Consider the following 92,777-nt stretch of genomic DNA (forward strand, 5'->3'; position numbering starts at 1 on the left):
AGCACCGCCAGCATCTGGATGATCTGGCCACTTGTCGAGGCGCTGCCGGGCGGCAGGAGCCCTTCGAGGATCGATGGCGTTTGGGCCATGGCGGTCCCGCCGAGTGCGAGGACCAGCAGTGGCGTCAGCAGACGTATTTTCATTCCATCACCAGCGCCCAGATATAGACTTTTTCGATCTTGCCCTCGGAGCGCATTTTCGCTCGCTCTTCAAGGTCCGTGCGCAGATATTCGAGCCCGGCCGGCCCACGAAGCTGCATGAGGTTGACCGTGCGCAGAAACGCCATGAAATCGCCGGTGATCGTCGCGGCAAGCTCGTCCGGAATTTTCTCGCCCGGCCGCGCCACAACGCCGGCTTCAAGCCGCAACCAGACATTCTGCGGAATTTTCACATTGGTGAGGATAGGCTTCAGCGGCACGACCGTTCCAAGCGGCATGTCCTCCGCGGCAGGCTTGCGACTGGTTTCGGTAGCCGTCTCCGCCGCCTCGTCTTTCGCGAGTCCAAGCTTGCCGCCAAGGAACCATCCGCCGCCGGCAGCTATGAGGGTCAGGATGACGACAACGCCGATCAGGGCTACCAATGATGGACCCTTTGGTGGTGGTGTGGTTTCTTCGGCGACGGCGCTCATCGGTTTCGACCTTTAGAATGGTGCAACGGTGTCAAGGACCTGCTGTCCCCATGGCGGCTGCTGCACTTCGCTTTGCCGTCCGCGGCCTCCGTAGGAGATGCGCGCCTCCGCAATCTTGTCATAGGAGATCGTATTGGAACCCGAGATGTCTCGCGGCCGCACGACGCCGGCGACGTTGAGGATACGCAACTCGTAGTTCACGCGGACTTCCTGCGATCCCTGGATCACCATATTGCCGTTCGGCAGGATGTTGGTGACGATCGCGGCGACGCGCAGGTCGATCTTTTCAGAACGCTCGATCTTGCCCTCGCCCTTCGATTTCGTATCCGAGTTCAGGTCGAGATTGCCGCTGATGTCGCCGCCCGAAATCCCGCTGCCGCTGATATCGGCCGTTGCGCCGTAGACTTGCGAGGAGGCGCGCGAACGATTCGACTTGTTGTCGAACTTCGCTTCCTCGTCGAGCCTGATGATGACCGTGAGCACGTCGCCGGGATTGGCCGCGCGCGGATCGCGGAAGAATCCCGCCTGGCGGTCTTGCCAGAGCGAATATTGCTGCGGCTTCGGCTGCGTCGGATAATAGGCGGGATCGGTGACGCTGAAAGTCTGGCCGACGCCTGCTCCCACCGGCGACATGGCTGGCGCCCGGTTGAGATCGCGGAAATTATTGGCGCAGCCGGCAAGGCCCATAAGGCTGGCGACCAAGATGAAGGAGGCCGCTTTTTTCATTGGGCGGTTCTTTCTTTTTGTGAAACGACGCGCGATCCGACAATGACACGCGCGAGCTTGGAGGCCTTATCGGGCGGCATCTCGTTGAGTATGACGCTCGATACGCGCGGATTGAGCTTGAGCAACAGCGCCGCTGCCGCTTCATCGCCGAGCAGCGCCATTTGCGCAGCGGCGGCATCTGGGCGCATCTTTGAAATGATGCCGACGAGCGAATCTTCGGCCTTGTCGACGAATTCATCGCGGCGCTTCAGCCAAACTTCATATTCCTGACGCTTGGCTTCGAGTTCCTGGATGCGGCTATCGACATCGGCGCGCAGTTGCTGAAGTTCGCGCGTTTGCATGGCGTAGCGCGCATCGGCGGCCTTGTCGTTGATGTTGGTGCAATAGCGGTCGATCTCCTGCGTGGCATCCTCGTGCCCTGCATCCTGGGCGCCTGCCACCCCGGCAAAGCTCAATGCCGCGCCTAGAATCATCCCGAAGAGGGCTCGATAGGCTCTACCCGAAGGCGTCCAGGCGTAACTCATTGCACCACCAGTTCCGCATGCAGGGCGCCCGCCGTCTTGATACCCTGCAGGATGGCGATGATGCCCTGAGGCTTCACGCCGATCTGGTTCAACCCCTTGACGAGACTTTCGAGATCAGTTCCACCGAGAACGCCGATATTGGACGTTTGCGTTGCCTGGATATCGGTATTGGGCTCGACCGCGGTCACGCCATCGCTGAAGGGCTCAGGCTGGACGACCATCGGCGTTTCCGTAACGCGCACCGAAAGGCTGCCGTGGCTGATGGCGACACGCGAGATGCGCACCTTTTCGCCGATCACGACGGTGCCGGTACGCTCGTCGACGACTACGCGTGCAACCTCGTCCGTCGGTACGGGGAGACCTTCGATCTCGGCGACGAAGCGGGTGGCCGAGATGTCTTTCGGCTTGCGCAGGCGGATCGATTTCGAATCCCGCTCCTTGGCGACCGGCTGCTTGTAGCGGCGCTTGGCGAAAGCATTGATCGTGTCGGTGATGCGGACGGCGGTCGTAAAGTCTGCCTCACGCAGCTCAACCACCAATTCGTCCTGGCCGAAGTTGCCGGTGACTTCCTTTTCAACAAGGGCGCCGTTTGGGATGCGGCTGCTGGTCGGAACGCCCTGTGTCAGGCTCGCCGCATCGCCCGATGCGGAAAAGCCGGAAACGACGAGATTGCCTTGCGCAACGGCATAGTTCTGCCCGTCCGCGGCGGCAAGGGCCGTCATGACCAGTGTGCCCCCGGCGAGCGAAGTGGCATCGCCGAGCGACGACACCGTGACGTCGATACGCGAACCGCGCCCGGCGAAGGGCGGGAGGTTTGCTGTGACGATGACGGCCGCGATATTCTTGACGCGCGAGGCTCCGGGAGGCGGACTGATGCCAAGGTTGTCGAGCATGGCGCGCATCGACTGTTCGGTGAACGGCGCATTGCGCAGGCTGTCGCCAGTACCATTGAGGCCGATGACAAGACCATAGCCGACAAGCTGGTTCTCGCGGACGCCCTGGATATTGGCGATGTCCTTGAGGCGTGCGATCGCACCGCCCTCGCCCAGCGGCGACGCGGCACTGCCCCAGCGCTCGGCTTCGTTCTCGGCGCGGCGCCAGGCAGCGTTGGCTTCGGCAGGGGTTTTATAGCCTTTGTCATTGGACTCGCCAGCATTGGCCGCAATCGTCCCGGTAAGAATGAAGGCAAGGAGTAAGGCGAGAAGCCGCATTATTGCATCCCGACCTGAATCGAGCCGTCGGCTAGTATCGTGCCGGTCACGATGATGCCGCTGTCGACGTTGCGTACCTTGACGAAATCGCCCGCATGGCCGGGCTCCATCGCCACGCCCTTTGCGCTGATGACGAGAGAGCCGGTGTTGTAGACCAGAGGGACCGCAACGCCGCGCTGGATAAGGTCGGGCTCGTTGACGGCGGTCACCAGGATAGGCTGCCCCGGCAGCAGCGTCCGTCGCGCAACCTTGCCGACGAGCTGATTGACGTGGAGCACGTAATTGCCGGCAGCGCTGGCCTTGATGCTGAAGATCTTTTCGGACAGACCCTCATTGCCGATGGTCTGGCCGGGGTAGATAATCTGCGACGGCACGATGAACGCAATACGCTCGGCCATGGCGCCGGTGGCATGGACCATGGCCCATAGCGCGAGCGCGATGCCGACTGCGATGTTTGCGAATGTGCGTCCTGCTGTCGTCATGATTATCCTCAGCCGCCAAGATTCTTCGAGACGACCGATGCCATTTCATCGGCGGCCTGGATGACCTTGGAGTTCATCTCGTAGGCGCGCTGTGCGGTAATGAGATCCGTGATCTCCTTGACCGGATCGACATTCGAGCTCTCGAGATAACCCTGCTTGAGCGTACCGAAGCCGGGATCGCCCGGAACGCCAACCACGGCGTCGCCGGAAGCATCGGTCTGGCGGAAGAGATTGTCCCCGAGCGGTTCGAGGCCGGCTTCGTTGGCGAAATTGGCGATCTGCAGCTGGCCGAGGTTCACGAGCTGCGTCTGGTCGGCCATCTTGGCAAAGACCTGCCCGGTATCCGTGATCTTCACCTCGACCGCATCGGTCGGGACGACGATATTAGGTTCGACGAGGTTCCCGTCGAGTGTCACGAGCTGTCCCGTATCATTCGTGTTGAACGCGCCGGCGCGGCTGTAGAGCGTTTCGCCAGCGGCGTTCTGGATTTGAAACCAGCCGCGGCCGACCATGGCGACGTCGAAGGGATTGCCGGTCTGATTCAGCGCGCCCTGGATATGCAGGTTGCGGACGGCAGATGTCTGCACGCCGAGGCCGACCATGGCGCCTTCCGGAACGACGCTCTGGTTCGAGGCATTCGGCACGCCAGCGCTGCGTTCGGCCTGATAGAGCAGGTCCGAGAACTCTGCCTTGGCGCGCTTGTAACCGGTCGTGTTGATATTGGCGATGTTGTTGGCAATCACTTCCAGGTTCAGCTGTTGGGCATTCATGCCGGTCGCAGCGATCGTGAGCGCTTTCATGGAATTTCTAATGCCCTTCCGGCCATGTCGGCCAAGTTCCGTTGATGTGCCTAGATCGGCATGCGGCTGATTTCGAGATAGGCCTGGACGATCTTGTCGCGGATGGCGATCGCCGTCTGGAGCGACTGCTCGGCATCCATGACGGCGTTGACTACATCACGCGTCGGCACGTCGCCGGTCATGCTCTTCATTGACATCGCCTCGGCATTTTCGAGCTTGCCGCTGACCGATCCGGCGAGCTGCGAGAGAACGTTGTCGAAGGAAGGCCCGCCGGTGGTGGCTGCGGGCTGAACCTGAGACGCCCCGCCGGTTCCCTGGCTCACCGTCTCGGTCAGTTTCGAAAGAGCGTTGCGGGTGGAAACACTGAGAAGTTGATCGATCATCAGGAATTCCTCAAGAGGTCGACGGTCATGGCAATGAGTTCGCGTGCTTGCTTGACCACCTGGAGATTGGCTTCATAGGAACGGTTCGCCTCGCGCATGTCCGCCATTTCGACGACCATGCTGACGTTCGGATATTTGACGTAGCCGCGCGAATCTGCGGCCGGGTGGCTGGGATCGTACTCTTCGACGAACTCGGAGGTGTCCTTGCCGACCTCGGCAATACGTACGGTTTCGACGCCGGTGCTTCGATCGAGTTCGGTGGCGAACGATACGGTCTTGCGGCGGTAAGGGTCGCCGCCGGCTGTCTTGGCCGTCGACTGGGCATTGGCAAGGTTTTCCGAAACGATGCGCAGTCGCGTCGATTGGGCGTTGAGACCGGAAGCGGCAACTTTGAGGGCGGCCTGTAGCGGATCGGACATCGGCTTAGCTCTTTACCGAAGACAGCATCATTCGGTGAAACGCCTTCACGATGCTGGTGTTGAGCGCAAACTGTCGGTTGACCTCACCGGATTTCACCATCTCGCTTTCGAGGCTGACGGTGTTTTTCGAGTGGTTCTGCTCGGCAACCGCATCCTTGCGCATGGTGGTTGCTGCAATTCCGGACGCGTCGATTTCGAGGTGTTTCGGATTGGTCGCAGCCATCGTCAACTGCGTCTGCTGCAGCACGTCCTTGAACGGTTCGACGTCCCGCGCCTTGAAGCCGGGCGTGTTGGCGTTGGCAACGTTGCCGGCAACGGCCGCTTGCCGCACCGACAGCCATTCGGCCTGACGCGATGCCAGTTCGAACAGATGGATTCCCTGCATGTCTTCCTCGCACGTCAGAAGCGCTTAATCTTTGCTTAAACCTACGCTGCCAAACTTGCGTGAGACTTGCGGCCCGAGCCAGCTTCGGAACTTGTGTCGTTGGCTCGAGTCAGTTGGTTCGGGTGATGACGTCGCCATCGGAGGTCTTGATCGAGAAACTGCCCGGATCGGCGCCGCGCTCGATGGCGACAAGCGTGCTTCCATCCGGCAAAGGCGAGCCTTTTTCGACGAACCAGTAGCCGCTTTCGTCCTCGATCATCACCAGGCCGCCTACAACCTCGCGCAGCAGGAATACCGGTTTGCCGGGGAAAGGCTGCTTGCTCGCCTCCTCGATCTGCTTGAGCCTGTCACCCGTGAGTTCCGCCGTCGTGGCCGTGGTCATCGCATCGACGCCTTCTCCGGTTTGCGCCTGTGCCGAGCCGCGATTGCCGTGTGTTTCCCTTACAACCTTTTGATTGGTCCGATTGAGGGGGTCACGCACCGTTATTCCGGAAGCAAGCGGCTTTGGGCGCGCATCGAGGATGTCGTAATACATGACGAAGGGGAGGACGGCGCAGATCGTGGCGAGCACGATGCCGGCGCCCTTCAGGTAGCCGTCGAATCGCTTGTCACGGACGGGCACTGGCGGCGGGTCAATCGCGTCTGCCTTGCCTGACGCTGGACGCTTCGTGTCGCTGGGCTTCATGATGGCTCCTTTGGTCTCAGCGCGGCGGCGAGATCGCTATAGGGATCGATCGACAGTGGCGATGCCGGAGTCTGCTGCATGGCATTGTAAATGAGCGGAACCAGTGTGACGGCCTGATCGATATGCGGATCGTTGCCTGCCTGGTAGGCACCGATCATGCGCAGGTCGCGCGTTTCCTCGAACCGCGCGATCAGACCGCGCAGGCTGGTCGCAAGCTTTGCCTGTTCGGGTGTCCAGTTGTGCTGCGCGAGGCGCGAAATCGAACTCAGGATATCGACTGCGGGAAACCGCCCCTGCGCGGCAATGGCGCGGTCGAGCACGATATGCCCGTCAAGCGTGCCGCGGATTGCATCGGCAACAGGATCATTATGGTCATCTCCGTCCACAAGGACCGCATAGATGCCTGTGATCGTGCCTTCGCCATCGAGCCCCGGTCCGGCCCGCTCGAGCAGGCGCGGCAACTGGCTGAACACGCTCGGCGGATAACCACGCGAAACCGGGGGTTCGCCGGCCGCAATCGCGATCTCGCGTGCGGCATGGGCGAAGCGGGTAATCGAATCGACGATAAGCAGAACATTGTCACCGTGATCGCGGAAATACTCGGCGATGGCCGTCGCGGTGTTTGGCGCAAGCCGCCGCATCATCGGGCTTTCGTCGCCCGTCGAGACAACCGCAATCGTCTTGTCGAGCTTGCCCGCCATCGTGTCTTCGAGCATGTCGCGTACTTCGCGGCCACGTTCGCCGGTAAGGGCGAGGACGACTGTGTCGAAGTCGGCGGCCCGGGTCATCATGGCGAGCAATGTCGATTTGCCGACGCCGGAGCCGGCGAAGATACCCATGCGCTGCCCGAAGCACATCGGGACGAAGACGTCGACGACGTTAACGCCGCAGCGCAGGCCCTTTTCGACGCGGCCGCGCTCCATGGCCATCGGCGCTGCGCGATCGACAGGCACGGGTTCGATCCCCGCTGCGAGCAGCCCCTTGCCGTCAAGCGGTTCCCCAAGTGCGTTGATGACCCTGCCCTTCCAGCTTGCCGCTGGCGACAGGCGCAGTTGTCCCTCCGGAAAGACCGGCGTTCCGAGCGAAGGCACGATGCGGTCATCGAATGGCTTGATCAGCACGCGCTTCTGTTCGAGGCGGACGACTTCCGCCGGGTGCAAACCTTCGGTGGTCCGGATCATCACCATGTCGCCCAACTGCGTGCTGTCGGAAATGCCGCGCACGCCGATCGCCGAGCGGGAGACATCCTCGACGTAGCCGCCGGTCGCCGCGGCGCGTTCGCCTGTCGCCTTTGAAATCAGGCGGGCCAGCGCGTCGAGATTGCCCTTTCGCTCAGCTATGGTCTGAAGTGCGTCTTCGAGTGCGTGCATGAGCTAGCTATCGGGCGCCAGGGAAATGGCTCATGTGCTGGACCCCAGGGTCCTGACAGCATCCTTGAACGTATTCTCGCTACCACGCAGCAGCGCATCGACGCGTTCAAAGGCGCGGGAGACATTCATCAGGCGCGTCATTTCGCTGATGGCGTCGACGTTTGACCCCTCGATAGCGCCCTGGATGACACCAGCATCCGGATTGTCGATCGCAGGCTGCGCCGCAACACTTGGAATGACAGCTGAATTGTCGAAGTAAGTGAGCTTCGCATTTGGATCGATCGTGAACAGTCCGATCACGCCAAGCTGGCGGCCGTTTTGGGTAACTGTTCCGGAAGGCGAAATCTGCGGCGGGCCACCATTGGGATCAATGGTCAGCGGCTGGCCGCCGGCATCGAGAATTGGGTAGCCCTTGACCGACAGGAGTTCGCCGGTTGTCGACATCTGCATGCGCCCGTCGCGGGTGAAAACCTGTCCGGCGGGGGATTGCAGGGAAAACCACACATTGCCTTTGGCAGCGACGTCGAGCGGATTGCCGGTCTGGGTAATCGGCCCTGCCTCGGTCTTGATGAAGCTCTCGCCGGCGCTGACGAAGCTCGAATTCTCGGCCGCCTTCGAAACCATGACGTCGAATTTCATGCCGGTGGCGCGAAAGCCTGGCGTCGACATGTTCGCGACATTGTGTGCCAGCGCGTCCATGCGCCGTTCAAGCGAGATTTGCGAAGACAGGCCGACATAGATCGAATTTTCCATCAGCGGCCACCAAGCTTGAACGACTGCAGCGTTGTCAGGATGCTGTCGGCGATGCCGATCTGCGTGGAACCGCCGACGAGCAGCGACGGTATGCTGGTCGAGGTCGAAGGGTTTTTCATCTCATACATCGCGGTGAAGCGCGTGATCAGCTTGGCGAGCTTGGCGGGGTCCTTGAGGTCCGCCAGGTTCAGCTTGTCCTCGACCATCTTGGCCTGGCGGTCGATGTCCATGCCGGATGTCTGCGCAGGGATCGAGAAAGTGGTCTGAAAGACCTCAAGCAGCGCTTTGTCGCCAAGAATCTCGTAGGAGTTGGTAATCGCGGGCGCCTTTCGGGCGAAATAGAGCGCCAGCCGAACCCCCTCATTCTGTTGGCCAGTCTCCACCTCGAGTGTCTGGCGGACATATTTGTCGACGATCGGCTGCAGCGTTCCTGGCTGGCTCGTGGCCTTGTCGCCGTACTTCACGAAGTTGAACGCGGTCGCAAGCTCCTTGTAGCGCCCGTCATTGAGTTTGTTGGCGAAAGCCTCGTTGCTGTCGATGCCCTCGGTCAACACCTTGCGGATGAACGCCTTGGCATAGGCCATGTCACCAAGGCCGAATGACTTCAATGCAAAATTGTAGAGCCGCGTGTCCTTCATGAAATCGTCGACGGATTTCACGTTCTGGATGTTCTTCAGGTAGTACTCGCTGTCGCGCTTGACCGCGGGTTCTGCAGATACACGGGCAAGTGACCGCGGCAAATCCTTAGCGATCAGGGTGTAGCTCGTCAAAGTGTTCATGATGCGCCTTTCCCGAAGGGTTTGCGCATGTGTCGCAGACCAAGCTTGCCTGAAGCTGTCCGCGCCGTCCCTCCAATCCTGCAAGGTTCACACAAGCCGCAACTGCTAGCTCTTGGCTTCGCTGGCAAACCTGCGGGAGAGTGACTTGGGTATTCTTATTGGACTGGTTGTGACGATGGGGTGCCTGCTTGGCGGATTTATCGCCATGGGCGGACATGTTGCCGTTCTTATGCAGCCATGGGAATTCGTCATCATCGGCGGCTCCGCCTTCGGCACCTTCCTCGTTGCCAATCCGTTTTCGGCGGTCAAGGATACGGGCCGCGCCTGCATGGAAGCGTTCACCAACAAGATCCCCAAACAACGCGATTATCTGGACGTCCTCGGCGTGCTCTACGCATTGATGCGCGAACTGCGCGCGAAATCGCGCAACGAAGTCGAAGTTCACATCGACAATCCAACGGAATCGCCGATCTTTCAGGCGTTTCCGAGCGTGCTGAAGAATCACGACCTGACGAACTTCATCTGCGACTACTGCCGCCTCATTATCATCGGCAATGCCCGGTCACATGAGATCGAAGCGCTCATGGATGAAGAACTCCACACGATCGCCCGCGACAAGCTGAAGCCATACAACGCCATGGTCGCCGTATCGGAAGGCCTGCCGGCGCTCGGCATCGTCGCCGCCGTGCTCGGGGTCATCAAGGCGATGGGCGCGCTCAATGAATCGCCGGAAATTCTCGGCCATTTGATCGGCGCCGCGTTGGTCGGCACCTTTGCCGGCATATTCCTTTCCTACGGTGTCGTCGGTCCGATCGCAACGAAGATCAAGACAACGCGCGAGAAGCAGAACCGCCTCTACATGATCGTGAAGCAGACGCTGCTTGCCTACATGAACGGGGCCCTGCCCCAGATCGCGCTCGAATACGGACGCAAGACAATCTCGGCCTATGACCGTCCGTCGATCGATGTGGTCGAGCAGGAGACGTTGTCCCCGGCGCCGATGCAGCAGGCAGCATAGGGTGATCATGGAAGCCGAAGCGGAAACCAAACGACCTGACGTCCTCGCCGAGAGCATTCTTCGCGCCGCCGGAATGTCGGTCGATGACCTCAAATCGCTGGAGACCGTCTTCCGAGAACTCGCGGCATCGTTCGGCGCGCGGTTTGCCGCACAGACCGAGGTGCCTGTTACCGCTGAGCTCGCTGGCGTCAGGACCCTGGAGAAAGACGCGATCACGAACACGCTCGCGCAATCCGGTCTTGTCGGGATGGTGCCGGTATCGAAATGGGGCTCCCACGTCGTCCTCGCTGCGGACCGCAGCTTTGTCGATTGTGGGATCGAAGCGCTTTTCGGCTCGGGAACGAGTGCCGGAACCGGGAGCGCCGCTCGTCCGCTCACGTCGGTGGACCTCATCATCGCCCGACAGGTCTTTGCGGATGTAACGGCATCGCTCGACCATATGTTTGCCGCAGGTGCCGAGGGGCTGTTCCAAGTCGGCGATCTGGTCGAGCCGGCTCATCTCGCGCCAAACACGATTTCTGAAACCCGCATGATTTGCTGCGCTGTCACATTGAAGTCAGCCGGTCGCTCCGGGCAAATACTGATCCTCCTGCCGCGGTCGAGCTTCAAGCCCATGCAGGACGCCATCGCCCGCATGCTGCGGCAACCGGCCCATCATTCCGACCCGGCATGGGCGAAGAAGCTGCGGCTCGAAGTCAGCCGCGCCCACATCGATGTGGAGGCCTATCTCCAGCAAGGGTCGATGACGCTCGAGCAACTCGCGCTCCTGAAGCCGGGCCAGATACTGCAACTGCCCAAGGATGCGATCGACCAGGTCCGGCTGCGCAGCGGCCACCAGGCACTCTACAAGTGCCGTCTCGGCAAGGCTGGCAGCGCATTCACGGTCCGGATCACCGACCCCATCAATGAAGAAGAGGATCTCCTTGATGAGCTTGCCGCTGGCTAATCTCGTCTCGATCGTGCTGACCGCCGTCTCGCTTGTGGTTTTCCTGGCGGCGCTGCGCAAGGCAAATCGCCTCAACGCGATGAGCCGGATCGTGGCCCACCAGGTGGCCAGTTCAGCCGCCAACCTGCAACAGGCCCTGGCGATCCTCCAGGCGGAACGCGAGACCTGCCGCGACGAAAGCGTGCGCCTCGAAGCGCGCCTGCGCGATTCCGATCGCGTCCGTTCCGAAATTACCCGGGCCATCGATCTCGTCGAGCGCGCCAAGTCGGATCTGAAGGATGGCGTCCGCACCCCGGCGGTCTCGGTACAGCCTTCCTTTACTGCTGCAAAGGCGGCATCAGCCCCGGCACAGCCCGAAATTCCGGCAAAAATCCTTCCGGTCTTTGTCAACCGCATCGTTCGCAGCGCAGATGTCGCAAGCGTCGTCCTCTAACCTTCATCGGGATAAATAGATCATGGCCCCCCACGACAGGAATTCGATCGAAGACGAGCTCAACGAAGCGATCGAGGAATTGAAGCGCGATGACTCGCAGCCTCGCAAACAGGCGGGCGCAAAACCCAATATCGATCTCATCATGGGTATACCTGTCGACGTTCAGGTCGTGCTCGGCAGCACCTCCATGCCAGTTGCAAATCTTATGAAGCTCGGCCGCGGCGCCGTGGTGACGCTCGACAAGCAGATCGGCGATCCAGTCGACATCGTCGTCAACGGCCGCGTCATCGCGCGCGGTGAGGTCATCGTCCTCGAAGACGATTCGTCCCGCTTTGGCGTCAGCCTCACCGAAGTCATCGGCAGCGGTGCCTGAGCCGAATGAGCGATCAGGAATCATCCGAAGCGGCAAGCGCCATCCATGACCTCAGCGGTCCGGAGAAGGTTGCTGCATTGCTAGTGGCGATCGGACGGCCGTCCGCATCGCGGCTTTTGAAGCATTTTACTGCCGATGACCTCAGGTCGCTCGCCGGCCATGCCCGCAAGCTGGAGCCGATTACGCCCGGCGACTTTGAGGAACTGGTCAAGGAATTCGAGAATGCTTTCGCCGACGGCGCGCCGGTTTCGGAAGCCGGCATGCGCTTCGAGGGTCTCTTGCGCGATACGCTATCCGCCGAGGATGCGAGCGCGGTCATTGAAAATCGGCGCCCCGAACTCATCACGCAGGAATCGGTCTGGGACCAGCTTCCGCGCGTTCCGGCGGATGTGCTCCAAAGCTATCTTATGGCGCAGCATCCGCAGGTCTCCGCCTACGTCATTTCACGCCTGCCCTCGGACGTCGCGGCAAAGTTGCTCATCCGGTTTGCTGCGGCAGAACGCAGCGCCATTATTCAGCGGACCTTGCACATTCGGAAGGTCACGCCTGCCATCTCGACCATGCTCGAAGGTGTCCTGCAGCAGGAGGTGACCGGCAAGGAGAATACGAGCTCGGAAAAGAGTCATCATGGCGCCATCGCCAACATCATCAATCAGCTCGACAAGTCGGATGTCGAGGAAATCCTTGCCGGTCTTTCGGACCTTGGCGCGGACGACCTTGCCAAGATCAAGGCAAAGCTCTTCACCTTCGAGGATATCGCGCGGCTGTCGCAGCGGGCCCGGCTTGTGCTCTTCGACGAGATCCAGACCGATGTCGTTACCACGGCGCTGCACGGGTGCGACCCGCATCTGCAGGAACTCATCCTGCAGTCGCTCTCGACCCGCGGCCGCCGCATGGTCGAAACGGAGCTTTCGAACCAATCGAACGTCAACACAAGTGCCGTCACCGAAGCGCGCCGGGTTATCGCCCGCACCGCGATCAGTCTCGCGGAGCGCGGCAACCTCAAGCTCGACGTGGAAGAGCCGGCATCGTGAGACGTGGATAGCCCATGTCGGACGGCGCCGATAAAGACAGCAAAACCGAGGAAGCGACTGAAAAGAAGATCAGCGATGCCGTCGAAAAAGGAAATCTTCCCTTTTCGCGCGAAGTGCCGATCTTTGCATCGATCGTTGCCTTTCTCATCCTCACGGTTTTTGTCGCGGTTCCAGGTGGCATGAAACTGACCGCGGTTCTATCCGAACTGCTCGACAAATCGGATGACTGGCGGCTTACGAGCGCCGACGATGCGCGGCAGCTGTTCGGAATTGTCGGCGCTGCAGTGGCGTTGGCGCTGCTGCCGGTCCTTATCATCGTGCCCGGCGCCGGCATCCTTGCGTCTGTTCTGCAGAACGCGCCGCGCATCGTCTTCGATCGAATCGAGCCGCAATTGTCGCGAATATCGCTCGCCAAGGGCTGGTCGCGCGTTTTTGGCACTGCCGGACAGGTCGAGTTTCTGAAATCGACGGTGAAGTTCGTAGCAGCCAGTGTGATCGTCTTCATGATCTTCTTTGAAGACAGCCATTTTTTCGTCGATGCCATCATTACCGAGCCGAATGCCCTGCCGGAACTTATCCGGACTCACATTGTTCGCCTGCTTTCGTCTGTCGCCATCGCTGTAACCGTTCTGGCCGCCTTCGATCTGGCATGGACCCGTATCCATTGGCGCAGCGAACTGCGGATGACGCGACAGGAAGTGAAGGACGAGCACAAGCAGGCGGAGGGTGACCCCCTCGTCAAGTCCCGGCTCCGCTCGCTGGGTCGTGACCGGGCACGCCAGCGTATGATCGCTTCGGTCCCGGGTGCAACGCTGATCGTCGCAAATCCGACACACTTCTCAGTTGCATTGCGCTATGTTCCGGCAAAGGATTCAGCGCCGGTGGTCGTGGCCAAGGGTCAGGACATTATTGCGCTGAAGATCCGGGAGATCGCCGAAGCAAATGGGGTACCGATCTTTGAGAATGTCCAGTTGGCACGGGCGTTGTATAAACAGGTCCAGGTCAACAGTGTAATTGCTCCGGAATTTTACAAAGCAGTTGCCGAGCTCATTCAGTTCGTTAATGCACGTCGAAAATAATTGCCCAGACCGTTATCGGATCAATGCATGAAGAAAACGCAGTATTCCGCAACCCGCGTCGACATTATCTCCGGACATTTGACGGAGGTTGTGGATGATCTTCGGCTCGTGGACGTTGCGGACTACATTGCGTTCATCCGCTGCGAGCTCTTTGGCAATATTGCCGACATCGTCAATTCAGCGACGGAGCTGACATTCTATCCCGACACGCTCACATTCGGTCTAGGCGGCGAGTACACGCTCGACTGGAATACGGCACCGAAGGTAATGCTCGATCTCGAGTTCAAGAACATGGGTGTTAACGCCTATTTCCGGCTGACACTTGGCGCCGATTCAACCGAAATTGATCTCCACCACGTCAGGTTCGCGGAGACGGGCCGGAGCCCGGCCGACAATACCGCCCTTCTCGCCGCGGCCTTCGAGAATGCGCGCCTGCCACAACTGACCGCGTCCGAGAACCTCGGCTAGAATTTGTTGCTGATCGCAGGCATCTCGATCACGCCGAGCGCCAGTGCCGTCGCGACGGTAGAGGTTCGGTTGGAACAGCCGAGCTTGTTCTTGGCGTTGGTCAGATAGGTGACGACCGTCCAGCGTGCAATATTGAGAATCTCACCGATTTCCCCATCTGTCTTGCCGTTCGCCGCCCAGTAGAGGCAGTCGATTTCCCGTTTGGTCAGGAGACTGGCGACGGATGCCGCCAGCGCGGGATTGCGGTTGCTGTGGAGGCTGTTGTGAAGCTTTGCCGACACGCCGGCCAGTCGCTTGCCGATGGCGCCGATCGAGGCCATCTGTTCGGCTGATTGCACGTCGAAGGTGAATTCGGTAACGCCGCGAAAACCGTGCGAGTTCGATGTAGGCACGACGAGAAAGAGGTTGCCGAGGCCGCGCAACTGGCTGTCACGCAGGAACTTCCTTGATTCCAGCGGTAAGCTTTTGTCTTCCGCAAGATTGCGAATCGTGCCGATCGCATCGAAATGCCGGCGCGCCTGCATGATGCCCTGCACCAGCGGATCGACGCGATAATAGTTCTTAGCCGAATAGCGCACGACCCAATGGACCGGCAAGGTCGTCAACACCGAGATTTCAGGATCGCTGCCGCGCTGCGGCTTCGTCAGATCTGAATAGCCGATATGAGTGATATAGCGACAGCCTAATTGCTGGCGAATATCCCTCAGCATTTCCAGTGTATCTAGTTTTAGGCTGCCACTGGAAAAGCCTTCCTGGAAATCCGGGAAATGGGCCAGATCAAAATGCATGTACAGCGCAAACCATTATTTTCAGCATAATATGCTGGCATCACCAAATAACTCTAGAAAATCAATCGTAGTTTGACGTTCAGAATCAATCACGTGTGGATGGTTGCACTAGCTTGACGCAGTGCACAAGACGCGCACAACTCTATTTTTGGTTCTACACACTTTTGCAGCAATTGAACAATTCATGTTTCGTGCAATTGGTAGTTGAAGATTTCACATCCCGCCACTGTCTCTTATGGTGCATTAAATAAAGACCCAGTTGTATTGCCGCCATGCAGCTTGAAGACTAAACCGGATCGCCTGCTACCGGCGATTGTGCTAATGGCAAACAATGTCCACACAATCGAGCGAAAATTTCTTTGATAGGATCCCCGTCTTTGTGGAATTCGAAGGCGTTGTCGATACGGCGAACTACCAGCCGCTACCCGATGACTGGGTGCTTGCGACAGCAGATATTGTCAGTTCGACCGAGGCCATTGCGGAAGGCCGCTACAAAGCGGTCAATACCGCCGGGGCAAGCGTGATCTCGGCACTGCTCAATGCAGTCGGCAAGAAGGACTATCCCTTTGTTTTTGGCGGTGACGGTGCGCTGGTAGCGCTTCCAGTATCGCTCTCGGAAAAGGCGCGCGAAGCGCTCGCCGCCGTTCAGTCCTGGGTCGCCGAGGAACTCGGGCTCAATCTTCGCGCCGCCCTTGTGCCCATCGCCGACATACGGGCGATCGGGCTCGACGTCCGTGTTGCCCGTTTTGCGGTGAGCCCTGACGTTTCCTATGCCATGTTTGCGGGCGGTGGCACGAGTTGGGCAGAAGCGCAAATGAAGGGCGGCAAATATGCGGTGGGTCGCGCACCCACAGGGACGCGGCCCGACCTCACCGGCCTGTCCTGCCGGTGGAATCCGATTGAAGCGCGCAATGGCGCAATCGTCTCGATCATTGCGGTTCCGGGCACGACCGGTGCCAACGTGCAGTTTCGCAAACTCGTCTCGGATGTCCTTGCTGTTGCCGCTGGCCAGGGACGCGGCGCGCACCCGCTGCCCGCGGAAGGTCCAACCGTCAAGTTTACGACGGCGGGCGTCGACGCCGAAGCGCGCGCAGCAGCGCCGCCGGGCAAGCGATTTACCCGCAAGCTCGCCATCATTGCACAGATCATCCTGATATACGTGCTCGACAAGTTCGGACTGACGGCCGGGGGATGGGACCCGAAAATATACAAGCGCGAGCTGGCCCAGAATTCCGACTTTCGCAAGTTCGATGACGGGCTGAAGCTGACCATTGATATCGAGCCTGAACGCCTGCGCCGTATCGAAATGCTGCTCGACCAAGCTTCGGCCGCCGGTATCGCGCGCTATGGCCTGCACAAGCAGGATTCCGCCCTGATCACGTGTTTCGTGCCGACGCCGATGGCGCACGATCACATCCATTTCATCGACGGCGCGTCGGGCGGCTATGCGATGGCAGCGAGCAATCTGAAGGCTAAGCTTTCTTAGCCCGGTTAGGACTTCACGATGTGTTCGACCGAAAGTCCGAGCTTCGCAAAGACGTTGCGCGTATCGATGATCAAGGGCGACCAACGTGCGAGGTGAGCATAATTGACATTATCGTGGTCTGTTGCAATGAGCACGGCGTCATAGGACCGAACGATCTCCTCGGTCAGAGCGATGGATTTGCGTCCTTTCAGACTCATATGTTCACGCGTGGTCGGCACGGTCGCAACGAAAGGATCATGATAGTCGGTAGTGCCGCCGCGTTCCTCGATGATTTCGATCAGGCGCAGGGAGGGGCTTTCGCGGATGTCCGGAACATTCTTCTTGTAGGCAAGACCGACGATGAGGATACGCGAGCGGCTGAGCGCCTTGCCCGCGCGCCTGTCGAGCGCTTCGGCGAGGTTGGCAACGACATAGCGCGGCATCGCTGCGTTGATCTCGCCGGCAAGTTCGATGAACCGTGTCGGCAGTTCGTACTCGCGCGATTTCCAGGTCAGATAGAACGGATCGATTGGGATGCAGTGGCCGCCTAGCCCGGGGCCGGGGTAAAAAGGCATGTAGCCGAAGGGTTTTGTCTTCGCGGCCTCGATGACTTCCCATATGTCGATCCCCATTGCCGCATAGAGTGTCTTAAGCTCGTTGACGAGCGCAATGTTGACCGCCCTGAAGATGTTCTCGGTAAGCTTGACTGCTTCGGCTGTCGCGTTCGAGGAAACCGGAACGACGGTCTTCACGGCGGCGCCATAAAAAGCCAGCATCAGGGCGCGTGCCTCGTCCCCGTCTCCGGCGACGATCTTGGGAATGGTGGCGGTATCGAAATCGCGGTTGCCCGGATCCTCACGTTCCGGCGAAAAGCCGAGAAAGAAGTCGGTTCCGGATTTAAGCCCGGTCTCCTCGAGGATGGTTTTGACGATATCGTCGGTGGTGCCGGGGTACGTTGTCGATTCCAGCACAATCAATTGCCCGCGACGCAGCGTACGGGCGATCGAACGGCTCGTCGCCTCGACATAGGATAGATCGGGATCGCGGTGCTTGGTTAGTGGGGTCGGCACGCAAATGACGATAACGTCGCAGGTTGCGAGCAGGCTAAAGTCAGTCGTGGATTTGAAGCGCTTTGTCTTCATCTCGTCGGAGAGCGCTTCGTTGGAAACGGCTTCGATATAGGACTGGCCGGCGTCGAGCGCGATGATCTTCTCCGGGTCGATATCGAAACCGGTTACGGCAAACCCGCTCCGCGCCAGCGTTATCGCCAATGGAAGGCCGACGTAGCCGAGACCGATCACTCCCGCTTGCGCCTGGCGTGTTTCGATTTTGCCGGAAAGAGCAAGATAGGGTGAAGCGGACAAGGTAATCTCTTTCGTGCCAAAGCGTGCGCAAATCTGGGTGCTTTAGATGGCGGCAATGAACAGGAGTGTCAAGCAAGTGCAGCTCCTCCGGCGCATGTCAGCTTTTTGAAGACCGGACGTTGCGACCTATTGCTTCGGCCGGTCGTGACACCCATGTGTGGGAAATAGAACAATGATCGATAAAGGACTGCCCGACGAAGTATCCCCGGTTGCATCGGACTGGTCTTGCCAATGCTGACGTGCCCCACGGGCGACGTTGACTCCAAAGCCCGATTCACTCATTTTCGATCTACACGGATTGGTTGTGCCGATCCGAATTGTGGGGAACGGACGTGGCTCGTATTTTTGTAAGGACAAGCGATGAGCGCGACCCAATCTGATGTCTCCACCATTCTCCTCGACAAGGTAGCCGACTGGCTTACGCACGCCTCTCTTGCCGGCGACAATCTTGAAACCATCGTCAGGGGTTTTTGCGAACGCATAGCCGCGGCTGGCCTCCCCATCGCGCGCGTCAACCTGTCCTTTTCCATGCTGCACCCGCTCTACGACGCTTTGGGTTTTACATGGATGCGCGCCACGGGCATGAGCGTCGAGGGATATCGCCACGATCCGGCCGGCAAGCCGGAGCGTTTCCTGCAAAGCCCGTATTTTTATCTTCTCAACAATAATCTCGAACATTTGCGCCGCCGGCTCGACAGGGACGGTCCGGTGGAATTCCCGGTCCTCGAAGAACTGCGCCAGGAGGGAATGACCGATTACCTCGCCTTCCTGCAGCCTTTCGGCGGACAATCCACGCAAGGCATGATGGGTTCGTGGTCGACTGACAGCACCGGGGGGTTCAGCGATGCGATGATTGCCGCGCTGTTGCGGCTGCAAAACCATCTCGCCGTTGCGGCCAAGATGGCAGTTCTCGGCAAGCTCGCGGACAATATGCTGACGACTTATCTCGGCGGCAATGCCGGCAAGCGTGTTCTCGACGGCCAGATTAGGCGCGGGGACGGCGAGACCATTCGCGCCGCCCTCGTCATGGGCGATATGCGGGAATCGACCATGCTTGCCGAAAAGGAAGGCCGGCAGGCCTATATCGACACACTCAATCATTTCTTCGACGCGATTGCCGCCCCGTTCAACCGCAGCGGCGGTGAAATCATGAGCTTCATGGGTGACGGCTTCCTTGCGGTCTATCCGTGCGGCCGCCACAAGGATCCGTCGAAGATTGCCTGCGACGCAGCACTTGCTGCCGTTTTCAAGGCGCAGGCGCGTGTTGCCGAACTCAACAAGGATCGCCGCAGCAACGGGCTCAGCGATGTTCGCTACGGCATCGGCCTCCACGTCGGCAATGTGATGTTCGGCAATGTCGGGCTCAAGGATCGCCTGACGTTTTCGGCATTCGGCTCGGCCGTCAATGAAGTGCAGCGGTTGCAGGTGCTGACCAAAAAATATTCGCATGAAGTCATCGCCAGCCAGGCCTTTGCCTCCTATTGCGGGGGCGACTGGACCACGCTCGGCGAAGAACAATTGCGCGGTGTCGGCCACAAGGTGACGGTGCTGCTGCCGAACGCTTCAGGCGATCCGATTAAGATTGATGACGCCTACGACGATGTTGCTTATGATGGCCTCTCGGAAGCCGAACAAGTCATGCTTCTGCACCGTGATGCCAAAACCCGTCGCCCTCTATTGGAAAAATTCATGCAATGATCGGAAAGACGCTTGCCATGGCTTTCTTCGCCGGAACTCTGAGCCTCAGCCCCGCGGCAGCCGATCCGGCAAGCGACTTTCTCCATGACGGGTTTGACGGCGCCGACTTCGCGCCAAGCGGCGGGCTCTACTATCGCAAGAATTTTGAGCAGCGTGCGGGAACGGCCGAATTTCAGTCGGAGGTGAAGCTCACTGGTTCCGGGGCCCTGAAACTGAGCGTGCGGCCATTCTGCCCGGCTTCGCGAAAGAACTGCAGCGAGCGGGCTGAAATCTGGGAAAAGACCGATCGTCGCGTCCCCTATGATCAGGGCGTCTGGTATGGCTTCGCGGTCAAGTTCGCCGATCCAATACCGATGGGCGACCACCGCTACCTGATTGCCCAATGGAAGCGTGAAATCGGACCGGACGCCGTGGGCGATTTCAGTCCTTTCCTGGCGCTGCGCCTCAATCAAGGCAAGCTCTTTGCGACGATCGAAACGAATTATGTGGCGCCTGGCGCCCAGACCACCGACAGCGTGAAGTCGTGCGGCGAAGCCAAGACGCCCATTTGGTATCGGCCGGACGTCAACCAAATGCGCGCACTGATTGCCACAGACCCGACGTGGACACCTGAAAACGGTAGCCAGTTCAGCGCGTGCACCAACGAGATCGTTGTGACCGATCGCGGCAATAAACTGCCGACACCGGATTCAGGCTGGATCGACTTTGCCATTTACAGCAAGCCCGGCCCGGATGGCTCAGGCCATGTCGAGATTTTCGCCAACAAGAAGTGGATTGTCACGGTCAAGGGCCGCATTGGCCATGGTGACGAGGGCCTCGGCAAGAACCAGTACTTCAAGTTCGGTCCCTACCGCGCCGCGGACGATACCAATTGGACGCTCTATTATGACAATTTTCGCCGCTCATCGCGCTGCGAGGACGTGCTTGGCGCGGATGCCTGTCCGGCGCCGTAGCTAGACCGGCCGCCTCACCTCCAACGTAGCTTCACGTTTGGCGATCTTGATAAAGTCCGTGTCGAACGCCATCATCGCTTCGCAATTGGTGCTTGAGGTGAGGTTAAAGGCATCTGCGAAGTCCATGCCTTCTCTCGCCAATGTCAGCGCCTCGCGGCCAGAAAGCAGACACAATAATATCAGAATCGACCGCGATCATGCTTTTCCCTGACGGCCTCTGTTACCGCGTTGTCCATGTCCTGCAGTGATCGCGGTCGGCCGTCGTGTTTCAACATGCCGGCCACGTCTTCGATTCTGGTCGGTGCAAACAGGGGAGCGTCCTTCAATAAGATGCCGTCAGGCGTTTCTTCGATAAGGAGGCGGGTGCCGGCATACCAGTGCCGCTCCTTGCGTACTGCCGCCGGAAGGACGACCTGACCCTTTGTGGATACGACTGTTGTCAGCCTCTCATGCTTGGTCATTGAAAAACCACCTCGTTAGCAAGACGATAGTAAGTTCGTGGCTCCCAGCGCAATTGCCAAGAGCCTTCACTCTAATTGGCAGGCGCACGATCACGCCTGAGCCTATCACGCTAGACTCCCCCAAGACCGTACGATAGTCTCGGCACAATAAACGATAAATGATGTGCTGCGGGGAACAGTTGGCTCTCATGAAATCCGGGTCTGATCTTCTGCGTATCGAAAACCTGGGTATCTCCTTTTCGATGCTCGGTGGCCGTTTGCACGTCGTCAAGGGCGCCAATCTGCGCGTGCTCCCCGGGAAAGTCACAGCGCTCGTCGGCGAGTCCGGATCCGGTAAATCCGTTATAAGCCAGTCGGTCATGGGTATCCTTCCGAATACGGCAAAGGCGACCGGCAAGATTCTCTTTACCGACCCCCTCGATGGCAGGACCACCGACATTCTGCAATTGCCGACTGACGGCGAGCAGATCAGGGCGCTGCGCGGCAGCCGCATGGCCAAGATTTTTCAAGAGCCCATGACGTCCCTGTCGCCGCTTCATACTGTCGGCAACCAGATCAGCGAGGTCTTGGCGATCCACACTGAGTCTTCCAAGGAAGAGCGCCGCGCGCGAACCGAGGAGATGCTGGATAACGTCGGATTTTCCAATCCAAGCCGCACCTATGACATGTATCCTTTCGAGCTTTCGGGCGGTATGCGCCAGCGTGCAATGATCGCCATGGCGCTGATCTGCCGTCCGGCGCTCCTGATTGCCGACGAGCCGACGACGGCGCTCGATGTGACGATCCAGGCGCAGATACTGGAGTTGCTTCGGGAATTCCAGCACAAGCTGAACATGGCGATGCTTCTGATCACCCATGATCTCGGCGTTGTCGCCAACATGGCCGATGAAGTCGTGGTGATCTATCACGGCGAGATCATGGAAGCCGGACCCGTCGAAGCGATTTTCCGCAATCCGCAGCACGCCTATCTCAAGGGGCTCATGGCCGCGGTCCCGCATTTCGATATGAAGCCGGGCGAGCGTCTGAAGGCTCTGCGCGAAGTCCCGGTGAAGACCGACACGCTGTGGGCCAAGAAAAAGGAAGTTGCGAACGCCCCTGAGATCCTGCTTTCGGTCCGCGATCTGACGAAATCGTACAAAACCCGAAAATCTGGTCTTTTTGGTCGCAAGCATACAACGGAAGTGCGCGCTGTCGATGGCGTCAGTTTCGATATCAGGCGCGGCGAATGCCTTGGCCTTGTTGGTGAAAGCGGCTCGGGCAAGACCACAGTCAGCAAGATCCTCATGCGGGCCGTCACGCCCGACAGCGGGTCGGTGACGTTCGATGACGGCTCTGGCAAGATTAATGTACTCACGGCCCAGGGCGACGATCTCATGGATCTGCGCACCCATATCCAGATGGTTTTCCAGGACCCGGTGTCGTCGCTTTCGCCGCGCATGACCGTCCAGAATATCCTGAGCGAGCCACTTGAGATCCATGGACGTGGCGACCGGGCCTACAGGCTCGAAAAGGTCCGCGGCCTGATGCAGGCGATAGGTCTCGACCAGCGCTTTCTCAATCGCTACCCGCACAGCTTTTCCGGCGGTCAGCGCCAGCGTATCGGTATCGCCCGGGCGCTTGCCCTTGGCCCGCAACTGCTGATTTGCGACGAGCCAGTATCAGCGCTCGATGTGTCGGTGCAGGCCCAAATCCTCAACCTCCTCAAGGACTTGCAGAAGCAGCTCGGCTTGACCTATCTCTTCATTTCGCACAACCTCGCCGTCGTTGATTACATGGCGGACCGTATCGCGGTCATGTGGGGCGGGCGCATTGTCGAACTCGCCCCGAGGGAGGTCATCCTGCGCAACCCGGTCCACCCCTATACGCGCGGTCTTCTCGCCGCCGTCCCCTTCCCCGACCTTGATCGTCCGCTCGATTTTACGACGCTGCAGGCGAGCGGCGCCTCCGAACAGGGCGAGTGGGCGCCGCAATTCAGGCCCGATGAAGCGGGAGACCCGCTGATACCCGCCGATCTCGGCGACGGCCATTTTGTCCTTGCACGAAAGAACGTTGACGTTCGGGAGCTTCGCCCTTGGTAACGCGTCGCACAGTTCTCGGCGCACTCGGCTGCGCCGTCCTGCCCCGGGTCGCGCGCACAGCAGACCGCGAGATGGAGCACGAGCCGGATTTCCTTGCCGATCGGCTGCTTGCCCGCAGTCTTCCTCCGATTTCCGAGCGGCTGCCCAAGCAACCGCGCATCGTGCCGCTGAAGAGCATGGGACGGATGCCGGGAAAATATGGCGGGACGATCCGTACCATCATCGGCAGCGCCAAGGATATCCGGCTGATGACGATTTATGGCTATGCGCGGCTTGTCGGGTACGACGAGCGTCTGGTCTTCCAGCCGGACGTTCTCGAAGCATTCCAGTCGGACAAGGATACGGTCTTTACCTTCAAGTTGCGGGAAGGACACAAGTGGTCGGACGGATCGCCATTCACGACCGCTGATTTCCGCTATTGGTGGGAAGACGTCCTTTTGAACAAGGACCTGACACCGGGGGGCGGTGCGCTTGAGCTGCGCGTCGATGGCAATCTGCCGCGTTTCGAGGTCGTGGATGATCTGACGGTCCGCTATACCTGGGAGCGGCCCAATCCTAATTTTCTCCCTGCCCTCGCCGGACCGCAGCCCCTCATCATTGTTGGCCCGTCGGCCTATATGAAGCAGTTCCACAAGAAGTATCAGGACGAATTTCGGCTTTCGGCACTGATGAAGGAAAACCGCGTCAAGAAATGGGCTGATCTTCACATCAAGATGGCGCGCGAGTACCGCCCCGAGAACCCTGAACTGCCGACGCTCTATCCCTGGAGGAACACCACCGCACCGCCGGCGGAGCAGTTCATCTTCGAGCGGAACCCCTATTTCCACCGGGTCGACGAGAACGGCAAGCAATTGCCCTATGTCGACAAGTTCATCCTCAATGTCAGCTCATCGTCCATTATCCCGGCCAAAACGGGGGCGGGTGAAAGCGACCTGCAGGCGACGGGTATCGATTTTAACGACTACACGTTCCTGAAAGACGCCGAAGATCGCTATCCGGTGAAGGTCGATCTGTGGAAACTGACGCGGGGCTCGCGGCTCGCCATCCTGCCGAATCTGAATTGCGGTGACGATGTATGGCGAAACCTTTTCCGCGATGTCAGGGTGCGGCGTGCGCTGTCGCTTGCCATAGACAGGCATGAGATCAACATGGCGGCTTTCTACGGCCTCGGAAAGCCCAGCGCCGACACTGTTTTGCCGGAAAGCCCCCTGTTCAAGCCGGAATATGCCAAGGCGTGGATCGACCATGATCCTGAGCAGGCCAACGCATTGCTCGATGAAGCCGGTCTTCAGAATCGCAATGACGATGGCATTCGGCTTCTGCCGGATGGCCGGCCTGCGGAGATTACGGTCGAGACTCCGGGCGAAAGCACCCTTGATACCGACGTTCTCGAACTCATCACCGATCACTGGCGCAAGGTGGGCCTGGCCTTGTTCACCCGAACATCCCAACGCGACATCTTCCGTAGCCGCGCGCAAGGCGGCCACATCATGATGTCGATCTGGTATGGCATCGAAAATGGCGTGGCAACCGCCGACATGAACCCGCAGCAGCTCGCCCCGACTGCCGACGACCAGCTGCAATGGCCGCTCTGGGGGATGTACTATCTCTCGCTCGGCCAAAACGGCAAGGCCCCCGATCTGCCGGAGGCCGTGGAACTCGTCAATCTGCAGAACAGCTGGCGCGCATCCTCCAGCATGGCCGAGCGTACGGAAATCTGGCACAAGATGCTGTCAATCTATACGAGCCAGGTTTTCTCGATCGGTATCGTGAACGGCACGCTGCAGCCCATCTTGCGCACAGCGCGCTTGCAGAATGTTCCGAAACAGGCGCTCTACGGCTTCGATCCCACCTGCTATCTCGGAATTTACATGCCCGATACGTTCTGGCTGAACGAGGAGCAGGTTTAGAATGTTGTTGAAGTACATCTTGTGGCGCATCGCCGCGATGATCCCGACCCTGCTCATCATATCCGCTCTCGTGTTCACCATCATCGAATTGCCGCCCGGCAACTTCCTCGACAGTCAGATCGCGGAGATGCAGGCACAGGGCGAAACGGTGAACCTCCAGGATATCGAGGAACTGCGCCATCAATACGGTTTCGACCAGCCGCCTGTGCTGCGCTATTTCCACTGGCTCGGCGGCATGCTCCATGGCGATTTCGGTTACTCCTTCGAGTATCAACTGCCGGTCAGCGAAGTCGTCGGCGAGCGTATGTGGCTGACGATACTCGTGTCGTTCGTGACGATCATTTTTACGTGGCTGATTGCATTTCCGATCGGCATGTATTCCGCGACGCACCAGTATAGCTGGGGCGACTACGGACTGACGCTTTTTGGTCTCCTTGGCATTGCTATTCCGAATTTCATGCTGGCGTTGATCCTGATGTATTTCGCCAATATCTGGTTCGGCACGTCCATCGGGCATTTGATGGACCAGAAATTCCTGAACGAGCCGATGAGCTGGGAGAAAGCCAGGTCGATACTTTCGCATCTTTGGATCCCCGTCATCATCGTCGGAACGGCCGGCACCGCAGGCATGATCCGGCGGCTGCGCGCCAACTTGCTCGACGAGTTGCAAAAGCAATATGTCATGACGGCGCGCGCCAAGGGGCTGCACCCGTTCAAGACATTGGTCAAATATCCGTTGCGGATGGCGCTCAACTTCTTCGTTTCCGATATCGGATCCATTCTGCCGGCGATCATCTCGGGTGCGGAGATCACGGCCATCGTGCTTTCGCTCGAGACCACCGGTCCCATGCTCATCAAGGCGTTGCAAAGCCAGGATATGTACCTTGCCGGCTCCTTCCTGATGTTCCTCGCTTTCCTGACGGTCATCGGCGTCCTGATATCGGATATCGCTCTTGCCTTTCTCGACCCGCGAATTCGGCTTGCCGGCAGGAGCACCAAATGACGGCACAGCTCCCCTCTCCCGGTGCGCCGCTGCAGCACTATGTTTCGACGGCGCCGTTCGATCCCATGTCGATCGAGGTGATGACGGAGGAGCAGGCGAAGCTTCATCTGGCTTCGCAGCGGAAGCTCATGTGGTGGAAGTTCAAGCGTCACAGGCTCGCGCTTGCTTCGGGTATATTCCTGCTCCTGCTCTACGGCATGATCGTCATTGCCGAGTTCCTGGCGCCGTACAACCTGCATACGCGCAATGTCGACTTCATCTATTCGCCGCCGCAGCGGGTTCGCCTGTTCCACGACGGCAATTTCGTCGGGCCTTTCGTTTACGGGCGCCAGATGTCGCTCGACATGGATACGCTGAAGCGCAACTATTCCGATAACCGCAATGACGTCCAACCAATCCGCTTCTTTTGTCGGGGTGACAGCTATAAGTTCTGGGGAGCTATCGAGAGCAACATCCATCTTGTTTGCCCGGCGGTGGGCGGGCAGATGTTCCTTCTCGGCACGGACCGTCTTGGCCGCGATGTCCTGTCGCGCATTATCTACGGCGCCCGCATATCGCTCACGATCGGCCTTATCGGCATAACGATCAGCTTCGTCCTCGGCATCGTTATCGGCGGGCTTGCCGGCTATCACGGCGGGGTCTTCGATCTCCTGGTGCAGCGCGTCATCGAAGTGTTGCAATCTTTGCCTAGCTTGCCGCTCTGGATGGCATTGGCGGCTATCATGCCGGTAAGCTGGAGTCCGATCCTGATCTATTTCGGTATCACGCTCATTCTCGGCATGCTGGACTGGACGGGGCTGGCGCGATCCGTACGCTCCAAGCTGCTTTCGCTGCGCGAGGAGGATTACGTTCTCGCGGCACAGCTGATGGGCGCCAGCAGCGCCCGCATAATCGGGCGTCACCTGGTGCCCGGTTTCATGTCGCATCTAATTGCAACGGCTACGATTTCGATTCCCGGGATGATCCTCGGCGAGACCGCGCTGAGTTTTCTCGGACTTGGCCTGCGGCCACCCATAACGAGCTGGGGCGTCCTGCTGACTGAGGCGCGCAGTGTCAATGTGATCGCATTCTATCCCTGGCTGCTGTTTCCAATGATTCCGGTTATTCTTGTCATTCTCGCATTCAATTTCTTGGGAGATGGGTTGCGCGATGCCGCCGATCCATACAGATAAGGGCCCAACAGGTTCGGGTGCACTGTGCGGGTCAACCCGCAAAACAAAGGGTTTTGACCATGATGCGGCGTTTCGAAGATGCTCGGATCCTGATGTACAGTCACGACACGTTCGGACTCGGCCACTTGCGCCGTTGCAGGACCATTGCGCATTCGCTGGTCGAGGATTATCGCGGGCTTAACATCCTCATCATCTCTGGCGCCACTATTGCGGGGGCGTTCGATTACCGTGCCCGCGTCGATTTTGTGAAGGTGCCGAGCGTCATCAAGTTGCGCAACGGTGAATATACCTCGCTTGCGCGGCATATCGATCTGCATGAAACCTTGAAGATGCGCCAATCGATCATCCGGCACACCGCAGAGACGTTCCAGCCGGATATCTTCATCGTCGACAAGGAGCCGATGGGGCTCAAGGGCGAAGTCGAAGAAACGCTCGCTTATCTCAAATCGCGCGGGACCACCCTCGTCCTCGGGTTGCGCGAGGTCATGGATGCGCCGCATCTGCTCGAGGCTGAGTGGAAGAACAACAATGTGATGCGCAAGATCGACCAGTTCTACGACACGGTGTGGGTCTATGGTCCCCCGGACTTTTACGACCCGCTGGTCGAACTCGACGTGCCTACGTCTGTGCGCGACAAAATGAAATTTGTCGGTTTCCTCCAGCGTAGCCTCTCGAACGACAGTGCGCCCACACATGTCCCCGAGGGCGACTATATATTGGTGACGACCGGCGGCGGCGGTGACGGCGCCGATCTCGTGCACAATGTCATCCACGCCTACCAGCAGGACCCGACCCTGCAGCACAAGGCGTTCATCGTGCTAGGACCCTATATGCCGGCCAAGCAAAGGGCCAAGCTGGTCCAGAAGGGCAGCAAGATACCGCAGATCCAGGTCATCGAGTTCGATAACCGCATGGAAGAACTGATCGCGGGCGCGAAGGCCGTGGTCGCCATGGGCGGCTACAACACCTATTGTGAGATCCTCTCCTTCGACAAGCCGGCGCTTATCGTTCCGCGCGTAGCACCGCGCGCCGAGCAGCTCATCCGTGCGCGGCGGGCCTCCGAACTTGGCCTTGTCGAAATGCTGCTCCCCGAACAGGCGGACAATCCGCAGCTTCTGGCAGAAGTGCTCAAGCGCCTGCCGCATCGTGCGCCGCCGTCGCAGACCGGCAAGGGCATGCGCCTCGAAGGGCTCGTCCATATTTCCGAGATCGTCGGCGACTGGCTCGACGAGCGCGAGCAGCCGCTCCCGGCCGTCGCGGAATAGCTTTTACATGCATTCGCCTCTGATACGTCGAAAGACGCTTGTCGTTCTTAAAGGCTACCCGCGCCTTTCGGAAACGTTTATCGCTCAGGAACTGCTTGGACTGGAGCGCGCCGGCTTCGATCTCACGCTCATCTCGATGCGAAGGCCGACCGACAAGAAGCGCCATCCCATTCATGACGAAATACGCGCGCGGGTGGTCTACCTACCTGAGTATTTGCACGAAGAGCCCTTGCGCGTATTGCAAGCGCTAGTTGCCGGATGGCGCAAGCCGAACTTCAGCGAACTCCTAAAAAGATTCTGGAAAGATTTGCGCCGCGATGTCTCGCGCAACCGCTTCCGCCGGCTTGGCCAGGCGCTTGTCCTTGCCCATGAATGGCCGGACGCAGGCGAATGGCTCCATGCCCATTTCATCCATACGCCGGCCTCCGTCACGGCATATACCAGCATCATGACCGGCGTGCCCTGGTCCTGTTCGGCACATGCGAAGGATATCTGGACGTCGCCCGATTGGGAGCTGACTGAAAAGCTCGCTGACGCACGGTGGAGCGTGACGTGCACGCGCTCGGGGTTCGAGCATATGCGCGACCTTGCTCCGGCCAAGGACCGGGTGCATTTGAGCTATCATGGGCTCGATCTGGAGCGGTTCGGACGCTTCGATGCCGAGCGGTCAAGACGCGACGGATCGGATGCGTCCAACCAGGTACAGATCTTGAGCGTCGGCCGTGCTGTGCCCAAGAAGGGTTATGATGTGCTTTTGGAGGCCTTGGCGCTTCTGCCGCGCGACCTTCATTGGCGGTTTGTGCATATCGGTGGGGGCAATGAACTATCGCGGCTGCAGCCGCTTGCCACGAGGCTGGGCATCGCAGATCGAATCGACTGGAAGGGCGCCCTCGCTCAGGTGGATGTGCTGGACCACTATCGCCGCGCTGATGTTTTTGCTCTCGCCTGCCGGGTAGCAGCAGACGGCGATCGCGACGGCCTGCCCAATGTTCTGGTAGAAGCGTCCAGCCAAAATCTCCTCTGTGTTTCAACGAATATTTCGGGCGTTCCGGAATTGCTGACGGATGACGCGAATGGTCTTGTCGTCGCGCCCGAAGATCCGCAAGCGCTGGCGGCCGCGCTCGAGCGTGCCATCCGCGATCCAGACCTGCGGCATCGGCTCGGTGAAGCAGCAGAAGCCCGCGTGCGCGAACATTTCGACCACGATTCGAGTATCCGGCAATTGACGCGGCTCTTCGAAAGCGAATGGCAGAAGGTATGACTGCACCACGCATATTCTTTTACGTTCAGCATTTGCTGGGTATCGGTCATCTGGCGCGGGCGAGCCGAGTAGCTTCGGCGCTCGCTGCCGCCCATTTTGACGTCCTGGTCGTCACAGGAGGCACAAAGGTTCCAGGATTTCCCGCAGAAGGGATCAAATCTGTCGCCCTTCCCGCCGTTGTCGCCGCCAGCGCCGGTTTTTCGGGCCTTGCCGACATCAATGGTGACACGGTGGGTGAGGAATTTCTCGCCCGCCGCCGCGCCCTTCTGCTGGAAGCTTTCCACGAGATGCAGCCTGATATCGTGATTACAGAGGCTTTTCCGTTCGGCCGCCGCCAGATGCGCTTCGAACTCCTGCCTCTACTCGGCGCGATTGAAGCCATGGCCCCGCGTCCGATTGTCGTGGCGTCGATCCGCGACATCTTGCAGGAACGCGCGAAGCCTGGACGGGATGAAGAGACGGTGGCACTCGCTAAAGAGCATTTCGATCACGTGCTCGTTCATGGCGATCGCTCCTTCGTCAGCCTGCCGGAAACCTTTCCGCTGGCGGGCGAGATCGAGGAGAAAATCATTTATACGGGGCTCGTCGCCGCACCGGCCCCCGAGGAACCGGATGACGTGTTCGACATCGTTGTTTCTGCCGGTGGAGGCGCGGTCGGAATTGACCTTATTCTTGCCGCCCTTGCTTTAGCGCGACGGTCGAACCCGAACAGATCCTGGTGTCTTATCACCGGCCCCAATCTGTCAGAGACCGAGTTCGCCGGACTTGCAGCGGACTTGCCTGATCATGTCCGCCTTTTTCGCTTTCGCAAGGATTTTCCCGCCTTGCTCAAGCGCGCAGAGCTTTCCATCTCGCAAGCCGGGTACAACACCGTCTGCGACATCCTTCAGGCGGGGTGCCGCTCGATACTGGTTCCCTTCACTGCCGGCGGCGAAACGGAGCAACGCTTGCGTGCAACGCGGCTCGCGACCATGGATCGCGCGGTCGTCGTGCCGGAAATGGGGCTGAATGCCGGGACGCTCGGCAATGCGCTGGAGGCGGTTCTTGCAAAGCCGCGTCCGCTTCCTGGCGGGCTCGATCTGAGAGGCGCGCAACGCACCGCCGAGATCTTGCGGGAACTCGTCGAGGCGCGCAGGATTTAAACAAATCGCGCTTGCGACCTGTCATATAGCCTTCGCGGAACGGATGCTGTAGGCTAGGACGATTCAACCATGGAGTTCATCCATGTGCACTTCAAACGTTTCAGTTCTTGAAATGCCTGCTGGATTCACAGCGTACGGTTACCAATGGAAAAAAGCCTAACCCGTTATATCTGGTCGCATACCCGGCTCCAGCAGATGTGGATTCTGTTCGTCGTCGCGGTTTCGATGATTCCGTACTTCCTCTCGTTCGACCTGCCGAAACAGATCGTCAACGGTCCGATACAGGGAACCGGGTTTGACACGCCAGGTTCGACGCAAACCTTCATGCGCATTGAGTATGACTTTCCCTATATCGGCAACATTCTGTTCTTCGAGGGATTGCAACTGACGCGCTTCCAGATGCTGATGGCCCTCAGCCTGGTATTTCTCTTCCTGGTCGTCATCAACGGTCTCTTCAAGCTTTACATCAACACCTATAAGGGCCGGCTGGGGGAGCGAATGTTGCGGCGCATACGCTTCGAACTGGTCGACCGGGTGCTGCGTTTCCCGCCGGCAACTTTCAAGCGGGTGAAGTCGGCCGAGATCGCGACGATGATCAAGGACGAGGTCGAGCCGATGGGCGGCTTTACCGGCGATGCCTTCGTTCAGCCCGCGCTTCTGGGCGGCCAGGCAATCACGGCGCTGGTCTTCATCATCATGCAGAATTTCTGGCTGGGAATGATTGCGGCGGGCATTGTCGCCGTGCAGGGCGTCGTCATTCCGCGCATGCGCAAGCGTTTGCTCGAACTTGGCCGCCAACGCCAGCTGACCGCGCGCGAGCTTTCGGGGCGCGTCGGCGAAATCGTCGATGGCATCGGCACGATTCACGGCAACGATACGTCTAATTTCGAGCGTGCCGACATTGCGGCCCGTCTCGGCCTTATCTTCTCGATCCGTTATGACCTTTACCAATGGAAGTTCCTGGTGAAGTTCATCAACAACTTCCTCGCGCAGGTAACGCCCTTCCTGTTTTATTCCATCGGCGGCTTTCTGGCGCTGCAGGGACGGCTCGACATCGGTCAGCTCGTCGCGGTGATCAACGCCTACAAGGATCTGCCGGGGCCGCTCAAGGAGCTCATCGACTGGGATCAGGCCCGGCAAGACGTTCAGGTCAAGTATGCGCAAGTTGTCGAACAGTTCAACGTCGAGCGCCTGGTCGATCCCAAGATCCAGGCCCTGTCGACCGATCCCATCAGTCCGCTCGAGCATTCGCTCCATGCAGTGAATCTAACCGTGTCGGACGATGCAGGCGCGCCGCTCCTGCGGCATGTCTCGCTGGAAATCATGCCTGGCGAGACCGTTGCCATCGTCGGCAACAGCAGCAGCGGCGCGGAGGCACTTGCCGAGGCATTCAGCCGTCAGGTCTGGCCGGATCAGGGCCGCATCACCATTGACGGGCGCGATATTCTGGAACTGCCCGAAGCGATTACCGGGCGACGCATCGCCTATGCTTCGTCCGACACATATTTCTTCCAGGGAAGCTTGCGGGACAATCTTCTCTATGGCCTGAAGCATGCGCCGATGGTCCCGGTGGAGTATGAGGGCAAGCTTGCGGATCAGTACAAATGGAACATCATCGAGGCCCGCAAGGCCGGCAATCCCGAGCTCGACGTAAATAGCGACTGGGTCGATTATGCTTCGGCCGGGGTGACAGGGCCCCAGGATCTCTTTGACGTCTTGCGGCCGGTGCTCGATGCCGTGCTGATTTCGCAGGACATCCTCGACATGGCGCTGAATTCGCGCGTCAATACCGCCGCCCACGGCGATTTGACGAGCCGTATCGTGGAATTGCGCGAAGCGCTGCGCGAGCGTCTGAAAAAAGAAGATCTCGACGACCTGGTCGTGCCGTTCAAGCTCGATGCCTACAATCCACAGGCGACAGTCGGCGAGAACTTCCTGTTCGGGTCGATGAAGCGGCCGATGATGACCAATCGAAAGCTTGCGGCGAATCCCTATTTCCGTTCGGTTATGCGCGAGACCGGCCTGCTCGATGACCTTTACGCAATGGGTCTCGAGATTGCCGAGAACGCAGTCGAACTCTTCCAGGATCTGCCCCCCGACCATCCGTTCTTCCAGCAGCTCACTTTCATGACCGCCGACGATATTCCAGGCTATCAGCAGCTCCTGCAAAAACTGAAGGGCCGCGACATCGATGCCGCCTCCTCGGATGAACGCACCAGCATTATCCGCTTGAGCTTCTCCTATATCGAGCCGCGGCACCGTTTCGGTCTCTTGAATGATGAATTGATGGCCAAGATCGTCGAAGCGCGCGGTCGGTTCCATCGCGATATGCCGGAGGATCTCAAAGCCGTCATCGAGCGCTACGACCCGGAGAAATTCATCGCCTCGGCGACACTCATGGACAACGTTTTGTTTGGCAGGGTTGGGGTTACGCAAGCAGATGGGACGGACCGCATCCGCGCCATCCTTCGCGATTTGTTCGACAAGCTCAGCCTTTTCGAAAGCGTGCTCTCCATCGGCATGGATTTCGATGTGGGTTCGGGCGGCAAACGCATCACAAATGTGCAGCGGCAGAAGCTCAACGTCGCCCGTGCCCTGTTGAAGCGCGCGGACTATGTGATCTTCAATCGCCCGCTTCCGGCACTCGACCAGCGCGTTCAGGATCAGATAACCCACAAGATCATGGAGGACCTTCACAAGGAAGGACGCCCGCCAGCCATCGTCTGGGTGCTGTCGAATTCGGCGCTTGCAAACCTCTTTGACCGTGTCATCGTGTTCGACAAGGGCACGCTGGTCGAAGAGGGAACGCACGCGACTCTTCTTGAGAAAAACGGTATATTCAAGGAGCTGGTATCGTAGAATACCACGGAACCAAGGGGCGAAGTGGAAGACCTAAAAAGGGGGCAGTGTACGTTCATGTTGCTGAAAGACGAAGTCGAAATGCTACGGCGGGTGCCGCTGTTTTCGGGTGTTGCCCCTGCCAAACTCAAGCTGCTGGCCTTCACCTCCGACCGCGTGAGCTACAAGGCCGGGCAGACCCTTTTTCGCCAAGGGGATCCAGCCGACGCCGCCTATGTCATCCTGACCGGCCGCGCCGATATTCTGTCGGAGACCCCGAGCGGCGAGATCAAGGTCGCCGAGATCGAACATGATTCCATCGTCGGTGAAATCGCCATTCTGTGCGACGTATCGCGAACTGCGACCGTGCGCGCCAACTCGGCGCTGGAAGCGCTGCGCATCAGCAAGGATCATTTTTTCAAGCTTCTGAGCGACTATCCGGAAATGACCATTGAAATCATGCGCGTCCTTGCCGACCGTCTCAGCCATACGACGACCGAGCTTAGCGAAGCACGCAGCAGGCAAAAGCAAACGGCAAAGTAGTCCACGGCCTTAGGCTTATTCGATTTCGCAGATTTTTCCGGTTGCGAGATCGATCGTGAAATTGCGTGATGGATGGCCAGATAGATATCGGGCCATCATGCGAAACAACCGCATAAACGTGTCCTGTGCCTCGCCCGATTTCACCGAACTTTGGTCGGAAAAAAGCTCCATGAGGTAGCGGTACATCCTCATCTTATCGCTTGGAATGCGATCCAGCCCCAATTCACTGCCAAGCCGCAGTTTGTACCAGTCCCCGAGTAGTTTCAGGCACGTTATGGCGTCGAGTTCATCGAGAGTAAGCCCCGCGGCTCGCAATGCGCTTCGTATCCGCTCCATGGACTCGTAGCGGCCGCGTTCGGCGTGAAGCAGAACGGTGGCGTCGGCAAGTGCGACCGCCTGATGGTGATGGCCGAGTACGGCCAGGTCCCCCAGATTAATCTGCGCAAGGACCCTAGCTAGATCCTTCGGCCATTCCCTCCGCAGGTAGCGGTGGACGACGAGTTGATCGACATGTTCCGCAATGAAGGTACCGTAATCGGGTGCATCGAGTATTTGGCCGACCTTTTTACCCGTTACGCCGATCTCGACACGGTATTGCTCGATCAGGAGCGGATCGATGGGCACTTTATCGAGCGCCACGGTTTCGACCTTGAGGCTGTCCTCGCCAAACGTGATGATCTTGAAGACCGGGGGAAATGCGACAAGCGATGGTACGCCGATGTTGATAAGAAATTTGTCATCCAGCTCCGCGCGTGCCGTATCGTTGACATGCAGGTGGCCGCTGAAGTGGATGTGGAGGCCTGCATCCATGAGCGCATCCGCAACGGCGCGGGAGGGTATGCGTTCAATCGAACTCGTTCTGCCGATCACTGCAAGCTCGTCATCCATCGTACCGTCGAGCATGTCGAGCGCCGGATAATGCGAGAAGGCAAGCAACGTCTTGCCGTTGAGCCTCGCCCTTGCAGCGACGTCTTTCGCCCAATCGAGGATGAACGCCTTGTGTTTGAGCATGGCATTCCAGCCGGCATTGGTGCTGTCGACAAACGCGCCTGCATAGCCCTCGACGAACTCGCCATTGCGCGGCTCAAACACGTTTGCGTCGATCATTAGCAGCCAAAGGCCCGGCACTGGCTCAACCAGATAGGAAGCATCCATCAAGTGGTATTCGTTGCGGCCATCCTGCGATCGCACCGTGTAATGCCGCCGCTCGGGTCGGTCGTCAGTCCCGAACGGTGTTTCCCAGTGCAGGTCGGATGCCTTTCGAAAGAAGCCGAGATCGGGCAGCGCGCTCAGCCCGGCCGGATAGCCGGAGCAATACATTTTGTCCGTCGTCACCATGCCGTCCGCATCATCGTCGACGAAGCCACCGTCGCTGGCAACAATCGTATAGGTGCCGTCCGGATTGAGAAGGCGCTTGGCATGGTGGCGTCCGGTGGGGCCGAAAATATCGTGATTTCCAGGAGTTGCGATGAAATTAAGCCCGTGATCGCGCGTATATCCATCAAGAACCTCGCGCAGGGCGCGTATGGTCGCCGCCTGCCCGTCGTCCGAATAGTCGCCGAGCAGGACAACATGCTTCATGCCGCGCTCGATCACCGTGTCCAGGGCCGCGCGCAAGGCGCGATAGCTTTCGTTGAAGACACGGGTCGACCTTACGGTGTCGGTCAGCCGCCGCGCGGACATGTTGCGCCCGGCAACATCGATGCCGCTGAAATCATAATCGCCGTAGAGATCGTGAAAATGTGCATCCGCGATGATAGCAATGGGCGGGAATTGCGAAGACGACATGAACGAAGCATTCCGGTGGAAAGATACGCAAACTTATACATTTGTATCGACAATTGTCATGAAGCTTAAAAAGCGTATGACTATCGCTTATATACGTTGTGTTTTGGGTGTTTATTGCGCCCATGGCAACTAATTCGAAAGCCAACGCTCGCATTAGGAAAGCGGTTTGGCTACGATACCCGACAGGCGCGGGGGATTGGGTGTAAAAATCGGAATGAACGACGAAGTGTTTCGGGTAAAATTCTGGGGGACGCGTGGCAGCGTCGCCGTTTCGGGACCCGAGTTCGAACGGTACGGTGGAAACACCGCCTGTATTGAAGTTCAGTGCGGCAAGCACAGGCTGATTTTCGACGCCGGATCGGGCGTGCGGCAGGCGGGAGAAGCTCTGACGCGGGAAGGCGCCGATGAACTGGATATCATCTTCACCCACTGCCACTACGATCATATCATCGGCCTGCCCTATTTTGCGCCGCTCTACAATCCAATGATGAATGTGCGCATCTGGTCGGGCCATCTTGCCGGCGTCATGTCAACGCGCGAGATCGTCAAGCAATTCATGCGTCCGCCCTGGTTTCCTGTCGAGCCGGAAATCTGCAAGGCATGTCTGGGCTTTCGCGATTTCCGTTCCGGCGACGTGCTGGAGCCATTTGAGGGTGTAAGGATCGAGACGGGTAGTCTCAATCATCCGGGCGGCTGCATCGGCTATCGCATCGAATGGGCAGGCAAAGTGCTGGCATTGATCTACGACACCGAGCACGAGGCCGGGAAGTTTGACCCCGAGGTGATGCGGCTTATCAAGGGCGCCGATCTCGTCGTCTACGATTGCACCTATACGGAAGATGAAATGCCGCGCCGGTTTGGCTATGGACATTCAACCTGGCAGCATGGCGTCCTTCTTGCCAAGGCAGCAAACGTGAAGAGGTTTGCATTGTTTCACCATGCGCCGTCGCGCACCGATGACGAACTCGATGAGTTCGAACATCTGGCAAAGGAGCACTTTCCGGGTGCATTTTCCGCGCGCGATTTTCAGGAGATCGATCTTTAGATCATCGACCCTGAATGAGCTCGCCAAGCGCGGCCCAGCGGGCATTCGGCGCTGCCGCGATGATCGCAAAGAGCTTATGCAGGAACTGCCAGGCCGCTTCGTCATGGACAAGGTGGTGGGTCAGTATTCCGATGGGCTCGCCCAGGCCGTCAAATCTCTTCTGAAGTTCCTTGACGATAGCGGCAACGAGTTCGTCATGATTGCGGCCACCGCGCGTTCCATGCCAGTCCATGAGATCGACATGGGTGTTGACGACGGGAATGAATGCAGTCTGCTTCGCCTTGGCCGGGCCGAAAACGGAAAGCGCGTCAAATCCAAGTCGAGGCAACTCGGCAATCAATCCTTGGTCGATGCGATTCCAGGGTGGCACCAGCGCTGGCACAAAACGCTGTGGGAACAGCGCGCGAATACGCCCGACACCTTCTCCGATTTCGCCGAGGACCATTTGGCGCGGCCGATGGGAGCCGAGTTCCTGCTTCTTCTCGGTGATCGGGGCGTGATTCTGGTGCGACCAGCCATGGACGGCGACAAGAATGCGCAGTTCATCGGTCAATCGCTCGGCAAGCGTCGCCTCGGCATGAGCAGGGACTACCGCCAAGGTCATTGGCACGTCATTCTTGTTGCTGAGCTCGAGCAGCCGCTCCAACGCGGACGTTGGTTTGACCGCATCGTCATCGCGCAGCCAAAATTGCGCCTGGCGCCCGGCGTCGAACCAGCGCTGTAATTCGGCCTGCAGAGGCTGCCAGGTCGCATCAATTCCCATTATGCTGTCCCAGATTGTCGCAAAATTTGATCAAGCCGCACCGACGCACCTTCAAGGGAACGCTCTTGCGCAATGAAGCGGTGTGCCTCCGAGCCCATACGTGTGCGCCTTGCCTCATCGTCAAGCAATGTGGCGATGGCCCGGGCATATGCCTGGGTGTCACCGGCCGGAGTGAGGATGCCGGTCTCACCATCTTTTACGACTTCGGGAACACCTGCTACGGCTTGCGCCACGACTGGCACCCCTGCTGCCTGCGCTTCCATGTAGGCGATCCCATAGGCTTCGCCGACACCCGGCCAAACGTAGACGGACGCCTGTTGCAGGACGCTCCGGATGACGGCTGGAGACTGTTCTCCAAGCCATTCGATGCGTTCAGGCTTGAACTTCGAGAAAAGCGCCCTTGTCTCGGAGGCCGCCGGTCCGTCACCGATGATCGTCAATGTCCAGTGCTCGTCCTCGATCGCCATCAGGGCGTCCGCCAATATTCTATAGCTCTCTAGCTTGTCGCCGCTGCGCATCATGGCGATTGTCATCAGCTTTCGCGGCTCTCTTTGCGCTTTTGACATCTTGAAGGGCGCGACATCGATGAATGGAAACAGACGTTCGAGCCGCGCCTCGGGGATCGCCGCCGCAAGACCCTGCCGGTCCCGCTCGGTAAAGCAGAGATTGACGTCCGCCTGCCGCACGGCGTCCGCCACGAGCGATTGCAGGGCTGCCCATCCGCTCTTGTCGCGCCGATGCGAAAAGGAGGCCTCCGCCGTGACATAGGGTATATTCAACGCGGCAGCCACTCGAGGGCCGATGAGGTCCGGCGCCTTATAATATGGATGGTAGGAGAGCCAGACATCCGGCCTTGGCTCCCACCAGCGGCCAAGCCGCTCTACCTCCTGCGCCGCTGCGGCTGCTATCTCCCCGCGCCTGCTATCCTCGGGAGTGGCGGTAAAACTCCGCAACTCCGATGCCAGATCGACGCTATGGCCGGCAAGCTCCAAAGCAGCGATCAATAGCCGCGCCATCTGACGGTCACCCGACGGGACCGGATGGTTGGGCGATTTCAATGGTGCATAGAACGCTATGCGCATGAGCAATGATTGACTTTCTGTCGGCAGCAACTGCCATCCTGATGGAATCTGCATGGCACGATTTCCAGCGCGGCGCCAATTGCTTCGGATGTTGCTAACGATATTTTGATGGTTCGTGCGTTCTGGAATGTTCAAAAAGCCATTGTTGTAGACCACCAAGCTTGCGTTTGAGTTATACAGCCCGTATCGCCAAAGGGCCGGACTTCGCATAGACTGGTCGAGGAAAATCAGGTGTTTATGACAGCAGCCACGACCAAGCCGACCGGTATTTCAGAACGATCCTTGCGCCGGACAAGGCTGGCCTCCGGCTTGATCATGCTTGTCTTCGTATCACTCCATCTCGCCAACCACGCACTCAACCTCATTTCGCTCAGTGCCGCCGAAGCGGGTCGCCTGTGGTTCATTGCCATCTGGCGCAGCCCGCCTGGCACGGTGCTGCTCTATGGAGCGGTTGTCGTCCACGTGGCGCTGGTCATGCGTTCGCTCTATCAGCACCGCACCCTGGTAATGCCTGCGCGCGAAGCGCTGCAGATCGTGCTTGGATTGCTCATCCCTCTTTTCATCATCGAACATGTGGCGGCAACACGTATTCGTTTCGATCTAGCGGGAATTGAGCCGACCTACGAAAGCGTCATTCGTGGATTGTGGATCGACTCGCCAGCCAATGGCCTGCGGCAAAGCATTGCCCTCTTCATTATCTGGACCCATGGTTGTATTGGCGTCCACTTCTGGCTGCGTTATCGCTCCTGGTACAACAAGGCTGCACCGTACCTTCTGACCGTTGCCATCCTGCTTCCTGTTCTTGCACTGCTTGGATTTGCCGATACGGGCCGCGTTCTCGAGAGCGAGCCAATTCAGTCAAGTTACGGCCGGGCCGTCGAACCGGCGCCTGCAAGGCACCTTCGTGAAGCGAGGCTTGAAGACGTTCAGACCGTCAAATACACGCTCTACGGCGCTTTCGCTGCAACGCTGCTCAGCGTTATCGGCTTGCGCACACGCCGAAGCTGGCGGGAGCGCATCGACCAGATCGAGGTTCGCTATCCGGGCGGTGAAACGGTGCGGGTTCCGCGTGGATTCAGCGTTCTCGAAGCAAGCCGCCTTGGCGGAATACCGCATTATGCAGTCTGCGGTGGCAAGGGGCGATGTTCCACCTGCCGGGTTCAGGTCATTGAGGGTGTATCGAAACTTCCCCCGCCCGAATCCACTGAGCTTGCGACGTTGAAGCGTATCGGCGCAGAACCCGGCGTGCGGCTGGCCTGTCAATTGCGCCCCTCTGGCGACATCAGTGTCGTCCCTCTCCTGCAGCCGTCAAACGAGGGCATCGTGCCCGTCGGCAGCCAGCAAACCAATCCGGGACGTGAACAGGAAATTGCAATTCTCTTCTGTGATATCCGCAGTTTTACCATGCTGACGGAGGCGCGCCTTCCATACGACATTGTCTTCCTTCTCAATCGCTATTTCGCCATTGTCGGGCAGGCCGTCGAACGGTCGGGTGGCCGTCTGGACAAGTTTATCGGCGACGGTGCCATGGCGCTGTTCGGCTTGAACGGCTCGGCGGAGGAGGGTTGCCGCAATGCGCTGAAGGCGGCGGCGACGATCACGCACGAGATGGAACGACTGAACGAAGAACTTGCTGGAGAACTGTCGATGCCGATACGTGTCGCCATCGGCGTTCACGCCGGGCCCGCAATTATCGGTGCCATGGGTTACGGAACGGTGAAGAACCTTACAGCGATCGGCGATACCGTCAATGTCGCGAGCAGGCTTGAGACGATCGCGAAGGAGCTCGATGCGACCATTGTCGTCTCCGAGCCGACCATCCGTCTCGCCGGGTCCGACACCGAAACGCTTGAAAGCCGTGAGATTGCCATTCGGGGCCGCGTCGAACCGCTTCGTGTCTACATCATCCCTCAGGAATTGACCGTGCGTTTTGTATAATCGGGGCCGCATACATGTTCGCTAACAAGCCATTTGGCAGGCACTGGCGCAGGCTTCGGGATCGAGTAGCCCGGCGAATGTTCAATACGCGGCTCGGCCGCGAAGTCCTGATTCACGGAATTGGACCGCGCGTCCTTACCATGACAGTGGATTGCGGCGACCACGTCATGAGCTTTTCCCCGTCCGACTACATCGGCAGGAAAGTCTTCCGCAAAGGTAATTTCGACCGCGATCACGTCGATCGCCTGCTCAGTATTCTGCGCGACCGGCAATTGCTGGGGCCCCAAACCACGCTGTTGGAACTTGGCGGCAATATCGGCACCCAAACTGTCTATTTCGCCTTGAGCAAGGCATTCGGTCATATCGTCAGCGTTGAGCCCGATCCGCGCAATTTCGAACTCCTTCGGCTCAACATCGAGCAGAACAGGCTGACGGACAGTGTTACGCTCCTCAATTGCGCTGCGGGCGACACGGACGGTCAGATCGATTTTTTCCAGCACCGCGACAATCACGGGAAGAGCAGCATGATCCGGCAAAGCAGCAAGGATCATTGCATCGTTGTCGCCGTCAAGCCTGTCGAAGCGATCCTGCAGGAAGCACAGGTAAGGTGCGAGGAAATTGGCCTGGTCTGGATGGATATAGAGGGCTACGAACCGCAGGCTTGCAGATCAATGGAAGTGCTTCTCGCGCGGCGTGTCCCCGTCTACCTTGAATTTTCGCCGGCCTTCTACGGCCAGGGACGAACTGCTGACTTTGTCAAATATCTGGCCAAATTCTACGAGGATTGCCTGATTTTCCGTGAGGAAAGCATTGAGGCCTCGAAGGTCGCCACGATCCCTGTCAATGAACGGCAATTCGACCTGCTGCTATTCGATGCGGCGATAAAGGAAGTAACGGCCGACCGGGACGCTTGAGCAAATGGGCAATGCTTCAAGTTGCGGGTGAAGCAGTTCGAGACCGCTCACGACAAGGCCTTGCGGACGAAGCAGGCCAGCAGCGAGTTGCGGCAACCAGGTGAGTGTGATCGCATCCTTGTCGTCATAGCCGGTGCCTATATCAACATGGACGAGCGCGGCGCCGACGCCGACGAAGGTCTGGGCGGTTTCGCGAATTTCGCCAAGGACGATGTTTTCGGGCGCGGGCGTCGACGTCTTGTGCGAGCCGACCGCCCGGTCGAACGCGATGATGCGTTTGTCTGGAAACAACGCGCGGAGATGATCGAATGTCCGGCCGTTGCCGAGTCCGAGTTCAAGCACCGGCCCTTCAATTTCGTCCACCGTCTCGCGAATATCGTTAAGAATATCGCGTTGCGCGGTCAAGCGGTGAATGAAGCTGTCAAGCCGGCTCATGAATGCCTCCGTTCTCAATCATATCGTTGACCCGCTTAACATGTTCGCCCCATTGGGTCGACCTGTACGGATCGCCATTCGGATATGATCCATGTCTCCCTCAAGGGGGCGTTATTCGCAACCAGAAGGGGATGTTAATGTTGCACGGACTGGCGGCTGCCGCGGATGATCAGCACCGCAAAGATCGGTCCGCCAAGCAATGTTGCAACGAGACCCGTGGGTAGTTGCCACGGGAAATAAATGGTTCGGCCGATAAAGTCGGCTGCCGCCATCAGCAATGCCCCGAAGAGCGCCGACCCCAGGATGTGCGTCGTCCCGCGCGGCAAGCCGACGCGTTGCGCGAGATGAGGCGCCATCAATCCGACGAAACTCAACGGTCCGACGACCAGGGTGGCAATGGCCGTCAATAGCGCGGAAAGGCCCAGGATAAGGGCGCGGAAGCGCTTGATGTCGACGCCATGGGCATGGGCGGAGATGTCCCCCAGCGCGAAATGCTGCAGGGGCCGCGCGAGCAATATCACGGCGAAGAGGCCGGCGATCGCAAATGCCGCGGACGTCCATGCCAGCAGGGGCGTAACGCCATAGGTAGAACCGGCCATCCAACTGAGAAGGAAGAGCGCGCGCGGATCGCCGGAAGCAAGGATGACAGAAACGAGCGCCGTCAAAAGTGCCCCGAGCGATACGCCAAAGATCAGAAACTGGTTTCCCGCATGCGATCGCCGGTTGACGGCAAAGAGGATCACGAGCACCACGCCGGCACCGGAAAAGCCGCCGATCAGCCTGTGAGCATAGGTCGGCTGCGCGACAAGAAAAAGCATGCACAGCAGTCCCAGCGCCGTGCCGGCGCTCACGCCAAGCACCTCGGGACTGGCGAGGGCGTTGCCCGTCAGCCTCTGCAAAAGGCTTCCTGACAAGGCGAGCAGAACGCCCGCAGAAATGGCGGCAACTAGACGCGGCACGCGCCATGGCAACAACGACCGCAGGGTTTCGCCCGCCTGGCTTGCCCATCCTGCATTGATGTCGCGGCCAACAACGATAGCAAGCAGAGCAGCCGCCGCCAAAAGCAACAAAAGCAATGACAACAGCAAGCGAGGCCTTGGAGTGGCTACGATAAGCGCTTTCCCCTGAACCGCGATCGCGTTAGGCACGTTGCGCCTCAACATCAGAAACAACAAGAAAGGTGCCCCGATGACTGCAGTGACTGCGCCGGTCGGAAGGCTAACCCCGGATACCGCCCCGTAAAACTGCACAAGCTGATCGACGATGATGAGAAGTGCCGCGCCTGCAAGCGAAGCCGCGATCAACCGCGTTGCGATGCGCCTTGCCCCGATGGCCCGCGCGATGGCCGGCGCCGCCAGACCGAGGAAACCAATGATCCCCACCGCGCTGACCGTAAATGCAGTCAACGCAACGGCAACGAAGAGCGCGCCGGCGCGAATGCTTTGTATCTTGACCCCGAGGGCCTGTGCGGCATCTCCGAGCGTCAGAACACTGAGCTGTTTGACCAGCAGGAGTGCGAGAACAGAGCATCCGATGATTTTTGGTGTGAGGGTCGCCACCTGCCGCCAGTCGTTCTGATTTAGTGAACCGCCTCCCCAGATGAAAAGGCCGGCAAGGTAGTGGTCGTTCATGAGGGTGAGCAACGTGACGACTGCAGTGCAGTAGAGCCCCGTGACCATGCCTGTCAGAATGACGACGACGGGATTGAATCTATATTTCCAGCCCACGGCAAAAACGATGCCGACAGCGGCGAACCCGCCAAAGGCAGTGGAAATATCCCGGCTCCAGCCGAGGATTACCGGAAACCAGAGCATGGCAATGCCAAGGCTGAGTTGCGCGCCGGCCTCGATGCCGAGCGTTGACGGCGATGCGAGAGGATTGCGCAGGACATGTTGGAACAGCATGCCCGAAAGTCCAAGTGCGAAGCCGCAGATGGCTGCCATCGCGAGACGGGGAAGGAGGCTGTAATGCGCGAGTACCGCACGGCTGTCGTCGGGTGATGGGGTCGAGAACAGGCTGCCGAGGCTGAGCCCTTCCAGCGATGGCAAAAGGTTCAAAGCGGTAATGGCAAGCGCGGCGGCCCAGAGGGCGCCGATCCATAGCCATGGCTGGGCGTCTTTACGTTTCATGTGGTGGCTTCCACCAGCAGGCGCGCAAAGCGGGTCATCGAGGGCAAGGTGCCGAACATGAGCACACTGTCCATGCGTCGCGCACGGTCTTTCTGGACGAACGGCATGCTTTGCCAAAGCGGGCTTCCGGGAAGCGTGGCGAGAACATCCGGTGGCACCGGATCCATGTAGAAGAGCCAGTTATCGCCGACTTCAATGAGGTCGGCGATGCCGCCATCGCTGAAACCCCATTCATTGGTTGGGCGCTTCCAGGCATTTTCGAGACCCAGGCGGTCGAGAACATCCTGAAAATTGCCACCCGGTCCATAGAAGCGGATGTTGCGAGCATCCATGAAGGTCATGACGGCGAGCTTGCCAAGATGTTGCGCTTTGGCCTTGGCGGCCTCAAGTTCGCTTGCGGTACGCTCGATAAGGGCTTCCGCTTCCGCCGTTCTGCCGAGCAGGCTCCCGAGCTCGCGCGTCGCGGCCACGATATTGGGATAGGGCGAGGTACCTGTCGCATGGATAGGAAAGGACCTCACAGGCGCAATCAGTTCGAGCTGCGGCCTGACCCATTCGAGATAGGGCGTCGACAGGATAAGGTCAGGCTTCAGGAGCTGCAGAAGCTCCATGTTGATCTCATGGGCCGCGCCCATGTTGGCAATCCCTTGCGGGAGGGGGGGCTCGACAGCCCAGATGGGCCAGCTTGGGGTATCGATCAGGCCGATGGGGGTAACGCCGATTTCGATCAGCGTTTGCGCCAGGCCATAGTCGAGACTGACGACACGCAGTGTCGCTGCGCCGCTTCTCCCAATGGAAAGCGTGGGCGCGAGCGCCATGGTGCCGAGAAGAAATGCGCGTCGTGAGAGGGTAGCCATGGCTAGAGAACGTAGCTGATTGGCGATTGCGTCTGCGGGTGCGGAAAAATGCCCATGCGAACGCCGTAGATCGCATCGAGACGCTCCGCCGTGATCAAGGCGGCGGTTTCGTCGTGGGCCACCAGACGGCCACCGGCAAGCGCGATGAGCCGGTCGCAGTAGCGCGCCGCCATGTTGATATCGTGGAGCACGATCAGCACAGTTTTCTTGTGCTCATGCGCCAGCATGCGAATGAGTTCCATGACCTCGATCTGGTGGCTGATATCGAGCGCCGATATCGGCTCATCCAGCAACAGGCATTCAGTATCTTGCGCGATCAGCATGGCGACAAAGGCCCGCTGACGCTCGCCGCCCGAAAGCGTATCAACGACGCGGTCGGCGAGCGCCGTCATCGAAGTAAGCTTCAACGCCTCCGCCACCTTCAGCTTGTCTAGGGCAGAAAAGCGGCCAAGCGCGCCGTGCCAGGGATAACGTCCCAGGGCAACGACCTCGCGCACCGTCATGCCATCCGTATCAGGCGTCTGCTGCGGCAGGTAAGCCACGCGCCGTGCATAGTCCTTGGTGCGAAACGATACGAGATCCTGTCCGGCATATTCGGCCCGCCCCGCTGTCGCGGATTGGAACCGCGCCAGTATCTTCAGGAGCGTGGACTTTCCCGAACCATTATGCCCGAGTATGCCGACGACCTCCCCGGTTGGAACGCTCAACGTCAATGGATGCAACAGTGCCTTGCCATCGACCTCGAAGCCAATGCCATCTAGCGAGAAGGAAGTTCCAGTCATTGCAGCCATCAGAACTTCGCCGAAAGCGTGGCCTTGATGGCCCGGCCCTCGCCATAAATGCACATGGGATTGCCGATGTCGTCGCTGGAACAGGTCGAGTAATACTCCTTGTCGAAGATGTTGCTCGCCTTCAGCGATCCCTTCCAGCCGTTCTTTTCATAGCTGATCAGCGCGTCGACAAGCGTGTAGCTATCTACCTTGATCAGATTGGCGTTGTCGCCATACGTACTTCCGACATAGCGAACACCCGAGCCGACGTTAAGACCCTCGAGAGCGCCGGTCTCGAATGTATACTTGGCCCAGAGACCCGCCTGGTGTTCGGGCACCAGCGCCGGACGGTTGCCAACCTCCCCGTCGATGTTGCTCGACGTGATTTCGGCGTCGAGATAGGTGTAGCTCGCGATCAGGCTGACGCCATGGAACAGGTTGACGACGGATTCGAGTTCAAAGCCGCGATGTCGGACCTCGCCGGTTTGCACCTGGAACGTCGGGTCCACCGGGTCGGGTGTCAGCACGTTGGACTTGGTGATCTCGAATACCGAGCCTGTCACCGTGCCAGGGAAATAGTCGGGCTCATATTTGACGCCGGCTTCGTACTGCTTGCCCTCCGAAGGCGCAAAGGTCTGGCCGCTGGAGCCCTGGCCAATGACCGGACTGAACGATTCCGTATAGCTGATATAGGGCGTAAAACCGTTATCGAAGAGATAGCCAAGGCCGGCCTTACCGGTGAAGGCGTTGTCGTCCTGGGTATCGGAGGTGTCGCTCAACCGGTCGAAATTCTTGTTCGTCACCCACGACTGGCGCCCGCCCAGCGTAAGAAGCCAATGATCGTCGAACTTGGTCTGGGTCTGTCCATAAAGTCCGATTTGATCGACCGTCTGCTTGCGGTCGACATAGATTGCGGGCGATTCGATGTCGAGATGGTAGTCGGGGTTGGTGATGTCCAGAGTCGGACCCTCACCGTAGCCGTTGTGGCCGTCGACAGTCTGGCGCGTATAGTCGAGACCCATCAGCAATGTGTTCTTGATGCGGGCATTTTCGTAATCGTACTGCACGTTGTTGTCGACGCTGAAGATCGTCGCTGTCTCATCCACCGTGAACAGCGTCCGGTTCATGGTCGTATCGTCAGCCATGCTTGAATAGTAGAGATGCCGATAGTCGGTATCCTGCGATGAATAGCGAAGGTTCTGCCGAACCTTCCATGCGTCGTTGAAGCTGTGTTCGAAAAGATAACCGATCGAGCCGTGATTGGCGTCGAAGTCGTTGAAGCCCGGTTGTGCAGTGGTGAAGCTGCGCGAGAATTTCGGCAGGTCGGGAAATGCCGGGTTGGCAACCGGAAGGAATGCATTGGGAGTGAGCTTGTCCCACTGGTAGTTGGCAAGGACTGTCAGCGACGTGTCAGCGCTGGGCGACCAGGTAATTGCCGGGGCGATGTACACGCGATCGTTCTGGGAGAAATCGGTCTCCAGTTCGCCGTCGCGCAGCAGGCCTGTCAAGCGATAGGTCCAGACGCCTTCCTTATCGAGCGGTCCACCGGCGTCGATCCCAAGTTCATAGGTGTTGAATGATCCATAGCCGGCATAGGCGCTGTAGAACGGGTCGGTTGTCGGTCGCTTCGTCACCAGGTTGACGAGGCCGGCCACATCATTTTCGCCGTAGAGAACCGAGGACGGTCCCTTGAGGACTTCGACTCGTTCCATTCCATAGGGTTCGGATTTGAAGCCGGAAAAGTCGATGGCTTTTTGCGGCAGACCATCGCGGAATACGGCATAGGTACCAACGTCAAAGCCGCGGATCAGAAACTGATCGAAGCGCTCGTCGACCCCCCAGGGCGATGCCGTAACGCCCGACGTGTAAGCTATGGCGTCTTCGACGCGGTCGACGATGCGGTCATCCATCTGCTCGCGCGTAACGACGGAGATCGACTGTGGAATTTCGCGGATCGGCACGTCGGTTTTCGAGCCCGTCAGGGTGTTCTTTGCGATATAGCCCTTATCAGGACCGACTGGGTTGCTGTCGCCATCGATGACGATCGTATTGAGCTGGATATTGCCTGCGTCCTGGGAGCGCGCGACGCCGGCCATCATCAGACTGGCGACCGCTGTCGACATCAACAGGAACGTCAATTGCTTTGGCGCTACCGAATTGAAAGACCGTCTATCGGTTTCGTGAACGCGCATAACCCACCCCATGTATAATCCATTGACATTGCTGGAAGTTTCATGAGTTCTACTCATGTTTAAACATGACTACATTTGTCATATTAAATAAGTCAAGCCAGGACCATTACTTTTCCAGTGCGCACCTCGTGGTTGCAATCCAGGGTGTGACTTTGATGTTACACGCGGGACGAGGCGGCTTGACCTCGCTCGATTTCACGACGCCCGCATCGCGTCGGCCGGCGAGCTAGTCGGATTGGACCTTGCGGATGGCAAAGGCGTGCTGAATGGCGCGATTGACCGCCACGGGCAGCACCGACATGTGGGTTTCGCCCGAGTAAAGCTCGAACGAGGCGCTGATCGGACGGCCCGGCAAATTGTTCAGGCGATCCCGCATTTCGATCGCCAACACATCGTTGAGCGTGACCTTCTTTTGTGCAAGGCGCTCCGCCTCGTCGGGTGCGCCGATCTGGAACGGCGCCAGGTTCTCGGTCTCGTACGCGCCGCAGGAAAGATACAGCGCCGCGCCAGCGTTGGTGTCGGGTGTAGCCACGAATGCCGGATAGAATTGTTCGATGGCGCGGTCTTCCCAATAGATCGAAGGGCTGGCCGCAATCCAGGTGGTGAATGCCGAGGGACGTGTGAAGAGGCTGTACAGCACAAAGAGGCCGCCGAAAGAATGGCCGAACAACGCCTGACGCTTACGATCGATCGGAACGGTCGCTTCGACCATCGGCTTGATCTGATACTCGATGAACGTGATGAAATCCTCGGCGCCTCCGGTCTTAACGGGCGGCGTATTTTCATAGAAGGGTGGATAGGTCTTGCCGGGCGGCACGCCGAGATCCCACGAGCGGCGCAAGGGATCATATGCGGCATCGACCGGGTAACCGATCGTCACAATCACCCCTGGCGCAACATTGGTGCCGCTCGGATAATCAGCCTGGGCACGTATCACATCGACCGCGGTCCCGATCACGGCATTGCCATCGGTCATGTAGATAACGGGCCAGCCTTCCTTGGGCGCATCGCCATGCGGGCGATAGATGAATACGCGGTACGTTGCCCCATTCTCTGCCGATACGACATCGTGGAATGTGGTGCCGCCGATCAGGGCAGCGTTGCTATTTTGGGTTGTCATGCCCCGACGGGTTAGTAAACATGAGTTGAACAGTCAATATTAAATTGAGCCCGCTAGGTGAAGGCATAAACCGAGCTTGGCTTCACGGCACGACCTTCGGCGTCGGCAAAGTCGCTGACGAGGTACTCAGCGATCAGGCGCAGGTGCGTGCGGGGCAGATAGGAGCGACCAGGATCACCAATAAGAATTTGAATGCCGGCAGCCGCGCAGCGAAGCAGAAACCCGGTAACCCGGCGTGCCGTTGCTTCATCATAGAAAAGATCGCCTACAAGGATCAAATCGACACCGGGCGGGTCACCAATCGTGACGTCGCCATTCATCGGTTCAATGTTTACGCCATTGATGAGAGCATTAAGCTGTGTCGCGACAAGCGCGTTCGGATCGGTGTCGGCGGCGATGACCTTCCCTGCGCCAGCCTTTGCTGCGGCGATGCCGACAACGCCTGAGCCTGATCCGAGGTCGAGGACACGCAATCCCGAGACTACCTCCGGGTGATCGAGTATATGGCGGGCAATGACCGTCCCGCCTGCCCAGTGATAGGCCCAATAGGGTGCCGGGGCGTTCTCTGAATCGACGAGCCGTCCGAGCCCGCTTCCAGGATGCGCCCTATACAGGTCAAGTTCCGGAACGTGCGGTGCCCGACGCACCTCCATGTTCGCGATGATGAACGATTTGACGTCCACCCGGACGTCTGAGGCTATCCTGCGCAAATGCGGCGAATCCTTAATGAGGGCGGTGGCAGCGAGCGCCTATTTCTTGTTCGTGCTATCGAACATGCTCTTGGTATCCGCCATCTGATCGTTTGCAAGCTTGTCGACGCCGCCTTGCAGTAACGAAGCGAGGTCGTCATCGATCCTCTGCTTGAATTGCGCGGGCAGCCGATGCTGTGTGGCCAGCACATCGGTGGAACACGCCGCATCGATGGAATTGATCGCCGCGTAGGCCGGGCCGAGCGATGCAATGTAGCCGGGCAGTGCGCGCGCGACGTCGGTCTCCTGCAATGCGATGTTGATCTTCATCTTTCCGATAATGCTTGCATAGCGCGCAGAGGCGAGAAGCTGGGTAGCCCTGTCGAGGGCGAACTTTGCGCCCAGATAGTCGTCGACTGCAGCCTCATAGGTAGCCGTAGCCCGCTCGCAGGTTTGCGCCAGCACCGGCCCCGCACTGAACACACCAAGGGCGAGAACCGCTGAAACAAGAGTCCACTTGTGCATACCGGTCCCTCCCATTTTGAGTGCGGTCGGCGGCTTTCCCTAGGCGAATCGAGCACGCGAACGTTCGCGCAATTTTTCGGCCTCGACCTCCCGGTCACGTGCCGGCGCGTGCGTATGGAGTGACGCCAGCAAACGGCGCGCGGAAGCGGATACCTCCGCCACTGCGCGGTCAAATGCTTCGGCATTCGCCTGCGACGGCTTGTTGAAGCCGGAGAGCTTGCGCACGAATTGCAGTGCGGATGCATCGATTTCGTCCTGTGTTGCCGGAGGATCGAAATTGAACAGTGTCTTGATGTTGCGGCACATGGCTTGCTTCCTGTTCTGACAACAAAATAGTCGGCCTGACCATATGAAATAGCACGAATGGCTGTCAGAGGGAAAGCAAGGGCGCTATTGGCGCTCAAGGTGCCTTGGATGCTTCGTGCTTCCATGGGTCGAAGCATGCGACCTCAAATGGCGTGAAGTCCGCAATATTGCGGGTGGCAATCCGCAGTCCATGTTCGAGGGCCGTCGCAGCAATCATGGCATCCGCTGACGGGCGTTTTTCCGCGGTTGCAAGCGTGCCTGCGCGCATGGCGACATCGAGGTCGAACGGCAGGACACGGCCCGCGAAGCTTGGCAATACGATCCCATCCAGCCAGCGCTCGAGATCGGCGGCAAAGACCGGGTCGTTCCGCTTTTCCCGTTCAATACCGAATTTGATCTCCATGATCGTGATTGCAGAAAGGAAGGCAGTTGCAACGTCGAATTCCTGCAGGAATTGCTGGAAAGCACGGCCTTGCTTCTCCGGCCGCCTTGCTGCCGAAATCACATTGGTATCGAGCAGCAATGCCATCAGAAGTTGGGCGTCCTGCGATCGAAATCTATACGTTCCGGATCGAATTCCTTGGTCTCGGGAGCATCAGGATCGCTAAGCGCCTCGTAGAGGGTCCTGGGCTTGTTCCAGTTTGCTTCGAATTCGCTGTAGCGCAAGAGCACATAGCTCGCCTCCCCATGGTCTGTTATGACCACGGGCCTCTCATTGGCTTCCTTCTTGGCCCGACTTGGATTCTGATTGAAGGAAGCGCTTGTCATATAGGTAACACGCACGGCATTCTCCATCTAGTATATTTTTCTATAAATATACTACTTTTGCCGGCGCTTCAAGCCCAACCGACCCAATGGCGCCATTGCATGAAGGCATCGCCGAGAAAATAAGGTCCAAAGGTCCACACACTCGCCCAAAGCAGGCCGCCAAGCGCATTGGCGATTAGAAATCGTCCGAAATGCATGCCGACCGAACCGGCCACAAGCCCGTTCAACTGGCGCAGGATAACGACGAAGCGGGCGCCGAAAACAATGATCGGACCGCGCTTTTCAAAAAGCTCTTCCAGGGATCGTTGCCGCTCTGGCGTGAGACGCACGATCCAGCCATAGCGACGGAGCAATGGACGACCGCCGAAATGACCAATGGCATATCCGGTACTGTCGCCGATAACGGCAGCAACCCAGACGGCCAGGAAGAGTTCAATTATGGCAAAGTCGCCGCGCGTTGCGAGAAGCGCAGCAGCCACCAGCGCACTCTCGCCTGGAAGTGGCGCGCCGAACGATTCCAGATAAATAATGACGAAGATGGCGTAGAGGCCATATTGCCGGATGTAGGGTTCGAGGAAGGCTGTTCCATCGGTGAGAAATTGCAAGCGGCCGCGTCCCTGTCCAGCGTGTTTCTAAAAAACAGCCTAGACATTCGGGATGCGAATGGAAAGATGGCTGGCAAATGCCGTTATCTGTGCAACATCGCAGGCTGGGCCGATCCGGTCAGCAGCACCGAGGGCTTATCGTCGGGCGGCCCGAATTGCGGTTCGGTCATATCGCCGATACAGGGTGTACTGACTTTCGCATTGGGATTGTCGAGGAAGTCGGCAACCACCTCCCCGCCGCATTCGGTCGTATCAAGCACATCATGGCCGACGCCGCGGAAGAGTACCAATTGACTATGGCCGGTTGTCCTGATGACGCGCTCTGCCCAGCTTGTCGGGGTTGCGGGATCGTAATCGCCGGCGAGCAACAAGACCGGCACCCTGTTCTGGGCCAATGATTTATAAGCTCTCTTCGGCGTGGCGGTAGGCCATAGTGGGCAGGCCCAGCTGTAGAAATTGTTCTGCGCCCAGCGGTCGAGAAGCGGAAACGCCGCAAAGGACGCCGCCGCCGAGACACCGTCATTGCAAACGATGGAAAGATGCATGCCGTCAGCAAAGGCGTCGCCGTCGTCACCGCTCAAGCCTATCATTTCCGCCAGCGGGCCATAGTTCTGATTGGCCGTGTCCTTGATCAGCTGCGGCAGGAGTTCGATCGAGTCGCGATCATAAAACTGGTTGAACAGGACCTCGAGGAAGTCGTTGCCCGATACGCGCGTGAATGCACTGGGTTCTCCCGCCGCCTTGAGGCGCAGAAGCACGGGCTGGGCGTCGAGTTGCTGAACGATTTCGGTGATCATCGTTCTAAGGCTTGTGCCGTCAGATCCGCATTCCTGGCGCGCCGCGCAGTCCTTCTCAAGCTTCTTCAGGACCCCGTCAAAGTTGGCGGCGTCCTGGTCGACATAGTCGACGTCAAGCGGCAGCGTGGAATCGAGGACCACTGCAACGAGGTTCTCCGGATGATCTTCCAGAACCTGCAAGGCAAGTTTTGTACCGTAGGAAATGCCGAAGACGACCCATTTGTCGATATTGAGAGCGCTGCGCAAGTCATGGATATCGGCTGCATTCTCGGCGGTGTTATAGGCGGAAAGGTCGATGTGCCTGGCCTGAAGCGCGTCGCGGCAGGCTTTAACCTCGTTCTTCTGCGCCCCGTCGAAATCGACAATCTCCTCCGGGCGGGACATGATGCCGCCCCAGACCTTCGGGCTGTAATGTTCGGCACAGCTCAGCGACGGCTTCGAAAGACCGACGCCCCGCTGGTCCACTACGACAAGCCGCCGTCCGCGCAGCCAGTCGCCGTTGTCGATGAAGCTCCACCAATCGTCGATCTCCTCGCGCGTCTCGATGCGTGCAGCCTGTCCGGGCCCGCCATTAAGATAAACGACCGGGTCATGGCGAACGCGGTCCGGTTCGAAGATCACCACTGCAAGTTCTATGGTGGCGCTATCGGCCTTGCTGCGGTTTTCCGGGACCAGCAGATGCCCGCAGCGCATGTCCCGGTCCTTGGGCAAGGCAAACCAGCACGGCGTTTCCCGGAATTCGGCCGCTGCAGCCAAGGCTGGTACTGCTGGAAGCATTGCGGCAAGCAATAGCAGCGTTGCAAACAGCATCAGGCACAATGCTGGCGAATCCAGATGAAATCTGTATTTGGTCGCAGCCATGTTCGTTGGTCCCCATTGCCGCGTGGGCTGCTTTCGCGAAAGTGCCCCACAGCATTGCCAACAAAATACCTGTTTTTGGCCTCGGAGGGCATCACCCCGGCGGGTTAATTCCGTTCGCTGCTTTGATGTACGAAAAGTAACTCGATGATTTTATCGAGGGATTGTCCTCTGGCCATGAGAATGAATGTTGGGACGCCCGTCAGCGTCCCATCATTGTTGAAAAGAGTGCATGCAAATTGGTTATTGCCAGTCCAGCACGACCTTGCCGGAGCTCCCGGATCGCATGGCGTCGAAGCCTTCCTGGAAATCGTCGATCGGCAGGCGATGCGTGATGATGGGCGAAAGGTCGAGGCCGCCCTGCACAAAGGCTATCATCTTGTACCAGGTCTCGAACATTTCGCGGCCATAGATGCCCTTCAGATTGAGCATCTTGAAGATCACCTTGTTCCAATCGATCTCGAACCCTGTCGGAGCAATGCCGAGAATTGCGATCTTGCCGCCATTGTTCATCTTGTCGATCATGTCGCGGAAGGCGGGTGCCGCTCCCGACATTTCGAGGCCGACATCGAATCCTTCGGTCATGCCGATCTCGCGCATGACGTCCGCCAGGTTCTGCTTGGAGGCATCGACGACATAATCGATGCCGAGCTTCTGTGCCAGTGCGAGGCGCGAAGGATTGATATCGGTGATCACCACCTTGCGGGCACCGGAGCGCTTTGCCACCAGCGCGCCCATGATGCCGATCGGGCCCGCCCCGGTTACCAGCACGTCTTCACCGACGAGGTCGAAGGAAAGCGCGGTGTGAACGGCATTGCCAAACGGATCGAAGATCGCCGCAATTTCGTCGGGAACGTCGTCCGGTATGGGCACGACATTGGCCTCGGGAATGCAGAGATACTCGCCGAACGATCCCGGACGGTGAACACCGACGCCGAGCGTGTTTCGGCAGAGATGTCCCCTGCCCGCGCGGCAATTGCGGCACGTTCCGCACACGATATGACCTTCGCCGGAAACGCGCTGGCCGACCGTGTATTTGGTCACGGCCGAGCCGATCTCGGCGATCTCACCGCTGAATTCGTGCCCGACGACCATGGGAACGGGGATCGTCGCCTGCGCCCACTTATCCCAATTGTAGATATGCACATCGGTCCCGCAGATGGCGGACTTCCTGACCTTGATGAGCACGTCGTTCGGTCCGGGTTCCGGAACAGGCACGCGTTCCATCCAGATGCCAGGCTCCGCCTTCGCCTTGACCAGTGCCTTCATCATGTTCGACATGGTGTTTTCCTATTTGATGATGCCGAGATCACGCCCGACTTCGGCGAAAACCTCGATCGCCCGGGCGACGTCTTGCGTGGTGTGGGCGGCAGACATCTGCGTCCTGATGCGAGCCTGGCCGCGCGGTACCACCGGGAAGGCGAAACCGATGACATAAACGCCCTTCTCCAGCATCCGCGCCGCCATTTCCTGCGCGAGCGTCGCTTCGCCCAGCATCACCGGAATGATCGGGTGATCGGCACCGGCGAGGGTGAAGCCGAGCTTCCACATGTCGCGGCGGAAATGTTGCGCGTTGGCTATCAGCCGGGCGCGAAGGTCCGCGCCATTGTCGATGAGGTCGAAAATCTTGAGCGAGGCAGCAGCGATGACCGGCGCCAGCGTGTTGGAGAAAAGGTACGGACGCGAGCGTTGGCGCAGCCAGTCGACTACTTCCGCCTTGGCGGACGTATAGCCGCCCGACGCGCCGCCGAGCGCCTTGCCGAGCGTGCCGGTAATAATGTCGACGCGTCCCTCTACACCGCAATGTTCGGCGGAACCGCGGCCATTTTTGCCGACGAAGCCGACCGCATGGCTGTCATCGACCATGACCATCGCACCATATTTTTCGGCGAGATCGCAAACACCCTGCAGGTTGGCAATGATGCCGTCCATCGAAAACACGCCGTCGGTAGCGATGAGCTTGAAACGGCTGCCTTCGGCCTTCTTCAATTCTTCTTCGAGCGCGGCCATGTCGTTATTGGCGTAACGGAAGCGCTTGGCCTTGGAGAGGCGCACCCCGTCGATGATCGATGCATGATTGAGCGCATCGGAAATGATCGCGTCTTCTTCGCCGAGCAGGGTTTCGAACAGTCCGCCATTGGCATCGAAGCAGCTCGAATAGAGGATCGTATCTTCAAGGCCGAGGAAAGAGGAGATGCGCGCTTCCAGTTGCTTGTGCTCTTCCTGTGTGCCGCAGATGAAGCGCACTGACGCCATGCCGTAGCCGTAGCGATCGAGCGCCGATTTTGCGGCAGAGGCGAGTTCCTCGTTGTCGGCAAGGCCGAGATAATTGTTGGCGCAGAAGTTCAAGACTTTTGCGCCCGTCGAAATCTCGATTTCGCCTGCCTGCTTGGAGACGATGACGCGCTCGCTCTTGTAGAGGCCGGTCTCCTTCAACTGGGCGAGTTCGTGTGACAAATGGTCGATAAATGGCTTGGTCATGATTATTCCCGCTTCATGCGTACATCCGTTATGGCGGTTCTCATCTCACGATCGGATGAATGTCTCAAGCCCAAGATTGAGCAAAGGTCGAACCGCACCGAGGATAGCGTATTCCTCGCTGGACCGGTCGGCAACTAGAACGGGAAGCGCCAGGCCGCTCATGATTCCTTCCGCCTGGAATGCATCTGAAAACGCTTGCCAGAGTGCGGTATTGCCGACAAAGGGACCGGTGACAATAACTCTCTTCGGGAACAGCAGGCGGCAAACATTGCCAAGCGATCGAGCCATGAGGTGGATTGCCGTCGCAATCTCCGGTCTTTCAGCGATATCAAGGCTGGTCAATTGCCCGGCAACCCGTTCCTCGTCCTCCGAAAGCTCCGGCCAGCTTGCTCGCAGCTGAGGCAATAGGGCCCAGAGCGCCGCAGCCGTTTCGAGGCAGCCATGGTTGCCGCAGCCGCATTGTCGCTGATCGAGCATATTGAAGCGCCAGTGGCCGATTTCGCCAAAGGGATTGCTCGCCGACATGAAAGGCTCGCCTTCGACGCTGTACGCAAGTCCTACACCCCAGCCCCAGTGCAAGAGGAGCGTGCTGTCCCGGCCCTGCGCACCGTCCTGCATGGTCCGCGCCGTCAATTCGGCATCGAGATGACGGCAGACGAAGACGACAGGCGTAACCGGCGCTAGAGCGGCAGCGAGGTCAAGATCGCGGACATGGGGCCAGCGTGATGTGATCAGCCATTTGCGGTCACGCACGTTCACGACACCGGAGACCGACACCGAGGTTCCCATGTGGCTCATGCCCGCCGGCAAATCCGTCAGTAGAGAGTTTATAAGACCGCGCATCCGCGCAGCCATGGTCTCATTGTCGGCGCTTTCGGGCACGTCGGCAGTGCAGCGTCCGATCACGCGGCCACTCAGATCGACCAATACGCCGAGCAGCGAACGGCTGCTCATGAGAACGACCGTCGCGCCCAGCCGTGAATGGTTCAGGGCGATCTGGATCGCAGGCCGGCCGCGTCCGCTCTTTTCGCCTGCTTCCCCGATGACGAGGCCGCGCTCCAGCAGTTCCGCGACGACACGCGATGTCGTCGTCGACGTCATTTGCAACGCTTCGCTCACATTCGGACGTGAATGCGATTCTCCATCTGAAAGCAAGGCCGCAACCCGCGCGCAATCGCGTTGGTGGGCATCCTCATAGCGGGTCTCGTCAATCGTCAAAATCATGCCGGAAAAACCTAATCCTTATTTTTGAATAATATTATTCGAAAATGCTTGCGATGCCAGGGGCAGCTGTGGTTACATTGCCCGCAGCCCGATAAAGCACAAGCAGATGAACGGAAAATTGATGGTGGATATACGCATTTTGAACGACAAGGAGGCGCTGGGCGCTGCTGCTGCCGATCTTGGCGCTGAAGCCATTCGACGGGCGATCGCGGAGAAAGGCAAGGCGTCGATTATCGTTGCTACGGGCGCGAGCCAGTTCGAGGTCCTGCGCAATCTCGTTGCGGCCAAGGACATAGACTGGTCGAAAGTGACGGCTTTTCACCTTGATGAATATGTCGGCATGGACATCGGCCATCCGGCAAGTTTCCGCAAATATCTGAACGAACGCTTTGTCGAACCGCTAGCAGGCAAGGTGACGTTTTATCCGATCGACGCGGAGAGTGATGCGCACGCGGAAGCCGAGCGGATCAGCAAGCTTATCAGCGGGCACGAGATAGATGTATGCTTTGCCGGGATCGGCGAAAACTGTCATCTCGCGTTCAACGATCCTCCGGCCGATTTCGAAACCGAAGAGCCCTATATCGTCGTGACCCTTGATGAAGCCTGCCGCAAGCAGCAGTTCGGCGAAGGCTGGTTTCCCGATCTCGCTGCGGTTCCCGAGCAGGCGGTTTCAATGAGCATCCGGCAGATCATGAAGAGCAAGTTCATAGTCCTCTCGGTGCCCGATGCGCGCAAGGCGCAGGCGGTAAAGGATGCGATCGAAGGAGAGGTGGATCCGCGCCATCCCGCCTCGATCGTGCAGGAACATCCCAATGTCGTGCTCTTGCTCGATCCCACCTCGGCGTCGCTGCTCGCATGATCACGGCCGGCCTCGTCGATATCCAGGTCAATGGCTTTGCCGGTGTCGATTTCAACGACGCTGGCCTGACCGCAGAAGCCTTGGACCGAGCGCTCGAAGCGATGCTGGCGAGCGGCGTGACGACCTGCCTTCCGACGATCATTACAGCCACCCCGGCGGAACTCGACGCCCGCTTCGCCGCCCTGGACCGGAGCGTTGCAGAAAGCCGGCTCGGTCCGCTGATGTGTCCGGGCTACCATCTGGAGGGGCCCTTTCTCAACCCCGCTGACGGATTTTCGGGGTGCCATCCGGCGAGCGCCATGACCGCAGCTGATCCGGCGCTCGTCCTCGACCTTGAGAAAAAGTTGAAACGGCCGATTTTGCTCGTCACTGTCGCTCCGGAAGTGGGCAATGGGATCGGATTTATCGAAGCGATGGTTGCGCAGGAAAGGCTTGTGTCGATTGGCCATTCCGCGCTCGATTTTGAAGGTGTCGATGCGGCCGTCGCTGCCGGCGCGGGCCTTTCCACCCATCTCGGCAACGGCCTGCCGCAGGTACTGCCAAAGCTTGCCAATCCGCTCTTCGCGCAGCTTGCCGACGATCGGCTGCTCGCAACATTCATCGCCGATGGCATTCACGTTCCGCCGCCGGCGCTGAAGGCGCTCATCCGCGCCAAGGGTTTCGCGCGGTCGGCGTTGGTGACCGACGCGACGGCAGCTGCCGCTGCCGAACCCGGCGACTATGACTTTGCCGGCATGCGCATCCGCCGCTCGGCCGACGGCAGCGTCGGACTGGCCGGGCTCGCCGGGCTTGCCGGATCGGCGCTTCGCCTCGACGATGCGGTGCGCAACCTTGTTCACTGGGACATCACCACCTTCGAGCAGGCCGTGGAAATGGCATCCCGCCGGCTTGTCGATGCGCTGGCGCCTGTCCTCGGCGCGCGGGGAATCACCTTGCCTGCCGCGGAAATCAAATGGACGGACGCGATGAACATACGCCGCGTCCGGATCGGCAGCGAAGAACGGACTTTCAAGTGAACGCGATAAAACAAAGGGGAATTTGACATGACAAATACTCGCATCAACCGCCGTACGGTACTCGGCGGTATCGCCGTATCCGCAGTAGGCGGCATCACAGGCGCATGGGCGGCGGCGCCTGCACTGCCCGCCGCTCCTGTCCTGATCACCGTCATGGATGTCGGCGGCGCACTGGCCCTGATGCAGCCGGCCTTCGAGGAATATGCCAAGACCTATCCCGAACGGGCCTCCCGCATCGTCTTTACCAAGGCGCCGGTAACGGAACTTGCCGGCAAGCTGAAGGCGCAGCAGGCGGCAAAGAGCGTTGACATCGACATTGTGCTGACTGGCAGCGATGGGTTGGCGGCAGGCCTCGCCAACGAAACCTGGATGAAGATCCTGCCGGATTTCGCCGACAAGCTCCCCGGCCTCGAAGAGAACTACGAGCCGGCGGCACTCGCGCTACACAAGGCGCAAGGCCAGGGTTTCGGTGTGGTCGTCAATTACTACCCGTCGGGGCCACTGATCGAATACGATCCCGAGCGCGTCAAGCAGGTGCCGACGACCGCCGAGGAACTCCTCGCCTATGCCAAGGCCAACCCTGGCCGCTTCATGTATGCGCGTCCGACCAATTCCGGACCGGGCCGGACCTTCATGATGGGCCTGCCCTATCTCCTCGGCGACAAGGATCCGCACGATCCGGTCAATGGCTGGGAAAAGACCTGGGCCTATCTTACCGAGATCGGCCAGTATATCGATTATTATCCGGCGGGTACCGGCGCGACCATGAAGGAATTCGGCGAGGGTTCGCGCGACATCATCATCAGCACGACCGGATGGGACATCAATCCCCGTGCCCTCGGCATTGTGCCCGAGACGGCGAAGATCGGTACGCTGAAGGGCTTCCATTGGGTGTCGGATGCGTTCTTCATGTGCATGCCGAACGGTATCGCGAACGACAAGGTCGCTGTCGTGCTTGATTTGATGGCCTTTCTGCTCACCCCCAAGGCGCAGGCCTATGCCTATGATGAAGGCTATCTCTATCCGGGCCCCGCCGTAAAGAACGTGCCGATCAGCATGGCGCCGCAGCACAGCCAGGATGTCATCAAGGAGTTCGGCAGGCCTGAATATGCCGACCTCATTGCCAACAACCCCATCGAACTGCCGCTGAAGCCGGACCAGATGGTCTTGGCGTTCCGCAAGTGGGACGAACTCGTCGGGTCGCAGAAGAAAGCACAATAAGCGTATAGGTTGGGAGCCGCGGCGAACCTGCCGCGGCCTCTCCTACATCTGCACTAGGTGTCCGCTTGAGACTTCCGCATATTGGCGCGACGGAACGACGAAGTCCGGGGCGCGCACCGGGCTTTTGATTTCGTCGTTGGAAACCGGGCGCCTGACGCCGCGACGCGCGGGATCAGGCACCGGAACGGCCGAAATTAGCTTCTTAGTATAGGGATGTTGCGGATTCTCGAAAATTGCTGCACGCGGACCGATCTCCACGATTTCCCCGAGATACATCACAGCAATGCGATGGCTGACGCGCTCGACAACCGCGATGTCATGCGAAATGAAGAGATAGGCCAGGTTGAGGCTGGCCTGCAGGTCGAGGAGCAGGTTGATGACCTGCGCCTTGATGGAAACGTCGAGGGCCGAAACGGATTCGTCCGCAACGATAAGCTTCGGATCGAGCGCCAACGCACGGGCAATGCAGACGCGCTGGCGTTGACCGCCGGAGAACTCATGCGGATAGCGTCCGGCCATATCCGTTTTGAGCCCGACACGTTCGAGGAGATCGGCGACGCGGTCGCGGGCCTGTGTGCGGGTTCCAAGCCTGTGCTCGAGATAGGGTTCGGCAATGGCGGCGCCGACGGTCATGCGTGGATTAAGGCTGGCGAAGGGATCCTGGAAGATCATCTGTATGGTGCGGCGCATGTCGCGCATCTGCTTCGGATCCATGCCGAGGACGTTCTGTCCGTTGAGCAGCACCTCGCCGCTCTGCGGCTGAACGAGGCGCATGATCGAGCGGCCGGTCGTTGATTTGCCGCAGCCAGACTCGCCGACAAGCGAGAGTGTCTCTCCAGGCTGCAGGGTGAAGGAGAGGTTTTCAACCGCGTGGACCCGCCCCTCCAGCTGGCCGAACATGCCGGAGTGAATGTTGAAGCGCGTCGTCAGGTTGCGGACCTCAAGCAGTGGGGGCTTGTCGGCCTGCACCGTATCGGCGGTCTCGACTGGCGTATCCGATGTGCCAGTCGCGCGATCGACCACCGGGAAGCGCAGCGGCCGCTCGTGCCCTTTCATCGAGCCAAGAACCGGCACGGCGGAAAGCAGTGAACGCGTATAGGGATGCTGCGGGTTCGCGAAGATTTCGTCGGTGTTGCCGGTTTCGACCGCCTCGCCATTATACATGACGACCGTGCGGTCAGCGATTTCCGCCACGACACCCATGTCGTGGGTGATGAAGAGGACGGAAGTGCCCTCCTCCTCCTGCAGAAGTTTGATGAGATCGAGGATCTGTCCCTGGATCGTCACGTCCAGTGCCGTCGTCGGCTCATCGGCAATCAGCAGCTTCGGTTTGCTGGCGAGTGCCATCGCGATCATCACGCGCTGTCGCATGCCGCCCGAAAAGCGATGCGGATATTCGTCGAAGCGCGAAGCAGCCGCGGGTATGCGAACCTTTTCCAAAAGCCGGATCGTTTCGGCCCTTGCCTCTGCCCGCGAGATATCGCGATGACACAGCAAGGCCTCGCTGATCTGGCGTCCGACCGTGAAAAGCGGGTTGAGGCTGGTCATAGGCTCCTGGAAGATCATGGCAACGTCATTGCCGCGCACAGACCGCATCTGCCTCTCCGGCAAGGCGAGAATGTCCTTGCCATCCAGCATGATCTTGCCTTCGATGCGGCTTTTGTCTTTTTGCAGAAGCCGCATGATCGAGAGCGACGTCACGCTCTTGCCGGAGCCGGATTCGCCGACAATCGCCACCGTCTCCCCCGGTGCTACGTCGAAGGAGACATTGCGCACGACCGGTCGCCACTGGCCATCACCAAGGAAGGACGTGGTAAGGTTCGAGACGGAAAGAACGGGGGCGGCGGGCTTTTCCATAAGCTGTCCTCTCAAATCAGTCCGGCCAGCGCATCAGGCCGGAGATACGACGGGCGTAGCGCTCTTCGAAAGGGGTTGCGATGATCTCGTTTGAAGCTCTCGCTTTGCGAAGTTCCTCTTCGAGGCGACCGGCGACGATCCTTTCTTCGCCCGGATGGAGGTTGCACGGGTCCATGTAGAAGTACCCGTGCTCGGCCTCGTGATCGCGAACGATGATCGGCCGCTCGCCTTTCGCCAATGCGTCGGCGAAGTCCCAGGCGGTGATATGCGCCTCGCGCGGATCGATGGTAACCCGCAGGCGATCCAGTGGGTTGTGGGTCGGATCAGCTTCGATCTCCGCGGTAACGCCCGGTTTTCCGGTCAGGGTCTGCTTCCAGAGGTGGAGGTAGCCGGTTTCCTTCTCGCGAATGCCGGCGTGGTCGCGCTTCTCCCAGGCTTCGAGCGCTGCGATCGTGCCGAGGATGCTTTCCTTGCCGAGCTTCATGCCCCGTCCAACGCCCATGTTCTGCAGGAACGCACTGCGCACGAGGTCCTTGCGCCCGGCAACAATGCCTCCCGTGGGGCCGCCGAGAAACTTGTGCGAGGAATAGATCGCTATGTCGGCGCCTTCGGCGAGGAAAACCTTGAGGTCATATTCCGATGCCGCATCAACAATCACCGGCACCCCGCGGGCGTGGCATATTTCAGCGAATTTCTTCAGCGCAACGAGGCCGTACTGAACGGTATGGTGCGAGACAACAAAGACGGCCGCAGCCGTACGCTCATTGATTGCCCCTTCCAGATGATAGGGGTAGCAGGACGTAGCCTGGCCGACCAGTACGGCCTTGGCGCCGGCAAGCTTGATAGCCTGATCGACTGGAGCCCCGTAACTTACCACATGGCCGGTCTGAATAAGGACCTCATTCTTGAGTCCGGTTGCATCAGGCAGGCGCTCGATCGCGGCCAGATCAGGTCCGGTCATTGTCGCGGCAACCGCCAGGGTAATGCCGGCGGAACAGGACGCCGTAACGAAACCGGCCTCGCCGCCTGTCAGACGGGCAATGACGGGACTTGCCATGCGGTGCAGGTCGTTGATTTCGACGAATTGCGGCAGTATGGAACTCATGGCCGCGATTGCTTGCGGTACGACGATCGAAGCGCCAAGCGAGGTCATCGTGCCGGATACGTTGATGACGCGGCGAAGCCCGAGGGATTCGCGTATATCGGACGGTGTTTGTTGGTCTGTCATGGTCTTCCCCTTGAGGTGCCGGCCGGCAAGTATTCCATCGGCTTGGCAGCTATGCCTTTATAATGTAATAATTCGTTGAATGACTCGAACGGTGCGGAGTGTGGCGTGGACGCAAAGATTTCAGACATGGAGAGCACCGGCGGCATCGCGAAGGAAGACAGCGCGAAGGCGCGCCGCTCGCGTGTGAGCGGCATCGACCGTGCCTTGCAAGTCATCGATTATCTTTACGAGACCGGCAGCCCGGCGGGTGTCTACGCGATCGCCAAAGCAATTGGAGCACCGCTCTCCACGGTCTATGTGATCGTCGATGACCTTGTCGAAAAGAACATGCTGTCGCGCAACAGCGACAGTTCGGTATGGCTTGGCGCGCGGCTTTATCACTACGGTCTTGCCTATGCTCGCTCGCTGGATTTTCTCAACGTCGCCAACCACGAAATGCACAATCTCAGCCGCATATCCGGCGAGACGGTGCAGGTGTGCGGACGCGATGGCGACCATATGCTGGTTCTTGCCATGGCCGACGGGCCGGGTCATTTTCAGGTGACGTCCCGCGTCGGCACGCGCGTTCCACTCAACTGGACGGCGTCGGGACGCCTGCTCGTAGGGCATCTGCCGGAAGCCGAGCGCCTCGACCTTTTCGAGCATTGCGCCAAGTCCTCGCCGACGGGCCGCGCCGTCATTGACCCCGCCGTACTTTCGGCGTCCGCCAGGCAGGCGCTTGATGCGCGGCTTTCCATTCAGGCCGGAGAGTCCGATTATGCCGTTGCCTGCGTTGCCGCGCCGATCTGCGACGACAAGGGCGCATGCATCGCCACGATTTCCATCGTTCTGCCGGAACAGAAGGTCAGCGACAACCCCGAACGCTATACCAACGAGGTGAAGGCCTCGGCGGAGCGGATCGAAACGGTAATGGGCTGGCGCAGTCATACGTAGGTTCCTGGCGTTCAGTTTTTGAGTGCGACGATCGCCTCGATCTCGACGGTTATATTGCCCGGGAGCGAGCCGAAGCCCACTGCCGAGCGCGCATGGTTGCCGGCTTCACCGAAGACATTGATGAAAAGGTCCGAGCAGCCGTTGATGACCGAGGGGTGATCGGCGAAGTCGGGAACGGCATTGACCATCCCCAGCAGCTTGACGACCCGCTTCACCCGGCCAAGATCACCCAGCGCCGAATGCATGACCGCAAGGAGATTGATGCCGGTTAGGCGGGCATGCTCGTATGCCTCCTCGACCGAAACATTGCCGCCGACCTTGCCGGTGTGAAGATAGCCATCATTCTCGCGCGGCCCCTGCCCCGACAGATAGAGCATGTTGCCCTCCTGGATATGGGTGACGAAATTGGCGATCGGGCTTGGCGCCGGCGGCAGGGTCAACCCGAGCGCCTTCAAACGATCGTAGGGTGATTTGCCGGCGCTGACTGCCGGGCTGGGTATGGTGCTCAAGACGTGTTCCTCAGCGGTAAGAATAGGGCGCTATCGCACCCGAAGTTTCAGGTTTGGCGGGTTGGTAACGACCTGCCTTGACCAATTCGTTGCCGAGCACTGCCCAGCGCGGTTCGAAGAGCTTTTCGAGCCTCGCTTCGTAGCCCATGGAGTCGATGACAGTGAGATCGGAGTCGTCGAGCTCGAAGATGGTGAAATCGGCGCGGGTGCCGACGGAAAGCAGGTTTTCGGTAGGCAGTCCAATGGCCGAGGCAGGCGAAAGGGTCACGGCCTCGACGACCTTGTCGAAGGGCATGCCGACGTTCAAAAGCTTGGACATGGTCGTCGCCAGATCCCAGACGGCAAAGTTGAGGCTGCGCAGGTGTATGTCCGTCGAGATCGAGAAGGGCAGAAGACCGCGCTGGATCGCCACTTCCGCGACGCGGAACGAGAAGGATGCGCCGCCATGGCCGATGTCGAGGCGGATGCCCTCCCCGGCGCAACGCGCCGCGAGTTCGAACAGGTCTTCATCCTCGATGATGCTGCTGCCGACCTTTCCGTTGAAGCAATGGGTGATGATATCGCCGGGTCCAAGAATCTCGAGTACTTCATCATAGAGGGCGGGCGGTTCGCCCACATGCACCATCATCGGTATCTTGAGGATCTTGGCGATCTTCTTGCCGACCTTGACGGGCGTAACGCCCCATGAGCCGGTGATTACGTGGCTGGCGCGGACCTTGAGGCCGACAATATGGTCGCGGTTTTCGTTGACGCAGGCGACGGTACGGTCGATGTCGATCGAACGGATATCGCTAAGCTCGCTGACGCGGTTGCAGGCAACGAGGCCGATGGAGCCGAGGTTCAGGAAGGCCTTGATGCGCTCGCGCGCCGGATCGATGATATATTCGCGAAAGCCGTGAAAATTGGCCTCTCCAGCCGATCCCGCATCGACGATCGTCGTAACGCCGCGCTCGGCGCCGCATAGTTGTGGGCGCACAGAAATGTCGGTGCCGCCATGCCAGATATGTGTATGCAGATCCACCCAGCCTGGGGAAATCCAGGCGCCGTTGCCGTCGATACGGCGAATGTCGTCCTGAACATTCAGCGAGGGGCCGAATGCAGCGATCTTGCCATCGGCATCGACAAGAATGTCAATGCGGGACGACGGCATACCGGGTCCGAAGGCAACCGGCCTTACGTTGGTCACAAGCAGGCGACCATCGGTTGCGGGGGAGGCAGACATGATCAGAGATCCTTTCTGAGGCGGGGGTCAAGAAGATCGCGGAAGCCGTCGCCGACCATCTGCAGCGACAGAACGGCGAGCACGATCGCGATACCGGGGAAGAGGGTCATCCAGTCGGCCTTGCCGATATATTGGCGACCTGATGCAATCATCGTCCCCCAGGTGGGTACTTCCGGGCTGACACCAAGGCCGAGGAATGAAAGTCCGGCTTCGGCCAGCATGGCGCTGGCGAAGAGGAATGTGCCCTGCACGAGAATGGGAGAAAGAAGATTGCGCAATACGTGCCGGGTCATGATGTGGCGTGTGGAAATCCCGAGCGATGTCGCCGCTTCCACATAGGGGAGTTCACGAATGACAAGTGTCGAGGCCCGCACGATACGGGCAAGGCGCGGCGCATAGACGATACTGAGCGCCACGATCACGGTCGTGAGCGATGGCCCAAGCGCAGCAACGAGCGCGATGGCAAGGAGAATATCCGGGAACGCCATCATCGCATCGATGAGACGCGTGATCGGCGCGTCGAGCTTCTGGAAGAAGCCGGCGAGCAGGCCGAGCGTGACGCCGATAAGCGAGGCAAGGACGACCACTGCGAAACCGACGAGAAGTGAAAGGCGCGCCGAGTAGATCGTGCGCGAGAAGACGTCGCGGCCGAACTCGTCGGTTCCGAAGAGGAACTTCATGTCCGGCGGCTTCAACCGGTTGACGATCGAAAGCTTGCTTGGCGAGAACGGCGTGATCAGCGGTGCAAAAACGGCAAGCAGCACGAAGATGGCCAGCACGATCATGCCGAACAGCACAGTCTTGCGGCGGATCAGGACGCGGAAGAATTTGGAGCGCTCGCTGACGGGCGCGGTGGACACGATTTCGGTCATCAGTAGCGCACCCTTGGATCAACGACGAGATAGAGCATGTCGATGGCGAAATTGATGAGAACGTAGAGCGCCGCGATAATCAGCAATGCGCCCTGGATCACCGGGTAATCGCGGCGCAGCACTGCCGAAACGACAAGGCTGCCGACGCCGGGAAGTCCGAACACCGTTTCGGTCACGACCGCGCCGGAAATCAGTACCGCGGCGGTGAGGCCGAGAACGGTAAGGATCGGAATGAGTGCATTCTTGAAAGCGTGTTTCAGGACGACGCTCGCCTCGCCGACGCCCTTGGCTCGAGCGGTTCGAATGTAATCGTCGCCGAGCACGTCAAGCATCGAGGCGCGGGTGAAGCGCATGATCAGCGCGGAAGATACGATGCCGAGCGCGAAGGCCGGGAGGACCAGATAAGACAGGCGTTCGCCAAGCGAGGTTCCCGGGCCGCCATAACCGGAGACCGGGAACAGTCCGAAGCGCACGGCAAAAACCTGCATAAGAATGAGGCCGAGCCAGAAACTCGGAATACTGGCGGCGAGCATAGCAAGGGCCGTTGCCGCCTGGTCGAACAGCGAGCCCCGCCGATAGGCGGCGTAGACGCCGATCGGAATGGCAATCACGCTGGCGATCAGCAGGGAGAAGATGGTGAGGAAAAATGTAGGCTCGGCCCGTTGCGCGAGCGCCTGCAATACCGGTTGGTTGAGAAAGATCGACTGGCCGAGATCGCCTTTGAGAAGGTTGCCGATGAAAAACACATATTGCACCGGTATCGACTGGTCGAGCCCGAGGCGCTGGCGCAGCTCGGCGATATCGGCAGCGGTCGCTTCAGGCCCGAGCATGACGGCGGCGGGATCGCCCGGCGTGACGCGGACGATGACGAAGACAATCGTCACCACCAGGAACATCACGACAATCATGCCGATAAAGCGTTGAATAATGTAACGGAGCATCTGTGGCCAATCGATCCCAAATTGACGAGGACTGGGCAGCCGGGCGCAGTTGGCACGTCGCCTACCGCACCCGGCAAAGCACTACTGCTTGAGCGATACGTTCCAGAAATATGGCCACGGTGCAGGCGTGAAACCTTCGAGCTTCCGTGACTTCGCCGAAAGCGCATTGAAATCGCCGATCTTGATGATCGGTACTTCGGCATAGATCACCTTCTGCACCTCGGCCCACCGGGCGATGCGCTTTTGCGGATCCACCTCGGAGTTGAACGCATCGACGGCGGCCTTGCGCGCCGGCGTGTCCCAATTGCCCGGTGCGCTCGTCGACATGGCACCGATCAGCGCCGGTTCGGGCAGGAAAGGACTGTGGCTGATATAGATATCCCAGAGCTTGGGATCGGCACGGCGCTGCGTAAGCGTCGCCCAATCGACGACCTGAAGATCGACGGTGAATCCGGCAGCCTTCAGATATTCCGCCGCAACCTGCGCCATCTTGTAATGGAATTCATACTGGCGGCTGGTGAGAATGCGCAGCGGCTCGCCATTGTAGCCGGCCTTTTTCAACTCCTCGGCAGCCTTCTCCGGATCGGCGACATTATAGGCGCCTTCGGTTCCGGCTTCAGTCTTCCAGTTGTAGCCATCAGGATACATGGACGGATTGAGCGCATAGAAGTCCGTGCTGCCGAAGGCGGCAGCCAACATGTCTTCTTCGCTGAGCGCATCACGGACAGCGAGGCGCAGATCCTGATTCTTGGTTATGCCCTGACTTGTGTTCATCACGAAGACCGGCCAGCCAAAAGGCTTGAGGAGGACCGCCTCGGTCGTTTTCTGGCCTTTCAACTGTTCGTAGGATTCGACCGGGAGGCTGTCGACATAGTCGAACTGACCGGAGAGAGCGCCCTGCACGCGCGTGTTCGCGTCCGGTACGGGAACGAAGCGGATTTCATCGAGATATTGATGACGCGCGCCGCCATAGCCGTTCTCGTCGCCTTCGGGCGACTTGTAACCGTCAAAGCGGGTCAGCTGGATATACTGGTCGGGCTTGCGCTCTTTCAGCATATAGGGTCCGGTGCCAACCGGTTCGGTCATCGGGTTCTGCTGCTTTTCGCTGGGAAGGATAATTGCAGCTGCATTGTTGAACGCGAGCAGCGAGACCAGCGGCGCGTAAGGGGTATTGAGCGCGATCTTGACCGTGGCGGGATCAAGAGCTTCGATCGAGGTGATCATCGAAGCCGTCTGCTTGCCGCGCGATGCAATCTGCGTCCAACGTTGCAGCGATGCGACCACATCGGCCGAATCCATATCCGTGCCATCGTGGAATTTCACGCCCGTGCGCAGCTTGATCGTATAGACCTTGCCGTCAGCCGAAACTTCCGGAAGGCTCGCGGCAAGAAGCGGTGTAACGTTCCAGGCCTTGTCGAATGTATAAAGCGTTTCAAAAATGTGCTGCGAGACGATGCCGACAAGATCGGCCGTCGAGGCCATGGCATCGAGCGTTGGTGGTTCGCCGATGGTGGCAACATTGATAACGCCGCCCTTGGACTGGGCGAAAGCCGACGGGCTTAGAGCAACAAGTGCCGAACCTAGAAGGAGCGCAAGCTTCAATGACTTCATGACAGTTCCCTTCGTATTCCACTATAATGGATTATAATGCTTTATAGTAGAATAAGACCAAATGTGTAGAAGGCTGTCAATTCAAAAAAGGAAAAAGCAGCGCCCGGGCGCTGCTTGGTAATCCTCGTGAGTCGAAAATGGACTAGACGATCCCGCCGCTTCCCGCGACGCTTGCGGGACGCTTGTGGCTTACGAATTGCCGATAGCCGCTATGGCGATAGGCGGCGATCGGATCGATGGCCCCACCCGCGCGCAGGCGCGCTTCCGCGAGAATTGGCTCCACATCGGTGCGATAGGCGCGCTTCAGCGTATCGGACGCCATGAGCGCATCGTTGTCGTCCTGATAGCCGGCAAGAGCTTCCCGATCGACGAGCAAGGCCTGGGCATAGGCACGGCGGATCTCGTTGGCGCTCGATATCAGGCTTTCGATCGGATCGGTCACATTGTGCGACTGGTCGATCATGTGCGCAGGATGGAAATCCGTCACGCCGCGATGATCGGCATCGACCAACTCGTTGAAGACGAGAAAGAGGCGGTATGGATCGATGGACCCGGCATCCAGATCGTCATCGCCATATTTGGAATCGTTGAAATGGAAGCCGCCGAGCTTCTTGAACTGGATGAGACGAGAAACGATCATCTCGATATTGGTGTTGGGCGCATGATGGCCGAGATCGACGAGGCAGAACGCCTTTGGTCCGAGCGTCTGTGCGATCAGGTAGTTAGTGCCCCAATCCTGCACGACCGTGGAATAGAAGGCGGGCTCGTACATTTTGTGCTCGGAGAAGATGCGCCAGTCATCGGGCAACGCCTTGTAGACGTCCTGCATGGCGGCGAGATAGCGCTCGAAGGACTGCGCGAAATTTGTCTGGCCCGGGAAATTCGATCCGTCGCCGATCCAGACGGTGAGCGCCTTGGAACCGATGGCCTTGCCGATCTCGATGCACTCGATGTTGTGCTCGACGGCTTGCGCGCGGGTGGCGGCGTCGACATGGCTGAGCGAGCCGTACTTGTAGGAATTTGTCTGTCCCGGTGCATCCGAAAACGTGTTCGAGTTCATTGCGTCGAAGCCGAGACCGAGTGCGTCAGCATGCGCCTTGAGTTCCGCAGGATCAGCCTTGTCCCAGGGAATATGCAGCGACACGGTCGGGGTTGCGCGTGTCAGTTGCTGAATGACGGCGCAATCGTCGAGCTTGTCGAAAATGCCCCTCGGCTCACCCTTGCCGGGAAAGCGCGCAAAGCGGGTTCCGCCGGTTCCGACACCCCATGAGGGCACCGCAACGAAAAATCGCGCTACCTCTTTCGTGACTGCGCCGATGTCGATGCTGCGCCGCGCCACATGAGCGCCAAGCGCCTCGTAGTCGCTCTCGTGGGCGGCAAGCAGCCGCTCGTTCTCAGACGCGATCAGGTCGTTGGATATCTTCTGTTCAGCCATCATGTCCTCCCGAGACAATCCTAACGCGTGAAGCTCTGGGCGTTGCCGGCATCGACGTTGATGATATTGCCCGTCGATTTGGCTGACGCGTCCGAGGCAAGGAAGTATACGGCCTCCGCAATATCCTCCGGCAGCACGTTGAGCTTCAACAGCGAGCGCTTGCGATAGTGCTCTTCGAGTTCGTCCACCTGAAGGTTCGAGGAAGCCGCACGCTGCTCGCGCCATTCCCCGTTCCAGATTTTCGAGCCACGCAGCACGGCATCGGGATTGACGGTATTGACCCGGATTCCTGCCTCCGCGCCTTCAAGCGCCAGGCAGCGCGCAAGGTGTATCTCGGCGGCTTTCGCGGCGCAGTAGGCACTGGCGTTCGGCGAAGCCGCAAGACCGTTCTTCGAGGCAACGAACACGACATTGCCGCCGAGCTTCTGCCGCCGGAACAGCCTGAAAGCTTCGCGCGAGACCAGGAAATAACCCGTCGCCAGAATGTCGATGTTGCGGTTCCACATCGAAAGTTCGGTCGTCTCAATCGGAGCCGAGGAGGCTATGCCGGCATTCGAGACCAGGATATCGACACCACCGAATTCCACGGCCGCTTCCGCATAGCTGGCGATGACACCGGCCTCGTCAGTCACATTCAAGGGAACGCTGCGCACGGCATCAGATGAATAGCGCTTGGCAAAATCGTCATGGGCGAGCTTCAACGCCTCCTGATCGATATCCGCGAGCATCACGCAGGCGCCCTCCCCGAGCAGGCGTTCCGCCGTCGCACGTCCGATGCCGCCGGCGCCTCCGGTAACGAAGGCGACGCGACCGGCGAGTGATTTCGGCTTGGGCATCCGCTGCAGCTTTGCTTCCTCGAGCAGCCAGTATTCGATGTCGAAGGCCTCCTGTTCGGAAAGCCCCTGGTACTCGGACACAGAGGATGCGCCTCGCATCACGTTGATCGCATTGACATAGAATTCGCCGGCGATGCGCGCTGTCGCCTTGTCCTTGGCAAAGGACAGCATGCCGACGCCGGGAATAAGGAATATCACCGGATTGGGATCGCGCATGGCGGGCGAGTTTGCATGTTTGCACGCGTTGTAATAGCGCGCATAGTCGGTGCGGTAGTCTTCGAGCGCCTGGTCAAGCGAAGCAACGACAGCATCCGCATCCGGATTGGCGGGATCGAACTGGAGCACCAGCGGACGGATTTTCGTGCGCAAAAAATGGTCCGGGCAACTTGTTCCAAGCGCCGCAAGCGGGCGCAAATCGTGCGAATTGACGAATTCGAGAACAGCGGGCTGGTCGTCGAAGTGGCCGAGCTTGCGCTCCGAAACCCCGATCTTACCGCGTATCTCCGGCATCAGGCGCGCGGCAATCGCGCGCCGGATTGGCTTATCGAGGCTCGCGGCGGCTTCACCGCCGAAAGCCTCGCGTCCGCCCGACTTTGCGTCAAGCCAGACGATTGCCTTGTTGATGATATCGAGCGTGAGTTCGTAGCATTCTTTTGCATCTTTGGCCCAGGTGAAAAGCCCGTGGCTTTCGAGCACGACTCCCTTGGAATTGGGGTGGGCGGCAACATAGGCACCGAGATCGAGACCGAGCTGGAACCCGGGACGGCGCCAGGGCAGCCAGCCGATCTCGTCGCCGAACACTTCCTGCGTCAGTTCGCGCGAATTTTTCGAGGCGGCAATGGCGATGATCGCATCGGGATGCATGTGGTCGACGTGCTTGAATGGCACAAAACCATGCAAGGGGGTGTCGATCGATGCGGCGCGGCTGTTCAGGTTGAATGTGCAGTGTGGTAGGAACCCCACCATGCGGTCTTCATCCTCGACGCCCCTGTAGATCGACTTCAGCGATTCCAGCTTGTCCATATACAGCGTCGCGAAGCCATCGAGCTTGATGGTGCCGACATCCCCGCCCGAACCTTTGACCCACAGGACTTCAACGGTCGCGCCCGTCAGCGGATCGGTTTCGCTGACTTTAGCCGAGGTATTGCCACCGCCGTAATTGGTAATGCGCTTGTCGGCGCCGAGCAGATTGGAGCGATAGAGCAATTTGCCAGGCTCATCGAGCCCGGCTGCTTTTGCATCGTCCCAGCGGTTTTCCAGAAGTTGGACCCTGTCTGCCATATTCGCCTCCCGATAGGTCAATTGCCGGTCTGGCGCGATTTGCCAGCGCCGCGATTTCCTTTAGCTATGGAGCACAACCGGTTTTATTGTCAATCACAAACAATCAAATCCAATCATATTAGCATCATTGTGCAGTGCAATATGAAATTATTTGATTGAAGTTGATTGACACTGATCACAACTTTGCGCAATAAATCTTGGCAGGAGGAGACGACGAATGCACGAGCGTGAGCGCCACCGCATCATCTTGAGCGCTGTTCAGGAAAAGCCGGTCATCACCATTCAGGACATCGCCGATCTGACGGAAGCGTCAGAGGCAACGATCCGCCGTGACATCGCTTCGCTTCACGTCAAGGGCAAGCTGCGCCGTGTGCGTGGCGGCGCCGAAGCCGTCCATCCGCCGCAACTAACGCCGCTCGCAGGCAGGCACTTCCATGTTTCAGAATCCGAAAACGCGGACAAGAAACGCGCCATTGCCAGGGAGGCGGTGGCGCTGTGCGAGGAAGGGGACGCCATCATCATCAATGGTGGCACCACTACTTTCCAGATGGTGCATTTCCTCGCGTCGCGACGGCTGCAGGTCATGACCAATTCTTTTGCCATTGCCGAACATCTGGTGAAGAACTCCAAAAGTTCGGTGATCGTGCCGGGCGGCGCCATCTACCGCGAGCAGAGCATCATCCTGTCGCCTTTCGACAATGACGTGACCCGCAACTTCTACGGAAAGCGCATGTTCATGGGGGCGCAGGGCGTTGGTCCGTTCGGCGTCATGGAATCCGATGCGCTTATCATCCAGGGCGAGCAGAAGCTGATCAACCAGGCCGACGATCTGGTGCTGCTGGTCGATTCGACGAAGTTTGCGCGCCGTTCCAGCCTGATCCTGTGTCCGTTGCAACGGGTGGCGACCATCATCACCGATGACGGCATTACCGATGCTGACCGGAAAATGGTGGAGGATGCTGGCATTCAGCTGATCGTCGCCAAGGTCAATCAGGACAAGTCACGAAATTCCGCTTCGGTCGCTTGAGGGCGTAGCGGTCACTATCCAACGCATGGTTCAAACTCTGGGAGGACAGACAATGAAACTATTGAAGAAACTCATACTGGGATCGGCATTCGCCGTTGCCATGCTCGCAACGCAGGCGCAGGCCGCCGATACGGTAAAGATCGGGCTGGTCGTCAAATCGCTGGGCAATGGCTTCTTCGAAGCTGCCAACAAGGGCGCGCAGGAAGCTGCCAAGGAACTCGGCGGCGTCGAAGTCATCTATACCGGTCCGACCTCGACCACGGCGGAAGGCCAGATCGAGGTGATCAACGCTTTGATCGCGCAGAATGTGAACGCCATCGCTGTCTCGGCTAACGATCCCGATGCGCTTGTGCCGGCACTGAAGAAGGCCATGGCCCGCGGCATCAAGGTTATTTCCTGGGACTCGGCTGTCGGCAAGGATGGCCGCATCATGCACCTCAATCCGTCATCCAACGAACTCATTGGCAAGATGTGCCTGCAACTCGCCGCCAACCATCTGAAGGACGGCAAGGGTGATTTCGCCATTCTCTCGGCAACCACCACCTCGACCAACCAGAACACCTGGATTGCCGAGATGAAAAAGCAGTTGCCGAACTTCCCGGGCCTCAACCTCGTTACCACCGTCTATGGCGATGACCTTTCCGACAAGAGCTACCGCGAAGCACAGGGCATCCTCACCTCCCAGCCGAACGTGAAGGTCATCGTCGCGCCGACAACGGTCGGTGTCCTTGCGGCCTCGCAGGCCGTCGCTGATGCCAAGAAGATCGGCGATGTCTATGTCACAGGCCTCGGCCTGCCTTCGGAGATGGCCGGCGCTATCAAGTCGGGCGTTACCAAGGAATTCGCCATCTGGAACCCGATCGACCTTGGCTACTCAGCCACCGAAATCGCTTATCGCCTCGTCAAGGGCGAGACGGATGGCGCGCCGGGCAGCGAGATCGATGCCGGCCGCATGGGCAAGATCAAGGTGGGCGAGAACGGCGAAGCCGCCATGGCCGATCCATTCGTCTACAACGCAACGAACATCGACCAGTTCTCGAAAATCTTCTGATTTTCGACACTGCCCCCCGCCCGGCAGCACGTCTGCCGGGCATTCCTTCACTCTCGGAATGCTCGATGAACCAGATTGCCATGTCAGATCAACGCCTGGAGACGCCGCTTCTCGAAATGCGCGGAATTTCCAAGTCGTTTCCCGGCGTCAAGGCACTCAACGACGTCAACATTGCCCTCTATGCGGGGAAGGTGACGGCGCTGATCGGCGAGAATGGTGCGGGCAAGTCGACTCTGGTGAAAATTCTGACCGGGATTTACCAGTCTGATGAAGGCGAGATCCGCGTCGATGGCGATGCCGTCAGCTTCACCAATGCGCAGGACGCCATCGATTTCGGCGTTACGGCGATCCATCAGGAGACGGTGCTCTTCGACGAATTGTCGGTGGCCGAAAACATCTTTCTCGGCCACGCGCCGAAGACCAGGTTCGGTTTCGTCAACTGGAAAGCCGTCAATGCGCGGGCTCTTGCGCTGTTGCATTCGCTTGAAAGCAATATCGATCCACGCACCCGCCTGAAGAATCTTTCGATCGCACAGCGCCATCTCGTGGCGATTGCGCGGGCACTCTCCGTCGAAGCTCGCATCGTCATCATGGACGAGCCGACGGCGGCACTATCGCGCAAGGAGGTCGATGATCTGTTTCAGATCGTTCGGCGGCTGAAGGGACAGGGCAAGGCGATTCTTTTCATCAGCCACAAGTTCGACGAAGTTTATGAAATCGCCGACAACTATGCGGTGTTCCGCGACGGCAAGGCTGTCGGCAGCGGCGTGCTCGCCGGCACCGGGCAGGACGAGATCGTGCGGCTGATGGTTGGCCGTTCCATCGAGCATGCCTTCCCCAAGGTCGAGATTCCGCTCGGTGAAGCGGTGCTGTCCGTCGAGAACTACACGCATCCGACGGAATTTCGCGATATCACCTTCACGCTGAGGAAAGGCGAGATTTTCGGCATCTATGGCCTGGTGGGTGCCGGCCGTTCGGAGATCTGCCAATCCCTGTTCGGCGTGACCAGGCCGTCTGGCGGCAAACTGCGGCTTCATGGCGAAGAGATCACGATCGGCTCTCCCGGCGAGGCGATCAAGGCTGGTATCGTCTACGTTCCGGAAGAGCGCGGCCGTCACGGCGCGGTTTTGGAACTGCCGATCTACCAGAACATATCGCTGCCTTCGCTGACGCGCACGTCGCGCTCCGGCTTTTTGCGCGCGGCCGCGGAGTTCGCGCTTGCCAGGAAATACGCCGAACGGTTCGATCTTCGCGCCGCGGCGCTTTCTGTTCCTGTCGGAACGCTCTCGGGCGGCAACCAACAGAAGGTCGTCATCGGCAAATGGCTGGCGACACAGCCGAAGATCCTCATCCTTGATGAGCCGACCAAGGGTATCGACATCGGGTCGAAGGCGGCCGTTCACGCATTCATCAGCGAGCTCGCCGGCGAAGGCCTCAGCATCATCATGGTTTCCTCTGAGCTGCCGGAAATCCTCGGCATGTCCGACCGTGTGCTCGTCATGCGCGAAGGGCTTTCGGCGGGCATTTACGAGCGAAACCACCTCAATGCCGAGACGCTGGTTCGAGCCGCAACCGGGAATGCGTGAAATGATCAGACAGTTGTTCAAATATCGCGAAATGCTGCTGGTGGTGGTCATCGCCATTCTCGTCGCAGCATTTTCCACGCGCTCACCCGGCTTTGCCCGCCCCGCAAATCTTGCGAACATCTTTAACGATACATCGATCCTGATTATTCTCGCGCTCGGGCAGATGACGGTGATCCTGACGAAGTCGATCGACCTTTCCGTTGCCGCCAACGTGGCATTTACCGGCATGGCGGTCGGCATGTTGAATGCGGCTCATCCCGATTTGCCGCTCGCCGCCATCGTGCTTGTGGCTCTCGGCATAGGCGCTGTCCTTGGTGCAATCAACGGTCTGTTCGTCTGGAAGCTGGGCATCCCGTCGATCGTCGTCACGCTCGGAACCCTGACGATTTATCGCGGCATGGCGTTCGTTCTTTCCGGGGGCGCCTGGGTTAACGCTCACCAGATGACCGAGCCCTTCTTGCAGACGCCGCGGCAGCTCTTTCTCGGCTTGCCGCTTCTCGGTTGGACGGCAATCGTTATCGTCGGTATCATGTATCTCATCATGTCGCGCACGTTCCTCGGACGCGCTATCTATGCTTCCGGTGGTAACCCCACGGCAGCAGTCTATGCAGGCATCGATGTCGGGCGGACGCGGTTCTATGCTTTCGTGATCTCCGGCACGCTTGCCGGGCTCTGCGCCTATCTTTGGGTATCGCGCTATGCGGTGGCCTATGTCGATATCGCTGCCGGTTTCGAACTCGATACCGTCGCAGCTTGCGTCATCGGCGGAATCTCGACCCTTGGCGGCATCGGAACCGTAGCGGGCGCGGTGCTCGGCGCTCTGTTTCTCGGTGTCATCAAGAATGCGCTGCCGGTTATCGACATATCGCCCTTCGCCCAGATGGCGATTTCGGGTTCGGTGATTATTGCCGCCGTAATATTCAATGCGCGCCAGGAACGCCGCCGGGGCCGCATCATCCTGCGCGATCGCGGCGCATCTGAAGAGATAGGGGTGGCAGCATGAGCGCGGTTTCCGAAAGACGACAGATCCCCGATCGCCTCGGCACATCGACGACGCGGCTTTTCGCGAGCTGGGAAGCGCTCCTGTTCATGGTGGCGGTACTGATCTTCATCGCCAACGCCTTCGCCTCACCCTACTTCCTCAACGCATGGAATCTGTCGGACGCGACGTTCAACTTCACGGAAAAGGCCATGGTCGCCTTTGCCATGGCGCTGCTGATCATTTCCGGCGAGATCGACCTTTCGGTGGCCGCAATCATCGCCCTCGCCTCTACCGCCATGGGCGCGGCGGCGCAGGTAGGGATCGGCACGCCCGGACTCGTCCTCATCGGTATTGGCGTCGGCCTCGCCTGCGGCCTCATCAATGGTATTCTCGTGGCAGGACTGCGGTTGCCGTCCATTGTCGTGACCATTGGCACGATGAGCCTGTTTCGCGGCATCGCCTACATCGTGCTTGGCGATCAGGCCTATGGCGGCTATCCACCTTCGTTCGCCTATTTCGGCCAGGGCTATGTGTTCTGGGTCATTTCCTTCGAGTTTTTTCTCTTTGGCGTACTTGCCGTAATTTTCGCTGTCGTCCTGCACGCGACCAATTTCGGCCGGCGCATTTATGCGATTGGAAACAATGAGTTCGCGGCGCGTTTCTCCGGCATCCATGTCGAGCGCATCAAATTCACCCTGTTCCTTTTGACGGGTCTCATGGCGGGAATTGCTTCCGTTTGCCTGACCTCGCGTCTTGGATCGACGCGCCCCTCGATCGCGCAAGGCTGGGAACTAGAGATCGTCACCATGGTCGTTCTCGGCGGCGTCTCGATCCTCGGTGGCTCGGGAACGATTGGCGGCGTCGTTATCGCAGCCTTCGTCATGGGGCTCGTGACGTTCGGACTGGGGCTCCTCAATGTGCCCGGCATTGTAATGTCGATCTTCATCGGGTTGCTGCTGATCACAACGATTACCCTGCCGATCATCATCCGCCGGTTGGGACGCAGGAAGCCAGCATGAGCGAGCTTGAAAAATATGCTTTCAAGATGCACCTCAATCCTGGCATGGAAGCCGAGTATCGACGCCGCCACGATGCGATCTGGCCGGAACTCGTCAGTCTTCTCCATGATGCGGGCGTCAGCGACTATTCGATTCATCTCGACCGCGAAACCAACACGCTCTTTGGTGTCTTGACGCGTCCGAGCGATCACGGAATGCAAGGTCTGCCCGATCATCCGGTCATGAAGAAGTGGTGGGCGCATATGGCCGACATCATGGCGACCAATGAGGATAACTCGCCGGTGCAGAGCGAACTTGTCTGCCTGTTCCATATGCCATGACGTCGCGCCACAACATAGCCGTCCTCGATATAGGCAAGACCAATGCCAAAGTGGTGGTCGTCGATGCCGCGACTGGAACCGAGATTGCCGCGCGTAGTGTCACCAACAATGTCATCCGCGAGGGTCCCTATCCGCAGTACGATGTAGATGCGCTCTGGGATTTTGTTGTCGGCGCGCTGGCAAGTTTCGTCAAGGCGCCGGGTGTCGATGCGATTTCCGTTACTGCACACGGGGCGGCGGCGGCGCTGCTCGGCGATGATGCGCTGGCCATGCCGGTGATCGATTACGAATATGAATACCCGGAAAGCGTGCGCTCCGCTTACAGGAAGCTGCGCCCGCCCTTTGCGGAGACCAGTTCACCGCTTCTCTCCGGAGGATTGAATGTCGGTGCGCAGATACATTTTCAGAAGACCGAGTTTCCTGAAGCCTTCGCCAAGGTGCGCACGATCCTCACCTATGCTCAATATTGGGTGTGGCGGTTGACGGGAATTGCCGCCAACGAGGTTACCTCGCTCGGCTGTCATACGGATCTGTGGAATCCGCAGGCAAATGCCTATTCGAGCCTCGTCGATGCCTTGGGTATTCGTGATCTGATGGCGCCAATTCGCTCCGCCTTTGAGCGGATCGGCAATTTGACGCCCGCTGTCGCAGGTAAGATCGGCGGCGACAGGGCTATCCCGGTGTATTGCGGCATTCATGATTCCAACGCTTCGCTGCTTCCCCACCTTATGACCCGAAAATCGCCCTTTGCGGTCGTATCGACCGGAACCTGGGTCGTTTCATTTGCCGTCGGCGGGCAGTTCGACCGCCTTGATCCTGACCGGGACACGCTCGCCAATGTCGATGCCAACGGCCATGCCGTGCCTTCGGCTCGGTTCATGGGCGGGCGCGAATTCGACATTCTCACCGCAGGCGACAAGCGCGAACCCGATGCCGGTACGCTGCGCGATGTTGTGGACAGACGGCTGATGATATTGCCGGGCGTCGTCAATGGGTCAGGCCCCTTCCCGCAGCGTAAAGCCGTTTGGCCGAACGGGGAACCTTCAGATGCTATGGAGCGAAATTCCGCAGCATCGCTCTATGCCGCCATGATGACGCATACCTGCCTTGGACTGATCGGCGCTTCGGGGCCGACTGTCGTGGAGGGCCCATTCTCGCGCAACGGCGTTTACCTCTCGGCGCTGCGCTCGCTTACCAGCCGCGAGATTATTGCGCTGCCAGGCTCGACGGGTACCAGCCTCGGAGCCGCTTTGCTCGCTGGCGCCACATGCGATCTTCAACAGTCAAGCGCTATGGTTGAGCCCCTTGGCGAAGAATTCCTGGCCTATGCCGCGGAATGGCGCGAGCGACTGTCCGACAAATGAAAAAGGCGGGCAATTGAGCCCGCCTTCCCTTCGAGACGCTGGAAGTATTACTCCGCGGGGACGAGTGCCTCGTCTTCGCTGAAGCCGCCGTTGAGGGCGAGATCAAACTGGTTCTTGTCGAACTCGCCTTCCCAGCGGGCAACTACGATCGTGGCAACTGCATTGCCGACGAGATTGGTGAGGGCACGGCATTCGGACATGAAGCGATCTATGCCGAGGATGAGTGCCATACCGGCAACGGGGACCGCGGGAACGACCGATAGGGTGGCAGCAAGGGTGATGAAGCCCGCCCCGGTAATGCCGGCAGCGCCTTTCGAACTCAACATGGCAACGAGCAGCAGAAGCACCTGGTCGGTAAGCGTCAGCGGTGTGTTGGTCGCCTGGGCGATGAACAGGGCTGCCAGGGTCATGTAGATGTTGGTGCCGTCGAGATTGAAGGAATAGCCGGTGGGAATGACAAGGCCGACGACGGATTTCTTGCAGCCCGCCTTCTCCATCTTGGCCATCAGTGTCGGCAATGCCGCTTCCGACGAACTCGTACCGAGGACCAGAAGCAGTTCTTCCTTGATATAGCGGATCAGCGCGAGAATGGAGAAGCCGTTATACCAGGCGACGGCGCCAAGGACGAAGAACACGAAGAGCAGCGAGGTCAGATAGAAGGTTCCGATCAGCATGATCAGATTGGCGACCGAGCCGATGCCGTATTTGCCGATCGTAAAGGCCATCGCGCCGAAAGCGCCGATTGGGGCGGCTTTCATCAGGATCGCAACCAGCTTGAAGATCGGGGCGGCAAGAGCCTGGAGGAAGTTGGTGACCGGCTCTGCCCTTTCGCCGACCATTGCCAGCGACACGCCGAAGAGAACCGAGAAGAACAAGACCTGCAGGATGTCGCCGGAGGCAAACGCACCGACGATCGTTGTCGGGATGATATTGGTGAGGAACCCGACGACGCTCTGTTCATGCGCCTGCTGCGTATAGGTTGCCACTGCCTTTGCATCGAGCGATGCCGGATCGATATTCATGCCCGCGCCGGGCTGAACGAGATTGGCAACGATAAGACCGACGATGAGCGCAAGGGTCGAGAAGGTAAGGAAATAGATCATTGCCTTGCCGGCGACGCGGCCGACTTTCTTCAGGTCGCTCATCCCGGCGATGCCGGTGGAGACCGTCAGGAAAATGACAGGGGCGATGATCATCTTGACGAGCTTGATGAAAGCATCGCCGAGCGGCTTCATGCTCGTGCCGATTTCCGGATAGAAATGGCCGAGCAGAATGCCGATTGTGATGGCAACGATGACCTGGAAATAGAGATGGGCGTAAATTGGTGTCTTGCCGCGCGATGGCTGTGGCGCTGTGTTGATTGTTACAGGACTCATGACTTCCTCCATGGTATGAGCCGCGTCTGGCAGAAAAGCCTGTCAGCCTCCCGAGGCTCGTTTAGGGCTGGAATGGTCCATGCCTTGAGATTTGGTTTTGCAAGCGTCGTGCCAGTTTCGTAGAAATTAATAAAGCATTGAAAACAAAAGATATTATTTGCACATAAAAATGGGTTATCGTGTGTTCGTGCGAAGTTTCGCACGATATTATTGTTATTTGTGCGGATTTATGCACAGGTGGATTAATGAAGCACGCTTCAGAAATCGGTCCTGTCGACGCCAATGGCAAGTCAAAGCCTGTGGCGAAATATGTTTTCGCCGTCGTTGCGGCAATCCTGATCGGCGCATGCCTTTTGGGCGCGGCGCGCTATGGTCGCGAACGCGCCTATGACTCGCTGCGGGCTCGCGCACAAAGCAGCGCCGAGCTTAACGCCGTCCTCTTGCGGACGGTGCTTGAAAAGCAGCGGTCCCTGCCGCTGGTCCTTTCGCAAGACCGTGACGTTCTCAGCGCCCTGTCGTCGGGCAGTGAGAGCATGTTCAAGCTGATTAGCGGCAGGCTCGAAAGCCTCGTTCCCGGAACCCGGGCGGCTGTCATTTACCTTCTCAATGCCAATGGCCTTGCGGTTGCCGCGAGCAATTGGCGTGAACCCACCAGTTTCGTCGGTATCGATTACAGCTTCCGTCCCTATTATACGCGGGCGGTGGAAAATGGTAGCGCCGAGCACTACGCACTTGGAACCATAAGCAAGCGTCCTGGCCTTTATATTTCCAAGCGGATCGACGGTCCTTCCGGTCTCCTCGGGGTGATTGTTGTGAAGGTCGAGTTCGATGAACTGGAAACCGATTGGCGCAAAAACAGCGACCCGACCTTCGTCACCGACCAGCGCGGCATCGTCCTGATCACCAGTTTCCCTGAATGGCGCTTCATGACTCGCGAGGCGGTTCCCGCCGACCAGAAGCGGCCGCTGCGCGAAAGTCTCCAGTTTGGCGATGCGCCGCTGGAGCCCCTTAATGTCGCTCCTGCTTTGCCGCAAAGCCAGCCTGATATCGTGGCGGCGCGCTTGCCCGGCGCGACCAAGAGCGCGGAGTTCGTGCGTGTCGAAGCTGCAGTGCCGACCACCAACTGGACATTGCAGCTGTTAACGCCATCGACAGCCGCCGTGGCAGAAGCAACCCGCACGGCGCTTTCTCTCGCACTGCTCGTGCTCGCCCCGTTGGCCGGACTGGCGGCATTTGTCATGCGACGACGGGGCCTTGCACTGCGCCGGGCCCGCGAACAGGACGCGGCCCGGATCGAGCTTGAGCGCCGGGTGGCCGCACGCACGGCCGATCTCAGCGCCGCCCACGCGGAACTCGTCATGGAATCGGAAGAGCGGCAGAAGACGGAAGCAAAGCTCCAAACGGTTCAGCAGGAACTTGTACAGGCAAACCGCCTCGCCATCCTCGGGCAGGTCACAGCCGGCGTCGCTCATGAGATCAACCAGCCTGTCGCCGCGATCCGCGCCTATGCCGACAACGCCCAGATCTTTCTTGACCGCACGCAGTTCGATTCGGCCAAGGCAAATCTCGCATCGATTGCCGGGCTCACCGAACGGATAGGCAGCATCACGGATGAACTGCGTACATTTTCACGCAAGGGCACGGGCGACACCGGTCGTATCGCCGTCTGCGACATCATCGATGGTGCCATGCTTCTGCTCGGTAGCCGGTTTCGCCAGACGGTAGGACACATCACAACCGACATCCCGCCTCCCGAAATCAAGGTGAACGGCAATCGCATCCGGCTCGAACAGGTACTCATCAACCTCATGCAGAACGCCCTTGAGGCAACGGAAGGTGGGCCAAAAAGCCGTATCAATCTGCGCTACACGGTGAACGAAGACGAAGTTGCGCTCATCGTTTCTGACAATGGCCCCGGTATTCCGGACGCGATCATGCAGGCGATGTTCACGCCGTTCAACACGTCGAAGGAGCGCGGCCTCGGCCTTGGGCTGGTCATCTGTCATGACATCGTCGCCGAATATGGAGGCCGTATCGAAGTCGTATCGAGTTCGAGCGGGACGACGTTCACTGTGCATTTGCCGAGGGTCGCATGACGGATATCCAGCCAACGGTTGCTTTTGTCGATGATGATGACGAGTTGCGCAACGCCAACCGCCAGACGCTGGAACTTGCCGGTTTCAATGTCGCTCCCTTTGCCGATGCGATGAGCGCGCTGCGGTTTCTGACGCCTGATTTCCCGGGTATCGTCGTCACGGATGTGCGCATGCCGCATATGGACGGCTTCGAACTGTTCCGCCGGTTGGGCGCAGTCGATCCTGATCTGCCGGTTATCCTCATCACCGGGCATGGAGATATCGAAATGGCCGTCGAGGCCATGCACCAAGGAGCATATGATTTCATCGCGAAACCCTTTGCCGCCGAGCGCCTGGTGCAGAGCATAGGGCGTGCGTTGGAGAAACGGCGGCTGGTGATCGAGAACCGCCAATTGCGCCTGGCACTGGAATCTTCCGAGGAGGCGATGCCTCTGCTCGGCCAGACCCCGGTCATGCAGAATTTGCGCAAGACGTTGCGCCATGTCGCCAATGCCGATGTCGATGTCCTGATCGCCGGCGAAACCGGTACCGGCAAGGACGTAGCCGCCGGCCTCTTGCACGAATGGAGCCGCCGCAAACAAGGAAATTTCGTCGCGCTCAATTGCGGTGCGCTACCGGACACGGTCATTGAAAGTGAATTGTTTGGCCATGAGGCGGGAGCGTTTACGGGGGCCCAGAAGAAACGCGTTGGGCGTATCGAATATGCGAGCGGCGGCACGCTATTCCTCGACGAGATCGAAAGCATGCCGCTTGCGACGCAGGTTAAATTGCTGCGGGTTCTGGAGACGCGCGAGGTTGCGCCGCTCGGAACCAACGAGCACCGCTCCGTCGATCTGCGGGTCGTCGCTGCCGCGAAGGTCGATCTTGGCAGTCCTGAACAGCGCGCCAATTTTCGTGAGGATCTGTTCTATCGTTTGAACGTCGTCACAGTCTCTATTCCGCCTTTGCGCGAGCGCAAGGACGATATCCCGCTTCTCTTCACGCACTTTCTCAACCGCGCGGCCGCTCGTTTCAAATCGGAACCGCCGGAATTTACCACTGCGATTCGATCACGGCTTATGGAGCACGACTGGCCGGGGAATGTGCGCGAGCTTGCGCATTTTGCTGAGCGGATGGCGCTTGGCCTCCACGATGTTTCCGATGTCAAACCCAGTCAGGCGACGAACCCGAAGAGCTTGCCTGAGACCATGGAAAAGTACGAGGCGAAACTCATTCGCGATGCCCTTGCAGCAAATCAGGGTGATGTGCGAACGACAATCGAAGCGCTCGGCATACCCCGCAAGACGTTTTACGATAAACTGCAACGGCACGGCATCGATCGAAGCGACTATGTGAAGAGAAAATCCGAGGCCTAGCGATATGCGGCTTTCCGCTCGGCGCAATCGGTCACCGACAGTCGCTCGACGAGCGGACACTCGAGCTTCGTGACCGGATAGCGCTTGGCGGGGTTGTGAAGATAGCTGTCGAGTTGCTCGATTGCCCAACGACCCATCGCGCGATGCGGCAGAACCGAGGTGGAAAGCTGCGGATGCAGATGCCGCGAAATTTCCTCGTCGTCATAGCCGATAACGGAAATATCCTCGGGAATGCGCAAGCCGGCTTCCTTCAGGGCTTCATAGCAGCCGATGGCGGTGCGATCGTTCTGGCAAAAAATGGCGGTCGGCCTGTCGTCGAGCTCAAGCAGTTTTCGCGTCGCGGCATAGCCCGCACTTGCCGACCAGTCGCCTTCGATGACGAGTTGCGGGTCGAAGGGAATGTCGGCCGTGGCAAGGGCGCGCCTGTAACCTTTCAGGCGATCCTTGGCCGCTTCCATCCACGGTTCGCCGGTGATCGTTCCAATGCGGCGGTGGCCATGGTGAATGAGGTGGCGGGTCGAATGCTGGCCGCCGGCAATTTCGCTGGGCACAACGGCGGGAAAGGCGTGATCGGCCGAGTAGCAGTTCAAGAGTATGACCGGCACGTCGAGTTCATAGACCGCCTTGGGAAGCACCACCTCGCGCGTGAAGATCGCCATGTAGATGAGCGCCGATATGCCTTGCTCGCGCAGGGCATGGATGGTGCGTGGCTCCATTTCGGGATCGTTCAGCGTCTGCGCAACAAGTATGATATTGCCGGCGTTCCATGACGCCTGCCGCGCACCCTCGATGGCGACAACGGCCTCGGGACTTGTGGCAAGCTGATCGACCACGAACCCGATCTTGCCTTCAATGCGGGGGATATGGGCCTCGCCAGGTTCCATGTGAGCAAAGCTCGGCGCGGCATATCCGAGGGTGCGCGCAGCTTCGATGACGCGCTCGCGCGTCTCGGCGGCGAGCTTGATGCCCGGGGTCTTGTTGAGAACGAATGAAACGGTCGCCTGCGAACATCCCGCCGCACGGGCGATGTCCGTCATGGTCACGCGTTTGCTGACCCGCTTGCGGCGGGTGGTCACGCGAGCCCTTTTGGGTTTCTCAGTGGGGTCTTTTTCCACTGTTTCGCTCATTTGCGTTGTTCACCCTCCTGCCCGGCGCATCGACTCGCGCCGAACCTCTGGCGATATTAGGAGCAGTTGATCCGACTAATCAATATAAATAATTATTGACTAATTTTTATAAGCAGCGATGATCGCTTAGTGGGACGACCCCGCTGATTTCTGGGAGGGAATTTTTATGACCATCACTCGCCGCACTCTGCTTTTAACTTCGGCCGCAGGATTTGCTGCTGCCGTGTTTGCCGCCAACGCCTTCGCGGAATCGCCGCCGCTGAAGAAGAAAGATACCTACAAGGTTGGCTTTGCCCAGACCGAGAGCAACAACCCGTGGCGTCTCGCTCAGACCGCCAGCATGCAGGACGAAGCCAAAAAGCGCGGCTGGCAGCTCGTCTACACCGACGCCGCAAGTTCCGCCGCAAAGCAGGTCGCTGACGTCAACTCTATGATCGCCCAGGGCGTCGACCTCATCTTCCTTGCCCCGCGCGAAGAAAAGCCGCTGATCCCGGCCATCAAGGCCGCCAAGAATGCCGGCATTCCGGTCATTCTGCTCGACCGTAATGTCGATGCCTCGCTTGCCAAGCCGGGTGAGGACTACGTTACCTTCATCGGTTCCAACTTCATCGAGGAAGGACAGCGAGTCGCCGATTGGCTCGTCAAGAATGCAAACGGCAAGACGACGATCATCGAACTTGAAGGCACCACGGGTTCGTCGCCCGCCAACGACCGCAAAAAAGGCTTTGACGACGTCATCGCCAAGAACTCGGACTTCAAGATCGTAGCCTCGCAGACCGGCGACTTCGCGCGCGACAAGGGCCGTCAGGTTGCCGAAACTCTGCTCCAGGCCCATCCCGACGCCAATGTCGTCTATGCCCACAATGACGAAATGGCCATTGGTGCGATTTCGGCTATCGAGGCAGCCGGCAAGGTGCCGGGCAAGGATATCCTTGTGCTTTCGATCGATGGCGGCAAGGAAGCCGTGCAGGGCGTTGTCGATGGCAAGATCGCGGCAGTCGTCGAATGCAATCCGCGGTTTGGTCCAAAAGCGTTTGATACGGCTGTCGCCTACGCAAACGGCGAAAAGATACCTGCCAAGCTCATCAATCCGGACCAGTTCTATGACGCCAGTAACGCCAAGGACCTGCTGAGCACCGCCTATTGATTTTATCAACATGCCAGCGCTCAATAGGGCGCTGGCCATCCTTCGACGTGTTGTTTTGATAGTCGAAGCTTTTCCATGTTCTGCAGAAACGGCTTGGTAATGAACACCGGTACACTTCTATCGATGACGGGGATCGACAAGCGGTTTGCCGGCATTTCGGCTCTGTCCGGCGCTTCATTCGAGGTGGGGCGTGGTGAGGTCCACGCACTGATCGGCCAGAACGGTGCCGGGAAATCAACCCTGATCAAGGTGCTGACGGGTTATCATCGCCGCGATGCCGGCGAAGTGACGTTTGACGGCCGGCCGTTCGAGGTCTTCTCGCCGCATCAGGCCCAGGCGAGCGGCATCAGCACGATCTACCAGGAGATCAACCTCGTCCCCTACCGCTCCATCACCGAAAACATCTGTCTTGGCCGGGAAGCACGGCGCTTCGGCTTTCTCGACTGGAAGCGCATGCACCAGGAAGCCGAAACATTGCTGCAGCGATTCAACGTGCGTATCGACGTGCGCCGCCCGCTGATGGAATTCAACACGGCGACCCAGCAGATGGTCGCCATTGCCCGCGCCATCGGCTTTTCTGCCAAGCTGGTCATTATGGATGAGCCCACCTCGTCGCTCGACGAACGCGAGGTGAGCGTGCTTTTCGACGTTATCCGCCAATTGAAACAAGAGGGTGTCTCGGTCATTTTCGTCAGCCACAAGCTCGACGAACTTTACGAAGTTTGCGATCGCGTCACGATCATGCGCGATGGGCGGACCATCAAATCTGCGCGGATGATCGAGATCGACAAGATCGGGCTTGTCTCTTCCATGCTGGGGCGCACGATCGACCGCGCCGAGGGGCATGCGACCGCCTTCAGCGAGCGGGATCGACGCAAGATCGGCGATGTTCTGTTGTCGGCAGAAAATCTCGCAATCAACCAGGCGGTCCAGGATGTTTCCTTCGACGTACGGCAGGGCGAAATTGCGGGGTTTGCTGGTCTCCTCGGTGCGGGGCGCACCGAGACGGCGCGGCTTGTCTTCGGCATCGACCGGCCACGCGCCGGTACGATGCAACTCGACGGGCAAAAATTCGCACCACGCGGCCCGGCAGAAGCTATTGCCGCAGGGATGGGATTTTGCACCGAGGACCGCAAGAGCGAAGGCATCGTGCCTGAAATGAGCGTTGCCGAAAACATGATGCTGGCCTTGATGCCGAAACTCAGCAAATCCGGTATCATCGACGAAAAGGCGCAGCGCGAAATTGTCGGACGTTTCATCAAGCAACTCGGCGTAAAATGTTCGGGACCTGACCAGAAAGTGCGCGAACTATCCGGCGGCAACCAGCAGAAGGTCCTGCTTGGACGCTGGCTCGCCATGAACCCGCGCCTGCTCATCCTCGACGAACCTACGCGTGGCATCGATGTCGGCGCCAAAGGCGAGATCCAGTCATTGATCAAATCGCTCGCCGATGAAGGCCTCGCAGTATTGATGATCTCATCGGAACTCGAAGAAGTCACCGAGGGCGCCGACAGGGTCTTCGTCCTGCGGGAAGGCTTGAGCGTCGCCACGTTTGACCGCAGTGAGGCGACGGAGGATGCGGTGATGTCGGCCATGGCGCATGGCAGCCCACCGACGATTGCGGAGGCCCTGTCTTGACCGATACGACCCGGCAGCAGAGCGTTTCGCGACCCTTCGTCCCCATGGATTTCTTGGCGCGCTACGGTACCCTGATTGCGCTCGTCGCGCTCCTCATCTTCAATTTTGCTTTTACCCGTAATTTTGCGACGATGCAGACGCTCAACGTCAACCTTACGCAGGTCTGCACCATCGTCATCGTTGCAGTGGGAATGACGCTCGTCATCGCAACCGGCGGTATCGATCTTTCCGTCGGCTCGCTGATGGCGATTTCAGGTGCGCTGGCACCGATGATCTTCCTGGGCAAGATCGTTCCGATCGACAATGTCGCCCTGGCAGTTGCCGCGGCCATGATCGTCTCGGTCGGCATTGCCGGGCTGCTCGGTCTTTTCAATGGCTGGCTAATAGCCAAGTTCCGCATTCAGCCGATTGTCGCGACACTCGTGCTTTTCATCGCCGGGCGTGGCATTGCCCAGGTGTTGACCAACGGGAATTTGCAGACCTTCCGCGTGCCGGAATTTCAGTTCATCGGTCTCGGCCGCATCTTCGGCATTCCTGTCCAGGTGGTGCTCATGGCGCTTTTGGTCGTCGCCGCCGCCTGGGTGCTGAGACGGACCGTCTTCGGCAGGCAGATTATCGCAATTGGCGGCAATGAGCGGGCGGCGGAACTTGCGGGCATTGCCGTCTCGAAGGTGAAGCTGGCGGTTTATGCCATCAGCGGACTGTGTGCAGGGATCGCGGGACTCATCGTCATCGCCATCAACTCGTCGAGCGACGCCAATCTCGTGGGGCTCGGCATGGAACTCGATGCGATCGCGGCCGTCGCGGTCGGCGGAACGCTTCTCAGCGGCGGGAAGGCAACCATCATCGGCACGCTTCTCGGCGCGATGACCATCCAGCTCGTGCGCTATACGCTGCTCGCCAATGGCGTGCCGGACGCAGCGGCCCTCGTCGTCAAGGCTGGCATAATCGTGCTCGCGGTCTGGATACAGCAACAGGGCAGGCGCGCATGACCAGAACCAGATTGATCTCCCTGCTTGGAAGTTATGGTGTCGTGGTTGCGTTGCTTTTGCTCGTCCTCTTTGGCTGGGCGCGCTACGACTATTTTCTCGGTTTCTTCAACATCACCAGCGTGCTTCGCTACAACTCCATGTTTGCGCTTGTCGCCCTCGGCATGTGCTTCGTCATCATGACCGGTGGCATCGATCTTTCGGTCGGTTCGACTGCGGCGCTTGGCAGTGTCGTTGCGGCGCTCGCCAGCCCCTACGGCGTCTGGATCGGACTTGGTGCCGGCGTTGGTGCTGGCCTCTGCGTCGGTCTCGTCAATGCGATCCTCGTGACGCGTCTGCGGATAATGCCTTTTGTCGCCACACTCGCCATGATGCTCGCTGCGAGCGGAACGGCGTTGCTGCTTGCCGACAATCAGTCGGTATCCGTATCCTATGACAGCGGCTTCACGTCGATCGGACAAGACAATTTCCTCGGTTTTCCCATTCCCGCATGGATCGCGATGCTCGCCTATCTCATTGGCTGGATCGTCCTGAACTTCACGGGAACGGGTCGCGGCGTCCTCGCCGTCGGCGGCAATGAGGACGCGACGCGCCTTATGGGTCTGCCGGCCGACCGGATCAAGTTCCTCGTGTACCTCGGAAGCGGCGGGCTTGCCGGGCTTGCCGGCGTGATCCTGGCCTCACAATTCGGCGCCGGCCAGCCTATCGAGGGTGTCGGCTGGGAGCTTTTTGCCATTGCCGCAGTCGTTGTCGGCGGCACGTTACTGACTGGCGGCGTCGGCTCGGTCGGGGCGACACTTGCCGGCGTGCTCCTTTTGGGCATCCTGTTCAATGTCCTCAATTTCGAGAACGGCAAGGGCTGGATTTCGCTTTCGGCCTACTGGCAGTCGGTCATCCGCGGGCTCTTCCTGCTCGTCGTCGTCATGCTGCAGGCGAAGCTTGCCGCGCGCAGCCGAATCGTTGCAGGAGAACACTGATTTTGCGTGGCGTCACAAATACGAAAGACTTCGGTGAGTTCGAGGGCGACCCAGTATTGGAAGTCACCATTCGCTCTGCAGCGGGCGCGGTTGCCCGCATATTGAATTGGGGCGCCGTTATTCGTGATCTGGAAGTCCCGCTGGCCGATGGCACACTTCAGCGCGTGGTGCTCGGTTTCGATGAGTTTACCCCCTACCCCCAGCGCTCACCCTATTTCGGCGCGCTCGTTGGACGTTATGCCAATCGCATCGCCAATGGCAGCTTCGTGCTCGACGGCAAGACCATCGTTCTCGACCGCAATGAACGGGGTGTCCAAACCCTCCATGGGGGCAGCGGCGGCGTTTCCCAGCGTCTCTGGAAAATCGTCGACCACGACGAAAGTGCGGTAACCCTCGCCCTCCACCTTCCGGACGGCGATCAGGGTTTCCCAGGCAATCTCGATGTGCGCTGCACGTATCGGTTCGTGGAAGATGCGACGCTGCGCGTCGATATCGAAGCGACGGCCGATGCGCCGACGGTCGCGAATTTCGCGCAGCACAGCTATTTCAACCTCGACGGTTCGAACCACATTCGCGATCACCGCCTGCGCATCCTCGCCGACGCCTATACACCGGTCGATGCGGGTCTCATTCCCACCGGGGAGATCGCTCCGGTCGCCGGTTCGCCTTACGATTTCCGCTTGCCGCGCCGCATTGCCGTCGAGGGATCGACGCCCTATGACCACAATTTCGTCCTCTCCGAACCGTTGAGCCAGGGCATGCGATTTGCCGCGTCGCTTGCCGGCGGCAATGGCCTTGCCATGCAAGTTCATACCAGCGAGCCCGGCCTGCAGTTCTACGACGGCGCGATGATTCCTTCGCTTGTCGGTCTTGGCGGCAGAAACTACGGGCGGTTCGCCGGACTGTGTCTTGAAGCGCAGCATTTCCCTGACAGTCCCAACCAGCCACATTTTCCTAGCACGATCCTCATGCCCGGCGAAACCTACCGGCAACGCACGGAATTTCGCTTCCACAGTTCCTAGACAATCGCCTCCTGCCGTCCTATTCCGGTCCCATTCAAACCGGAGGATAATCAGATGAGCACCAATGTTGCACTGACGGGACTGGCGCGAGACATGCAGGCGCGGGCGGATGCCGGGCGGCCGATCCGCATCGGGCTGATTGGTTCGGGCGAGATGG

Annotated in this window: 88 protein-coding genes (1 of these 88 only partly in view); 40 read left to right on the forward strand and 48 right to left on the reverse strand. The window is 59.1% G+C overall.

Annotated elements, in window-relative coordinates; all coding sequences use genetic code 11:
- The 14 genes from fliP to BR48_RS0120915 form a co-directional block, all read right to left on the reverse strand.
- Positions 1-143: the 5' end (the start) of a flagellar type III secretion system pore protein FliP gene (gene fliP / locus BR48_RS0120850; protein ID WP_027233080.1), read on the reverse strand. The gene continues 595 nt to the left of window position 1, outside the view; only the first 143 of its 738 coding nucleotides appear in the window; its start codon is at positions 141-143; its stop codon lies off the left edge, out of view.
- A complete protein-coding gene (locus BR48_RS0120855) occupies positions 140-628 on the reverse strand; it encodes a flagellar basal body-associated FliL family protein (protein WP_027233081.1) in 489 nt (162 codons plus the stop codon). Before BR48_RS0120855 ends, fliP begins: the two co-directional genes overlap by 4 nt.
- Positions 629-640: 12 nt before the next feature.
- A complete protein-coding gene (gene flgH / locus BR48_RS0120860; RefSeq protein ID WP_027233082.1) occupies positions 641-1,354 on the reverse strand; it encodes a flagellar basal body L-ring protein FlgH in 714 nt (237 codons plus the stop codon).
- Positions 1,351-1,878 (reverse strand): MotE family protein, encoded by a 528-nt coding sequence (locus tag BR48_RS25180; RefSeq protein WP_348625702.1) that lies wholly within the window; start codon positions 1,876-1,878, stop codon positions 1,351-1,353. Before BR48_RS25180 ends, flgH begins: the two co-directional genes overlap by 4 nt.
- Positions 1,875-3,089 (reverse strand): flagellar basal body P-ring protein FlgI, encoded by a 1,215-nt coding sequence (locus BR48_RS0120870; RefSeq protein WP_027233083.1) that lies wholly within the window; start codon positions 3,087-3,089, stop codon positions 1,875-1,877. The genes BR48_RS25180 and BR48_RS0120870 overlap by 4 nt, the downstream gene beginning before the upstream one ends.
- Positions 3,089-3,508 (reverse strand): flagellar basal body P-ring formation chaperone FlgA, encoded by a 420-nt coding sequence (gene flgA, locus BR48_RS0120875; RefSeq protein ID WP_051615341.1) that lies wholly within the window; start codon positions 3,506-3,508, stop codon positions 3,089-3,091. Before flgA ends, BR48_RS0120870 begins: the two co-directional genes overlap by 1 nt.
- A gap of 71 nt (positions 3,509-3,579) precedes the next feature.
- Positions 3,580-4,371 (reverse strand): flagellar basal-body rod protein FlgG, encoded by a 792-nt coding sequence (gene flgG / locus BR48_RS0120880; protein ID WP_027233085.1) that lies wholly within the window; start codon positions 4,369-4,371, stop codon positions 3,580-3,582.
- 50 nt (positions 4,372-4,421) lie between these two features.
- A complete protein-coding gene (locus BR48_RS0120885) occupies positions 4,422-4,754 on the reverse strand; it encodes a flagellar hook-basal body complex protein FliE (protein ID WP_027233086.1) in 333 nt (110 codons plus the stop codon).
- Positions 4,754-5,173 carry a flagellar basal body rod protein FlgC gene (gene flgC, locus BR48_RS0120890; protein WP_027233087.1) on the reverse strand — a complete coding sequence of 140 codons (420 nt, stop codon included), beginning with the start codon at positions 5,171-5,173 and terminating at the stop codon, positions 4,754-4,756. The genes BR48_RS0120885 and flgC overlap by 1 nt, the downstream gene beginning before the upstream one ends.
- A 4-nt stretch (positions 5,174-5,177) precedes the next feature.
- The gene (gene flgB, locus BR48_RS0120895; RefSeq protein ID WP_027233088.1) at positions 5,178-5,558 is read right to left on the reverse strand and encodes a flagellar basal body rod protein FlgB; all 381 of its coding nucleotides are present in this window, start codon (positions 5,556-5,558) and stop codon (positions 5,178-5,180) included.
- A 109-nt stretch (positions 5,559-5,667) separates the two neighbouring features.
- Positions 5,668-6,243, reverse strand: coding sequence for a hypothetical protein (locus BR48_RS26370; protein WP_051615319.1), 576 nt, complete (start codon positions 6,241-6,243; stop codon positions 5,668-5,670).
- Entirely contained in the window at positions 6,240-7,613 is a 1,374-nt protein-coding gene (gene fliI, locus BR48_RS0120905; protein WP_027233090.1) for a flagellar protein export ATPase FliI, read from the reverse strand. Before fliI ends, BR48_RS26370 begins: the two co-directional genes overlap by 4 nt.
- Positions 7,614-7,643: 30 nt before the next feature.
- Complete coding sequence (gene flgF / locus BR48_RS0120910) at positions 7,644-8,369, reverse strand: flagellar basal-body rod protein FlgF (protein WP_091925073.1); 726 nt, start codon at positions 8,367-8,369, stop codon at positions 7,644-7,646.
- Positions 8,366-9,148, reverse strand: a complete 783-nt coding sequence (locus BR48_RS0120915) for a DUF1217 domain-containing protein (protein ID WP_027233092.1) — start codon at positions 9,146-9,148, stop codon at positions 8,366-8,368. Before BR48_RS0120915 ends, flgF begins: the two co-directional genes overlap by 4 nt.
- A 142-nt stretch (positions 9,149-9,290) precedes the next feature.
- Here BR48_RS0120915 and motA point away from each other — a divergent pair, with 142 nt between their 5' ends.
- Genes motA through BR48_RS0120950 form a run of 7 tightly spaced genes read left to right on the forward strand, consistent with a single transcriptional unit; the run spans position 9,291 to position 14,496 of the window.
- Complete coding sequence (motA, locus tag BR48_RS0120920) at positions 9,291-10,163, forward strand: flagellar motor stator protein MotA (RefSeq protein WP_027233093.1); 873 nt, start codon at positions 9,291-9,293, stop codon at positions 10,161-10,163.
- A 7-nt stretch (positions 10,164-10,170) separates the two neighbouring features.
- Positions 10,171-11,109: a FliM/FliN family flagellar motor switch protein gene (locus BR48_RS0120925; protein WP_027233094.1), complete on the forward strand. Its 939-nt coding sequence runs from the start codon at positions 10,171-10,173 to the stop codon at positions 11,107-11,109.
- A complete protein-coding gene (locus tag BR48_RS0120930) occupies positions 11,090-11,542 on the forward strand; it encodes a hypothetical protein (RefSeq protein ID WP_027233095.1) in 453 nt (150 codons plus the stop codon). The genes BR48_RS0120925 and BR48_RS0120930 overlap by 20 nt, the downstream gene beginning before the upstream one ends.
- A gap of 22 nt (positions 11,543-11,564) precedes the next feature.
- Entirely contained in the window at positions 11,565-11,915 is a 351-nt protein-coding gene (gene fliN, locus BR48_RS0120935; RefSeq protein ID WP_036815168.1) for a flagellar motor switch protein FliN, read from the forward strand.
- Between the two features lie 5 nt (positions 11,916-11,920).
- Entirely contained in the window at positions 11,921-12,949 is a 1,029-nt protein-coding gene (locus BR48_RS0120940) for a flagellar motor switch protein FliG (protein ID WP_027233097.1), read from the forward strand.
- Between the two features lie 14 nt (positions 12,950-12,963).
- On the forward strand, positions 12,964-14,028 hold the full coding sequence (flhB, locus tag BR48_RS0120945; protein ID WP_027233098.1) for a flagellar biosynthesis protein FlhB: 1,065 nt from the start codon (positions 12,964-12,966) through the stop codon (positions 14,026-14,028).
- A gap of 27 nt (positions 14,029-14,055) precedes the next feature.
- Positions 14,056-14,496, forward strand: coding sequence for a hypothetical protein (locus BR48_RS0120950; protein ID WP_027233099.1), 441 nt, complete (start codon positions 14,056-14,058; stop codon positions 14,494-14,496).
- Here BR48_RS0120950 and BR48_RS0120955 read toward each other — a convergent pair.
- Positions 14,493-15,284 (reverse strand): LuxR C-terminal-related transcriptional regulator, encoded by a 792-nt coding sequence (locus tag BR48_RS0120955; protein WP_027233100.1) that lies wholly within the window; start codon positions 15,282-15,284, stop codon positions 14,493-14,495. The two genes, BR48_RS0120950 and BR48_RS0120955, sit on opposite strands and share 4 nt — an antisense overlap.
- A 331-nt stretch (positions 15,285-15,615) precedes the next feature.
- Between BR48_RS0120955 and BR48_RS0120960 the strand changes: the two genes are divergently transcribed.
- On the forward strand, positions 15,616-16,770 hold the full coding sequence (locus BR48_RS0120960; RefSeq protein ID WP_027233101.1) for a DUF3095 domain-containing protein: 1,155 nt from the start codon (positions 15,616-15,618) through the stop codon (positions 16,768-16,770).
- A 5-nt stretch (positions 16,771-16,775) separates the two neighbouring features.
- On the opposite strand, the gene BR48_RS0120965 is transcribed toward BR48_RS0120960, so the two are convergent.
- Positions 16,776-18,113 (reverse strand): nucleotide sugar dehydrogenase, encoded by a 1,338-nt coding sequence (locus BR48_RS0120965; protein WP_027233102.1) that lies wholly within the window; start codon positions 18,111-18,113, stop codon positions 16,776-16,778.
- Between the two features lie 360 nt (positions 18,114-18,473).
- Here BR48_RS0120965 and BR48_RS0120970 point away from each other — a divergent pair, with 360 nt between their 5' ends.
- Both BR48_RS0120970 and BR48_RS0120975 read left to right on the forward strand, forming a co-directional pair.
- Positions 18,474-19,811 carry an adenylate/guanylate cyclase domain-containing protein gene (locus BR48_RS0120970; protein ID WP_027233103.1) on the forward strand — a complete coding sequence of 446 codons (1,338 nt, stop codon included), beginning with the start codon at positions 18,474-18,476 and terminating at the stop codon, positions 19,809-19,811.
- Positions 19,808-20,764: a polysaccharide lyase gene (locus BR48_RS0120975; protein ID WP_051615323.1), complete on the forward strand. Its 957-nt coding sequence runs from the start codon at positions 19,808-19,810 to the stop codon at positions 20,762-20,764. Before BR48_RS0120970 ends, BR48_RS0120975 begins: the two co-directional genes overlap by 4 nt.
- Here BR48_RS0120975 and BR48_RS26810 read toward each other — a convergent pair whose 3' ends face one another.
- Together BR48_RS26810 and BR48_RS0120985 are read right to left on the reverse strand one after the other, a co-directional pair.
- Positions 20,765-20,890 (reverse strand): hypothetical protein, encoded by a 126-nt coding sequence (locus BR48_RS26810; RefSeq protein ID WP_280949050.1) that lies wholly within the window; start codon positions 20,888-20,890, stop codon positions 20,765-20,767.
- Positions 20,891-20,943: 53 nt separating this feature from the next.
- Positions 20,944-21,225, reverse strand: coding sequence for an AbrB/MazE/SpoVT family DNA-binding domain-containing protein (locus BR48_RS0120985; RefSeq protein ID WP_027233105.1), 282 nt, complete (start codon positions 21,223-21,225; stop codon positions 20,944-20,946).
- 188 nt (positions 21,226-21,413) lie between these two features.
- Here BR48_RS0120985 and BR48_RS0120990 point away from each other — a divergent pair, with 188 nt between their 5' ends.
- The 9 genes from BR48_RS0120990 (at position 21,414) to BR48_RS0121030 (ending at position 34,437) form a co-directional block, all read left to right on the forward strand.
- Complete coding sequence (locus BR48_RS0120990; protein ID WP_027233106.1) at positions 21,414-23,303, forward strand: ABC transporter ATP-binding protein; 1,890 nt, start codon at positions 21,414-21,416, stop codon at positions 23,301-23,303.
- A complete protein-coding gene (locus tag BR48_RS0120995) occupies positions 23,297-25,213 on the forward strand; it encodes an ABC transporter substrate-binding protein (protein ID WP_027233107.1) in 1,917 nt (638 codons plus the stop codon). Before BR48_RS0120990 ends, BR48_RS0120995 begins: the two co-directional genes overlap by 7 nt.
- 4 nt (positions 25,214-25,217) lie before the next feature.
- Positions 25,218-26,216, forward strand: coding sequence for an ABC transporter permease (locus tag BR48_RS0121000; protein ID WP_027233108.1), 999 nt, complete (start codon positions 25,218-25,220; stop codon positions 26,214-26,216).
- Positions 26,213-27,388 carry an ABC transporter permease gene (locus BR48_RS0121005; protein WP_027233109.1) on the forward strand — a complete coding sequence of 392 codons (1,176 nt, stop codon included), beginning with the start codon at positions 26,213-26,215 and terminating at the stop codon, positions 27,386-27,388. The genes BR48_RS0121000 and BR48_RS0121005 overlap by 4 nt, the downstream gene beginning before the upstream one ends.
- 59 nt (positions 27,389-27,447) lie before the next feature.
- Positions 27,448-28,653 (forward strand): glycosyltransferase family protein, encoded by a 1,206-nt coding sequence (locus BR48_RS0121010; protein WP_027233110.1) that lies wholly within the window; start codon positions 27,448-27,450, stop codon positions 28,651-28,653.
- Between the two features lie 7 nt (positions 28,654-28,660).
- Entirely contained in the window at positions 28,661-29,914 is a 1,254-nt protein-coding gene (locus BR48_RS0121015) for a glycosyltransferase family 4 protein (RefSeq protein ID WP_036815173.1), read from the forward strand.
- The gene (locus BR48_RS0121020) at positions 29,911-31,056 is read left to right on the forward strand and encodes a glycosyltransferase (RefSeq protein WP_027233112.1); all 1,146 of its coding nucleotides are present in this window, start codon (positions 29,911-29,913) and stop codon (positions 31,054-31,056) included. Before BR48_RS0121015 ends, BR48_RS0121020 begins: the two co-directional genes overlap by 4 nt.
- 144 nt (positions 31,057-31,200) lie before the next feature.
- Positions 31,201-33,915, forward strand: coding sequence for an ABC transporter ATP-binding protein (locus BR48_RS0121025; protein ID WP_027233113.1), 2,715 nt, complete (start codon positions 31,201-31,203; stop codon positions 33,913-33,915).
- Positions 33,916-33,972: 57 nt separating this feature from the next.
- A complete protein-coding gene (locus BR48_RS0121030; RefSeq protein WP_027233114.1) occupies positions 33,973-34,437 on the forward strand; it encodes a Crp/Fnr family transcriptional regulator in 465 nt (154 codons plus the stop codon).
- A gap of 15 nt (positions 34,438-34,452) precedes the next feature.
- Here BR48_RS0121030 and BR48_RS25185 read toward each other — a convergent pair whose 3' ends face one another.
- A complete protein-coding gene (locus BR48_RS25185; protein ID WP_051615326.1) occupies positions 34,453-36,225 on the reverse strand; it encodes a metallophosphoesterase in 1,773 nt (590 codons plus the stop codon).
- A 214-nt stretch (positions 36,226-36,439) separates the two neighbouring features.
- Between BR48_RS25185 and BR48_RS0121040 the strand changes: the two genes are divergently transcribed.
- Entirely contained in the window at positions 36,440-37,270 is an 831-nt protein-coding gene (locus BR48_RS0121040) for an MBL fold metallo-hydrolase (protein WP_027233115.1), read from the forward strand.
- Position 37,271: 1 nt separating this feature from the next.
- Here the strand turns inward: BR48_RS0121040 and BR48_RS0121045 are convergent, their stop codons facing one another.
- Both BR48_RS0121045 and BR48_RS0121050 read right to left on the reverse strand, forming a co-directional pair.
- The gene (locus BR48_RS0121045; protein ID WP_027233116.1) at positions 37,272-38,033 is read right to left on the reverse strand and encodes a polysaccharide deacetylase family protein; all 762 of its coding nucleotides are present in this window, start codon (positions 38,031-38,033) and stop codon (positions 37,272-37,274) included.
- Positions 38,033-39,115, reverse strand: a complete 1,083-nt coding sequence (locus tag BR48_RS0121050) for a glycosyltransferase family 4 protein (RefSeq protein WP_027233117.1) — start codon at positions 39,113-39,115, stop codon at positions 38,033-38,035. The genes BR48_RS0121045 and BR48_RS0121050 overlap by 1 nt, the downstream gene beginning before the upstream one ends.
- A 237-nt stretch (positions 39,116-39,352) precedes the next feature.
- Here BR48_RS0121050 and BR48_RS0121055 point away from each other — a divergent pair, with 237 nt between their 5' ends.
- The gene (locus tag BR48_RS0121055; RefSeq protein WP_027233118.1) at positions 39,353-41,053 is read left to right on the forward strand and encodes an adenylate/guanylate cyclase domain-containing protein; all 1,701 of its coding nucleotides are present in this window, start codon (positions 39,353-39,355) and stop codon (positions 41,051-41,053) included.
- 77 nt (positions 41,054-41,130) lie between these two features.
- Positions 41,131-41,967, forward strand: coding sequence for an FkbM family methyltransferase (locus tag BR48_RS25190; protein WP_245273662.1), 837 nt, complete (start codon positions 41,131-41,133; stop codon positions 41,965-41,967).
- Here BR48_RS25190 and BR48_RS0121065 read toward each other — a convergent pair.
- The 16 genes from BR48_RS0121065 to BR48_RS0121140 form a co-directional block, all read right to left on the reverse strand.
- Complete coding sequence (locus tag BR48_RS0121065; protein WP_027233119.1) at positions 41,920-42,402, reverse strand: class I SAM-dependent methyltransferase; 483 nt, start codon at positions 42,400-42,402, stop codon at positions 41,920-41,922. The genes BR48_RS25190 and BR48_RS0121065 overlap by 48 nt on opposite strands.
- A gap of 134 nt (positions 42,403-42,536) precedes the next feature.
- A complete protein-coding gene (gene fhuB / locus BR48_RS25195; protein ID WP_036815178.1) occupies positions 42,537-44,531 on the reverse strand; it encodes a Fe(3+)-hydroxamate ABC transporter permease FhuB in 1,995 nt (664 codons plus the stop codon).
- A complete protein-coding gene (locus BR48_RS0121075; RefSeq protein WP_027233120.1) occupies positions 44,528-45,388 on the reverse strand; it encodes an ABC transporter substrate-binding protein in 861 nt (286 codons plus the stop codon). The genes fhuB and BR48_RS0121075 overlap by 4 nt, the downstream gene beginning before the upstream one ends.
- Positions 45,389-45,390: 2 nt before the next feature.
- Positions 45,391-46,179, reverse strand: a complete 789-nt coding sequence (locus BR48_RS0121080; RefSeq protein ID WP_027233121.1) for an ATP-binding cassette domain-containing protein — start codon at positions 46,177-46,179, stop codon at positions 45,391-45,393.
- Positions 46,179-48,350, reverse strand: a complete 2,172-nt coding sequence (locus BR48_RS25200; RefSeq protein WP_051615356.1) for a TonB-dependent siderophore receptor — start codon at positions 48,348-48,350, stop codon at positions 46,179-46,181. The genes BR48_RS0121080 and BR48_RS25200 overlap by 1 nt, the downstream gene beginning before the upstream one ends.
- A gap of 226 nt (positions 48,351-48,576) precedes the next feature.
- Positions 48,577-49,470: an alpha/beta hydrolase-fold protein gene (locus tag BR48_RS0121090; RefSeq protein WP_027233122.1), complete on the reverse strand. Its 894-nt coding sequence runs from the start codon at positions 49,468-49,470 to the stop codon at positions 48,577-48,579.
- A gap of 53 nt (positions 49,471-49,523) precedes the next feature.
- Positions 49,524-50,180 carry a 50S ribosomal protein L11 methyltransferase gene (locus tag BR48_RS0121095; RefSeq protein WP_245273663.1) on the reverse strand — a complete coding sequence of 219 codons (657 nt, stop codon included), beginning with the start codon at positions 50,178-50,180 and terminating at the stop codon, positions 49,524-49,526.
- A gap of 39 nt (positions 50,181-50,219) precedes the next feature.
- A complete protein-coding gene (locus BR48_RS0121100; RefSeq protein WP_027233124.1) occupies positions 50,220-50,684 on the reverse strand; it encodes a hypothetical protein in 465 nt (154 codons plus the stop codon).
- A gap of 39 nt (positions 50,685-50,723) precedes the next feature.
- The gene (locus BR48_RS0121105) at positions 50,724-50,990 is read right to left on the reverse strand and encodes a DUF2277 domain-containing protein (protein ID WP_027233125.1); all 267 of its coding nucleotides are present in this window, start codon (positions 50,988-50,990) and stop codon (positions 50,724-50,726) included.
- 94 nt (positions 50,991-51,084) lie between these two features.
- Positions 51,085-51,519, reverse strand: coding sequence for a type II toxin-antitoxin system VapC family toxin (locus BR48_RS0121110; protein WP_027233126.1), 435 nt, complete (start codon positions 51,517-51,519; stop codon positions 51,085-51,087).
- Complete coding sequence (locus tag BR48_RS0121115; RefSeq protein ID WP_027233127.1) at positions 51,519-51,773, reverse strand: type II toxin-antitoxin system Phd/YefM family antitoxin; 255 nt, start codon at positions 51,771-51,773, stop codon at positions 51,519-51,521. Before BR48_RS0121115 ends, BR48_RS0121110 begins: the two co-directional genes overlap by 1 nt.
- A gap of 53 nt (positions 51,774-51,826) precedes the next feature.
- Positions 51,827-52,363, reverse strand: a complete 537-nt coding sequence (locus tag BR48_RS0121120; RefSeq protein ID WP_027233128.1) for a DedA family protein — start codon at positions 52,361-52,363, stop codon at positions 51,827-51,829.
- Positions 52,364-52,446: 83 nt separating this feature from the next.
- On the reverse strand, positions 52,447-54,021 hold the full coding sequence (locus BR48_RS0121125; protein WP_027233129.1) for an alpha/beta fold hydrolase: 1,575 nt from the start codon (positions 54,019-54,021) through the stop codon (positions 52,447-52,449).
- A gap of 240 nt (positions 54,022-54,261) precedes the next feature.
- Complete coding sequence (gene tdh / locus BR48_RS0121130; RefSeq protein WP_027233130.1) at positions 54,262-55,299, reverse strand: L-threonine 3-dehydrogenase; 1,038 nt, start codon at positions 55,297-55,299, stop codon at positions 54,262-54,264.
- A 9-nt stretch (positions 55,300-55,308) separates the two neighbouring features.
- On the reverse strand, positions 55,309-56,499 hold the full coding sequence (locus BR48_RS0121135) for a glycine C-acetyltransferase (RefSeq protein WP_027233131.1): 1,191 nt from the start codon (positions 56,497-56,499) through the stop codon (positions 55,309-55,311).
- Positions 56,500-56,544: 45 nt separating this feature from the next.
- Positions 56,545-57,723 (reverse strand): ROK family protein, encoded by a 1,179-nt coding sequence (locus BR48_RS0121140; RefSeq protein ID WP_027233132.1) that lies wholly within the window; start codon positions 57,721-57,723, stop codon positions 56,545-56,547.
- Positions 57,724-57,844: 121 nt separating this feature from the next.
- On the opposite strand from BR48_RS0121140, the gene BR48_RS0121145 reads away from it, so the two are divergent.
- Genes BR48_RS0121145 through BR48_RS0121155 form a run of 3 tightly spaced genes read left to right on the forward strand, consistent with a single transcriptional unit; the run spans position 57,845 to position 60,819 of the window.
- Complete coding sequence (locus tag BR48_RS0121145) at positions 57,845-58,582, forward strand: glucosamine-6-phosphate deaminase (protein ID WP_036815181.1); 738 nt, start codon at positions 57,845-57,847, stop codon at positions 58,580-58,582.
- On the forward strand, positions 58,579-59,598 hold the full coding sequence (locus tag BR48_RS0121150) for an amidohydrolase family protein (protein ID WP_027233134.1): 1,020 nt from the start codon (positions 58,579-58,581) through the stop codon (positions 59,596-59,598). Before BR48_RS0121145 ends, BR48_RS0121150 begins: the two co-directional genes overlap by 4 nt.
- Before the next feature lie 27 nt (positions 59,599-59,625).
- Positions 59,626-60,819: an extracellular solute-binding protein gene (locus BR48_RS0121155; protein ID WP_027233135.1), complete on the forward strand. Its 1,194-nt coding sequence runs from the start codon at positions 59,626-59,628 to the stop codon at positions 60,817-60,819.
- A gap of 42 nt (positions 60,820-60,861) precedes the next feature.
- Here BR48_RS0121155 and BR48_RS0121160 read toward each other — a convergent pair whose 3' ends face one another.
- Both BR48_RS0121160 and BR48_RS0121165 read right to left on the reverse strand, forming a co-directional pair.
- The gene (locus BR48_RS0121160; RefSeq protein ID WP_027233136.1) at positions 60,862-62,676 is read right to left on the reverse strand and encodes an ABC transporter ATP-binding protein; all 1,815 of its coding nucleotides are present in this window, start codon (positions 62,674-62,676) and stop codon (positions 60,862-60,864) included.
- A 16-nt stretch (positions 62,677-62,692) separates the two neighbouring features.
- Positions 62,693-63,904, reverse strand: coding sequence for an aminotransferase class V-fold PLP-dependent enzyme (locus BR48_RS0121165; protein WP_027233137.1), 1,212 nt, complete (start codon positions 63,902-63,904; stop codon positions 62,693-62,695).
- Positions 63,905-64,030: 126 nt separating this feature from the next.
- On the opposite strand from BR48_RS0121165, the gene BR48_RS0121170 reads away from it, so the two are divergent.
- Entirely contained in the window at positions 64,031-64,837 is an 807-nt protein-coding gene (locus BR48_RS0121170) for an IclR family transcriptional regulator (protein WP_036815185.1), read from the forward strand.
- Positions 64,838-64,848: 11 nt separating this feature from the next.
- On the opposite strand, the gene BR48_RS0121175 is transcribed toward BR48_RS0121170, so the two are convergent.
- From BR48_RS0121175 to BR48_RS0121205, 7 genes are all read right to left on the reverse strand, one after another.
- Entirely contained in the window at positions 64,849-65,346 is a 498-nt protein-coding gene (locus tag BR48_RS0121175; protein ID WP_051615331.1) for a RidA family protein, read from the reverse strand.
- 10 nt (positions 65,347-65,356) lie between these two features.
- Positions 65,357-66,568 (reverse strand): amidohydrolase/deacetylase family metallohydrolase, encoded by a 1,212-nt coding sequence (locus tag BR48_RS0121180; protein ID WP_027233140.1) that lies wholly within the window; start codon positions 66,566-66,568, stop codon positions 65,357-65,359.
- A gap of 2 nt (positions 66,569-66,570) precedes the next feature.
- The gene (locus BR48_RS0121185) at positions 66,571-67,440 is read right to left on the reverse strand and encodes an ABC transporter permease (RefSeq protein WP_027233141.1); all 870 of its coding nucleotides are present in this window, start codon (positions 67,438-67,440) and stop codon (positions 66,571-66,573) included.
- A complete protein-coding gene (locus BR48_RS0121190) occupies positions 67,440-68,381 on the reverse strand; it encodes an ABC transporter permease (protein WP_027233142.1) in 942 nt (313 codons plus the stop codon). The genes BR48_RS0121185 and BR48_RS0121190 overlap by 1 nt, the downstream gene beginning before the upstream one ends.
- Positions 68,382-68,462: 81 nt before the next feature.
- Positions 68,463-69,992: an ABC transporter substrate-binding protein gene (locus BR48_RS0121195; protein ID WP_027233143.1), complete on the reverse strand. Its 1,530-nt coding sequence runs from the start codon at positions 69,990-69,992 to the stop codon at positions 68,463-68,465.
- A gap of 142 nt (positions 69,993-70,134) precedes the next feature.
- Positions 70,135-71,427, reverse strand: a complete 1,293-nt coding sequence (gene rhaI / locus BR48_RS0121200) for an L-rhamnose catabolism isomerase (protein ID WP_027233144.1) — start codon at positions 71,425-71,427, stop codon at positions 70,135-70,137.
- A gap of 20 nt (positions 71,428-71,447) precedes the next feature.
- On the reverse strand, positions 71,448-73,544 hold the full coding sequence (locus tag BR48_RS0121205; RefSeq protein ID WP_027233145.1) for a bifunctional rhamnulose-1-phosphate aldolase/short-chain dehydrogenase: 2,097 nt from the start codon (positions 73,542-73,544) through the stop codon (positions 71,448-71,450).
- Positions 73,545-73,761: 217 nt separating this feature from the next.
- On the opposite strand from BR48_RS0121205, the gene BR48_RS0121210 reads away from it, so the two are divergent.
- The 7 genes from BR48_RS0121210 (at position 73,762) to BR48_RS0121240 (ending at position 80,893) form a co-directional block, all read left to right on the forward strand.
- The gene (locus BR48_RS0121210; protein WP_027233146.1) at positions 73,762-74,571 is read left to right on the forward strand and encodes a DeoR/GlpR family DNA-binding transcription regulator; all 810 of its coding nucleotides are present in this window, start codon (positions 73,762-73,764) and stop codon (positions 74,569-74,571) included.
- Between the two features lie 52 nt (positions 74,572-74,623).
- Positions 74,624-75,622, forward strand: coding sequence for a rhamnose ABC transporter substrate-binding protein (gene rhaS, locus BR48_RS0121215; RefSeq protein WP_027233147.1), 999 nt, complete (start codon positions 74,624-74,626; stop codon positions 75,620-75,622).
- A 65-nt stretch (positions 75,623-75,687) separates the two neighbouring features.
- The gene (locus BR48_RS0121220; protein WP_027233148.1) at positions 75,688-77,208 is read left to right on the forward strand and encodes a sugar ABC transporter ATP-binding protein; all 1,521 of its coding nucleotides are present in this window, start codon (positions 75,688-75,690) and stop codon (positions 77,206-77,208) included.
- Positions 77,209-77,212: 4 nt separating this feature from the next.
- Positions 77,213-78,211, forward strand: a complete 999-nt coding sequence (locus BR48_RS0121225) for an ABC transporter permease (protein WP_027233149.1) — start codon at positions 77,213-77,215, stop codon at positions 78,209-78,211.
- Complete coding sequence (locus BR48_RS0121230) at positions 78,208-79,209, forward strand: ABC transporter permease (RefSeq protein ID WP_027233150.1); 1,002 nt, start codon at positions 78,208-78,210, stop codon at positions 79,207-79,209. The genes BR48_RS0121225 and BR48_RS0121230 overlap by 4 nt, the downstream gene beginning before the upstream one ends.
- Positions 79,206-79,529 (forward strand): L-rhamnose mutarotase, encoded by a 324-nt coding sequence (rhaM, locus tag BR48_RS0121235; RefSeq protein WP_027233151.1) that lies wholly within the window; start codon positions 79,206-79,208, stop codon positions 79,527-79,529. The genes BR48_RS0121230 and rhaM overlap by 4 nt, the downstream gene beginning before the upstream one ends.
- Positions 79,526-80,893: an FGGY-family carbohydrate kinase gene (locus BR48_RS0121240; RefSeq protein WP_027233152.1), complete on the forward strand. Its 1,368-nt coding sequence runs from the start codon at positions 79,526-79,528 to the stop codon at positions 80,891-80,893. Before rhaM ends, BR48_RS0121240 begins: the two co-directional genes overlap by 4 nt.
- 47 nt (positions 80,894-80,940) lie before the next feature.
- Here the strand turns inward: BR48_RS0121240 and BR48_RS0121245 are convergent, their stop codons facing one another.
- Complete coding sequence (locus BR48_RS0121245; RefSeq protein ID WP_348625703.1) at positions 80,941-82,281, reverse strand: dicarboxylate/amino acid:cation symporter; 1,341 nt, start codon at positions 82,279-82,281, stop codon at positions 80,941-80,943.
- A 233-nt stretch (positions 82,282-82,514) separates the two neighbouring features.
- Here BR48_RS0121245 and BR48_RS0121250 point away from each other — a divergent pair, with 233 nt between their 5' ends.
- Both BR48_RS0121250 and BR48_RS0121255 read left to right on the forward strand, forming a co-directional pair.
- Complete coding sequence (locus BR48_RS0121250) at positions 82,515-84,365, forward strand: ATP-binding protein (RefSeq protein WP_081815977.1); 1,851 nt, start codon at positions 82,515-82,517, stop codon at positions 84,363-84,365.
- Entirely contained in the window at positions 84,362-85,720 is a 1,359-nt protein-coding gene (locus tag BR48_RS0121255; RefSeq protein WP_027233155.1) for a sigma-54 dependent transcriptional regulator, read from the forward strand. Before BR48_RS0121250 ends, BR48_RS0121255 begins: the two co-directional genes overlap by 4 nt.
- On the opposite strand, the gene BR48_RS25205 is transcribed toward BR48_RS0121255, so the two are convergent.
- A complete protein-coding gene (locus tag BR48_RS25205; protein ID WP_036815189.1) occupies positions 85,717-86,847 on the reverse strand; it encodes a LacI family DNA-binding transcriptional regulator in 1,131 nt (376 codons plus the stop codon). The two genes, BR48_RS0121255 and BR48_RS25205, sit on opposite strands and share 4 nt — an antisense overlap.
- Positions 86,848-87,013: 166 nt before the next feature.
- Between BR48_RS25205 and BR48_RS0121265 the strand changes: the two genes are divergently transcribed.
- The 5 genes from BR48_RS0121265 (at position 87,014) to BR48_RS0121285 (ending at position 92,620) form a co-directional block, all read left to right on the forward strand.
- Complete coding sequence (locus BR48_RS0121265; protein WP_027233156.1) at positions 87,014-87,994, forward strand: ABC transporter substrate-binding protein; 981 nt, start codon at positions 87,014-87,016, stop codon at positions 87,992-87,994.
- 99 nt (positions 87,995-88,093) lie between these two features.
- Complete coding sequence (locus tag BR48_RS0121270; RefSeq protein WP_027233157.1) at positions 88,094-89,632, forward strand: sugar ABC transporter ATP-binding protein; 1,539 nt, start codon at positions 88,094-88,096, stop codon at positions 89,630-89,632.
- Between the two features lie 44 nt (positions 89,633-89,676).
- The gene (locus tag BR48_RS0121275) at positions 89,677-90,624 is read left to right on the forward strand and encodes an ABC transporter permease (protein WP_051615335.1); all 948 of its coding nucleotides are present in this window, start codon (positions 89,677-89,679) and stop codon (positions 90,622-90,624) included.
- Positions 90,621-91,598 (forward strand): ABC transporter permease, encoded by a 978-nt coding sequence (locus tag BR48_RS0121280; RefSeq protein WP_027233159.1) that lies wholly within the window; start codon positions 90,621-90,623, stop codon positions 91,596-91,598. Before BR48_RS0121275 ends, BR48_RS0121280 begins: the two co-directional genes overlap by 4 nt.
- 2 nt (positions 91,599-91,600) lie before the next feature.
- On the forward strand, positions 91,601-92,620 hold the full coding sequence (locus BR48_RS0121285; RefSeq protein WP_036815192.1) for an aldose epimerase family protein: 1,020 nt from the start codon (positions 91,601-91,603) through the stop codon (positions 92,618-92,620).
- The last annotated feature ends 157 nt before the right edge of the window (positions 92,621-92,777 follow it).

It is taken from the genome of Phyllobacterium sp. UNC302MFCol5.2, from assembly GCF_000686005.1.
Classification (GTDB): Bacteria; Pseudomonadota; Alphaproteobacteria; order Rhizobiales; family Rhizobiaceae; genus Phyllobacterium; species Phyllobacterium pellucidum.

Excerpts from the sequence above, each read along its gene's own strand:
- BR48_RS0121275 (WP_051615335.1), top strand. The coding sequence starts at position 89,677 with ATGGATTTCTTGGCGCGCTACGGTACCCTGATTGCGCTCGTCGCGCTC.
- BR48_RS0120970 (WP_027233103.1), top strand. The coding sequence starts at position 18,474 with ATGAGCGCGACCCAATCTGATGTCTCCACCATTCTCCTCGACAAGGTA.
- BR48_RS0121080 (WP_027233121.1), bottom strand. The coding sequence starts at position 46,179 with ATGGCTGCAATGACTGGAACTTCCTTCTCGCTAGATGGCATTGGCTTC.
- BR48_RS0120855 (WP_027233081.1), bottom strand. The coding sequence starts at position 628 with ATGAGCGCCGTCGCCGAAGAAACCACACCACCACCAAAGGGTCCATCA.
- BR48_RS0120885 (WP_027233086.1), bottom strand. The coding sequence starts at position 4,754 with ATGATCGATCAACTTCTCAGTGTTTCCACCCGCAACGCTCTTTCGAAA.
- BR48_RS0120975 (WP_051615323.1), top strand. The coding sequence starts at position 19,808 with ATGATCGGAAAGACGCTTGCCATGGCTTTCTTCGCCGGAACTCTGAGC.
- BR48_RS0121190 (WP_027233142.1), bottom strand. The coding sequence starts at position 68,381 with ATGCTCCGTTACATTATTCAACGCTTTATCGGCATGATTGTCGTGATG.
- rhaI (WP_027233144.1), bottom strand. The coding sequence starts at position 71,427 with ATGGCTGAACAGAAGATATCCAACGACCTGATCGCGTCTGAGAACGAG.
- tdh (WP_027233130.1), bottom strand. The coding sequence starts at position 55,299 with ATGTCGAACATGATGAAGGCACTGGTCAAGGCGAAGGCGGAGCCTGGC.
- BR48_RS0121220 (WP_027233148.1), top strand. The coding sequence starts at position 75,688 with ATGAACCAGATTGCCATGTCAGATCAACGCCTGGAGACGCCGCTTCTC.
- BR48_RS0121185 (WP_027233141.1), bottom strand. The coding sequence starts at position 67,440 with ATGACCGAAATCGTGTCCACCGCGCCCGTCAGCGAGCGCTCCAAATTC.
- BR48_RS0121055 (WP_027233118.1), top strand. The coding sequence starts at position 39,353 with ATGACAGCAGCCACGACCAAGCCGACCGGTATTTCAGAACGATCCTTG.
- BR48_RS0121255 (WP_027233155.1), top strand. The coding sequence starts at position 84,362 with ATGACGGATATCCAGCCAACGGTTGCTTTTGTCGATGATGATGACGAG.
- BR48_RS0121040 (WP_027233115.1), top strand. The coding sequence starts at position 36,440 with ATGAACGACGAAGTGTTTCGGGTAAAATTCTGGGGGACGCGTGGCAGC.
- BR48_RS0120870 (WP_027233083.1), bottom strand. The coding sequence starts at position 3,089 with ATGCGGCTTCTCGCCTTACTCCTTGCCTTCATTCTTACCGGGACGATT.
- fliI (WP_027233090.1), bottom strand. The coding sequence starts at position 7,613 with ATGCACGCACTCGAAGACGCACTTCAGACCATAGCTGAGCGAAAGGGC.
- BR48_RS0121090 (WP_027233122.1), bottom strand. The coding sequence starts at position 49,470 with ATGACAACCCAAAATAGCAACGCTGCCCTGATCGGCGGCACCACATTC.
- fliN (WP_036815168.1), top strand. The coding sequence starts at position 11,565 with ATGGCCCCCCACGACAGGAATTCGATCGAAGACGAGCTCAACGAAGCG.
- flgC (WP_027233087.1), bottom strand. The coding sequence starts at position 5,173 with ATGTCCGATCCGCTACAGGCCGCCCTCAAAGTTGCCGCTTCCGGTCTC.
- fhuB (WP_036815178.1), bottom strand. The coding sequence starts at position 44,531 with ATGAAACGTAAAGACGCCCAGCCATGGCTATGGATCGGCGCCCTCTGG.
- BR48_RS25190 (WP_245273662.1), top strand. The coding sequence starts at position 41,131 with ATGTTCAATACGCGGCTCGGCCGCGAAGTCCTGATTCACGGAATTGGA.
- BR48_RS0121170 (WP_036815185.1), top strand. The coding sequence starts at position 64,031 with ATGGAGAGCACCGGCGGCATCGCGAAGGAAGACAGCGCGAAGGCGCGC.
- BR48_RS0121180 (WP_027233140.1), bottom strand. The coding sequence starts at position 66,568 with ATGTCTGCCTCCCCCGCAACCGATGGTCGCCTGCTTGTGACCAACGTA.
- BR48_RS0121110 (WP_027233126.1), bottom strand. The coding sequence starts at position 51,519 with ATGGCATTGCTGCTCGATACCAATGTGATTTCGGCAGCAAGGCGGCCG.
- BR48_RS0121015 (WP_036815173.1), top strand. The coding sequence starts at position 28,661 with ATGCATTCGCCTCTGATACGTCGAAAGACGCTTGTCGTTCTTAAAGGC.
- BR48_RS0121250 (WP_081815977.1), top strand. The coding sequence starts at position 82,515 with ATGAAGCACGCTTCAGAAATCGGTCCTGTCGACGCCAATGGCAAGTCA.
- BR48_RS0121230 (WP_027233150.1), top strand. The coding sequence starts at position 78,208 with ATGAGCGCGGTTTCCGAAAGACGACAGATCCCCGATCGCCTCGGCACA.
- rhaS (WP_027233147.1), top strand. The coding sequence starts at position 74,624 with ATGAAACTATTGAAGAAACTCATACTGGGATCGGCATTCGCCGTTGCC.
- BR48_RS0121145 (WP_036815181.1), top strand. The coding sequence starts at position 57,845 with ATGGTGGATATACGCATTTTGAACGACAAGGAGGCGCTGGGCGCTGCT.
- BR48_RS0120985 (WP_027233105.1), bottom strand. The coding sequence starts at position 21,225 with ATGACCAAGCATGAGAGGCTGACAACAGTCGTATCCACAAAGGGTCAG.
- BR48_RS0121105 (WP_027233125.1), bottom strand. The coding sequence starts at position 50,990 with ATGTGCCGCAACATCAAGACACTGTTCAATTTCGATCCTCCGGCAACA.
- BR48_RS0121125 (WP_027233129.1), bottom strand. The coding sequence starts at position 54,021 with ATGGCTGCGACCAAATACAGATTTCATCTGGATTCGCCAGCATTGTGC.
- BR48_RS0121160 (WP_027233136.1), bottom strand. The coding sequence starts at position 62,676 with ATGGAAAAGCCCGCCGCCCCCGTTCTTTCCGTCTCGAACCTTACCACG.
- BR48_RS25205 (WP_036815189.1), bottom strand. The coding sequence starts at position 86,847 with ATGAGCGAAACAGTGGAAAAAGACCCCACTGAGAAACCCAAAAGGGCT.
- BR48_RS0121165 (WP_027233137.1), bottom strand. The coding sequence starts at position 63,904 with ATGACAGACCAACAAACACCGTCCGATATACGCGAATCCCTCGGGCTT.
- BR48_RS0121280 (WP_027233159.1), top strand. The coding sequence starts at position 90,621 with ATGACCAGAACCAGATTGATCTCCCTGCTTGGAAGTTATGGTGTCGTG.
- BR48_RS0121065 (WP_027233119.1), bottom strand. The coding sequence starts at position 42,402 with ATGAGCCGGCTTGACAGCTTCATTCACCGCTTGACCGCGCAACGCGAT.
- BR48_RS0121270 (WP_027233157.1), top strand. The coding sequence starts at position 88,094 with ATGAACACCGGTACACTTCTATCGATGACGGGGATCGACAAGCGGTTT.
- BR48_RS25200 (WP_051615356.1), bottom strand. The coding sequence starts at position 48,350 with ATGCGCGTTCACGAAACCGATAGACGGTCTTTCAATTCGGTAGCGCCA.
- rhaM (WP_027233151.1), top strand. The coding sequence starts at position 79,206 with ATGAGCGAGCTTGAAAAATATGCTTTCAAGATGCACCTCAATCCTGGC.
- BR48_RS0121025 (WP_027233113.1), top strand. The coding sequence starts at position 31,201 with ATGGAAAAAAGCCTAACCCGTTATATCTGGTCGCATACCCGGCTCCAG.
- BR48_RS0121205 (WP_027233145.1), bottom strand. The coding sequence starts at position 73,544 with ATGGCAGACAGGGTCCAACTTCTGGAAAACCGCTGGGACGATGCAAAA.
- BR48_RS0121005 (WP_027233109.1), top strand. The coding sequence starts at position 26,213 with ATGACGGCACAGCTCCCCTCTCCCGGTGCGCCGCTGCAGCACTATGTT.
- BR48_RS0120940 (WP_027233097.1), top strand. The coding sequence starts at position 11,921 with ATGAGCGATCAGGAATCATCCGAAGCGGCAAGCGCCATCCATGACCTC.
- flhB (WP_027233098.1), top strand. The coding sequence starts at position 12,964 with ATGTCGGACGGCGCCGATAAAGACAGCAAAACCGAGGAAGCGACTGAA.
- BR48_RS0120960 (WP_027233101.1), top strand. The coding sequence starts at position 15,616 with ATGTCCACACAATCGAGCGAAAATTTCTTTGATAGGATCCCCGTCTTT.
- flgA (WP_051615341.1), bottom strand. The coding sequence starts at position 3,508 with ATGGTCCATGCCACCGGCGCCATGGCCGAGCGTATTGCGTTCATCGTG.
- BR48_RS0121210 (WP_027233146.1), top strand. The coding sequence starts at position 73,762 with ATGCACGAGCGTGAGCGCCACCGCATCATCTTGAGCGCTGTTCAGGAA.
- BR48_RS26370 (WP_051615319.1), bottom strand. The coding sequence starts at position 6,243 with ATGAAGCCCAGCGACACGAAGCGTCCAGCGTCAGGCAAGGCAGACGCG.
- flgG (WP_027233085.1), bottom strand. The coding sequence starts at position 4,371 with ATGAAAGCGCTCACGATCGCTGCGACCGGCATGAATGCCCAACAGCTG.
- BR48_RS0121140 (WP_027233132.1), bottom strand. The coding sequence starts at position 57,723 with ATGATTTTGACGATTGACGAGACCCGCTATGAGGATGCCCACCAACGC.
- BR48_RS0121020 (WP_027233112.1), top strand. The coding sequence starts at position 29,911 with ATGACTGCACCACGCATATTCTTTTACGTTCAGCATTTGCTGGGTATC.
- flgH (WP_027233082.1), bottom strand. The coding sequence starts at position 1,354 with ATGAAAAAAGCGGCCTCCTTCATCTTGGTCGCCAGCCTTATGGGCCTT.
- BR48_RS0120990 (WP_027233106.1), top strand. The coding sequence starts at position 21,414 with ATGAAATCCGGGTCTGATCTTCTGCGTATCGAAAACCTGGGTATCTCC.
- BR48_RS0121075 (WP_027233120.1), bottom strand. The coding sequence starts at position 45,388 with ATGGCTACCCTCTCACGACGCGCATTTCTTCTCGGCACCATGGCGCTC.
- BR48_RS0121010 (WP_027233110.1), top strand. The coding sequence starts at position 27,448 with ATGATGCGGCGTTTCGAAGATGCTCGGATCCTGATGTACAGTCACGAC.
- BR48_RS0120925 (WP_027233094.1), top strand. The coding sequence starts at position 10,171 with ATGGAAGCCGAAGCGGAAACCAAACGACCTGACGTCCTCGCCGAGAGC.
- BR48_RS0120955 (WP_027233100.1), bottom strand. The coding sequence starts at position 15,284 with ATGCATTTTGATCTGGCCCATTTCCCGGATTTCCAGGAAGGCTTTTCC.
- BR48_RS0121050 (WP_027233117.1), bottom strand. The coding sequence starts at position 39,115 with ATGCGCATAGCGTTCTATGCACCATTGAAATCGCCCAACCATCCGGTC.
- BR48_RS0121045 (WP_027233116.1), bottom strand. The coding sequence starts at position 38,033 with ATGGGAATTGATGCGACCTGGCAGCCTCTGCAGGCCGAATTACAGCGC.
- BR48_RS0121155 (WP_027233135.1), top strand. The coding sequence starts at position 59,626 with ATGACAAATACTCGCATCAACCGCCGTACGGTACTCGGCGGTATCGCC.
- BR48_RS26810 (WP_280949050.1), bottom strand. The coding sequence starts at position 20,890 with ATGGACTTCGCAGATGCCTTTAACCTCACCTCAAGCACCAATTGCGAA.
- BR48_RS0121030 (WP_027233114.1), top strand. The coding sequence starts at position 33,973 with ATGTTGCTGAAAGACGAAGTCGAAATGCTACGGCGGGTGCCGCTGTTT.
- BR48_RS0121265 (WP_027233156.1), top strand. The coding sequence starts at position 87,014 with ATGACCATCACTCGCCGCACTCTGCTTTTAACTTCGGCCGCAGGATTT.
- BR48_RS25185 (WP_051615326.1), bottom strand. The coding sequence starts at position 36,225 with ATGTCGTCTTCGCAATTCCCGCCCATTGCTATCATCGCGGATGCACAT.
- BR48_RS0121195 (WP_027233143.1), bottom strand. The coding sequence starts at position 69,992 with ATGAAGTCATTGAAGCTTGCGCTCCTTCTAGGTTCGGCACTTGTTGCT.
- BR48_RS0121245 (WP_348625703.1), bottom strand. The coding sequence starts at position 82,281 with ATGGAGGAAGTCATGAGTCCTGTAACAATCAACACAGCGCCACAGCCA.
- flgB (WP_027233088.1), bottom strand. The coding sequence starts at position 5,558 with ATGCAGGGAATCCATCTGTTCGAACTGGCATCGCGTCAGGCCGAATGG.
- BR48_RS0121240 (WP_027233152.1), top strand. The coding sequence starts at position 79,526 with ATGACGTCGCGCCACAACATAGCCGTCCTCGATATAGGCAAGACCAAT.
- BR48_RS25180 (WP_348625702.1), bottom strand. The coding sequence starts at position 1,878 with ATGAGTTACGCCTGGACGCCTTCGGGTAGAGCCTATCGAGCCCTCTTC.
- BR48_RS0121135 (WP_027233131.1), bottom strand. The coding sequence starts at position 56,499 with ATGACCAAGCCATTTATCGACCATTTGTCACACGAACTCGCCCAGTTG.
- BR48_RS0121150 (WP_027233134.1), top strand. The coding sequence starts at position 58,579 with ATGATCACGGCCGGCCTCGTCGATATCCAGGTCAATGGCTTTGCCGGT.
- BR48_RS0120930 (WP_027233095.1), top strand. The coding sequence starts at position 11,090 with ATGAGCTTGCCGCTGGCTAATCTCGTCTCGATCGTGCTGACCGCCGTC.
- BR48_RS0120950 (WP_027233099.1), top strand. The coding sequence starts at position 14,056 with ATGAAGAAAACGCAGTATTCCGCAACCCGCGTCGACATTATCTCCGGA.
- BR48_RS0121100 (WP_027233124.1), bottom strand. The coding sequence starts at position 50,684 with ATGCACAAGTGGACTCTTGTTTCAGCGGTTCTCGCCCTTGGTGTGTTC.